Raw genomic sequence first — 80851 nt, 5'->3', positions numbered from 1 at the left:
GCCGCACGCACATGCAACGCGTCGCGGTCCGGGTCGGCGTAGACGGCCACGCTCCCGATCCCCGCGTCCCGACACGCACGGGCAACACGGACAGCGATTTCCCCACGGTTGGCGATGAGCACCTTGCGCACGACGCCTCACTTCTTCTGAGAGTGACGAATGGATACGGTTGGTTCCGCCCCGGAGGTACGCGGGCACACGCCGAGCGCGCACCTCCGGGGCGGGTCTCACTGCGAGGGCGTGCTCACCAGGCGTAGGCCTCGGGTGCGGGCTTGGACCCGTTCGGGCCGGGTGCCGGGAACAGCTCGTCCAGCCTGGCGAGCGTAGCGCCGTCGAGCCTGATCGTCAGGGCACGCAGCGAACTGTCGAGCTGAGCGGCCGTACGCGGCCCGATGATGGGCCCGGTCACACCCTCCTGCGCCAGCAGCCACGCCAGTCCGACGTGCGCCGGGTCCTCGCCGATCCCGGCGCACAACTTCTCGTACGCGGTGATGGTCTCGTGGTGCTTGGCGAGCGCGCCCGCGGAGTGCCCCGAGGTGCCGCGCGCCGCGCCGCCCTCCTTCTGCTTGCGCAGGACGCCGGCGAGCACGCCCCCGTTCAGCGGGCCCCACGGGATCAGGCCGAGACCGTAGTGCCGCGCCGCGGGCAGCACTTCCAGTTCCACCCAGCGGTTCATGAGGTTGTACATCGACTGTTCGCTGACCAGCCCGAGGAAGTGCCGTGACCGTGCGGCCTCCTGCGCCTGCGCGAGGTGCCAGCCGGCGAAGTTGGACGAGCCGAAGTACAGCACCTTGCCCTGCTGGCGCAGGACGCCGAACGCCTCCCAGATCTCCTCCCAGGGCGTGGTCCGGTCGACGTGGTGCATCTGGTAGACGTCGATGTAGTCGGTGCCGAGGCGCTTGAGGGACGCCTCGCACGCGCGCCGGATGTTCAGCGCCGACAGGCGTCCCTCGTTGGGCCAGCTGCCCGTCGGGATGTACACCTTGGTCGCCAGGACGGTCTTCTCCCGCCGCCCGCTGCCCGAGGCGAACCACTTTCCGATGATCGGCTCGGTGGGCACCTCACCCGGCCGCGTGCCGTACACGTTGGCCGTGTCGAAGAAGTTGATGCCCCGGTCGTGCGCCCGGTCCATGATCGCGTGGCTGTCGGCCTCGGAGGTCTGGGTCCCGAAGTTCATCGTGCCGAGCACGAGCCGGGACACCGCGAGTCCGCTGCGGCCGAGATTGGTGTATTCCATGTGCAGTCCTTCGGATAGGTCGTACGGTTCGGACGATCCGGACCATCCAGAGGGCTGGATCGTCCTGGCCTCGAACGTCCGCTCAACGGAGGGGAGTCGAGGAGATGTCGGCTGCTCGGAGCGCGAGGACTCAGGCCGCGGCGTGCGCCGGGTACGCGTCCCTCATGCACGCGAGGGGCGGCTCCTGGCCCGGCTCCCGGTGCACGTCGGCCCACAGCGGTGCGCTGTCGAACCAGTGGTCGGTGGCGAGCATGTCCCACGCGTGGGCGGCGCCGCCGTCGCCAGCGAGGCGCTCCCTGGCCCGCCCGAAATCCATCGCCTGCCGTGCCGGGGGCGGTGCCATGCGGTCGGCGACCGCCTCCAACAGGGCGGACGCGGTGACCGGTTCGGGCCGGGCCGCGTGGTAGACGGACGCCGTCAGGCTGGTGCGCGCCGCGAGGCCGGCCGCCACGACGAGCGCGGCCAGTTCGGACACGGCGATGACGGAGTGTCTGGTCTCCCACCCCCACGGCGTGCAGGACAGCGTCCTCAGCAGCCCGGTGAGTCCGGGTACGACCCACGCGTCACCGCGCCCCAGAACCAGATGCGGACGCAGGACGATGCCGCCGGCGGCCAGCACGGCGTCCTCGGCCTCCGCCCTGGTACGTGACGTCGGCGACCGCGGCCGGCGGTCGAGCGTCTCCGGCCGTGCGCACCGGAAGGTGCCGCGCCCGTACACCGCGGCGGTGCTCAGGTAGACGACGCGGGACACTCCGGCGCGCTGTGCCTCGGCGACGAGCGCCGCGGTCCCCCGGGCGTTGACGGCGTGGTTCGACTCGGGCGTCCCGCCGATCTGCGAGGCGCAGTGCAGCAGGACGTCCACGCCGTCGCACAGCCCGGGTAACGACTCCGGTTCCGCGAGGTTCGCGCGGAGGCTTTGGACCGGGTGCGTGGCGGACGGCTGCGGGTGCCGGCGGTGCGACACCAAGGTCACCTCCGCGCCGCGGCGGGTGGCTTCACGGGCGACGTGGGCGCCGATGAAGCCGGTCGCGCCAGTGATCATGATGCTGTCCACGTACGAACTCCGGTCGTCGTTGAAGTGCGGGGGTCAGGTGCGGCGGTGAGGCGGGGCAGTGCCGTGTGGCGGTGCGGCGCGTCGGTCGGGTCCGCGAGAAGTACGTCGGCGGAAGTTCTCGCGAGCGCGTCGGTGGGGCTCAGCGCGTGCGCGGGCGCAGCGTGAGTTCCGCGGTGAAGACGTCCTGGTCGCGCTGTGTGCCGCGGACCCGCACCTGTACGTCGTCGTGGGCTCCGGCCTCGACGGACGTCGCCTCTATGTAGCAGGGCCCGTCGAGTTCCGCGTACCGCTGGAAGTGGCTGTCGAGGTCGAGGACGAGCGCGTCGGGCAGGCCCGAGGCGGCGTGCGCGGCCTGCCGGGCCGCTTCCAGGAGCATCATGCCCGGGATGTGGTCGACGGGGTGGTCGAAGAAGATCGGGTGCTCGCAGTCGACGCGCAGCTCCCACCGGTTCTCGCGGTCGCCGGCGCTCTCGCACAGCACCACGTGCTGCGGGCCGGTGCGACCCACCCGTGCCGGATCCATGGGTTCCCTGGGGAGGCTGTCGACCCGCGTGGGCCGCTCCCCTCTCAGCCTGCGGTAGACGCTCGGGCCCGTGCAGCTGAAGGCGGCGCCGGCGGTGGCCAGGGGCACGCCGTCGACCATGACGGTCACCTCGTACCGCATGCCTCCGAGGTTCTTGCCGCGGCGGACGATGTCCTCGCAGACCGTGTGCAGTTCGACCTCGGTCGGCGCGGGTGTCGCGACGAGCAGCTCCGGCGAGGCGGTGAACGAGATGGACCGCATCAGGAACTGGTGCCCGAAGGCGACCTGGAACTCGGCGTGCGCGAGCAGCGATCCGGTCTGCCGTGCCGCCTCGACCAGCAGCATCGGGTCCTGGTAGCCGTCCGACTGGGCGAACAGAGAGTGCCCACGCGGCCATTGGGACCCCACCACGAAGGCGTGGGGCCCGGTGCCCGCCCGCCATCCGGTGAGCAGCACCTCGGAGACAGCGGCACGGTGCACGTACTGACGGGGAACGATCGTGGTGAGGCCCATGGGTGTGGATTCGATCATTGCGGTCATGCTGGCGCTCCTGTCTATTTTGGGCAGGGAGGAGCTCTCGCAACGACCACCCCCCTGGTCGACACACCAACAAAATACAGACAGGTCTGTCGGGTAACGCAAGTAAAACTTGTGTTAGGTGTGTCGGGGCGGCGCGCGTCGGCCGAGCGGGGGCCATGACAGCGCCCCGTCATGGATGCATCACGCAGCGACTTCACGCTAACAGACAGGCTTACAGGTTTTCGCCACGGACAAAGTGGCATCCGGCCAGGTCAGATACCTGAGGGGCTCGAAGGATCTACCGGGCATCTCGACACTCATCCCAGGTCAGAGGGGTTCTGTGTGGTGGCGGTCCGGTCGCCCGGATTCACATTGACAATCAGACAAGTCTGTTTGGTATCTTTCGAAGCGCACCTGAACTTCGACACGAGCATTTGGCAGTCAGTGATGCCCGCGCTTCAGGAGGAACAGATGAACCAGCAGGTAGCAGGCCTACCCGAATCCCACGCCGTCCGGCATCACTCCACGCCCCAGGCCCCGCACGCACCGACGCCCCGGCCGCACGCGGCGGTCGAGCCCCCCGCCCTGCGCATCCTGGTGGTGCAGAGCGAGGAGCTCTCCGCCAAGGCCCTGACGCAGGACCTCCTGCGGCGCGGGTACCGCGCCGAGAGCGTGACCACCGGCGGTCAGGCCCTCCAGCTCCACCACCAGGCCGACCTGATCCTGCTCGACCTCGATCTGACCGACCTGGACGGGCTCGAAGTCTGCCGGGGCATCCGGGCGGTGAGCGACACCCCGATCATCGCCGTCACCGAGCGCGGGAGTGAACTCGACCGCGTCCTGGGGCTCCAGGCCGGCTCGGACGACTACATGGTCAAGCCCTACGGCTTCCACGAACTGCTCGCCCGGATCGGCGCGGTGATGCGCCGGGTCAGGCCGTCCCCGACCGCCAGGACGGTCGATCACGGCCCGCTGCGCATCGACGCGGTGACCCGCAAGGTCACCCTGGACGGCCGTCCGGTGGACCTGACCCGCAAGGAGTTCGACCTGCTGCACATCCTCGCGATGCAGCCGGGCGGGGTCGTCTCGCGGCGGCAGCTGATGACCCAGGTCTGGGACGATGCCTGGTCGCACAAGGGCCGCACCATCGACACGCACGTCAGCAGCCTGCGCGGCAAGCTCGGCTCCAGCCACTGGATCGTGACGGTCCGGGGCGTCGGCTTCCGCCTGGGCACCCCCTGAGCCGGAGCCGCCGCACCGCGGTGCCGGACGGCGCCGGGGCAGGGGACGGATCGGCCCTCGCCGGTGGCTCGCGCCCGGGGTTCGCCGCCCTTGTGCAGCGGAATGCAGACTGGTCTGTATAATTTGGCTACCAACGAGCGCGAGGATCAGGCATGGCGAAGCAGGAACGCGGAACGCGGTCACGGCGAGCGATCCTGGAGGCTGCCGCCGAGGTGTTCGACCTGCGTGGCTTCGACGCCGCGAGCACGAACGAGATCCTTGCGCGCAGCGGACTCACCCGTGGCGCCCTGTACCACCACTTCCCCTCCAAAGAGTCGATCGCGGTGGCCCTGCTCAACGCCCACAGCGAGGCGCTCGTCGTACCCGAGCAGCCCACCAGGATCCAGGCGGTCATCGATCTGACCTTCTCCTTCGCCAGCCGGCTCCAGCGCGATCCGGTCCTGCGCGCCAGTGTGCGCCTGGCCGTGGAGAAGACGTCGTTCCCCCGCCCCCTCAACACGCCCTACGACCAGTCGAGCGCCGCCATCCGCGAGCTGCTCGAAGAGGCCGAGAAGCGGGGCGAGACCCTGCCGGGCCTGAATCTGAACGAGGCCACCACGGTGATCGTCGGGGCGTTCACCGGCATGCAGGTGATGTCGCAGGTCTATACGAACCGGGAGGACCTGCCCGACCGCGTCACCGCGATGTGGCGGCTCCTGCTGCCGGGCATGGTCACCCCCGGCATGATCGGCCACCTGCGCATCACGCCGCCGCCCGCACCTGCCGACGAGGTCCCGGCCGACGAGGCCCCGGCGCCCGGCGCCCCGGCGTAGGCGTGCCGGCTCCCCGCCCGGGCCGACGAGGTCCCGGCGGCGCCCCGTCCCGGGGCGTGCGGGCTTCCCCCGTCCCGGGGCGTGCGGCTTCCCCCGCCGCCTGTGTCACGCCCGCGTGAAGAGCGGCAGCAGTACGCCCCATATCCGTTCGGCGTGCTCCGGGCTCCACCAGGCCGTGTCCGTGTAGCCGAGGGACACCAGCCCCGCGGTGACGACCACGGCCAGGTCCGCGAGCACCTGCCGGTCGAGCTCGTCCGCTCCCACCGCGAGCACCTGGTCGCGCACCCGGACCAGCACCTCGTCCCGCAGCCAGGGCGGGTTGTCGGTGCCGTCGGCCGCCAGCTGCAGCCCGGCCCGCACCAGTTGCTCCTCCGCCAGTGCCTTCCCGAGCGCGACGCTGAACCGCGCCGGGGCGTCGGCCCGCGCCTCGACGAGGCTGTGCTCCGCCAGTTCGTCGACGCGGTCCCGGGCCTGGGTGTGCACCTCGGCCAGCAGCTCCGCGATGGACAGGAAATGGTGGTAGAGCGCGCCCCGGCTCACCCCTGCGGTCTTGCAGATGTTGACCAGACCCGTATCGGCGAACCGGCCGTTCGCGATGAGTTCCACGGCGGCACGCACGAGTGCCTCACGGGTCGTTTGCGACCGCTTCTGCATCGCGCAAGCCCCTTGATCGATACGACGGCTCTCGCCGCGGCGACTCGCGGAGAGGGAGGAGGCGTCGCAGAGCGCGCCTCCTTGCAAACCATACAGGTACGCCTGTTTTTGTGGACCCCCCGAGCACCACGCGACCGCATAACACGTCAGACGCGGGCGATTTCTCGCCACTTGAGGCTCTGGTGCCACCTGGATCGGTCCTCGGATCCACAACTAACAGACAACCCTGTCTGTTCCCTCGGTCGGTCCTGTCTGTCGCGTCCGGTCATGCGGTGGCAAAGCCTCGGGGAGGCGCCGAGGGGCGGCGAGAAGACGATCTCCTCCTGGGCGCGCGCCCCCGGGTCGAGCTGCGCGGTCCGGATCGTGCGACGATGCCCGTATGAATCGTCTGGCTGACTCCCAGTCGCCTTATCTGCTCCAGCACGCCTCCAACCCGGTGGATTGGTGGCCGTGGGGAGAAGAGGCCTTCGCGGAGTCGAGGCGGCGCGACGTACCCGTCCTGCTGTCGGTGGGCTACTCGGCGTGCCACTGGTGCCATGTGATGGCCCATGAGTCGTTCGAGGACGCCGAGGTCGCGGCGTATCTCAACGAGCACTTCGTGCCGGTCAAGGTCGACCGCGAGGAACGCCCCGACGTCGACGCCGTGTACATGGAGGCGGTCCAGGCCGCGACGGGCCAGGGCGGCTGGCCGATGACCGTCTTCCTCACCTCGGACGCGGAGCCCTTCTACTTCGGCACCTACTTCCCGCCCGACTCCCGGCACGGTCTGCCGTCGTTCCGCCAGGTCCTCGAAGGCGTGGCGGCGGCCTGGACCGACCGACGCGACGAGGTCGGCGAGGTCGCCTCGCGCATCGTCCGCGACCTGTCCGAGCGCACCCTCGCCCACGGCGGCGAGGGCCTGCCCGGTGAGCCGGAGCTGGCCCAGGCGCTGCTCGGACTGACCCGCGAGTACGACGAGAAGCACGGCGGCTTCGGCGGCGCGCCCAAGTTCCCGCCGGCGATGACGATCGAGTTCCTGCTGCGCCACCACGCGCGCACCGGTGCGGACGGCGCACTCCAGATGGCGGCCGACACCTGCGAGGCGATGGCCGGCGGCGGGATCTACGACCAGCTCGGCGGCGGCTTCGCCCGCTACTCGGTGGACCGCGAGTGGGTCGTCCCCCACTTCGAGAAGATGCTCTACGACAACGCGCTGCTCTGCCGCGTGTACGCCCACCTGTGGCGCTCCACCGGGTCCGAACTCGCCCGCCGGGTGGCCCTGGAGACCGCGGACTTCATGGTCCGTGAACTCCGCACGCCCGAAGGGGGTTTCGCCTCGGCCCTGGACGCCGACAGCGAGGACGCGGACGGGAAGCACGTCGAGGGTGCCTACTACGTCTGGACGCCCGCCCAGCTGCGCGAGGCGCTGGGCGAGGAGGACGCCGCGTTCGCCGCGGAGCTCTTCGCGGTGACCGACGAGGGCACCTTCGAGGAGGGGGCCTCGGTGCTCCAGCTCCCGCGGACGGGCGTCAAGGACGCGGACAGGGCCGCCGATGTGCGGGCCCGGCTCCTCGCCGCCCGGGAGCGGCGTGCGCGGCCCGGGCGGGACGACAAGGTGGTCGCGGCGTGGAACGGGCTGGCGATCGCCGCGCTCGCCGAGACCGGTGCGTACTTCGACCGGCCCGACCTGATCGAGCGCGCCACCGAGGCGGCGGACCTGCTGGTGCGGCTCCACATGGGGCCGGTGGCCCGCCTGGTCCGCACGTCGAAGGACGGCCGCGCCGGTGAGCACCCCGGGGTGCTGGAGGACTACGGCGACGTGGCGGAGGGCTTCCTGGCCCTGGCCGCCGTCACCGGCGAGGGGGCCTGGCTGGAGTTCGCCGGCTTCCTGACGGACATCGTGCTCCAGCACTTCACCGGCGAGGGCGGTCAGCTGTACGACACGGCGGACGACGCCGAGCAGCTGATCCGCCGCCCGCAGGACCCCACCGACAGTGCCACCCCCGCAGGCTGGACCGCGGCGGCCGGAGCGCTGCTCTCGTACGCCGCCCACACCGGCTCGGAGCCCCACCGCACTGCCGCCGAGGGGGCGTTGGGCGTGGTGAAGGCGCTGGGGCCGCGGGCGCCGCGGTTCATCAGCTGGGGGCTCGCGGTGGCCGAGGCGCTGCTCGACGGCCCCCGCGAGATCGCGGTCGCCGGCCCGGTCGGCGGCGCGCTGCACCGTACGGCGCTGCTGGGGCGGGCGCCCGGCGCGGTCGTCGCGGCGGGGGAGACGTCCGGTACGGAGTTCCCGCTGCTGGAGGACCGCCCGATGACGGACGGCCGGCCCACCGCCTATGTGTGCCGGCACTTCGTCTGCGACGCGCCGACCACCGAACCGGAGGCGCTGGCGCACGCGCTCGGCGGCGCCGGGGCCTGAGAGGGCCGGGGCGGCCTCCCGCGCCTGGGGCGGCTCACAGGCGCAGGCCGCTCCCCAGCGTGTCGAGGGCCTCGTCGATCATCGTGAGGAGGTCGCCCTCCTGGCCGTGCTCGCCCCAGTACAGCGTGACCTCGCGCAGCGCACCGAGCACCGCCGCGATGAAGACCCGGATCCGCAGGTCGTCCGCGCTGCGGCCGGTGCGGTCGGCGATCACGCCGGAGAGCAGCCTCGCGGTGTCGGACATGCTCTCCGTCATGCGGGCCCTGATGGCGGGGACCTCCACCATCAGCCGGGTGCGCTGGCGCAGTTCCTCGTCCTCCGCCGTGACGAACGAGGACAGCGCCTCGCGCATTATCAGCCGCAGGGACTCCAGCGGCGGTTCGTCCGCCGGGCGGCTGCGGAGCACGGCCTCCATGACCGGGTCGTACTCGTCGGTGAGCACGATGTCCTCCTTGGTCGCGAAGTACCGGAACACCGTGCTCGGCGACACCTCGGCCGCCTCCGCGATCTGCTCGATGGTCGTCGCCTCGTAGCCCTGCTCCTGGATGAGGCGGTACGTCGCCTGCCGGATCGCGACCCGCGTCTTGAGCTTCTTGCGCTCGCGCAGCCCCATCGGGGGCTGCGCCTCGGGTGCGGTGAAGGAGGGGATACGGGAGGTGGCGGCCATGGTCGCCATTGTCACGCATCGACGGGGGCGGTGGCCACGTCCGCGGGCCGCTCCGGCAGCCGCCGTGCCGGGGTCAGGAACGCCCCGACCAGCAGGGCGCTGACCAGCGCCGTCGCACCGATGACGAGCAGGACCAGGCTCATCCCGTGCACGTACGCCGCGTCGGCGGAGTCCGCGAGCCGCCGCGCCCCGAACCGCGCGGCGACGGCGTGGGCGGCGACGACGGAGTCCCCGGCGGTGTCCGCAGCGGCGGCCGGTACGCCTGCGGTGTCGAGCCGGCCGCTGTAGGCGCCGGCCAGCAGACTGCCCAGCAGGGCGATCCCGAGGGCGCTGCCCGTCTGGCGTACGGTCATCAGCAGCCCCGATCCGCTGCCCGCGCGGTCGGCGGGCAGGGCGCCCAGGGCCGCGTCCATGGCGGGGACGACGGCGAAGCCGAAGCCGACTCCGGCGACGGAGAGCCACAGCGCGGTGAAGCCGTAGCCGCTGTCCACCGTCGTACGGCTGCCGAGCAGGGCGGCGAAGGCGAGCACGACGAGCCCGGCCGACATCGTGGCGCGCGCCCCGAACCGTGCCGTGACCGGCCCGCCGGCCTTCGCGGCGACGATCAGCCCGCCCATCATCGGCAGCATCCGCAGCCCCGTACCGAACGCGTCGTGGCCGAGGACGGCCTGGAGATAGCCGGGCAGGATGAACATCAGCCCCGCCATCACGAACATCACGAGCGTGGCGGCGAGGGCGCTGAGCAGGAACGCACGCTGCCGCAGCAGGGACAGGTCGAGCATCGGGCGGACGGCCTTGCGTTCCCGTACGACGAGCCAGGCGAGCAGCGCCGCCGCGGCGGCCGGCAGGGCCAGGACCAGCGGGTCGCCCCAGCCTCGGCCCGGCGCCTCGATGATCGCGTAGATCAGGGCGCCGAGGCCGGTGGCGGTCAGCGCGGTGGACACGAGGTCGACCTGGGGGGAGGCGGGGTCCCGGGTCTCGGGGAGCAGGAACACGCAGGCGGCGACGCCGATGCCGACCATGGGGACGTTGACCAGGAAGATCGACCCCCACCAGAAGTGGTCGAGGAGCCAGCCGCCGAGGATCGGGCCGAGCGGCATGCCCAGCGCGGAGGCGGCGGAGACGATGCCGACGGCCTTGATCCGGTCCTTCGGCTCGCCGAAGAGCGAGGGCAGGACGGCGAGGGCGAGCGGCATCACGAGCGCGCCGCCGACGCCCATGACGCAGCGGGCGGCCACGACGGCGGTCACCCCGTCCGCGAGCGTCCCGGCGATCGAGCCGACGAGGAAGACGCCGAGGCCGGTGATGAGCATCCGGCGCCGGCCGAACCGGTCGCCGAGCAGGCCCGCCGGAAGCATCAGGGCGGCGAAGACGACGACGTAGGCGTCGGCCATCCACTGCTGTTCGCCGGTGGTGGCGCCGAGCTCGCCCGCCATGGTCGGCAGCGCCACGTTGAGGATCGTCATGTCGAAGCCGAGGACGAGCATGCTCGCCACGAGCGCTCCGAGGGCCCACCAGCGCCGGTTCATGGCCTACTCCTTTGAGAGTTGAAGTCAAGTGACAGTAACTCTTAAAAGATGGTCAGTGTCAATGTGGCGGTCCTTTCTCGGCGTGCGGGCAGACGAAAGGGCCGCGGCTCGGAAGCCGCGGCCCTGGTCGACGAGAGGGGGTCGGGGTGCTCAGGTGTGGTTGTAGGCCACCAGGGAGATGCCGACGTAGTGGACGACGAACGCCGCGAGGGTCAGCGAGTGGAAGACCTCGTGGAAGCCGAAGTAGCGCGGTGACGGATTCGGCCGCTTGAGGCCGTAGATGACGCCGCCGGCGCTGTAGAGCAGCCCGCCGACGACCACGAGCACCAGTACCGCGATCCCGCCGGTCCGCATGAAGTCCGGCAGGAAGAAGACCGCCGCCCAGCCCATCGCGATGTAGCAGGGGGTGTAGAGCCAGCGCGGGGCCCCGACCCAGAACACCCGGAAGGCGATGCCCGCGACCGCCGCGCCCCAGACTGCCCACAGGAGCGGGGTCCCGGTCGACGAGGGCAGCAGGAGCAGGGTCAGCGGGGTGTAGGTGCCCGCGATGATCAGGAAGATGTTCGCGTGGTCGAGCCTGCGCAGTACGGCCTCGCCACGCGGCCCCCACGTGCCGCGGTGGTAGACCGCGCTCACGCCGAACAGCAGGCACGCGGTCGCGATGTAGATCGAGCAGGCGATCCGGCCGCGGGTGCTGTCCGCCAGTGCGATGAGCACGATGCCCGCGATCAGGACCGCCGGGAACATGCCCGCGTGCAGCCAGCCGCGCATGCGTGGCTTGAGGGGGATGTCGTGGGTCCCGGCTGGGTCCAGCCCGGCGGGCTCGGGTGCGGCGGCGGATACGGCAGTCATCCTCGCATCGTACCTACGCCTCCGTAGGTTGCAGATTCGAGTGGCGATGCTCACGTGGGCGGCCCTCTGGACATATGGGCGGAACGGTCGGATGATCAAATGAGTGCGGTCGGCACCGGATGAGCGCCAGGGAATTCGAAAGGGTAGAAGCATCCGGGTCGCAGCCCCCACGGGGCACCTACCAGACACACACCCTCACCAAGGAGCGATCGTGGCGCGCGACATCGCGGCTCCCCTCACTGTTCCCACCAACCACCAGGAGCTCGTCTCCTGGGTCGACGAGATCGCAGCCCTCACCGAACCGGACCGAGTGGTGTGGTGCGACGGGTCCGAGGCCGAGTACGAGCGCCTGTGCGGGGAGCTCGTCGCCAAGGGCACGTTCACCAAGCTCGACGCGATCAAGCGCCCGAACTCCTACTACGCCGCTTCGGACCCGAGCGACGTCGCGCGCGTCGAGACCCGGACGTTCATCTGCTCCGCGAAGGAGGAGGACGCCGGTCCGACGAACCACTGGAAGGACCCCGCCGAGATGCGGGAGATCTTCGTGGGGGAGAAGGGTGTCTTCCGCGGCTCCATGCGGGGCCGCACCCTGTACGTCGTGCCCTTCTGCATGGGCCCCCTCGGCTCGCCGCTCTCCGCCATCGGCGTCGAGATCACCGACTCCGCGTACGTCGCCGTCTCGATGCGCACCATGACGCGCATGGGCCAGGCCGTCCTCGACGAGCTCGGCACCGACGGCTTCTTCGTCAAGGCCGTCCACACGCTCGGCGCACCCCTGGAGGAGGGCCAGGAGGACGTCCCGTGGCCCTGCAACTCCACCAAGTACATCTCGCACTTCCCCGAGGACCGGGAGATCTGGTCCTACGGCTCCGGCTACGGCGGCAACGCCCTGCTCGGCAAGAAGTGCTACGCGCTGCGCATCGCCTCCGTCATGGCGCGCGACGAGGGCTGGCTCGCCGAGCACATGCTGATCCTCAAGCTCACGCCGCCGCGCGGTGAGTCGAAGTACGTGGCGGCCGCGTTCCCGAGCGCCTGCGGCAAGACCAACCTCGCCATGCTGGAGCCCACCATCTCCGGCTGGACCGTCGAGACCATCGGCGACGACATCGCCTGGATGCGGTTCGGTGAGGACGGCCAGCTGTACGCGATCAACCCCGAGGCCGGCTTCTTCGGCGTCGCGCCCGGCACCGGCGAGCACACCAACGCCAACGCCATGAAGACCATGTGGGGCAACTCCGTCTTCACCAACGTCGCGCTCACCGACGACGGCGACGTCTGGTGGGAGGGCATGACCGAGGAGCTCCCCGAGCACCTCACGGACTGGAAGGGCAACGACTGGACCCCCGAGTCCGGCACGCCCGCCGCCCACCCCAACGCCCGCTTCACCGTCCCGGCCGGCCAGTGCCCGATCATCGCCCCCGAGTGGGAGGACCCGAAGGGCGTGCCGATCTCGGCCATCCTCTTCGGCGGCCGCCGCGCCTCGGCCGTCCCGCTGGTCACCGAGTCCTTCAACTGGCAGCACGGCGTCTTCCTCGGGGCCAACGTGGCCTCCGAGAAGACCGCCGCCGCCGAGGGCAAGGTCGGCGAGCTGCGCCGCGACCCGTTCGCCATGCTGCCGTTCTGCGGCTACAACATGGGCGACTACATGAACCACTGGCTCAAGGTCGGCGCGGACAAGCCGGACCAGTCGAAGCTCCCGAAGATCTACTACGTGAACTGGTTCCGCAAGAACGACGCGGGCAAGTTCGTCTGGCCCGGCTTCGGCGAGAACAGCCGCGTCCTGAAGTGGATCGTCGAGCGCCTGGAGGGCAAGGCCGAGGGCGTCGAGACCCCGATCGGCATCCTGCCGGCCAAGGGCTCGATCGACACCGAGGGCCTGGACCTGTCCGAGTCCGAGCTGGACTTCCTGCTTACCGTGGACAAGGAGGTCTGGCGCGAGGAGGCGGCGCTGGTCCCCGAGCACCTGAACACCTTCGGTGACCACACGCCGAAGGAACTGTGGGACGAGTACCGCGCGCTGGTCCAGCGCCTGGGCTGATCCCGCCCCTCGATCCCCGCGGCCGGGTCCTCGACATCCGCCCTGACCTGTGGGGTCCACGCCCGCCGCGGCCGGGGCGTGCACGAACACGCCCCTGGAGCGGCCCCCGGAACCCCATACGGTTCCGGGGGCCGCTCCCTTTTCGTTCAGGCGGGCGGCAGGGCCGGTCCCGGTGCGTGCTCGCCGACGCGGCGTACCCGACCGCCCTGGCCCGGCAGTCGGCGAGTGGCACGCCGTGACGGGGTGGTGGCACCCGGTCCACGCGCCTCGGCGGCACGCGGACCGGGGCCGTCAGTGGGCGCCGACCAGCCGCGGTGAAGCGGCGGGGGAGTCGGCGGCGGCAGCGGCCTGGACCGCTGCGGTGTGGGCGTCCATACGCTCGGCCGAGAGGATCGCGACCACGGTGTCCGCGCGGGACGCCGCCACCACCAGGGCCCGGCCCGCCAGGGCGTGGGCGCGGCGGTGGAGGGTGGTCGCGGACGCGTCGCTCAGGCCCGCGTGCCGGGCGGGCGGTGCGCCGCGCAACCGGGCGACCTGCTCGGCGATGCGGTCGCCCGCCTCGCGCAGACCCAGCTCGTCGGTGACCGCCAGCAGTGCGGCGAGGTGTCCGGCGAGCTGGATGTCCAGCTCCTCCTCGCGGGTGCGGTGCGGGAAGTCGTCGGCGTGGTCGGCCGGTGTGTGGACCGATTTGCTGCGGATCGGTTCGTACATGGATGGCCTCCTGGTGGTGCTGTGAAAACCATCCTAGCTTGGATTCAGTCTAAAGTTGTCCCTCATCGAGGCAATGGAGGGCGGGAAGCGCAGACCGGTTTCAGATCTGCCCGTATCCGTCCAGGAAGCGGGCGATCCGGCCGATCGCGTCCGTCAGGTCCTTCGTCGACGGCAGCGTCACGACCCGGAAGTGATCGGGCTCGGGCCAGTTGAATCCCGTCCCCTGCACCACCATGATCTTCTCGGCCCGCAGGAGGTCGAGGACCATCTGCCGGTCGTCCTTGATCTTGTAGACCTTGGGGTCCAGCCGGGGGAAGAGGTACAGCGCCCCCTTCGGCTTCACGCAGGTCACCCCGGGAATCTGCGTCAGCAGGTCGTACGCCACGTCCCGCTGCTCCAGGATCCGGCCGCCCGGCAGCACCAGGTCGTTGATCGACTGCCGCCCGCCGAGCGCGGTGGCCACGGCGTGCTGCGAGGGCATGTTGGCGCAGAGCCGCATGTTGGCCAGGATCGTCAGCCCCTCGATGTACGAGGAGGCGTGCGCCTTCGGACCGCAGACCGCCAGCCAGCCGGAGCGGTACCCGGCCACCCGGTAGTTCTTGGACAGCCCGTTGAAGGTGAGCACCATCAGATCGGGGGCGATCGTCGCCGTCGGCGTGTGCGTCGCGCCGTCGTACAGGATCCGGTCGTAGATCTCGTCGGAGCAGACCACCAGGTTGTGCCGCCGGGCGATCTCCGTCAGACCGCGCAGCATCTCGTCGTCGTACACCGCACCCGTCGGATTGTTCGGGTTGATGATGACGAGGGCCTTGGTGCGGTCGGTGATCTTCCGCTCGATGTCGGCCAGGTCCGGCATCCAGTCCGACTGCTCGTCGCACCGGTAGTGCACGGCCGTGCCGCCGGCGAGCGAGACGGACGCCGTCCACAGCGGATAGTCCGGGGCGGGTACGAGCACCTCGTCGCCGTCGTCGAGCAGCGCCTGCATCGACATCTGGATCAGCTCGGAGACGCCGTTGCCCAGGTAGACGTCCTCGACGTCGAGGTCGATCCCCTTGGTCTGGTAGTGCTGCATCACCGCCCGCCGCGCGGACAGCAGTCCCTTCGCGTCGCCGTAACCGTGCGCCCCGGACAGGTTGCGCAGGATGTCTTCGAGGATCTCGGGCGGGCACTCGAAACCGAACGCGGCAGGGTTGCCGGTGTTCAGCTTGAGGATGCGGTGACCTGCTGCTTCCAGCCGCATCGCCTCCTCGAGCACGGGGCCCCGGATTTCGTAACAGACGTTGGCGAGCTTCGTGGACTGGATGACCTGCATGTCTGCGAGCTTACGACTGTGTTTCGCGGGCCGCCCGGCCTTTCCCCGGCCATTGAGCCACCCGGGTTCCTCCGCCCCCCGCCCCGGCTTCCATCGCCATGTGCTCGCGCCCCCGCGCCGTCGGAACCCGGGGTGCGGGCCGGGCCGGGGCTTGGAATGGGGTGGAACGGGGACGTGACGGACGGCGGTGGGTGACATGCGCCACGGCGCGCCGCGGTCGGAGGGCGCCCGGCCGCCCGGGTCACCCGGGCAGCCGGGCGCCCTCCGGCAGCCGGATCCCGAACGTGTCCGCGAGGACGCGCACCGTCTCCGCGGTGTCCGCCAGCTCCCGCTCCTCCCTCCGGCCGTCGTCGCCCGTCACCACGAGACGGCGGCCGGCGAGCGACAGGTGGGTGTGTGCGGTGGTGCGCTGCACGTACAGCTGACGCGCGAACGGTGAGCGCGGGTTGGTCGCGATGTGCCAGTTGACGACCTCGATGTCGGGAGCTTCGAACGGTTCCGCCGTGAACGCGTACTGGCCCTGCCACACCCCGTCGCCCGTCTCCGCCTGGAGTTCCCACAGCTCCAGCGGCCCGTCGTGCGGGGCCTGGACGAGCCGGTGGTGGCGCGGGGTGTCGTACGACTCGGCGCCGGCGGCCAGCGGGATCGGCTCCAGCAGCGAGCCGGCGGCGCCGAAGCCGACGTCGGCGAGATACGGCGTCGCCTCGCCCGGCACCCCGACGCGCATCAGCATGTGCGTCCGCGGCCGGACGTCACCGGGGCCGGCGCCCAGCACGACCCGGGCGCACAGCAGCGTGACGTCGAAGCCGAGGGCCCGCAGCGCGGCGGTGAGCAGCGTGTTGTGCTCGTAGCAGTAGCCACCGCGCTCACCCCGGACGAGTTTGGCCTCCAGATCGGCCAGGTCCAGCGAGGGCACCCTCCCAAGGACGGGGTCCAGGTTCTCGAAAGGGATGCCCAGCGCATGCGCGCGGTGCACGGAGCGCAGCACGGCCGCGGTGGACCGGCGCTCCCCGCTCCAGCCGATGCGGGCGAGATAGGCGTCGAGATCGAGGACGTGGTCGGAGGTCACACCCCGACGGTACGCAACCGGGGCGCCCGGGCGCCTCCTGCTGGAGCAGGAGCGCCCTCGTCCTCCGGTCCTGGTCCCGAAGCCCCGGGACCAGGACCGTGAGGGCGGCGAACCTCTGAAGTACCTCAACCCGGGTGAGAGCCGTGGCGGGGCGGGGGACACTGCGCCCATGATCGGAATCGGGAAGCAGGACATGCCGGTGATCGTGGTGCGCGACGCGGACGGCATCAGCGCCGCGCTCCGACAGGCGCTGGCCGGCGCGGCAGCCGGGGAACGCCCCGGCCTGGAGCGCGCCCTCGCGCTGGTCGCCGAGGTGGCCGGCGCACCGGACGCGGAGCTGCGCGGCCGCTGGGCGGAACGCCGGATCCGGGACGGCGGCCATGAGGGCCCCCTCGACGAGGTGGCGGCCGTCAAGGCACTGCGCGCGGCCGAGCCGGCGCTGAGCCTGCGTCAGGCGGTGGCCCTGTCACGGGAAGCGGCGGCCGCGGCGGTCTGACGGCCGCCACGGTGGGGCCTCGGCCCGTGCGCGCCCCGCCTACTCGCCGGCGCCCTTGCCCTTGTCCTCGGCGAGGGTGTGGGCGACCAGTGCGTTGGCGTGGCCGTGCCCCATCGCGTGCTCGGACTTGAGCCACGCCACGATCTCCATGTGCTTGGTCAGCGGCGAGGCGCGGATGAGGTCCTTCCATTCCGCGACCGGACGGCCGTACTTCTGCTCGATGGACGGGAAATAGCTCGCGGGGCCCTTCACTGCGTCAGTCATGACGGAAGTCTGACAGCGGGGTCTGACAGCGATGCCGCTCCAGGGATTCCGGTGGCCGCGGATCGTCCGTGACGCCGCCCGCACGGGCCGCCACGACTCCGGTCGCCCAAGCGCGTCCGGCACTGCCTCGCCCGCTTCGGCGCCCCGCCCCGCCGGCCCACCCGACCGGACCGGGCACAGGATGTCGGGTGGGGCAGGGTGATCCCTTCCTAGCGTGGGAGACGGAAGGGAAGGAGGCCCGGGTGCTGGAGCGGCTGAACGAGGCCATGGACCACATCGAGCGGCGTCTCGACGAGCGCGTCGACGTCGCCGAGCTGGCCAGGATCGCGATGACGTCGGAGTACCACCTGCGGCGCATGTTCTCGGCCCTCGCCGGGATCCCGCTGTCGGAGTACGTCCGGCGCAGGCGGCTCACGGTCGCGGGCGCCGAGGTGCTGGCCGGTGAGCGGACGCTGCTGGAGGTCGCGGTGCGGTACGGCTACGCCTCGGGCGAGGCGTTCGCCCGCGCGTTCCGCGCGCTGCACGGCGTCGGTCCGGGCGAGGCCAGGCGTACCGGGGCCGCGTTGCGGTCCCAGCCCCGGATGTCCTTCCGCCTCGTCGTCGAAGGGACCAGCAGCATGCGATACCGGATCGTGGAGAAGGAGGAGTTCCGTGTGGTGGGCAGGAAGGCGCGCGTCCCGCTGGTGCACGAGGGGGTGAACCCGGCCATCGCCGCGTTCGTCCGGAGCGTCGGCCAGGAGACCGTGCGGCGCATCAAGGAACTGTCCGACCAGGAGCCGGAGGGGATCGTCCAGGTCAGCGACGACCTCGCGGACAGCAGGGCCGAGGGCACCGAACTGGACTACTACCACGGGGTGGTGAGCTCCGCGCCCGTACCCGGGGACATGGACGCGCTTCCCGTGGCGGCGGGCACGTGGGCCGTCTTCGAGAGTTCGGGGCGTTTCCGCAGGCGCTCCAGTACCTGTGGCGGGACGTGTTCACCGAGTGGTTCCCGTCCAATCCGTACCGGAGCCGGCCGGGGCCGGAGATCCTGCGCACCCGGCTCTCGCCCGACGGGACGCGGGCGGACGCGCAGTTGTGGATCCCGGTGGAGCGGATCGCGGCCTGACCGCCGCCCGGCGCCCCGCCGGGGCTCCGGCGACCTGAGGCCCGGGGCCTGCGGCGGCGTACGCGCCGACGGCCCCGGGCCGTCCCCCGTGCGAGCTACGCGCAGGTGTCCTCCGTGGGGTGACGACTCCCGTCCGCCGGATCCGTAGCGTCGGAGCGAAGCCGCGGCGCACCGTCCGCGGAACCGGCAAAGGAGTCCTCATGAGAGTGGTCTGGCAGCTTCTGGCGGTCGCGGCGGTCGCGATGATCGGCAGTCAGTGCATTGCCGCGGTGGACGGGAATCCGTGGCTCACGCTCGTCCTCGGCCTTCTGGCCGCGGTGCTCTCGGTACCGGTCTACCGGTGGGTGGTGGGCAGGACCGAGCACCGTCCGGTCACCGAACTGTCCCGGGAGGGCGCGGCGCCGGCCATCGGCCGCGGGGTGCTGATCGGCGTCGCGTTGTTCGGGGCCGTCATCGTGAACCTGGCCTTCGCCGGTGACTACGAGGTCAACGGCATCGGCTCGGTCTCCGGCGCGGTGGGACTGTTCGGCTTCATGGCGGCCGCCGCCGTGACGGAGGAAGTGCTGTACCGAGGCGTCCTGTTCAGGATCATCGAGGAACGCACCGGAACCTGGATCGCGCTCACGCTGACCGCCGTACTGTTCGGCATGTCGCACCTGTTCAACACGCACGCCACCCTGTGGGGCGCCGTCGCCATCGCCATCGAGGCCGGCGGCATGCTCGGCGCGGCCTACGTGGCCACCAGGAAGCTGTGGCTGCCCATCGGCGTGCACTTCGGCTGGAACTTCGCCGCGTCCGGCATCTTCAGCACCGAGGTCTCGGGCAACGACACCGCGCAAGGGATACTCGACTCCGCCACCTCGGGCCCGCAGTTGCTCACCGGCGGCGACTTCGGCCCCGAGGCAAGCGTGTACTCGGTGGCGCTCGGTCTGATGCTGACGTGCGTGTTCATGTGGCTGGCCCACCGGCGCGGGCACCTCGTCCCCCGCCGCCGCCGGGCCGTCGAGGCCGACGCCACCACTACAGTTTCCCGGTGACCAACTCTCGGAGCCTTCCCGGGCAGTGGCGCCGGCTCGATGTCACCCTGCGCGACCTCCCGCTCGGGCTGTTCCTGCTCGTCGCCTCGCTCCTGCCGGTGTTCCACAGCCGCGGCACGCAGCTCGGCGGCATGCCCGCCCACTCCTTCGACGCGCCGGCCGTCGTGGTCGTCGCCCTCGAATGCCTTCCGCTCACCGTGCGCCGGCGGTGGCCGGTGGTCTGTCTCGCGCTGGTCTCGCTCGGCTTCGCCGTGGACCAGCTCCGCGGCTACCACCTGGTCGCGGGCTCGGCCCTGCCCATCGCGCTGCTGAGCGCGGGATCCCATCTGGAACGGGGCCGGCGCGCCACCGTGCTCGTCCTGACCGCGGCGTACGTACCGCTGGCGCTCGTGCTCCTGCGGTACGGGTCCGGCGAACCGCCCGTCGAGTTCGTGACGTTCTACCTGGTACTGGCCTTCGCCTGGGGCGCCGGGGGATGGCTGCGCTCCACCCGCGTCGCCGAGGCCGCGCACCGGCGCCGCGTCGCCGAGGAGACCCGCGTCGCCGAACGCACCCGCATCGCCCGCGAGCTCCACGACGTCGTGACCCACCACGTCACGGCGATGGTCGTGCAGGCCGAGGCGGCACGCTGGCTGACGGCCGTGCCCGAGCGCCTCGACCAGACCCTGGACACCGTCGCCGACACCGGCCGGCGGGCCATCACCGACCTGCGGCACCTGCTCGACCTGCTCGACCCGGATCACGAGGCCGAGCCCAGGACACCGACCGTCGGCAGGCTCCTCACCCTGGTGGAACAGACCCGCCGGGCCGGGCAGACGGTGGAGTTCACCGAGCGGGGCACACCGGCCTCCTCGACCGGCAGCGCCGACCTGGTGGCCTACCGGATCGTGCAGGAAGCGCTGACGAACGCCCTCAAACACGCCCAGGGGAGCCGCACCGCGGTCCAGGTGCGGCACAGCGAGAAGGAGATCTCCGTGGAGGTCAGCACGGACGGTTCCGGCTCACGCGCCCGGGTCCCCGGCGGGAGCGGGCGGGGCCTGGCGGGCCTGCGCGAGCGGGTGGACCTCCTGGGCGGCGAGTTCAGCGCGGACCACCGCGAGGGCGGCGGCTTCGTCGTCCGGGCCCGTATACCCGCCGGGAGCTCCGCGTGACCGCGCCGATCCGCGTACTGGTCTGCGACGACCAGGTCCTGGTCCGCACCGGGCTGGCCACGATCATCGACGCCCAGCCCGACCTCGAGGTGGCGGGCGAGTGCGGGGACGGGCGGACCGCCGTCGAGCTGGCCGGGCGGCTGCGCCCCGACGTCGTCGTGATGGACATCCGGATGCCGGTGCTCGACGGCATCGAGGCCACCCGCCTGCTGGCCGGCGCCGGGGTGGCGCACCCCGTCAAGGTGCTCGTGGTGACCACGTTCAACCTGGACGAGTACGTCTACGAGGCGCTGCGCGCCGGGGCGAGCGGCTTCCTGCTCAAGGACGCGCCGCCGGCCCACCTGCTCCACGGCATCCGGACCGTGGAGGCGGGCGCCGCCCTGGTGGACCCGGAGGTGACACGGCGGCTCGTCGGCAGGTACGCCGCCCGCATCCGGCCCGCCGAGGACGCTGCGCGGGACAACCCGCTGACCCCTCGTGAACTGGAGGTCCTGCGCCTCATCGCGGACGGCCTCTCCAACCGGGAGATCGCCGGAACCCTTCTGATCAGCCAGGAGACCGTCAAGACCTTCGTTTCGCGCATCCTCGCCAAACTCGGGCTCCGCGACCGGGTCCAGGCGGTCGTCTACGCCTACCGCCAGGGTCTGGTGACCTGAATTCGCCCCTTGTGGGGTTCCCCCCAGTGCGCCACCATGCGCATGTCAAAACCGGAAGAACTCCGGTCGCAGAGGCTCCCCACGCTCTGCGCAGGTCACTTGAGGGGACCCCCACATGAAGAAGCCTCTCGTCGGTGCGCTGTTCGCGGTGCTGCTCCTCGGAGCCGGCACCGCGCCCGCGGTAGCGGCCACAAGCCACGACGCGGCAGCACCCGGCACGGTCAAGGCGGCAGTACCCGGCACGGTCGGCGCGGCGGCGACCGCGGGCCGCGCCGCGGCGGACTCGACGGCCCCCGCTCACGCGGGCGTTCAGACGAAGGTCAGTGTCAAGGCCGTCGGCTTCGCCGGGACCGTGGCGCTCAGCAACTGTTCGGGATCGTTCGTCCGCACCCCCGGCTCCCAGCCGGGCGACCCCGCGCTCGTGCTCTCCAACGGCCACTGCATGGAGTCCGGGTTCCCCGGCCCGGGCGAGGTCGTGTTCAACCAGCGGTCCACCCGCAGCTTCACCCTGCTGAACGCCTCGGGCAGCGGTGTCGGCACCCTCCGGGCGAGCAAGATCGCGTACGGGACGATGACGGACACCGACATCTCGGTGTACCAACTCACCTCCACGTACGCGCAGATCGAGAGCCGCTACGGCATCAAGGCGCTGGAGCTCAACACCGCGCACCCGGTGCAGGGCACCGCGATCACCGTCGTGTCCGGGTACTGGAAGCGCACGTACAGTTGCAACGTCGACGGGTTCGTCTACCGCCTCAAGGAGGGGGAGTGGACCTGGAAGGACTCGGTCCGCTACACCTCGGCCTGCCAGACCATCGGCGGCACGTCCGGCTCGCCGGTGATCGACAACGCCACCGGAAAGGTCGTCGCCGTCAACAACACCGGTAACGAGGACGGGCAGCGGTGCACGGACAACAATCCGTGCGAGGTCGACGAGAACGGGCAGGTGACGGTCCGCGAGGGCATCAACTACGCCCAGGAGACCTACGGCATCGTGCCGTGCGTCGGCCCCGGCAACGTCTTCGACCTCAACCGTGCCGGGTGCGTACTGCCCAAGCCGTGACGGGTGGGCCGGGGCGGGACGACGCTCCCGTCCCGGTCCCGGCCGGCTCGGGAGCGGATGCCTCCACGCCGGTCGCGGCCTGTGCCGGGGCGGCGCTCCCGCCCCGGTTCCGGCCGGCGCCCAGGGCTGTCAGAGCTTGCGCCACCGGGCGTTCGCGCAGGAGAAGAGGCCGAAGGCCACCAGCCCGGCCGCGACCAGGGCCAGCAGCCACGGGCCGGCCGGGGTCGCACTGAAGGACCGCAGGGTGTCGTCCATCCCCTTGGCCTCGCCGGAGCGGGCCTTCACCGCCGCGGCCACGGCGAACCCGCCCGCCACCGCGAAGACCAGTCCGCGGGAGACGCCGCCGAAGACGCCGGTGATGTCCACCGCCCGCCGCACGGCGGGCGACATCTCGCCCATGCGCAGGTGCTTGTGGAACTTCCGCAGGGCGGCCCGGCCCAGGATCCACAGGCCGGCGCCCGCGATGACCACACCGCCCACCCCCACCAGCCAGCGCCCGCCCGGCATGCCGAGCGCCTCCGCCGTGATGTCCTTCGACCGCGCGTCGCCGGAACCGCTGCCGCTGCCCCGGTCGCCCGCGGCGAACAGCAGCACCGAATACGACACGAAGGCGTAGAAGACCGCGCGCCCCGCCGAGGCCAGGCGCTTGGTCGCCTTGTGCCCGTCCGGGCCCGAGGCCCCGAACGCCGCCTCGGACAGCCGCCACAGGGTCATGCCCACCAGTGCCACTCCCAGGGCCCACAGCAGGACGGAACCGAAGGGCTTCTGCGCGATCTCCGCGAGCGCCCCGCCCCGGTCCGCCTGGGCTCCGCCCCCCTCCCCGCCCTTTCCGTCGCTGCCGAACGCGATCCGCAGGGCGAGGGAGCCGACGAGGAAATAGATCACCCCACGGGCCACGAACCCCGCCCGGCCGCCCGCCTCCACCGCCGAACTGTTTCCCGCCCGTCTCGCCTTTCCGTGGCTCTTGCGGGCTGTCGCAGCAATATTCATGCCACCCGGCTGCCCGGGAACGGGTGCGGAAAACTCCGCCCGCGACGACCCGTGGCCCGGGGTGCACGGGCCCTCACCCCCCGTGCACCCGTGCGCCGCCCCTACCGCGGCCGCGTGGACCGCACCGACCGGCCCGCCAGCACCTGCGTCCGCCTGCCGTCCTCGATGACGAAGCGGCCGTCGATCAGCACGTGCGGGATGCCCACCGGCAGGGTGCGGGGCTCGTCGAACGTCGAGCCCGCCGCCACCGTCGACGGGTCGAAGAGGACCAGGTCGGCGCGGTAGCCCTCGCGCACGTAACCCCGGTCGGCGAGCCGCAGCCGGGCCGCCGGCCGGGAGGTGAGGTGGGCGACGCACTCCTCCAGGGAGAGGATGCCCAGCTCGCGGGCGTACCGGCCGAGGTACTGCGGGAACGTGCCGTACGCCCTCGGGTGCGGCTTGGCGCCCTGGAGGATGCCGTCGCTGCCGCCCGTGTGGACGCGGTGGCGCATGATCTGCCGCACGTTCTCCTCGTGTCCCACGTGCTGGAGGATCGTCGTCCCCAGCCGGTCGTCCCGCAGCAACCGCCGGGCGGTCACCCAGGGCTCCTCGCCGCGCAGCCGCGCCGACTCGGCGACCGTACGGCCGACGTGGCCGGCGAGGGCCGGAGCGCTGACGCCGGAGATCTCGATGGTGTCCCACTCGATCGGCACGCCGTGGCAGCCGTCCGACCCCACGACCTCCAGGTCGTGGCGGATCCTCGCGGCCGTCGCGTCGTCGGCCAGGCGGGCCAGGACCGACTCGGGGCCGCCCTCGCTCGCCCAGCTGGGCAGCATCGCGACCAGGGTCGTACAGCCCGGGGTGTACGGGTAGGTGTCCAGGGAGATGTCGGCGCCCGCGTCGAGCGCGTGGTCCAGGAGGGCGAGCAGCTCCGGCGCCCGGCCCTCGTTCACCCCGAAGTTCATGGTGGCGTGCGCGAGATGGAGGGCGCAGCCGGCCGTGCGGGTGAGCCGCACCATCTCCTCGTACGCCTCCAGGGCGCCGGCTCCGTACGAGCGGTGGTGCGGGCAGTAGTAGCCGCCGTGCTCGGCCACCACCCGGCACAGGGCGGTGAGTTCGGCGTCGTCCGCGTACATGCCCGGGGTGTAGGTGAGGCCGGAGGACATGCCGACCGCGCCCTCGGTCATGGACCGGGCGACGAGCTGCTTCATCCGGGTCAGTTCGGCATCGGTGGCCGGCCGGTCGTCCCAGCCGACCGCGTACATGCGGACGGTGCCCTGCGGGATCAGATAGGCGGCGTTCACGGCGATGCCCTGGCCGCCGAAGTTGCGGTCGAGCCGGTCGAGGTACTCGCCGACGGTCCGCCAGTCGAAGTCGATGTCGCTCCCGTCGCCGTTCCACCCGGTGATGGCCCGGCGGACCTCGGCGAGGGTGCGGTCGTCGGCGGGGGCGTACGACAGTCCGTCCTGGCCGAGCACTTCGAGGGTGACGCCCTGGGCCGCCTTCGCGCTGTGGTCGGGGTCGCGCAGCAGGGCCAGGTCGCTGTGGGCGTGCATGTCGACGAAGCCGGGGGAGAGGGCGAGGCCGTCGGCGTCCAGCGTGCGCGGGGCGGACGGGCGGGGGCCGGCGGCGCCCTCGCGGTGGATCTCCGCGATGCGGCCGCCGGCGAGGGCCACGTCGGCGCGGTAGGAGGGGGTGGCGGTGCCGTCGATGACGCGGGCGTCGCGGATGACCAGGTCCATGGGGGTGTGCCTTTCGGGGCGGCCGGGGGCGCGGCCCCCGGCCCCCGGCTCGTCGGCCGGGATCAGAAGAAGGTGCGGATGTAGTCCGTGACCGTGCCGTCCGCCTCCACCAGCGGGATCAGCTGCCACTTGTCGAAGCTCGTGCAGGGGTGCGACAGGCCCATCCCCACCCAGTCCCCGACCTCCAGTCCGGCCGTCTCGTCCGTCCGTACCCACGCGTGCTGGTCCGACAGGCCGGTGACCTCGATGCCCGCCGCCGCCCGTACCGAGCCGTCGCGCCCGGACCGTACGACCTGTGCCTGCGGCAGGTCCAGGTCGTAGGCCGCGTCCCGCTTGCCCGCGTTCAGGAACGCCTGCTCGCCGGTCGGACGGGACACGACCTGGGCCCAGAGCCGGAAGGCGGGCTGCAGCGCGCCCTCCTGGGGGACCCGGTTGAAGGGGGTGAGGTGGCGGTAGTGCCCGTCGTCGTGCGAGACGTACGCGCCCGAGCGGAGGAGCTTGAGCACGGGGCCGGAGAGTGCGGGGATCTCCGCGAACACGTCCGCGACCGCGTCGAACCACGCGCTGCCACCCGCGCTGATGACGATCCGCTCTCCGGCGCCCAGCGCCGCGAAGCGCCCCGCCGCGTCGAACTCCGCGGCCAGCGCGACGAGCCGGCGCAGCCACTCCCGTACCCGTTCGCCGGTCGCGTCCGGCACCTCGCCCTCGTAACCGGCCACGCCCGCCAGACGCAGGGACGGGGCCGCGGCCACCGCGTCGGCGACCGCCGCGCAGCCGGCCTCGGTGCGCGCTCCCGTGCGGGCGCCCTCGCCCGCGCCGAGCTCCACGACGACGTCGACCGGGCGGGAGGCGCCCGCCGCGCGCAGGGCCTCGTCCATCAGCTCGACGCCGCGCACCGAGTCGACGTAACAGACGAAGTGGAAGTCCGGGTCCGCGTCCAGCTCGCCCGCGAGCCAGCGCAGCGCGACCGCGTCGACGAGCTCGTTGGCGAGGAAGATCCGCTGGATCCCGAACGCCCGGTAGACCCGCGCCTGGTGCGGCACCGCCGCGGTGATGCCCCACGCGCCGTGCTCCAGCTGGCGGGCGAACAGCTGCGGGGACATCGAGGTCTTGCCGTGCGGGGCGAAGGCGAGGCCGTGGCGCTCGGCGTACGTCTCCAGCAGCGCGAGGTTGTGCGCGACGGACTCGGCCGAGAGCGCGAGCACCGGCGTGGTGAACCCGCCGGTGAAGAGGTTGCGCCGCTCGGCGGCCAGGTCGCCGACGGTCAGGCCGGCCGCGTCGGGCGGCAGGGCCTTGAACCGGTGGTCGACCCGCTCGTCGGCGAGTCCGGCGAGTCCGGCCACGGGGCGTTCGGCGGCCATGGGGGTGCCTCCTCGATCGAAGTCATTCGGTAGGTCACGGCAGGAGCGTTGCAACATGTGCAACACCCATTGCGTATATCGCTCAACGCTGTCTAACATCCGAGCCGACGCCCGGTCAATGGTGAGACCCGGCGCCGCCCGCCCGACCCCGAGGAGCCCCGAGTGTCCGGAAGCCCGGCCAGGACCGACGCCGACGCGACCGCTGACGTCGTGTGCCTCGGCGAGTCCATGGTGACGTTCCTGCCCTCGCGGCCCGGGCGCCTCGCCGACGTCCCCTCCTTCGGCCGCGGCATCGGAGGCGCCGAGTCCAACGTGGCGTGCGCCCTCGCCGCCGCCGGGCACCGCGCGGCCTGGGTGAGCCGGGTCGGGGCGGACGGCTTCGGCGACCACCTCGTCGACGCGATCTCCGCGTACGGGGTCGACACCTCCGCCGTGCGGCGCGATCCCGCCCGGCCCACGGGCATCTACTTCCGTACGGCGACGGACCGCGCCACCGAGGTCCACGAGGTCGCCTACTACCGGGCCGGGTCCGCCGCCTCCGCGATGTCCCCGGCGAACGTCCCCTACGAGGCCCTGTTCGCCGGCCGGGTCCTGCACCTGTCCGGCATCACGGCAGCGCTCTCCGCCGACTGCCTCGCCCTGCTGCACGAGCTGACGGCGCCGCGCCCGGGCCGCCCGCTCGTCTCCTTCGACGTCAACCACCGGCCGGGTCTGTGGCGCGACGGCGGCACGTCCCCCGACGTCCTGCTGGACCTGGCCCGCCGCGCCGACCTCGTCTTCGTCGGCGAGGACGAGGCGGAGGAGGCGTGGGGGGTGAAGGGCGTCGCCGCCATCCGCGAGGCCCTGCCGGAGCCCGCGGTGCTGGTGGTGAAGCGGGGCGCGGAGGGCGCGACGGTCTTCACCGGAGGCCCGGCGCCGTCCGGCACCGTCACCACCGTCCCCGCGCTGCGCGTCGACGTCGTCGCCCCCGTCGGCGCCGGGGACGCCTTCGCCGCCGGGTTCCTCTCCGCCACCCTGCGCGGACTGCCCGTCCGCGACCGGGCCCGGCACGGGCACCTGATGGCCGCCGCCGTCCTCACCGTCCCCGGCGACCTCACCGACCCGCCCGCCCGCGACCGGGCGGACCGCCTCGTGGCCCTCGACGACGCCGACTGGGGGAGACTGCGTCTCGGCCCCGGGTGGACGGGGGACGACCAGGAGGTACGTACGCGATGAGTCAGACCGTCGACCGGGCGCTCAGCATCCTGCCGCTGCTCGCCCAGGGACCCGCCGACCTCGGACAGGTCGCCGAGCGGCTCGGCGTGCACAAGTCCACGGCCCTGCGCCTGCTCCGTACGCTCCACGAGCACGGGCTCGTCTACCGCCAGCAGGACCAGCGCTACCGCCTCGGCGCACGGCTCTTCGCCCTCGCCCAGGAAGCCGTCGAGAACCTCGACGTACGGGAGATCGCCCACGCGCACCTCGTCGAGCTCAACGCGAACTGCGGCCACACCGTCCACCTCGCCGTGTACGAGGACGACGAGGTCCTCTACATCGACAAGGTCGAGAGCCGCTACCCGGTCCGGATGTACTCCCGCGTCGGCAAGCCCGTCGCGATCACCGTCGCCGCCGTGGCCAAACTCCTCCTCGCCGACCTGAGCGAAGCGGAGCGGCGCGCCGTCGCGGAGAAGCTCGACTACCCCATGTACACGTCCCGTTCGACCCCCGGTCCCGGCCCCTTCCTCAAGGAACTCGCCACCGTGCGCGAACAGGGATGGGCCACCGACCTCGGTGGCCACGAGGAGTCCATCAACTGCGTCGGGGCCCCCATCCGCGGCGCCGACGGGCGCGTCGTCGCCGCGATGTCGGTCTCCGCGCCGAACGTGGTCGTCACGGCCGAGGAACTCCTCACCCTGCTCCCCCTGGTCCGTCGCACCGCCGACACCATCAGCCGGGAGTACTCCGGCACCAACCGACCCAAGAAAGCCTGATCAGCGATGACCGAGACCACCGACCCGACCGTGAAGACCCCCCTCACCCCGAGCACCCACACCACCCCGCCCGCGAAGTTCTCGCACGGGGTGAGGAAGGGGAACATCCTCCAGGTCGCCGGCCAGGTCGGCTTCCTGCCGGCGGTCGAGGGCCAGGCCCCGACCCCGGCCGGACCCACCCTGCGCGAGCAGACCCTCCAGACCTTCGCCAACGTCAAGGCGATCCTGGAGGAGGGCGGCGCGAGCTGGGACGACGTGATGATGATGCGCGTCTACCTCACGGACGTGGACCACTTCGCCGAGATGAACGAGATCTACAACGCCTACTTCGGCGAGCAGGACCTGAAGGAGGCCCCGGCCGCCCGCACGACGGTCTACGTCGGCCTGCCCAAGGGCCTGCTCATCGAGATCGACGCCCTCGCGGTCCTCGGCTGAGCCTGATCCCCTTGCCGCACCCGCACCACCGCACGACCCCGCCCGGCACGGCGCCCCGCTCCACAGCGGCGCCGTGCCGCGCTCCACCCTGCCCGCAACCCATGGACGACAACGGAGTTACCCATGATGCTCGCCGCCAGCACCCCGCCGGCCGAGGCGCCACCCCACACCGGTGGGCTCCTCCTCCTCATCGACGGGACGGCCGGTCTGCTGACCGTCGCCGCCCTCGGCATCGCGCTCCTCCTCTTCCTGATCATCAAGGTCAGGCTGCAGCCGTTCGTCGCGCTGCTCGCCGTCTCCATAGCCGTCGGCCTGGGCGCGGGACTCTCCGTCACCGAACTCTTCGGCACGGTGCAGAAGTCCGCCGCCGTCTCCGTCATCGAATCCGGCATGGGCGGCATCCTCGGCCACGTCGCGATCATCATCGGCCTCGGTACGATGCTCGGCGCGATCCTCGAGGTCTCCGGCGGCGCCGAGGTGCTGAGCGCCCGCCTGCTGAACCTCTTCGGCGAGAAGCGCGCCCCGCTCGCCATGGGCCTGACCGGTCTGATCTTCGGCATCCCGGTCTTCTTCGACGTCGGCATCTTCGTCCTCGCACCGATCGTCTACGCGGCCGCCAAGCGCTCCGGAAAATCGATCCTGCTCTACGCGATGCCGCTCCTCGCGGGCCTGTCCATGACCCACGCGTTCCTGCCGCCCCACCCCGGCCCGGTCGCCGCCGCCGGCCTCTTCCACGTCTCGCTCGGCTGGGTCATCCTGATGGGCGCCGTCGTCGGCATCCCGTCCGTCCTGGCCGCCTGGGGATACGCCGCCTGGATCGGCAAGCGGATCTTCGTCGACGTCCCCCAGGACATGGTCGAGGCCGCGGCCGAGGCGAAGGCCGCGGTCGTCGCCGAGCAGCGGGCCGCCGGCGTCACCCCGCACGAGGCGCCGGTCGCCCTCTCCACCGTCCTCGCGATCATCGGCACCCCGCTGGTGCTGATCCTCGCCGCGACGTTCTCCTCCATCGCGCTCGACCCGTCGACGCTCCGCTCGGTCATCGAGTTCTTCGGCAACCCGTTCGTCGCCCTGACGATCGCGCTGCTCCTCGCCTACTACCTGCTCGGCATCCGGCGCGGCTGGTCCCGCAAGTCCCTCGAATCCGTGTCGACCTCGTCCCTCAAGCCGGTCGGCAACATCCTGCTCGTCGTCGGCGCGGGCGGCATCTTCGGCGCCGTCCTCAAGAGCAGCGGCATCGCGGACGCGCTCGCCGACACCTTCAACGACGTGGGCCTCCCCGTCATCCTGCTCGCCTGGCTCATCTCCGCGGTGCTGCGCGTCGCCCAGGGCTCGGCGACGGTCGCCATCGTCACCACCGCCGGCATCGTCGTCCCGCTCGTCGAGGACCAGGACTTCTCGCAGCCGCACCTGGCGCTGATCATCATGGCGATCTCGGCCGGCTCGATCATCGCCTCGCACGTCAACGACGGCGGCTTCTGGATGGTGTCGAAGTACTTCGGCATCTCCGAGCGCGACACCCTGAAGTCGTGGACGGTCCTGGAGACGGTCCTGTCGGTCGCGGGATTCGTGGTGGCGGCGCTGCTCAGCCTGGTGATCTAGTGCCGCGTCAGTCAAGGTTTGCCCGGTAGGAGCGGCGTCAGGAGCGTGCTCTCGGCGTGCCGGCCGGAAGTCCTCGTACGGGACGTACTCGGACTTTCGGCCGGTGCGGCGAGAGTGCGTGCAGGGCGTCGCGACGGGGCGAACCTCGGCTGCCGCGGCACTAGCGCCCGCGCCCGGTCCGCCCGGCCCGGCGCCCCCATGGGCGCGCCGGGCCGGGCGGACTCAGGCCGCCGACGCGCAGATGATGCTCCGGCCCTGGTTCACCGGCCAGTACCAGAACCGCTCGCCGCTCCCGGCCGGACAGGTCCAGTTCTGACCCGCCGTGGGGGCCTTGTAGAACCCGGTGATCCGAAGGATCGACTGCCCGGCCTCGGGCACGGTCGACGCGTGACAGTCCCACACCACCGTCAGATCGGCGCTGGTGGCCCCCTGGACCTGGGCCGGGAAGCACTGGCCCACCCGGTACACCCGGTCGAGGCAGAGCGTCCTGTCGACACCGTCGTCCCCGGACCGGCTCCACCAGGTGAAACCGGCCCCGGAGTCGCAGGCGCTGGAGGCTCCGGAGCGGGTGCTGACCCGGTTGACGTGCATGTACGCGTTCGAGGCGCCGCAGCTCACCCGGATCGGGCGGTCGGCGCTCATGTTGTCGTGACCGTCGTTGTACACGTTCAGACAGTCACCGGCGCGCACCGCGGCGAACGCCCGGTCGGTGGCGTCCGGGGTGGGGGTCGGGGTCGGCGTGGGGGTGGGGGTCGGCGTGGACTCCTCCTCCGTGCCGGCCGAGTCGTCCGTCGTACTGCCGGAGTCGCCGGTGCCGCCGTCGGTGCCGGACCCCGTGTCCGTGTCCGTGCCGGTGCCGTCCGTGTGGGTGTCCAGGTCGCTGCCGGAGGTGACGGCCCCGGACGTGCTGCTCCCGGACGAACTCCCGCCGCCGCTCCCCTCGTTCCCCGCCGTCTCCCAGGGCTGCCACACCAGCAGGGCGATGACGGCGGCCACGGCGACGAGCCACCCCAGGGCGGAGGAGCCGCCCGAGGAGGCGGGACGCGGGGGCGCCCCGCCCGGGCCGGGCGGGGCGGTGCTGGGTGAGGTCGCCCGCGCCCGCGCCGCCCGCCGGGCCGCCTCCCGCTCGGCCCGCCTCCTCGCCTCCCCGTCGGCGCGGGCCCGCGCCGCCCGGTCCCGTTCGGCCTGTTCCCGCGCCACGCGCTCGCGCTCCGCCCGCTCCCGCGCGACGCGCTCCCGCTCGGCCTGCTCGCGCTCCGCCCGCCGTTGCGCCCGCTCGCGCTCGGCTCGCTCGTGCTCCTGCGCCGCGCGCTCCCGTTCGCGCCGGGCGCGCTCGGCCTCCGCACGCTGGGCGGCCAGCCGCTCGGCCTCCAGACGGGCCGCCTCGACGCGCTCCCGCTCGGCGCGCTCCTGCTCCGCCTGCTCCGCCCGCTGCCGCTGCGCCAGTTCCGCGAGGGCCGCCACCTCCTGCCGCGCCCACTCGCGGCGGGCCCGGTCACGCGCCGCGCGGGCCGCGCGCTCCGGCGGGTAGACCAGCGTCGGGGGCGGGGGCGGCACCACACTCGTGCGCTGGACGACGGTCGGGGCCACCGGAGGCGGCGGGGGCGGGTCCGCCCGGTGCGTACGGCGGTCGTTCGCCAGTTCCAGGCCCTGGGCCGCGTACGCGCCGATCAGCGCGGTCCACCGCGGCGGCAGCCACCGGGTGCCGCTGTGGGACGCCGGCAGACCGGCCTGGGCCTCCCGGAAGCGCGCGAGGAGGTCGGCCGGTTCGGGGCGCCGGTCCGGATCGACGTCCAGACACGGCCGGATCGTCGCGACGAGCTCCTTCGGCAGCCCGTCCAGGTCGAGTTCACCGCGCTGGACCCGGGCCAGCAGCCGCAGGGTGTCGCCGTCCGCGCGGTAGGGCGGCCGGCCGGTGGCGAGCAGGAAGAGGGTCGCGCCCAGCGAGTAGACGTCGGACGCGGCGGTCGACTCCTCGCCGCGCGCCTGCTCGGGCGAGGTGAAGGCGATCGTGCCGAGCGTGAGCCCGGTCAGCGTGAGGTCACTGGCGTGCGAGATGCCGAAGTCGATGACCCGGGGGCCGTCCAGCGGCAGCAGCACGTTCTGCGGCTTCACATCGCGGTGGACGATGCCCACGCCGTGGAGCGTGACCAGGGCCTCCGCGGTCCCGGCCGCGATCCACCGCACGGCCGAAGCGGGTAACACCCCGCTGCTGCGGACGAGTTCGGAGAGCGGGGGAGCGGCGATGTAGTCGATGGCCATCCACGGCCGCTCCGCGTCCGGGTCGGCGTCCCGCACGCGCGCCGTGTACGCGCTGGCCACCCGTTGAGCGACCGACACCTCACGGGCGAAGCGCCGGCGGTCGACGTCGCTGACGTTCCCCTCCGCCAGCAGCGTCTTCACGGCGACGAGACCCCGCCCGCCGCGCTCGCCGCTGCGGGCCAGATAGATCCGCCCCATGCCCCCGGACGCGAGCCGCCCGATCAGCCGGTACGGTCCGAGTGTCGCCGGATCGTCCCCGCTCAGCGCCTGAACCCGCGCCCCGGCCATGTCACTCCCCCTGTCGCACCACCACGCGCCCCACAACGGTGCCACGAGGCTGCCCGAACAGCCATGGGATGCGGCAAGTCCCGGACACACTGTTGCGGGTCCGGTACAGGCCGGGGACGTCCGCCGGACCCCGGACACGCGGCAGCGCCGCCGGGGGAGCGGCGGCGCTGCGGGCCGGTGAGGGCGGGTGGCGGTGCGGACGGCCGCGGGGGACCGCCGCACCGCTGAAGGGAGTTACGGCAGGGCGTGGACGTGCGGGCCGACCGCGTTCGACCAGGCGTTGCCCGACTTGGCGTCCCAGTTGGTGGACCAGGTCATCGCGCCGCGCAGGCCCGGGTAGGTCCTCGACGGCTTGAAGGAGCCGCAGCCGGTGCCCTTGGCGAGGCAGTCCAGGGCCGCGTTCACGACCGAGGGGGCCACGTAGCCGCTGCCCGCGCCACTGGTGGAGGCGGGGACGCCGAGGCCGACCTGCGACGGGTCGAGACCGCCCTCCAGCTGGATGCACGCGAGGGCGGTGAGGAAGTCCACCGACCCCTGCGAGTAGACCTTGCCGTCGCAGCCGAGCATCGAACCACTGTTGTAGTACTGCATGTTGACGACCGTGAGGATGTCCTTGATGCCGAGTGCCGTCTTGAAGTACTCGCCCGCGGTGGATTGCATGTCGATGGTCTGCGGAGCCATCGTGATGACGAGGCCGGAGCCCGCCTTCTGCGACAGCGAGCGCAACGCCTTCGTCATGTACGTGGAGTTGAGGCCGTTCTCCAGGTCGATGTCGACGCCGTTGAAGCCGTACTCCTGGATGAGGGAGTAGAGCGAGTTGGCGAAGTTGGTGGCGGAGGCGTCGCTGTTGACCGAGACGGACCCCTTCTCACCGCCGACCGAGATGATCACGTTCTTGCCGGCCGCCTGCTTCGCCTTGATGTCGGCCTTGAACTGGTCGACGGTGTAGCCGTTCAGGCCCGCCGAGTCCAGGTTGAAGGTGACGGCGCCGGGCGTGCTGGTGGCGTCGGCGAAGGAGACCGCGATGATGTCGTAGTTCGCCGGCACGTCGCTGAGCTTCTGCACGGTCGCGCCGTTGTTGAAGTTCTGCCAGTAGCCGGTGACCGCGTGCTTGGGCACGGAGGTGCCGGGGTTCGGGTTGCCGGTGCCGGAGGTGGCCGTGCGGCCGCTCACGGTGGCGGACTTGACGGACTCACCGGCCGCGTTGGTGGCGGTCACCGCGAACTGGTAGGCGGTGTCGGCCGCCAGCCCCGTGATCGTCGCCGAGGTCCCGGTGGAGGTGGTGGTCTTCGCGCCGTCCTTGTAGACGGTGTAGCCGGTCGCGCCGGACACCGCGTTCCAGGACAGGGCGAGGGAGGAGGACGTGGCCGTGCCGACGGTGAGACCGGCGGGGGCCGCCGGGACCGTCGGGGCGGGGTCGGTGCCACCGCCGCCGTCCGGCCCGGTGACCGAGACGTCGTCGACGAGGTAGGCGGGCTGCCCGTACCAGCCGTGCGTGTACACGGTGACGGAGGTGGTGCTGGGCCCGGTGGTGAAGCTGGTCGAGAGCTGGGACCAGCCGCTGGAGCCGGGGGTCCAGGTCGACACGTCGGTGGTCCCGGTGCCGCTGGCGCCCAGGTAGACGTACGAGCCCTGGACCCAGGAGCTGAGGGAGTACGTCGAGTTGGGCTTCACGGCGACGGTCTGCGTGCACTGAGCGTTGTCCAGCCCGGCCGGGGTCGCCTTGAGGGCCGCGGTGCCGCCGTGCACGGGGGAGGAGACGGTGGCGCCGGAGCCGCCGGAGCACGTCCAGTTGGCGAGGCCGGACTCGAAGCCGGCGTTCTTGGCGACGTTGACGTCAGCGGCCTCGGCGCTGCCGACCAGGCCGGTGAAGGTCAGCGCGCCGGCGGCGAGGACGGCCATGGCGGAGCCGAGGAGCGGGCGGCCGTGACGTCTTCCGCGGCCGGTTTCGGGGGAACGTTCCACTTGCTGCCTCCGTGGGGGAGTCGGGGATGGCGGGGGGAGCGGCACGGGGATGCCTGGAGCACGGCACGGGGGTGCCGGGGTGTGGAATCGAGGAACGGTGGCCACCGCTTGGGCGCTAAAACTGGTCCAGACCAATCAAGTTGTCAAGACCTCTGGCGTCGGTCCGTGACAACGCCGCACCTGGCGAGGGGTGGTGAGCGCAGGGCGGCCCGGCCGGGGGTGGTCGGCCGACGGGCCGGGGGCGGGTCGCGAGCAGGCCGTTCGCGGCCGTGGTGCCCGGCCCGCTCACTCCCGATGGCGGGCGAGGCGCCCGGGGCGGCATGCGCACCGGGCGCCACCGTCGCGATCGCCTCGGACCTCTGGGTCCGGGGGCCCCAATCCGGGCCCAGATTTCCCGCAGGGCCCACCGGTAACGCTCCGGGCAGTCCGTGAAAGCGCTCCCACGCCTCTGACGTGCACAACAGCGGAAAAGGATCTTGCATTGACTCGGTGAGCGCCGCTAAACGCCGGCATGGTACGGAATTTAACAACCAGTCACTTGGGCCGATTTGTCATGCGAACGCCCTGCGAGGAGTCGGTGAGCACTGCCTCACTGGGCCCCGAAAGGTGTTCTCTGCCTCGCAGTACGTGGATAAAGTGCTGAGGCAGGAGCGCCCGGGCAAGGAGCACCTGGCAGGAGCGATTGCGGCCGGCGGTACGCGGCGGCCGGAGCCGAACGGGGAACAGCGTGCCAACAGCAATTGCAGTGACCAGTGCTGACCTCGTCCTGCCTCCGACCGATCAGCAGACGCCCACGGCGGTGGTCCTGCGGGCGCCCGACGAGCAGCCGCTGGACCAGGCGCTGAGCGACATGCACCTTCTCCTGGAGCAGCACGGATACGTCATCGCGGTCTACCCCGCGGGCATCCCGGCCGCCCATGAGCGGCGGCTCCACATGATGCGCTCGGTGCTGGAGAGTGACCGCATCGCGCTGATCAAGGCGGATCTGCCCCCCTTGGGGGTGGCGGTGCTGGTGCGCCAGTTGCGGCAGTTGTCCATCTGCGACTTCAGTGCCGGGGTCGTCGCCTCAGCGGCGCGGCTGCTCTCCCACTACATCCACGCCGGAGCGCTCCTGAACTCGGTCGCCAAGCTGGACCGGGTGCCCGTCAGCCTGAAGGCGCACGCGAAGTCCTGGGTCCCCGGCTCGCAGTTCGGCGTGCTGGCCAACCCGAACCCCCAACTGATCAAAATCGGCTCGGGGGACCTCACCGGCCCCGAATTCGCCACCCATCTGCTGGTCGCCAAAGGGCAGGTGCAATCGGACTGGGTGACGTCCACGATCGCCCCGGCCTGGCAGGTGCAGGCCGTGCACGAAGTCGCGTTGCCCGCTGATTCGCCCACGTGGTGGGGCACTTCGAAGATGATCGAATTCGCCGCCTTTCTGCCCGATATCTCACTCATTTATCAGCTGGTCTCTTCGGTTCGCAGGGAGGTCTGCACCTGGTGCGGAAATGAACTCATCGGCGACCGCTGCGGACTCTGCACCGCCCCGCTGAAACCGCCGGAGAACCAAACGAACGGTTCCGGTGTCCTGAATCAAGGAACGCCCATGCGTCACGGGTCGTGAGCCACCGCGATTCGGCGGTGCGCCGCCGCTGCACCCACAGCCGGCGACCAGCGCACGGCGCCGGCCCGTCCCGTACGGGCGGACGCCACAGCGCGACCCGCGACGGACCGACCCCGCACCGCTCCTCTGTCCGCTCATCGGCCCACATCTCCCAACGAGGTTGCTCCGCTCATGAACTCACGGCAACGCCGCGGCGTCATCCTTCTCCTTCTCTCGATCCTCTGTGCCTTCGGCGCGTTCGCCGGTGTGCTCTCGGTGATCAGTGATGTGAACTCGAAGGTAGGACCGGAGGTGACTGCCTACCAGGTCAAAAAGGAGATAGCCCCCTATCGGCCGCTGGACCCGGGGCAGTTCGAGAAGGTCTCGATGCCGAAGCGCTGGCTGTCCAAGAACGCCGTCACCGACCTGTCGGTGCTGGACGGCAAGATCGCCGTCACCACCCTCCGCCCGGGTTCCCTGCTCCAGGAGGACATGCTCGTCAAGCGCCCGGCGCTGGAGAGCGGGCAGCAGGAGATCGCCATCATGATCGACGCCGCGACCGGGGTCGCCGGCAAGATCCGGCCGGGCAACCTCGTCAACATCTACGCGACCTTCGGTGGCCAGAACGACAAGGAGAAGCCCACCTCACGCGTCATCGTGCCCAACGCCAAGGTCATCGACGTCGGTCAGCTGACCTCCCTCGAGCCGAACCACGACGACCGCAGCGGCCCCACCGAGGCCGTGCCGATCACCTTCGCCCTGGACACCACCGACGCGCAGCGCGTCGCCTACGCCGAGTCCTTCGCGGAGCACGTCCGGCTGGCCCTCCTGCCGAACGACAGCCCCACCACGCTCCGTCCGGGCGAGGGCAGCTACAACCTCGACGAAGACAAGAACAAGTGAGGACCGGATGAGCACACGAATCCTCCCGGCTGTCGGCGATGCCGACGCCGCCCGATCCATCACCACGCTGCTCAGCCAGCTCCCCGACGCGGAGCCGGCCGGGCCCCTGGGTGACTCGACCGCACTGCTCGACACCCTGGCCCGGCTCGCCGCCGAGTCGCTGGACGAGCTGCCCGAGGTCGTGCTGGTGCACGAGCGGATCGGTCCGGTACCAGCCCTTGAGCTGATCCGGGAGGTGGCCCTGCGCTTTCCGGCGGTCGGGGTCGTGCTCGTCACCGCCGACGCGAGCCCCGGGCTCTACTCGGCAGCCATGGACTCCGGCGCCCGCGGCCTGGTCGGTCTGCCCCTCTCGTACGAGGAGCTGGCCCAGCGCGTCCAGGCCGCCGCCGGCTGGTCCGTCGGAGTCCGCCGCCACCTCGGGGCGGGCGCCGAGGTCTTCACCGGCCCCGGCGGCACGGTCGTCACCGTCAGCGGTGCGAAGGGCGGCGTCGGCGCGACGGTCACCGCCGTGCAACTGGCCCTGGCGGCCCAGGCCTCCGGCCACACCGTCGCCCTGGTCGACATGGACCTCCAGGCCGGGGACATCGCCTCGTACCTGGACGTGCAGTTCCGCCGTTCCATCGTCGACCTGGCCGCCATCAGCGACATCTCGCCCCGTGTCCTCGCCGACGCCGTGTTCAGCCACACCAGCGGGCTCGCCCTGCTCCTGGCACCCGGCGAGGGCGAACGGGGCGAGGAGGTCAGCGACCGGTCCGCCCGGCAGATCGTCAGCGCACTGCGCTCGCGCTACGAGGTCGTGGTCATCGACGGCGGGAGCCAGATGAACGGCGCCAACGCCGCGGCCATCGAGATGGCGGACATCGCCCTGTTGGTGACGACGCCGGACGTGGTCGCGGTACGCGGCGCGAAGCGCATCGTACGGATGTGGGACCGCCTCCAGATCCGCAAGGCGGAGGAGACGACGACCCTCGTCAACCGCTACGCACGCAACACCGAGATCCAGCCGCCGCTGATCCAGAAGATCACCGGGACACGGATGGCGGGCATCGCGATTCCCGCCAACTTCAAGGAACTGCAGGGCGCCGTCGACTCGGGCCGCATGCACGAACTCGACGCGAAGAGCGTGGTCAAGCAGGCGCTCTGGGCCCTGGCGGGCGAGCTGGGACTCGTGAAGGTGCCCGTCGGCGCGGAAGGCGGCGGTAAATACAGGAACGACCGGGGTTCGATCGGGCGCTCGCGCAGACGCGGCGACTCGGCGGGCCGTGGCACATCCGACTGAGGAGGCAGGTTGATCCATGGCGACCACCGAGAGGGCGGAAACCACCATAGGCGGGAGGCGTGACCGCGACCGCGGACAGACCGCGATCGAGTTCGTCGGGGTCACGCCACTGATCATCCTGCTGCTCATCGCACTCTGGCAGTGCGCACTGATCGGCTACACGTTCATCCTGGCCGGCAACGCTGCGGATGTGGCGGCGCGGGCGGGGAACGGGGCGCGGTCGGGCCAGGACGCCGCCTGTGAGAACGGCGGGCGCGAGGACCTGCCGAGCGCCTGGCAGGGCAGAGCATTCTTCCACTGCGACGTCGCTCCGGAGCCCGGCCTGTACAAGGTCGAGGTCGACCTCGACGTGCCCGTTCTGGTACCCGGGGTCCTCGACTGGGGTCCGAAGGTCACCGGCAAGGCAGCGTCGGCGAGGGAGGGCTGATCCATGACCGGGAGAGTCAAGCGTAGTTCCGTCCGCGACCGCGGCCAGGTCGCTTTCGAGTACATGGGGTTCATCCCGCTGCTGCTGCTGGTCGGCCTCTGCGCCATTCAGCTGGGCATCGCGGCGTACGCGGTCAACCAGGCAGGCACCGGCGCTCGGGCGGCGGCGCGCACCGCCAGTCACGACGTGCCGCCGATATCGCCGGAACTGGCGGGCAAGCGGGCCATGAGCGACTGGATCTCCAAGAACGGCAACGCCGATATCAGTGGGGTGTACGGGTCCGAGACCGTGACGTACACCGTCGAGGTCAAGATCCCTTCGATCATCCCGTGGGTCGACGACTTCGGGCCAGCCACCCGCACCTCCACCATGCCCCGCGACTGATCGGGCCCATCGCCCCCACAACGCACCACCGACAAGCCGGACCGAGGAGTCAGCACCATGAGCCTGCGGGCACGCATCACCGCCCCCGAGGAGCACGGCGGGGGGCGGGAGGACGGCCACATGGTCGCCTCCTACCGGGCCAAGCTGCTTGAGGAGATCGACCTCGCGGAGATGTCCTCGCTGGCCGCCGCCGACCGGCGGGCCCGCCTGGAGCGCGTACTCGGGCACATCATCAGCCGCGAAGGGCCGGTCCTCTCGACCGTCGAACGCTCGCAGCTGATCCGCCGGGTCGTCGACGAGGCCCTCGGCCTCGGCATCCTGGAACCGCTCCTCGAGGACGCGTCCATCACCGAAATCATGGTGAACGGGCCGGACCAGATCTTCGTCGAGCGCAGCGGCAAGGTCGAACAGCTCCCCATGCGCTTCGGCTCGCACGAACAGCTGATGCAGACCATCGAGCGCATCGTGTCCACCGTCAACCGGCGCGTGGACGAGGCGAACCCGATGGTGGACGCCCGCCTCCCCAGCGGTGAGCGCGTCAACGTGATCATTCCGCCGCTCGCGCTGACCGGCGCCACGCTCACCATCCGACGGTTCCCGAGGGCTTTCACCCTCCAGGAGATGATCAACTTCGGTTCGCTCGACGAACAGATGCTGATCCTGCTCTCCGGGCTCGTCCAGGCCAAGCTCAACATCATCGTCTCCGGCGCCACCGGCACCGGCAAGACGACCCTGCTCAACGCGCTCTCCGGGCTGATCCCCAACAACGAGCGCATCATCACCATCGAGGACTCGGCCGAGCTCCAGCTCCAGCAGAACCACGTCATCCGGCTGGAGTCGCGCCCGGCGAACGTCGAGGGCAAGGGCCAGATCAGCATCCGCGACCTGGTCCGCAACTCCCTGCGTATGCGCCCCGACCGCATTGTCGTCGGTGAGGTCCGTGGCGGCGAGTCGCTCGACATGCTCCAGGCGATGTCGACCGGTCACGACGGCTCCCTCGCGACCGTCCACGCCAACAGCGCCGAGGACGCGCTGATGCGTCTGCAGACGCTGGCCTCGATGTCGGAGATCAAGATTCCCTTCGAGGCGCTGCACGACCAGATCAACAGCGCCGTCGACGTGATCGTCCAGCTCACCCGGCACGCGGACGGCGGCAGGAAGATCACCGAGATCGCGATCCTCGACTCGCACGGCCGCGACAACTACCGCATCGTCAGCGTCGCCCGCTTCATCCCCCAGCCGATCGCCGCCGACGGGCGGGTCTACGGCCAGTTCCAGTACCTCCCGCTCCCGCGCAAGGTCGCCGAACGCCTCTACATGGCCAGCCAGCCGATTCCCCAGGCGTTCGGCGTCGCCTCGTCCGACGAACAGCTCGCCACCCGAGAGGCCAAGTGAGTACCGCGCCATGACCAATCTCCCCCTCCTCACGATCGGCGTCACGCTCGTCTGCGGCGTACTCGGCGTCATGGGTCTGCACGCGTACGCCGGCGGCAAGGCCGACCGCGACGCCCTCGTCGAGCGCCTCTCGCACACCGGCCAGATACAGCCCACCGGACGGCACCGCCGCTTCCAAGGCGTCGACCGCAGGCTGCGCAGGACCAAGCTGGGCCGCCGGATCGAGCTGAAGCTCGCCGCCACCGGCCTGGAGATCACCCCGGGCGAGTTCTTCGTCTACGCACTGGTCGCCATGGCCGGGCTGTGGATGGCCGCCTCCTCGATCCTCGCCGCCTTCTTCGGCCCGGTGGCCGCCCTGATCGGCCTCTGGGGCACCAACGCCTTCCTGAACTGGCAGCGGACCAAGCGCACCGACCGCTTCATCAACCAGCTCCCCGAGCTCTCCCGCATCCTCGCCAACGCCACCCAGGCCGGCCTCGCCCTGCGCACCGCGCTCTCCATGGCGGCGGACGAGCTGGAGGACCCGGCCGGCGAGGAACTCGCCCGCGTCGCACGCCGCCTCAGCGTCGGCGAATCGCTCGACGAGGCCCTGAGCGAACTGACCGAGCGGCTCCCGTCGCGCGAACTCGTCGTCCTCGTGACGACCCTCGTCCTGTCGAACCGGGCCGGCGGTACGGTCGTCAGCTCCCTGCGCAACCTGACGGAGACGCTGGAGGAGCGCAAGGAGACCCGGCGTGAGGTCAAGACGCAGCTCTCCCAGGTCACCGTCACGGCCTACGCGGTCCCGGGATTCGGCTTCGGCGCCATGCTGCTGATGAACGCCGTCATGCCGGGCGCACTCGACCGCATGACAGGCGCGCTCATCGGCCAGGTCGCGGTCATCGTCTCGCTCATCCTCTACGCGATCGGATTCATCGTGATCCGCCGCCTGTCCCGCATCGACGTCTGAGGGAAGGGGCGGACACATGGACCTGTTGCTCGCACTCGTCGTAGGTCTCGCCGTGTACGGGGCCATCGCCGGCATCCGGATGTACCGGGCCGACGCCAAGCTCCCCGGCGACCTCGCCATCGCCCTGGAGGTCGGCTCCACGCGCGCCAGTGCGGTCGGCTCCGGCATCGACCGGATGGGCATGCGGTGGGCCCCCTCGGTGCTCAGGATGATGGGCCCGAAGGCCGTCAACAAGAAGCGCCGTCAGATCGACATGGCCGGCAACCCCGGCGGCCTCACCATCGACCGGTACGCCGCCCGACGGGCGGTCTACGGAGCCCTCGGGGCGCTCGGCGCCCTGTCGATGCTCATGCGCGGCCAGATCTTCCTCGCCATCCTGCTCCTCGCCTTCGGCGCCTTCTGGGTCGAGGTCGGCATCTGGTCGGCCGTCCGCATCCGCAAGGAACACATCGAACGCACGCTTCCCGACTTCCTCGACGTCCTCGCGGTCGTCGTCTCGGCGGGCCTCGGCTTCCGCCAGGCGCTGGAGCGCGTCGCCGAGAAGTACGAAGGCCCCTGGGCCGACGAGCTCAGCATCACCCTCCGCCAGATGGACATGGGTGTCAGCAGGCGACAGGCGTTCGAGGAGTTGCGTAAGCGCAACGACTCGGAGCAGGTCGCCATGTTCGTCACCACACTTCAGCAGGGCGAGGAACTGGGTGCGCCCATCGTGGAGACGCTGATCCAGATCGCCAACGACATGCGCCGCACCGACGCGCAGAACGCACGCCGGAAGGCGGCCAAGGCGGTCCCGAAGGCCACCTTCGCGGTCACCTCGTTCCTGCTGCCGGGAACGCTGGTGCTGCTGACGGTCGGGTTCGTGTACGGGGCCAACGTCGATTTCTCGTTCCTCGGCGGATGAACCGAGTGACGGGGATGATGAGTACCACGAGCAGCGGGAGGTGACAGGCGCATGGCATTTCAACTCAGCGACTCGAAACCGGGACTGACGCACGAGCTGCGCCAGGCGATCGCCGATCCGGGCGCCCAGCCGGCCTTCGCCATCCAGCTCAACGCGCTCCAGGCCATGTGCCGTCAGGTCTTCGGGTTCCGGCTGGCGATGACCGCCATGGCGACGCCGTTCGCGATCGACGGCACCGCACCCGGCCTCCCCACCTGGCTGGTCGGCGCGGCCATCCTCGTCACCTTCATGGGCTCCTACGTCCTCTTTCGGGACTGGGAGCGCTTCGGTCCGCTCTTCCTGCGGCACCCCTGGCTGCTCGGGGTCGACGCCGTCTTCGGAGCCCTGCTGCTGATCACGGCCACGCCGGAATCCACGCTGGCCTACGTCACGGTCTGCACGCCGCTGCTCGCCGGCCTCGTCTACGGCTGGCGCGGAGCGGCGGTCTTCGCCGCCCTCCAGGCGTTGATCATCTTCGGGGTGTACGGCACCGACGACCACCTGCAGGCCAGTGAGGCCACCGCACTGCTCCTCCCCGGCTTCTGTGTGATCGCCGGTGCGGTCGGCGTCACCCTGCGCAACCTGCTTCTCCGCTTCGGCACGGCGAGTCAGGCCCTCACCGAGACCCGTGCGCGACTGGCCGTCAACGAGGCGATCGAAGGCGAACGCACCCGCCTCGCCCGGGAGATGCACGACTCCGTCGCCAAGACCCTCCACGGCCTGGCCATGGCCGCCGACGGCCTGGCGAGTTCCTCGGACCGGATGGACCCGCTGACCGTCAAGCACCAGGCCGAGCTCGTCGCCCGGTCCGCCCGCCGGGCGGCAGCGGAATCGCGCGAGCTGCTGTCGGACCTGCGGCGCGAGTCGGGACTCGACGGCGGCATCGACGTGGTGGCGGAACTTCACGCGCGAGCGGACGACTTCACCCGGCGACACGGCCTCACCGCCACGTTCCGCATGCTCAACGAGGCCCCGGTCCCGCCCGTGCCCCAGGTGGTGGCCCGGCAACTGCTCACCATCGCCTCCGAAGCGATGGAGAACGCCAACCGCCACGCCCACCCCACCTACCTCGTCGTCCTGGCCGGTGTGAAGGGCGACGTCCTGCGGATCAGCGTGTACGACGACGGGCGCGGACTGCCCGCCGGCATCACGCTGGACGACCTCAGGCGCGCCGGCCACTTCGGACTCGTCGGCATGGTCGAACGCGCGGCCTCCGTCGGCGCCCGCATCCGGATCGGCAAGGGCAAGGCGGTCGCCGGGACGGAAGTCCGCCTGGAACTCCCGCTGGCCGCCCTGTCCCCGACGCCGCCCTCCTCGCCGCTCGACTGACCCGCCCCCCACCCGTCCCCACCGTCCCCACAGACCATGAGAGGAGGTCGCAGCATGCCGGACGACATCTCGCGTGCCTCGGGCCAGAACTGGGCCGCGCAGCCCCACGCTTCCCAGCACACGTCCTCGCACGCCACACCCGTCACTTCCGAATCCAGCTCCCCGGGGTTTCCCGTTCCTCAGCAGACCGCGGCATCCGGGACCATGCCCGCCTTCCCCCCTGCCCCCGATCTGCCCGCCCCCGGTCCGCTGCGGGTCGTCGTCGCCGACGACAACCCCGTGGTGCGGGCCGGACTGGGCGTCCTGCTGTCCGGCCGCGACGACATCGAAGTCGTCGCCGAGGCCGCGGACGGCCGCCAGGCCTACGACATGGCCGTGCGGCACCGCCCGGACGTCGTACTGCTCGACGTCCGGATGCCGGGCGTGGACGGCATCTCCGCGCTGCCGCACCTGGTCCGGGTCGCGCCGGTGATGATGCTGACCTACAGCCGTGAGAGCGCGATCGTCCACGAGGCGCTGCGGCTGGGCGCGGGCGGCTATCTGGTGCACGGCGAGTTCACCGCGGACCAGCTGGTGCAAGCGGTACGTGACACGCAGAGCGGCCGGGCCCACTTCACGGCCACAGCGGCGAACGCACTCCTGGCCCACATGCGCCAGGGCCCCGGCCCGCAGGGGTCGGCCCTGCCGGACGGCCTGGGTACGGCGCTGACCCCAGGCGCCCCGCATCGGCAGCCCGGGTACGACGGACACGGTCCCGTGTCCCCCCAGCAACACGATGCGTATGCACACACGTCGACGCCCCTCCCGACTCACCAACAAGCCCCGCCTGCGCCGCGACTGGCCGTTCCGCCCCAGGGTCTTTCGCATCTGCAACCAGGTATGGGACAGTCTTCGGTATCCGGGGGGCCGACCGCGCCCCCTGACAGGCAGCGTTACGGGCTGAGTTCACGGGAGGTGGAGGTCATGGAGCTGATCGCGTCCGGCATGAGCAATCAGCAGATCGCCGCCACCTGCTTCATCAGCGAAAAGACGGTCAAGAACCACATCAACCGCATCTTCACCAAGCTGCACAGCGGCAGCCGCAGCGAGGCCATCGCCCGATGGCTCGGCACGGCGCCGACTGCTGGACCTGCGGCACGGGGGGACAGGTAGTCATGGCTGATCGGGGGATCGAGCAAGACGTGGTGAGTCCGGCCCGGGGGGCCCACTCCGGAACGCCGGGGGCCCAACTGGGCGATTGGGCCCGGGAATGGGCCCTGGGACCCTCTGCTGGGCATGGTGCTCCGCCGTATGTTTCTCATGTCGCAAACGGCACCGGCCAGGAGGAAGCCGGTAACGGGAGTGACGGCAGAGGAACGTGCGAGTCGGCCGGCAGTCGGTCGGCCGAACCTGGAGGGGAACACCATGTCGAACATCACCCTGAAGACCGCCGTCCGCGTCAACGGCTGGGCCAACACCGCCGTCTCCAAGATCCAGAAGCGCTACGAGACCGCGGACCGCGGCCAGACGGCCTTCGAGTACCTCGGCATCATCCTGGTGGTCGTCGCGATCATCGGTGGCATGGTGGCCGCGGGCATCGGCGGGGCGATCACGGCCCGCATCACCGGTCTGGTGAGCTCCATCACCGCCGGCTAGTGGGACCGCGCAAACGTCGCGACGCAGGGCAGGCCTTCCCCATCTACATCGTGATGGTGGCGGGCCTGCTCTTCCTCGCGTTCGCGTTCTTTGCTGTCGGTCAGGCCTCCGCCACCCGCAACGGGGCCCAGGGTGCCGCGGATGCTGCCGCGCTCGCCGCCGCCCAGGATGCCCGGGACGATCTGGAAGTGCAGTTCCTCGCCGCTCTGCGGGAGCCCAACGGCCTCAGCGACTTTCTGGAGAACCATCGCTACTTCCAGGCGGGATGCGGAAAGGCTCAGCAGTTGGCATCCGCCAACCGTTCGCACCTCCATAGCGGCGATTCTCTCCGCCTGCCTTGTGACTGGGACGAGGGCTTCCTCCGGGACAGGGTTACGGTCAGCGTCGAAACCGATTACACGGTGGGTTCTTCGGTGATCCCCAGTACGAAGACCACGCACGGCACGGCCACGGCCACCGCCGTCATCGAGTTCCGGTGCTCGCCGAAGCTCAACGATGCGCCGAGTGATGACCCGGGATCGGATGACGAGGGCGATGGAGAGGACAAGGGCGGCCGGCCGGATCTGCCGATACTCACTCTCGACTGCTACGGCCAGGGCCCTCTGAAGGTCGATCCTGCCCATCCGGAGCTGTGGACGAAACTGGCAAAGACCCTCTTCGCCGTGCACTTGATCGACGACTGACAGCGAACGACGAGTAAAGGAACCTGAACCCATGAGCATTCGGCGCACCACGAAGTCCCGAAGGGCGGTGGCGGCTGCCTCGATGGCGGTTGCGCTGGCCCTTGTTGTCACCGGCTGCGGTGGTGATGACGGTGGAAAGACGGAGGGCGCCGGCTCCTCGTCATCCGCCAAGCCATCCGGGGAGGACAAGGGCGCGGGTGACGACACCGCCGCTGGGGACAAGGTGGACCCGAATGCGAAGCTCGCGGAGGCCAAGGGGCAGGGCGGCCTGACCCTCGTCATCAATCAGGTCAAGCGTGACACCGGTGGTTTCATCACCGTGCAGGGCGAGATCAAGAACGACGGCGACCAGTCCAAGAACACGGCCGGCTGGGCAGGAGCAGAGAGCGCGGTCGTGGCGAAGAACCCGAATTCTGTCGCTGGGGCGACACTCGTGGACAAGGTGGGCAAAAAGCGCTACTACATCCTCCGTGACACCGACTCGAACTGCCTGTGCACGACCGGCATTGTTCCGCTGCAGCCGGGCAAGTCGACGCCCGTCTTCATGCAGTTCCCGGCACCCCCGGAAACCAGCACCGAAGTCGACTTCACGCTGCCCACCTTCGCCACCACGTCGCTGAAGATCTCTGGGTGATGGCCGAAATGAACACGATGCGCACGCGGCGCCGGCCAGGCCATCTCGCAGGGCGGTCTCTCGCCGTAGCAGTGCTGTTGGCCGGTTCCACGGTCTTCGGTGCGACTGCGGCCCTGGCGGACGACGGCCCGAGCGTGCCGCCGGGCACCGAGGCTTCTTCCGAGCCCCCGGTCAAGCTGGACACCAGCGATCCGGACCTCAGGATGCCGGAAGGCGGCACCCTCGCGCCCGGCAAGGTCCTCGACATCATCCAGGTCGTCGAGGACCAGGGTGGTGAGGAGCGCCGTGAGGACACGAACGCGGACATCAAGTTCGCGCTCCAGGCCGAGGTGCTCTTCGGCAAGGACAGCGCCACGCTGAGCGCCGCGGCCACCGGGCGCATCAACGCCATCGCCGCCGAGATCAAGAAGCAGGACGCCAAGAAGATCCGGGTCTTCGGTTTCACCGACAACCTGGGATCTTCCGCCCACGGCGACGTGCTCTCCAAGCAGCGCGCGGAGGCAGTCCACAACGTGCTGGACAAGGCGCTGGTCGGGTCGGGCGTCTCGTACGAGATCCGCGGCTACGGCGAGCAGTACCCGATCGCCGACAACAGCACGGAAGAGGGCCGCAAGAAGAACCGCCGCGTGGAGGTCTCCTTCCCGCGCGGGGAGGGCTGACGGAGCTGAGCAGTGCCTCGGCACTGCTCCAGGGTCCCGGAGCTCGTGGCCGCATCTCGGAGGAGACGGCCAAGCGGTGGCAGATATGCCGGGGTTCCGGGACTGCCAGTTCAGGCGGTTCTTCCCTCGGGTGGCCCGGACTTCGGTCGGGCCACCCGAGCAAGGATGAGCTGGTGCCCCCAGTGCACAGGCCGATGCCTGGGAAGTGGGGTGCGGAACGAGAACCGTTGCTGCGACCATGAGTGTGCGTCGCCAAGACGGCAGGGCGTGGAGGAGCGCGCGTGGGAGACCACGTCCGTTGAGCTCGAAGCTCGTGCCACTCGGCAAGCAGCTCGTCAGGGCCGCTGTCCCGTCTCGCCGAGGGTGGATGAATCTCACCGCACTGGACGGGGGCCATGGAGCCTCGAAGTCGTGACAGCGCCTGGGTGAGCGGACGGAGCACCCCCTGGGACCGTGAGGGCTTGCCACTCGTCCTGAGACGGGTTTCCCGGCCGTTGAGTGAGGCAGTCTGAGAAGCGGTTGGTCGGCACGATGCCCCATGTCGGGGTGTCGGGTGCCAGCTCGCCTCCGAACCGCTGCCGCAGCCGCTCGGGGTACGGTCCGTACCGCCGATCGGTAGCTGCGGCACGACGAACTCCCGCCATACGGCGCGCGGTCGGACTGGTGTCATACGGGATGATCTACCGGTTGATGTCCAGCCGTGAGGGCAATCGGCGTGATCGCAACACTCATGCGCGTTCAGGCCAATGCGTTGAGCGGGGGTGCGTGCGACGCGAGAGGCACGCGCCCTTAGCCTGTGCCTCCACCTACGTCATTGGGGGAGCATGTCAAATCGTTCACGCCGGCGTCCGCGCTCCGTGCGCGCCCGCCTCATCGCTGCTTGCGCGGGTGTGGCGGCCATGGCCGGCATGTCGCTGTCGTCCCCGGCGGTCGCGGATTCAGTGCCGCCGACTGCGCCCAAGGCCTTGCCCCGGGCGGACTTCTTGGGAGACGGACTGGGCGCGATCATGTATCGCCCCCTCACCGGCCCGTTCTGGCTGACGAACCCGGTGAGCAGGTCCTTGGCGTACCAGTTCTTCCTTGAGGAGGACCTTCCGGGCGATGTCTCCTTCAAGGACTACGTTCCGGTCGGTGACCAGGACGGCGACGGTGCACCCGAGCTCCTCGTGCTCACCACCGACGGGACGCTCAGCTTGGTGCGAACCCCGCCGGATGGAAACGGGGCATACGTGGGAGAGGCGAGCCGGGTGGGGTCCGGCTGGCAGATCTACAACAAGGTCCTGTCGCCGGGCGACCTCAACGGTGACACCCTGGCGGATGTCCTGGCCCGGACTCCGGGCGGCGAGCTGTACTTCTACGCTGCCACCGGTAACAAGGACGTGCCGTTCGGGCGGCGTATCAAAATCGCCAGTGGCTGGGAGATCTACGACCAACTGGTCGGGGTCACGGACAACGACGGCGACGGTGTCGGCGACGTCGTCACCCGTACGCCCTCGGGACAGCTCTTCTTCCACTCCGGAATCAGCGGCGTGGCACCGGCGTTCAAGGCGCCTGTCAAGCTCGGCGCCGGGTGGGGCGTGTACAACCAGATCGCCGGTGGCGACGACATGGACGGTGACGGCAACGGCGACCTCGCGGCCAGGACGGTCGACGGGTCCCTCTACATCTACAAGGGGCTCGGCCAGGGAAGCTTCGCGCAGCGGACCCAGGGCCTGTGGACCAGTGGTTGGGAGAGGGGTGATGTGATCCTCGGCGCGGGAGGAAACCCCGCCTACGGTAAGTCCCGCATTCAGGCTCTCGGCACGGACGGCAAGCTCTACACGTACGAGACACTCGGCAACGGCTTGCTGGCTCCGCGCCGTCAGGCGCCGTCGCCCTACAAGTGCGAGGGCTCGTACGGCGGCACGAGGCTGATCAGCTTCATCTCCGATACCGCTCTCGACAAAAGCCCTGAGATGCTCGCGGTGTGCAAGAACGGGTGGCTGACCGGCGGAACCGATGGCCAGTGGGCCATTGGCGGGGGGTGGGGCATCTACAACACTCTGCTCGGCCCCGGAGACCTCACCGGCGACGGCAAGGGCGACCTGCTCGCACGTGACACGTCCGGCCATCTCTACCTCTACCGAAGCACCAGCAGCGAGTTCCCCCCGTCTGTCCCGTCCTTCGCCTCCCGGATCCAGGTTGGCGGGGGCTGGGGTGTCTACGACCGGATCGTCGGCGCGGGGGACTACACGGGCGACGGGCGGGCCGACATCGTCGCGCGCACGACGGCAGGAGTCCTGTACCTGTACGCCGGGACGGGCAGCGCCTCCGCCCCGTTCGGTCCCCGCGTCAAGGTGGGCGCCGGCTGGCAGATCTACAGCAAGCTCGCAGCCATCGGGGACGTGGACGGTGACGGCAGGGGCGACATCCTCGCAGCCGACCGCAGCGGCCACCTCTACCGCTACTCCTCGACCGGTACCGCCACGGGGTCTGGACTCTTCCGCGCCCGAGCGCTGATCGGTGGCGGTTGGAACACCTACCGCGAAATCAACTGAGGGCTCGGTACGCTCCAGCCGATGCCGTGGCGGGTGCGGCGATGTTGCCGTCCAGGGTCAGGTTCAGGCCGTAGATCAGTTTCCGCATGGCGCCAGTCTTCCGTGAGCCGGTCTCACGTTCACAGACCGGCGCGGCGCGGGACCTCACTCCACCTCACGGCCGATGCCCTATGCACCGCGCATACGGCATCGGCCGTGAGGCGTTTGCGGGACACCCCGGCACCGAGTTCATGCGGCCGATCCACGAGGAACAAGCTTCTGACCGGCGCGCACCCGGCCCCGGGGATGCCGCGGTGCCGGGCGGCCCGCCGTCACAGCAGGTGATCGGCCTTGCCGGCCTTGATGTCCCGGATCATCTGCTGGAGCGCCTCACGGCTGTCGGTGAGACAGTGGTCCTCGGCGCCGGCGACGGCGAGGTAGCTGTTGCCCCGCTCGTCGGTTCCGATGCGGTAGCAGGAGTTGCCCTCGCCGCAGAACGCTTCTTCCCATATGACGTCCGACATCGGTCATCTCCTCAGAGTTGGCGTGCGATGTTGTGAATGAAGTCCCGCGACTTGCCAGGCGGCAGTGCGATCTCCTCCATCCAGTCGAGGTGGGCTCGGTACTTGGCCAATTGGGGGCCCGAGTGCACGAAGAGGGGCCCGTGCGAGTTGTCGATCTGGACGGTGTCGAGTTGAGGCGCCGGCCCTTCGGCGTACAGAACCGTCTGTCCCGCTCCGGGGAACGCCCCAGCCTCGAAGGGGATGACCAAGAGCGTCACATGCGCCTGCTCGGACGTCACCAGCAGATGGTCGAGTTGGGCGCGCGCCACACTTCTGCCGCCGAACTGCATGCGCAGTGCTGCCTCGTGCACGATCGCTGTGTACGGAGGGGGTGTAACCCCCTTCAGGACCTCTTGTCGTTCGACGCGGTGGGCGAGCCGCAGTGCGATCTCCCGTTCCGAAAGCTTGGGAACTACCACGCGGAACAGGGCCAGTGCGTGGTCCGAGGTCTGGAGAAGGCCGGGGATGTGCATCGAGTACGCGGCTCGCATGCGGTGCGCGTACGCCTCCAGCTCGGCGATGTCGAGCAGACCTGGAGGCAGCGTGCCTCGATATCTCTCCCACCAGCCCCGGCCGGTGGGTTGGGCCATCTCGACGAGACCTTGGACGTAGGTTTCGTCTGTGCATGCACAGCTCCGGGCGAGCGTGCGCAGGCGATCCGCGCTGATGGGTCGGGCACCGGACTCGATGTTCGAGATCTTGCCCCGGTCCACGCCGAGCAGGCCGGCTGCGGACTCCGCCGAAACGTCGGCCGATGTGCGCATCCGCCGGAGCTCGGAACCGAGCCGCTTCTGACGTTCGGTGGGAGAGGTCCTGGCTGCCATCCCGTTCCTTTCCGCATGCGATCAACGGCAGTCTGCCGCCTGAGCGGGCTGCCCCACCACGAAAGGGTTCAAAGCTCGTCGTCCGCATCCGCGAGAGCCGTCCGTGCGCACCCACGGGAAGAGAGACGCCGCCAACCTGTCACCCGTACAAGGGAGTCCCTCATGCACGCCGCTTCACTCGCCGCTCTCTGTCCGGCCGTCGCCGAGACGCGGATGCCGTTCCCGGACGCGTACGCGCCCTCCGCCCGGCACCGCCCGCCGCAGCCGTACCTCCGTCCGAAAGGCGGCTCGGGGCGGTCCGCGCCCCGCCTTTCCTTGAGCTTCACCCTCCCCGGCGACATCCGCAGCGCTGGTATCGCCCGCACGGCGACCAAAGTCGCGCTGGAGTCGCACGGCCTCGCGTCGTACGTCTGGCCGGTGACGTACGCGGTCACCGAACTGGTCTCGGTCACCGCCAGGATGAGCCCCGGCCGGGAGCTCTACGTCATCCTGCGCCACCGCGACGACGCGGTGCGACTCCTGGTGTGGGACCAGCATCCGCACCACACCGCACCCGACATGGCCGCACTCTGCGCGGTGCGGCGCCGGCGGGCGCTCTGGCTTCTGACGGCCGTCGTCGACGACTGGGGAGGGGAGTGGGGTACGTGCCGGGCGGAACAGCCCCAACGCGGCACCAAGTCCTGGCTGGTCCTGCCCCATTGAGGGTGGCGGCCCTGGGCCGGAGCGGCGGGCGCGTGTCTGTGCGCGCGGCGCCGCCCCGGCCTCGGGCTCAGAGGAGAGGTGTCAGAACCCGGCCTCGTAGGAGACGTCGGAGGGCAGCACGCCGCTTCCCTTCCCGCCCTTGAACGGCGCGCGCCAGTCGCCGGTGCCCGCGTAGAAGTACGCTCCGGGACTCGAGCCCTGCTTCAGCGCGAGCAGGTCCGGGCGGCCGTCGCCGTTGCCGTCACCGATGCCGACGACGTCCTTGTACGTGTTCCAGCCCGACCCGATCTTCGTACGGGCGGCGAAAGTGCCGTCGCCCTTGCCGAGGTAGAGCCAGAGGACACCGGTCTTGTCGCGTGCGACGAGGTCTCCCGTCGCCGCTCCGGCGAGGTTGCCCGCAGCGGTGAGCTGGTTGTAGACGCCCCAGCCACCGCCGATCTTCTTCCGTGCGGAGAACGGGGAGTTGGCGTTGCCGGTACCGCTGTAGAGCCAGAGGGCGCCGGACTTGTCCGTGGCGACCACATCGGCCCTGCCGTCGTTGGTCAGGTCGCTGCCGCCCGCGAGCTGGTCGTAGATTCCCCAGCCCCCGCCGATCTTCGTCCGGGTGCCGAACGTCTTCGCCCCGAGGCCGGTGCCCTCGTAGAGCCAGAGCACGCCGCCCTTGTCCCGGGCGATCGTGTCGCTCACCGAGGTGCCCGCCACGTTTCCGACGGACTCCATCCGGTCGTAGACCTGCCAGCCGGGACCGACGTTCCAGGTGCCCCCGTGGACGACGTTGTCACCCGCCGCCGACCGTTCCACGGCGAGACGCACCAGGCCACCGCTCGCATTGCGGACCAGTACGTCGGGGGTGCCGTTGTCGTCATAGTCGTGCGGGGCCACGGGACGAGTCACGGTGAACCGTCCGCCGGTTCGCAGCTCGGGGCCGATACCGTCGTCCGGTCGAGCCACGATCTCCCAGGTGTACTCACCGTTGAGGGCGGGGCCGGTGGAGCCGTCGGACGTCAGTTCCTTGCCGTCCCAGTGCATGCCGACCGTCCGCCGGGCCGGCGTTCCGCCCTCACTCACGAGCGGCCACTGCCTGCGCTGTCCGGTCCGTACGTGGACCAGGGTCGCCCACACGTACGCGTCACCCCGGGACAGGTCCCAGTCCAGGTCGATGCCCTTGTCGAGCTGCGCACCGGTGATCGCGGCTGGGACGGTGTGGCCGAGGAGGGTCACGGCGGTCGCCTGACCGGTCGGGGCGACCATCGTGGCGACGGGCTTCCCGTCGACTCCGAGGGCGACCCGGTACAGGCCCTCCCCCTCCGCGGACGTGCCGCCCCGCACCATCAGGGACCCGTCCGGCGCGGGGGCGGAGGACGAGAGGTGCGTGAGGAGCTGGATCGTTTCGCCGGTCTCCGCCGACTCGGCGACGAAGGGGCGCGGGGCCGTGGGGGTATGGCCGGCGTACGGTCCCTCGCCGTACTCGAGTGCGCGGGGCTCCCCCAGGGTCACCCAGTCGCCGAGCAGGTGGAAGTCGTCGCCGTAGTAGCCCTCCGCCTTGAGCTGCTTGCGCTCGTCCGTGCCGCGACGGGCGACGCGGATCGTCCGGACGGCGTCGTTCGCCTCGTGCCACGCCACATGGGTGTCGGAGACGGCGGCCTCGGTCATGCGCCAGGGATCGCCTGCCTGGACATGCTGGGACACGATGGCGGCGGTGGCGAGGTCGACGACGGCCTTGCCGCGGACCTCGTTGTACCCCAGTCCGCAGTCGAACAGTGCGGTGTTCGCCGTATAGGCCGTCGCGTTGAGGTCGCAGACCCCCGACGGCATGCCGGACACCACGCGGTCGGTCAGGGACCCGCCCCCGGCGGTGACGAGGTGGGGCTGCCAGCCCTTCTCCGGGTCGTCCACCATGACGATCAGGGTCGAGCCGATCGCGCCACGGAACCAGTAGTCCTCGCCGAGTCCGGCGAGGTCCACCTCCACCGGCGGGGCCGACGGCGTGGCCATGTCGTGGATCCGAAGGAACCGGCTGTCGCCGATATCCGCCGCGTCCCCCGTCACCACGATGTCCGAGACCCCGCCGGTCACCGAGGCGGCGGCGGGAAGGGCGGTGGACGTGCCGTCCGCGTACCGCGTCCAGCGGTACTCGGGGGTGGTGGCGTTGGTCCGCGACAGGAAGCCGGTGGTGCCGGCGCTGACGATCTCCGCGTCGAGCGGGAACCGTACGGTCGCCTCCCGCGGCGCCGAGTCGGCGGCGGCCGACTGCACAGCGGCGGGGGTGCCGCGCGTCGCGGCGGTGGCCGGCACGGTGGCCAGAGTGCCTCCGGTGGCGGCGAGGACGGCGGTGACGGCGAGGGCCGTCAGGCGTCGACCGGGTCTGTGCTTGTGCTCCTGGGCACGCGTGCGATGCAAATGCGCTCCTCTTCTAGAACGCAGGACATTAGCCGGTACGTGGGTTCGGTTCTCGACCGGGGGAGCCTCTGCCGCACGCCTACGCAAGCCCGTTGAGCCTCAGCGCGCCGGCCGCGTGGGCGCCTGCCGGGAAGCGCGAGGCGGGACCGCGACCGTCCGTCGAGTCGGTCGTCGAGATGGACCGGGAACTGCGCGACGCCGGTGCGCTCGAGCCGCTCCTCGCCCCCTTCGAACGTGCCCCGTCCTGACGCCGGGGGAGGTCGGAGACGCGCGCTCTCCTTGCGCTTCCGGGCGGGCCCGACCGTACGGCGATTTAGGTCTGTGGGCCCAATACGCCCGGGTGTGGCCGTCGTTACCGTGGGCCTATGTCACGGGTGGGGAAGTCGCAGCGTCGGGTGCGTCGGTGGGTGCGGCGTGTGGTGCCGCGTACGGGTGTGCGGTTGCCGGTGGTGGGGCGGCGGGGTGATCGGGGTCAGGGTGCGCTGGAGTATCTGGGTCTGACGTTGGTGGTCGTGGCGGTTGTCGGTGCCTTGGTGGCTACGGGGATCGGTGCGGATTTGACGGCGAAGATCGGGGTGCAGGTCTGCCGGATCGGTGGTGGTGGGGACTGTGGTGGGGATGGTGGTGGTGAGGCGGGGGGTGGGCAGAACGCTCCGGGTCAGGGGGATCCGGCTTCGGACAGGAATGCCGATGGATCGCCGAAGTCGCCGGAGCAGGTGGCGTACGACAAGGCGTTGAAGGATCTTCAGGACGCGCAGAAGGACGAGAAGTCCAACAGTGACAAGGCGATCGACGCGGCGAAGGAGCTCGCGAAGATTCTCGCGGACGAGTTGGGGATCACGGATGCGTTGGACTGCATCACCAAGGGGGATATGGGTGCGTGCACCGAGACGTTGATCAATGTGTTGTTGAGTCTGGTCGGTGGTGCGGTCGGGAAGCTCGCGGCGAAGTACGGGGCGCCGTGGAAGTGGAAGAAGGCCTACAAGCTCATCCAGGCGCTGAAGAAGCACGGCGGTGATCTCTACGACGGGCTGAAGGGGCTCCTCAAGAGCCGGAAGAAGGTCAAGGACGCCGAGAAGGCCCTGGAGGACGCGGGCAAGAAACTCGACGACACCAAGAAACCCAAGAAGGACGACAAACCCGACGACACCAGGAAACCCCCGTGCACCAAGCACAGCTTCCTGGCCGGCACGCCGGTGCTCCTCGCCGACGGCAGCCGCATCCCCATCGAGGCCGTACGCGTCGGGATGCTCGTCACGGTCACCGACCCCGCGGGCGGCCTGACCACCGTCCGCCCGGTCACCGACACCATCCGGACCTACAGCGACCGCGCGTTCACACAGCTCCAGGTCGGGGTCGACGGCCGCACCGCCGCGCTCACCGCCACGGACACGCACCCGTTCTGGCTGAACGGACGGAACGGCTGGGTGGACGCGGGCGACATCCGCCCCGGCGACCGGCTGCGGACACCCGCCGGGACCTCGCTCACGGTCCGGTCCGTGTCCCACTACCAGCAGCGGCAGACCACGCACGACCTCACCGTCAGCGGCATCCACACCTACTACGTGGGGATCGCCGGACAGAACGCCCTGGTCCACAACTGCGACGAGTGGACCAGCAAGGGGAACCTCGACGAGCACTACCAGAAGCACGGTGATGAGATGGGGTACGAGTCGCAGCGCGAGTACGAGGAAGCGGCGAAGGACCTGATGTGCGACTGCGACGGCGGCCGGCCGGGCGTGCTCGTCAAGGAGGCGTCGGAGGACGGCACCGTCCGGTACTTCGATCCCGCCACGGGCGAGTACGGGATGAAGAGCAAGAAGGGCATCATCTCCTTCTACAAACTCGACGGTGGCCTGGCGGCGTTCAAGGGGATGCCGGGCACGATGCGGCGCAGGAGGCCGAGGATGCGACGTGCGCGTGAACGGGTCTGACGGGGACCGGTTGGGCCGGTACCCTTGTGTCGCCTGCGGCCACACGGTTTTCGAGGACCCGCCCGGCTCCTCGATGATCTGCCCGGTCTGCAAGTGGGAGGACGACGCCTCACAGTTGCGCTGGCCCACGATGGAACGGGGCGCGAACCGTGTCTCGCTCGTCGAGGCCCAGCGCAACTACGCCTCCGTCGGCGTGAGCGAGGAACGGTTCGCGCGCCACGCCCGCCCGCCGGAGGCCGGGGAGGACGTCGCGCCCGGCTGGCGGGCCGTCGGCCCCAGGGACTCCTTCGAGGCGCCCCTCGTCCAGGACAGGCCCTGGCCCGCGGACCGGACGGTTCTGTACTGGTGGACGCAGCGCTTCTGGCGACGCGCCGACCGGTGAGTCCCGCCGACGGGGAGCGGGGCGGCGCTGAGCGGCGCCGCTCCTGAGTGCGGTGCGCTGCGGCCCCCGGCCGGGCCCGGGGGCCCCGCCGGGCGGGGCCGGCCGGCAGACATAATCGGCCGTATGCCCCCCGGCCCTTCCCCCCAGGTCACCCCCACCCGCCCGCGCCCGGAACACCGGCCGGCCCGTGGACAGGTCGCCGCCGCCCTCACCGCGGCCGCACCGGCACTCGGCGCGTACGCCGCGGTGCGGATCGTCGGGCTCGTCGTCTTCTGGGCCGCCGCGTCAGCCGCGGGGAAGGACGCGCCGCACCTGCTCTCGGAGCGCTGGGACTCCCTCTGGTACCAGCGGGTCGCCGAGAACGGATACGGATACACGGTCACGCTCCCGGACGGGGGCGTCCACTCCGACCTGGCGTTCTTCCCGCTGCTGCCCGCGCTGGAGCGCGGCATCGCGGAGGTGACCCCGCTCGGCCTCGCGGGCGCCGGGCTGCTGGTGGCCTGGAGTGCCGCGCTCCTGGCCGCCTGGGGGATCTTCGCCGTCGGGGCCCGGCTGCGCGGGCGCCGGGCCGGGGTGGTGCTGGCCGCGCTGTGGGGGGTGTACCCGACGGCGTTCGTCCAGTCGATGGCGTACACCGAAACGCTGTTCACGGCGCTCGCCGCCTGGTCGCTGTACGCCGTGCTGACCCGGCGATGGATCGTCGCCGGAGGTCTGTGCGTACTCGCCGGGCTGACCCGGCCGTCCGCCGCCGCGCTCATCGCCGCCCTCGCGATCACCGCCGCTGTCACCCTCGTACGCGCCTACCGGAGCCGCGACGGTGCGGGAAGCACTCCCGAGACCACCACGGCGACCGCCCTCGCCGGGATCGTCCGCCGCCACGGCCGGATGCTCCTCGGGGTGGTCGTCGCGCCGCTGGGCTGGCTCGCGTACGTGGTGTTCGTCGCGGTGCGCGAAGGGCGTCCGTTCGCCTACTTCGACGTCCAGGCGCAGTGGGGCAACAGCATCGACGGCGGCGCGGCCCTCGCCTCCTTCATCCTCGGCCTGCCGCTGCCCGCCATGCTCGGCCTGTGCGCGGCGCTGGCCGCCCTCGGGTGGCTGGTGTCCCTGTGCGTGCGGCAGCGCCAGCCGCTGCCCGTACTCGTCTACGGCATCGCGGTCGTCGTCATCTCGCTGATCGGCTCCGGGTACTTCGGCTCCCGGCCCCGGCTGATGATGCCCGCCTTCCCGCTCCTGCTGCCCCCCGCCGTGGCGCTGCTGCGGCTGCGTTCCCCGTCCCGGACCGCGGCGGTCGTCGCGGTGCTCGCCGTGGCCTCGGCGGCCTACGGGGCGTGGACGCTGCTCGGCTCCGGCCCGCCGTGACTTGGGTCCCTGGGCCCAAGCTTCCGGACCGCTCCGGTTGTTAGCGTGCGGTATCCGTGCGGGAACGACATCGGCGGCAGCGGTCCGCCGGTCAGGAGCGGTCAGTGATGAAGGCACGTACGGCAGCCATGGCGGCCACCACAGCAGTGCTCTGCCTCGCGGCCGTCGCCTGCGGGCCCGACGGGAAGACGTCCGGGCAGGACGGCGGGAAGGCCGCGGGCGCGACCGCGAAGCCGAGCGGGACGCCCTCCTCGAACCCCGCCGCGAGCGACTCCGCCGCCCCGCCGCCCACGTCGACCCCCACGAGCAGCGGCAAGGTCCTCGACAAGGCCGGTCTGGCCGGCATCGCCCTGACCACCGGTGAGGTCGGGAACTACGTGGTCACGCCCCTGCAGGGGGGCGAGGAGAGCGGCACGGAACGCTCCGAGAACGAGGACTGCCGGCCACTCGTGTCGGTGATCAACGGCGCGCCCCAGCCCGCCCCGGCCGCCACCGTCTTCCGTACCGTCATGGACAAGTCGGAGGAGGGCAAGGACGACCAGACCGTCGTCACCGAGATTCTCACCGCCCACCCCAAGGACGCGGCGCAGCAGCTCATGCGCGGAGTGCGGGACGCGGTCCGGGCCTGCGCGGGCGGCTTCCGTACGTCGAGCGAGGACGGCCCTTCCACGTACAGCGAGGTCAAGCGGCTCCCGCTGCCTCCGGCGGGCCAGGAGAGCATCGCCTACCAGGTGACCGGGAGCGTCGAGGGGGACAAGGTGCCGCTGGTCTTCCAGCTGGTGCGTACCGGCTCGACCGTCGTGACCTTCTACGTGGCCGACTTCGTCACGGGGAAGACTCCGCAGCTCCCGGCCGAACTCGTCGCCGCCCAGGCCGCCAAGCTCCCCTGACACCGGCCTCAACCCGCCGGGGCGCGAGAGTTGCCCGGCACCCACCGCACGTACGCGCGCCGGGCCAGGCTGCTTCGCAGGCCCCGCGCGGGACCGCTTCGGCGGCGGGCGCCGCTCCCGCCGCCGCGCGGCCGGCCGCAACGGCCCCCGCCGGGGCCGCCGTTCAGCCGGTCTGCGCGATCCTCACCTGCATGCCGGGCCGCAGCCCCCACTTCGTCATCGCGCCGGCCTCCGACTCGATCACGTGCCGGGCCCGCAACCGGGGCAGGCCCAGCCGCCCGGGCTTCATCGTGTGCACCGCCACCACGTTGAACTTCCGGTCCAGGTACGCCACGTCGATCGTGAACCGCATCCGGAAGGAGTGCACGCTCCCGCACGGCGTGATCATCAGCGCGCCGTCGATCCCGTCCTGGCCGAGCAGACCACGGCTCCGGTGACGGTACGAGGCCGCGATCCGCAGCGGCACCTCCGTCTCCCGTTCCCCGTCCCGGTCGGTGATCGTCAGCGTTCCCGTTCCATTGCGCCATCCAGCCATGGCCCCGACGGTAGCGCCACGTGAGGGGCTGTGGGTCCGTAACGGCGAGCAGTGGGCCCCAGGGCCCATGACCGCCGCCCGCGGGGAGCCTAGGGTCGGTGACGTGTACGCCATCCTGATCGGGGTCGCCGCCCTCTGGGGAGCCGCGACCGGACTGCTCGTCCCGCGCGCCGCCTACCGGTTCTCCGTCGAACCGGATGACGCGTGGCGGGACGCCTGCCCCGCCGGCCACGCCCTCACCGGGCCCGGCCGCGGCTGGCTGGGCTCCACGCGCTGCACGACGTGCGCCGAGGTGGGCGCGGCCGTCGCCGTGCGCACCGCCGCCGGGGCGGGGCACACCGGGCCGGATCCGGTGGACGACGCCGGGCCGGAGCCGTCCGGCGACGCCGAGGAAGCCGACGGCCCCGACGCCGCACCCGCCGCCCCGCGCGGGAGCGGTCCGCGCTACGCCCCGCGCGCCCTCGCCCCCGTCGTCACCGCCCTCGGCTGCGCCGCCCTCGCGGCGGCCACCGGCACCCGGCCCGAGCTCGCCGTCTGGCTGCTGCTCGCCCCCGTCGGCGTCCTCCTCGCGACCATCGACCGCCGGGTCCACCGGCTGCCCGACCAGCTGACCCTGCCGGCCGCGGCGGCGGCTGTCGCACTCCTCGGCCTCGCCGCCCTGCTGCCGGAGCACGGCGGGGCCTGGCTGTCCGCCCTGCTCGGCGGAGCCGCCCTCGGCGCCTTCTACTTCCTGCTCTTCCTCATCAACCCGAACGGAATGGGCTTCGGCGACGTCAAGCTCGCCCTCTCCCTGGGGGTGGCTCTCGGCTGGTACGGCTGGGCCGTCGTGTTCGCCGGCGGGTTCGCCGGGTTCCTGTTCGGCGCGGCGTACGGGCTCGGGCTGGTGCTGACGCGCCGCGCCGGACGCAAGACGGGCATCCCCTTCGGCCCGTTCATGATCACCGGAGCACTGCTGGGCATCCTGCTCGGCGCACTGGCCGCCTGAGCGGTCCGGCGCGCGGAGAATGCGGTCGCGGGCGGCGCCGCACGGATGTCACCATCCCCGTATGACCACCACACCCGATGACGCGGGAGCAGGCGCGGAAGCAGCGGAACGGGCCCGGTTCGATGCCCTGGTCGCCGAGGCCGATGCCGTCTCCGTGGCCGGCTGGGACTTCTCCTGGCTCGACGGCCGGGCCACCGAGGAGCGCCCGTCCTGGGGGTACGCCCGCGCCATGGGGGAGCGCCTCGGCAGGGCGAGGGCGGCGCTGGACATCCAGACGGGCGGCGGCGAAGTGCTCGCCTCCGCACCGAAGCTGCCGCCGCTGATGGCGGCCACCGAGGGCTGGCCGCCGAACGTCGCCCGCGCCACCGCCCTGCTGCACCCGCTGGGAGCGGTGGTGGTCGCGGACGAGGACGAGCCGCCGCTGCCGTTCGGTGACGCGGCCTTCGACCTGGTGGTCAGCCGCCACCCGGTGACCACCTGGTGGGAGGAGATCGCCCGGGTCCTGGCCCCCGGGGGCACGTACTTCTCGCAACACGTGGGCCCGGCCAGTGTGTTCGAGCTCGTCGAGTACTTCCGCGGACCGCAGCCGCCCCAGGCACGTGGTGCCCGGGACCCGGAACAGGCGCGCGCCGCGGCCGAGGCGGCCGGTCTCGACGTCGTCGACCTGCGGATGGAACGGCTGCGCACCGAGTTCCTCGACATCGGCGCCGTCGTCTACTTCCTGCGCAAGGTGATCTGGATGGTGCCCGGTTTCACCGTCGACGCGTACCGGGCACCACTCGCGGCGCTGCACCGCCGGATCGAGACCGAGGGGCCGTTCGTCGCCCACACCACCCGCTTCCTGATCGAGGCACGCAAACCCGGGTGAGACCGAACTCCCTGCCCGGGCCCGAAGGATGGCACTCTGGTCGCTAGTGCCGCGTCAGCCAAGGTTCGCCCCGTCGCGACGCCATGCACGCACTCTCGCCGCACCAGCCGAAAGCCCTAGTACATCCAGTACGAGGACTTCCGGCCGGCACGCCGAGAGCACGCACCTGACGCCGCTCCTTCACGGGCAAACCTTGACTGACGCGGCACTAGCGCACCGGAAGGAGCAGGCCATGAGGGTCGGGAACGACGAGGAAGCGGCGCGCGGCCCGCGGCAGGGGAACGCCGAGTGGCTCAGGGGGGCCCGGATCGTGGGGGTCCTCGGCATCTTCTACCGGCCCGAGGGGCGCATGGGGGAGCCGGAAGCCGTCGCCTTCCTGCTGGCCGACGGCCAGTCGGTGCTCCTGACCTGCGCGTCCGACGGCACCCTCCACGTCGGCGCCGGAACCTGGCCGCGCCTTCCCGACTGGTGCGTGCCCGCCGCCCAGTGGGAGTTCGCCGCGATGGCCCGGCTGCCCGAGCCGCCCGACGGCGGCTGGACGGTGCTGAGCACCGAGGAGAGCAGGGACGAGCGGGGCGAGGTGCACGAGGCCGTCATCCGCTGCGAGGGCGGCCGCTTCGTGGTGACCGGCGGCGACACCGTGTCCATCCGCTTCACCCGGGGCCACCGCGGCGCGGCCGCGACGAGCTGACGGCCCGCGACCCGTCCCAGGCCCGGGCAGGGCGCCGCCGCACTCCGGAAGGCCGCGGCCGGGCCCGTGGTGGCACCCCTCGACCGTAATCGGGCCCTTGGAGTGCGGCGCCCCTCCACCGTGGCCAGGGCCTTGGAGTGCGTGCGGCACCCCTCCTACGCGTGCCCGCCGACCGTCACCTTCCCCACCGTCAGCTCCGGATTCCCCTCCATCACCTCGCCCGCCCGCGCCACCCGCTGCTCCAGCTCCCGGAGTTGTCCGGCCGTCAGGGGGGAGAGCGGTTCCACCGTCACCGCGATCCGCCGGCCCGAGCGGCGCTGGTGCCACACCCCGGCGACGGTGCCGTCGACCAGCAGCACCGGGAAGTTCCCCGCCTGGCCGCCCGCGAGCGCCCGGGTGCGGGCCGCACCGGGGAACAGCGTCTCGCGGGGCCGGGACGCGATGACGAACGCGTCGAAGTAGGGCAGCAGCCGGACCCCGCGCACCGGCTGCGAGGGGAAGGCGGCGTCCCCCGCCACCACCCAGGCCGGGCCGCCGTCCTCGTACACCACCTCCTCGATGTCCCCTTCCTCAGCCAGTCCGGCGAACAGGCCGGACGCCCAACGGGCCGGAGCGGCGAGCCAGGTGGCGAAGTCCCGCGGGGTGGCGGGGCCGTACGCGTACAGGTAGCGGCGGGCGAGCGCGGCGAGCGCCGGCGGTCCGTCGAGCGGGGTGACGTCCGGGCGGGTGTAGGTGACCTTCCGGCCGCGGTCCCGGCCGAAGCAGAGCAGTCCGCGGTGGGACGCCAGATGGGTCACCTGCCGCCACCGGGGCCACAGGGTCTGGAAGGCGGGCATCACGGGCTCGCCGGCCCAGGCGCCGGCGCGGCTGACGACCGCGTCCGTGAGCTCGTCGACGGTCAGCTCCGCGCCGGTCAGCGCGTCACCGATGGCGGCGAGCACCTCCTCGGTCTGCTCCGGAGTCATCCGCACGCTGTCCGGGTGGACGCTGCGGCCCACCGGCAGGGCCGACAGCGCACCGGTCCACAGCGGCAGTTCGTCCGCCGGCACCAGGTGGACGGTGCCGCGCGGCCCGAACGTCCTGACGAGGGTCCGGTCTTCCCACAGGGCCGTGCGTACGTCGGCGCGGGTCAGCTCCCGGCTCCGCAGCCCCACGGAGAGTTCGGCGGCGGACATGACCTGCGCGTGCGCGGCCGGCATCGACCTGACCACGGCGGCGGGGGCGGCGTTGAGCGGGTCCGTCAGCCCCTGGCGCTCCATCCGGCGGCTGTTCGCGCCGGCCCAGGTCACGGTTGCGCTGCGTGTCGTCATGATGCGGAAACTACCGACCCATCAGGTCAGCTCCTGTCCCATACTCACCTCCATGACCTCTGTGAGACGCACCGCCCGGATCCTTGCCGGAGCGGCCCTGCTCGTCGCGGTCCCGGTTCTCGCCGGGTGCGGTACGGAGCGGGTCTCCGACAGCCCGCCCGCCGCCGGCCGCCCCTCGCCGGCAGGCCCCACGCCGTACGGCGAGGAGGGCCCCGGCGACACCAACCCGCACTACGCCGAGAACCACGCCTTCCAGTCCACCCTCGACCTGTCCCCCGCCGACCGGGCCAAGGGCGACACGGAGGTGGCGAGGGTGCGCACGGGGCTGGCCGGCATCGCGGACGGGCGGAAGTCCGACGCGACGAGGATCCGCGCCGCGCTGACCGCTCTGGGGTACGCCCCGGAGACCATCACCACCCGCGCCCTCCCCCCGCACGGCGTCACGTTCGTCCTGGCGCTCGGCACGATCTGTGTGGACGGCTCGCTGGACGGCACGGCCGGCGGGCGCGTCACCGCCGAGGCGCACGGCCGCTACATGGAGGGCACGGGCTGCGTGAAGCCGCAGGGCGGCCACTGACGGAGCGGCGGAACGGGGGCGCGGCCGGCGGAATGTGCACATCCTGTGTACGTCCTGCGGGCGTCTTCGGCGTCAAGGGGGCGCCACCGGACGTTCGTGCAGCTCCAGGCCGTGCGGAGCACCGGATTCCGTGCCCGTAGGGGAGTTCCGCACATTCGGAGAGTAATTATTCGGTGGCGTGGCACCCAGCATCACTTACGAAGGGTTATGGTGGAAACCCCCCCTCGGGCCGGTCCGTAACCCCCCCCACGGACCGGCCCGTTTTTTTGTGCCCCGGTACCGCCGGGTCCGTACCGCAGGCGCGGACGTGACCCCCGGCGGTCTTCTCAGCCCCGTCCGGCCCAGATGTTGGCGCCCGCGGTGTCCACGGCGAAGGCGTCGATCTCCTTCAGTTCCCCGGCGGACAGCGCCGGGCCGGCCAGTGCCGCGACGTTCTCCTCCAGCTGGCCCACGCTCGACGCGCCGATCAGGGCCGACGTCATGCGGGGGTCACGGAGCACCCAGGTGAGGGCCAGCTGGGCGAGCGACTGGCCGCGGCGGCGGGCGATGTCGTTCAGCCCGTTCAGCCGGCGGACCACCTCGTCCGAGAGCAGCCGCGGATCGAGGGACTTGCCCTGCGTGGCGCGCGAACCCTCCGGGATGCCCTGCAGGTACTTGCCGGTCAGCAGCCCCTGGGCGAGGGGCACGAAGGAGATGCAGCCCATGCCGGCCGTCTCCAGGGTGTCCAGCAGCCCGTCGTCCTCGGTCCAGCGGTTGATCATGGAGTAGGACGGCTGGTGGATCAGGGCCGGCACCCCCATCTCCCTGAGCAGCCGGGCCGCCTCGGCGGTCTGCTCGGAGGTGTACGAGGACACCCCCACGTACAGCGCCTTGCCCTGGCGCACGGCGGAGGCCAGCGCCCCCATCGTCTCCTCCAGCGGAGTGTCCGGGTCGAAGCGGTGCGAGTAGAAGACGTCGACGTAGTCGAGCCCCATCCGCTTCAGCGAGGCGTCGAGCGAGGACAGCAGGTACTTGCGCGAGCCCCACTCCCCGTACGGGCCGGGGTGCATGTCGTACCCCGCCTTCGTGGAGATGATCAGCTCGTCGCGGTACGGGGTGAAGTCCTGCGCGAAGATCTTCCCGAAGTTGAGCTCGGCGGAGCCGGGCGGCGGGCCGTAGTTGTTGGCCAGGTCGAAGTGGGTCACGCCGAGGTCGAAGGCGCGGCGCAGGATGGCCCGCTGGGAGCCGAGCGTGCGGTCGTCGCCGAAGTTGTGCCAGAGGCCGAGCGAGACGGCCGGGAGCTTGAGGCCGCTGCGGCCGCTGCGGCGGTACTCCATCGAGTCGTACCGCGAGGCGGCGGCCTGGTAGGGGGAAGAAGAATCAGTCACGTTTCCCTCCTTATCACGGACTTGTGACAGGCCGGGTTGGGCCGGTGCGCCGCCTGCGCAGTAATGTGGCGGCTTCGGGACTGCCACGGCACGGCGGGGCGATCGCCCCCTTCCGGTGCGGCGATCCCCAGGTGGACGACCCCGTACCCCGGGCATAGGGGCGGGCGTGCCCGCACGGAACCGAGAGGTGGACTCAGTGAACTTGCGCGACCTGGTGTACGGGCTCTACGCACGCCGGGTGGAGGCCCGCCTCGATCACGCCCAGGTGCCCAAGCACATCGGCGTCATCCTCGACGGAAACCGGCGCTGGGCGAAGGCGTCCGGCGGCACCGCCGCGCAGGGGCACCAGGCCGGGGCGGACAAGATCAAGGAGCTTCTCGGCTGGTGCAGCGAGACGGACGTCGAGGTCGTCACGCTCTGGATGCTCTCCACGGACAACTTCGACCGGCCCGAGTCGGAGCTCATCCCGCTCCTCGGCATCATCGAGAACACCGTGCGCGACCTGGTCGCGGACGGCCGCTGGCGCGTCCACCACGTCGGCACGCTCGACCTGCTGCCCTCGCACACCCAGACGGTCCTCAAGGAGGCCGAACAGGCCACCGTGGGGGTCGACGGAATACTGGTCAACGTCGCCGTCGGGTACGGCGGGCGCCAGGAGATCGCCGACGCGGTCCGCTCCCTGCTGCTCGACCACGCCGAGAAGGGCACCTCCTTCGAGGACCTGGCGGAGATCGTCTCCACCGACCTGATCTCCGAGCACCTCTACACCCGGGGACAGCCGGACCCCGACCTCGTGATCCGCACCAGCGGTGAGCAGCGGCTGTCGGGCTTCATGCTCTGGCAGAGCGCGCACTCCGAGTACTACTTCTGCGAGGTCTTCTGGCCGGCGTTCCGCCGCGTGGACTTCCTGCGGGCCCTGCGCGACTACGCCGCCCGCCACCGCCGCTACGGCGGCTGAGGGGCTGGTCCCCGCAAGTCACGGCCCGTCCCGGCGCGCGGGGACGGGCCCGGCCGGGTGGCGTGCCCCTACGCGGAGCCACGGACCACCACTCCCCGCTCACCCCGCCCGTCCCGGGCGGCATGGCTTGGCGCGTTCGAGGGCATACCCCTGACAGGTCGACGTCCGGTCACCAACCAGGCGGACGTCGTGTCCAAGTGAGCGGCATGGAGTCCGCTCGCCCGGGAGGCCCTTTGCACACGAAGGACCGTACATACAGTGCGGCCGACGCGGAGGGCCGGCGCTCGGCCCGCGCAAGGCGGCCGGAGCCCGGTCCGTCCTCTCCCATTGGGATGCTCCGCGACGCCGTCGCACCCCAACCTCGTCCGAGGGGGTACGTCCTTCCGTGGTGACCAGCACAAAGCGCCGCATGCCCGACAGGCGCACCTATGTTCTCGACACCAGCGTCCTGCTGGCCGATCCGAACGCCATGGCCCGCTTCGACGAGCACGAAGTCGTGCTCCCGATCGTCGTGGTCACGGAACTGGAGGCCAAACGGCACCACCCCGAACTCGGGTACTTCGCCCGGCAGGCCCTGCGCCTGCTGGACGACTTCCGGGTCCGGTACGGCCGGCTGGATGCCCCGATCCCCCTCGGGGATCTGGGCGGGACGCTGCGCGTCGAACTCAACCACTCCGATCCCGGCGTCCTTCCCGCCGGCTACCGGTTGGGGGACAACGACTCACGGATTCTCGCGGTCGCACGCAATCTCCAGGCCGAGGGGTACGACGTCACGGTCGTCTCCAAGGACCTGCCGCTGCGCATCAAGGCCTCGTCGGTCGGTCTCCTCGCGGAGGAGTACCGGGCGGAACTCGCCATCACCGACTCCGGCTGGACCGGGATGTCCGAGCTGCCCCTCTCCGCCGAACAGGTGGACCTGCTCTTCACCGAGGAGACGCTCTACGTCCCCGAGGCCGCCGGGCTGCCCGTGCACACGGGCCTGGTCCTCCAGTCCGACCGGGGCAAGGCGCTCGGCCGGGTGACGGCCGAGGGCGACGTCCGGCTCGTGCGCGGTGACCGGGAGGCCTTCGGCATCCACGGCCGCAGCGCCGAGCAGCGCATCGCACTGGACCTGCTCCTGGACCAGGACGTCGGCATCGTGTCGCTGGGCGGCCGGGCCGGTACCGGGAAGTCGGCACTGGCGCTCTGCGCGGGCCTCGAAGCGGTCCTGGAGCGCGGGCAGCACAAGAAGGTGATGGTCTTCCGCCCGCTGTACGCGGTCGGCGGGCAGGAGCTCGGCTATCTCCCCGGCAGCGAGGCCGAGAAGATGAGCCCCTGGGCCCAGGCCGTCTTCGACACGCTCTCGGCGGTCTCCGGCCGTGAGGTGATCGAGGAGGTGCTGGGGCGCGGCATGCTGGAGGTCCTGCCGCTCACCCACATCAGGGGACGCTCCCTCCATGACGCCTTCGTGATCGTCGACGAGGCCCAGTCGCTCGAACGGAACGTCCTGCTGACGGTGTTGTCCCGCATCGGGGCCAACTCCCGGGTGGTGCTCACGCACGACGTGGCCCAGCGGGACAACCTCCGGGTCGGCCGGTACGACGGAGTCGTCGCCGTGGTCGAGAAGCTCAAGGGGCACCCCCTCTTCGCGCATGTGACGCTCACGCGTTCGGAGCGTTCCCGCATCGCCGCACTGGTGACCGAAATGCTGGAGGAAGGCCAGATCTGATACGGCTTGGGAGAGTTGGTGCCGCCCGGCGAGCCAAGGAGCTTAGCCGGGCGGCATCGTGTTGCGGCACCGTTTCCGCGATTCCGGTGCTCCAAACGGTGTGTGAGCTTTCCCACGCAACGGAGAATTGCTTCCCGGTGTCCCGGTCCGGCAGAGTCTTGCTTCCGTCAGGCCCCGCATACGGCACACAGGCACCTCCAGAGGCGCCACGCACCACACAACTCAACAGCCGCCCGTATGCCGCCCGCGAGCACCACGCGGCGCTCCCCCCGGGGAGTCGCCCACCGGGCCCGTGCCTCCCGTGACCCAAGCAGTAGGGAGGCCAGTGTCAGGGGCACGATTGCGCCCGCGAGGTCACCTAAGCGGGCGATGCTGGAAGGACACCGTGTGAGCCGGATCTCGGTCCGGGGGTTCGCCGTGGCATCTGCCACAGCCGTAACCACCGTTGGCGCCGTCGTAGGCGTTGCAGCAGGCAGCACTCCCGCCGCTGATGACAACAACTTCGAGGCGACCGCAGCCGACACCACGCTGCTCGCAGACATCCCCGCGGGCCAGCAGGCCCAGGTGCAGACCGCGTCGCTGACGCAGCAGGCCGACGCCCAGGCGTCCGCGGCCGACGCGGCGGCGAAGAAGTCCGCCGAGGAATCAGCTCGTGTGCAGGCCGCCAAGGACGCCAAGTCCAAGAAGGCGGCGGCCGAGGACAAGCTGGAGAAGGAGCGCCAGGACAAGAAGGACGCTGCCGAGCGTGCCAGCCGCTCCGAGGTCCGCAGCGCCTCCGCCTTCGCCACCCAGGGCTCGTACACCGTTGCCGAGGTCCAGGCGATCGCGCGTCAGATGGTGCCCGCCGACCAGTTCCAGTGCTTCAGCAACATCGTGAACGTCGAGTCGAGCTGGAACTACCGGGCGAGCAACCCGTCCTCCGGCGCGTACGGTCTCGTCCAGGCGCTCCCCGGCTCGAAGATGGCCTCGGCCGGAGCCGACTGGATGACCAACCCGGCCACGCAGATCAAGTGGGGCCTGAACTACATGAACAGCGGCCGCTACGGCAGCCCGTGCGCCGCCTGGTCCTTCTGGCAGGCCAACCACTGGTACTAGGACTTACCGGGACTCAGGTCTCAACCTCGCGACGCCCCTCACCGTCCTACGGTGAGGGGCGTCGCGCGTGTACGGTCGGGCGGAACCGTTCCCGGGGGGAGCGGTGGGGAGAGCGGACGGGGGTAGAGGAACCGTTATGTCGAAACTGCCGGGGTGGCTCGGACAACTGGGTGCTGAACTGACCAGGCTGGGAGAGCGCCTGGACGAACGGCGGGCCGAAGCGGCGGCCGAGGACGACGTCGCGCACGAGGGGCGGTCGGTGACGGCCGCCGCGCCCGCGCGGGGGGCCGGGACCGACGGGAGCGCGGCCCCGGCGGACCATGTGCCGCCGCCGCCCGCGTACGCCCCCGACATCTCCGCACGCCCCGATCCGGTCGCGGCGATCCCCTGGGGGATGCGGGTCGCGGCCGAGGCGGGCTGGCGGCTGCTGGTGCTCGCCGGGACCCTCTGGGTGCTCATGCGGGTCATCAGCGCCGTGCAGTTGGTGGTGCTGGCGTTCGTCGCCGCCCTGCTCGTCACCGCGATGCTCCAGCCGACCGTCGCCCGGCTGAGACGTCACGGGCTGCCGCGGGGACTGGCCACCGCGGTCACGGCGATCCTGGGCTTCGTCATCATGGGTCTGGTCGGCTGGTTCGTGGTCTGGCAGGTCATGGACAACATCGACACCCTCTCCGACAAGGTGCGGACGGGGATCGACGACCTGAAGAACTGGCTGCTGGACAGCCCGTTCCATGTGACCGACAAACAGATCAACGACATAGCGAAGAACCTCAGCGACACCGTCGGCACCAACACGGAGGCGATCACCTCCGCCGGACTGCAGGGCGTCACCGTGATGGTGGAGCTCCTCACCGGGATGCTGCTGGCGATGTTCTCCACGCTCTTCCTGCTCTACGACGGCAAGCGCATCTGGCACTGGGTGCTCAAGCTCGTGCCCGCCCAGGCCCGGCCGGGTGTCGCGGGCGCCGGGCCCCGCGCCTGGCGGACGCTGACCGCCTATGTGCGGGGCACGGTGATAGTCGCCCTGATCGACGCGATCTTCATCGGCCTCGGAATCTTCTTCCTCGATGTGCCGATGGCCGTGCCCCTGGCCGTCTTCATCTTCCTGTTCGCCTTCATCCCGCTCGTCGGAGCCGTGGTCTCGGGGGCGCTGGCGGTGGTCGTCGCCCTCGTCACGCAGGGAGTGTTCACGGCACTGATGGTGCTGATCGTGGTCCTCGCGGTGCAGCAGATCGAAGGCCACATCCTGCAGCCGTTCATCCTGGGCCGCGCGGTGCGCGTGCATCCGCTGGCCGTGGTGCTCTCCGTCGCCGCGGGGGGCATGATCGCCGGCATCGGGGGCGCGGTCGTCGCCGTGCCGCTGGTCGCGGTGACCAACACGGTGGTCGGCTATCTGCGGACGTACGGGCAGGAGCAGTCCCGCCGCCACTCGCCGCCGCCGCACGGCTCGACCTCACTGGACGCGGCGCCGACCCCGGCGCCCGGCTCGCCGCCGGAGGAGACCGACGACGGCAGCGACGAGGAGCCTGCCGCCGAGGCCCTGAAGCAGGCCTGAGTAAGACGCCGGACGGCGCAGCGCACAGAAGAAGGGCCCCTCGGACGGTCGGTCGTCCTCGGGGCCCTTCTCGTATCAGGATACTGCGGTGCTACTCGGCGAGGACCGCCTCGGCTTCGAGGGTCACGCCGACCGCCTGGATCACCGAGGCGATCTTGACGGCTTCCTGAATGGTCTCACGGTCCACGCCGGCCTTGCGCAGCACCTGCTCGTGGGAGTCCAGGCACTGGCCGCAGCCGTTGATCGCGGAGACGGCGAGCGACCACAGCTCGAAGTCGACCTTCTCCACGCCCGGCTTGCCGATCACGTTCATCCGCAGGCCCGCGCGGAGCGTGCCGTACTCGGGGTCCGACAGCAGGTGCCGGGTCCGGTAGAACACGTTGTTCATCGCCATGATGGCGGCGGCCGACTTCGCGGCGGTGTACGCCTCCGCGGAGAGGTTGGCCTTCGCCTCCGGCTCCAGCTCGCGCAGCACCTTCGGCGAGCGCGAGGCGATCGCGCAGGCGAGGACGGTGCCCCAGAGCTGCTGCTGCGGGAGTTCGCTGTTGCCGATGACCGAGCCCAGGTTCAGCTTCAGGTCCTTGGCGAAGTCCGGAACGGCGGCCTTCAGTTCGTCGAGTGCCATGTCCGTATCAGCTCACTCGCCCGAGAGGAGCGCGACCGGGTCCAGGGTGTTCTCGCCCTTGGTCCAGTTGCAGGGGCACAGCTCGTCGGTCTGCAGGGCGTCGAGGACCCGCAGGACCTCCTTGGGGTTACGGCCCACGGAACCGGCGGTCACCATCGTGAACTGGATCTCGTTGTTCTGGTCGACGATGAAGACGGCGCGCTGCGCGAAGCCGTCCTCGCCCTCGATGCCGAGGTCGCGCATGAGCTCGTGCTTCGAGTCGGCGAGCATCGGGAAGGGCAGGTCGGTCAGGTCCGGGTGGTCCTTGCGCCAGGCGTGGTGCACGAACTCGGAGTCACCGGAGAAGCCGAGGATCTGCGCGTCACGGTCGGCGAACTCGTCGTTCAGCTTGCCGAACGCGGCGATCTCCGTGGGGCACACGAAGGTGAAGTCCTTCGGCCACGCGAAGACGATCTTCCACTGACCCTCGTAGGTCTTGTGGTTGATCTGCTCGAACTCCTTGCCGCTCTCCAGCGACACGCAAGCGGTCAGGTCGAACTCGGGGAACTTGTCACCGACAGTGAGCACGCGCTCTCCTTGCAGTGTGAGGAATTCCCTTTTTGGGGGCGTTCCTGCGGGTTGGACGAGCTCCACCTTGGCACAGAGTGCATTGATCGCGGAAATAGCTACACTCGGTCGTGATGATCGGAGGTGCCTATCAGTGGCCCAGAGCAATCAGGGCATCCGCCCCAAACAGCCCAGCCTCTCGCAGCTGCGCGCCTTCGCCGCCGTGGCGGAGTATCTGCACTTCCGGGACGCGGCGGCCGCAATCGGGATGAGTCAGCCCGCGCTCTCCGGGGCGGTGTCCGCGCTGGAGGAGGCACTGGGTGTCCAGCTCATCGAGCGTACGACGCGCAAGGTGCTGCTCTCGCCCGCGGGGGAGCGCCTCGCTGTGCGGGCGAGGGCCGTGCTGTCGTGCGTCGGTGAGCTGATGGAGGAGGCCGAGGCGGCCCGGGCGCCGTTCACCGGAGTGCTGCGGCTCGGCGTGATCCCGACCGTCGCCCCGTATCTGCTGCCGACCGTGCTGCGGCTGGTCCACGAGCGCTATCCGGACCTCGACCTCCAGGTGCACGAGGAGCAGACCTCCTCGCTGCTGGAGGGGCTGGCCGCGGGGCGGCTGGACCTGCTGCTGCTCGCCGTGCCGCTCGGAGTGCCCGGGGTGAGCGAACTCCCGCTCTTCGACGAGGACTTCGTGCTGGTCATGGAACGCGACCACTGGCTCGGCGGGCGGCAGGACATCCCGCGCGAGGCGCTGCGGGAGCTGCCGCTGCTGCTGCTCGACGAGGGGCACTGCCTGCGCGACCAGGCCCTCGACATCTGCCGCGAGGCGGGGCGTACGGCGGGCGCGCCGGTCACCACGACCGCGGCCGGGCTCTCCACGCTGGTGCAGCTGGTGGCCGGCGGGCTCGGGGTGACGCTGCTGCCGCGGACCGCGGTGACGGTGGAGACCGCCCGCAACGACGCCTTGACCACCGGGTACTTCGCCGACCCGGCCCCCTCGCGGCGGGTGGCGCTGGGGATGCGGGCCGGGGCGGCCCGGCACGAGGAGTTCGAGGAGTTCGCGGCCGCGCTGCGCGGGGCGATGACGGCGTTGCCGGTACGCGTGGCGACGGCCGGGCGGACCTGAAAGGGGCCCGGCCGGCCGCCGGACCGGCCGGCCCGGGCCCGCCCCTACTCGGTGCGCAGCCCCTCGGGGCGCATCATGCGCCACAGCGCCGGCAGGGAGAGCAGGGTGACCAGGAGGATGAGGCTCGCGCCCGCGCCCGCCAGCGGCAGGAACAGCCACCAGCCGGTCACGTCCTTGCCGACCATCCAGCACAGGGTGGCGCCGAGGGCGAGGCCGCCGGCCACGGCCACCGTGAGCCCGATGACCACCGGGACCGCGGTCTGCCACAGCACCGACCAGCCGAGGGTGACCCGGCGGGTGCCGAAGGCGACCAGGACCGACAAAAGCCGCTTGCGCTCGCGCAGCTGCTCCAGCTGGGAGACCAGCATGGACGCGGCGATCAGCAGCAGGGTGGCGGTCGCGCCGACCTGGAGACCCGTCTGGACGCTCGCGTACTGCCGGTCGCGCTCGACCGACTGCAGGGTGGCCACGCGCATGCCGGGATCGATGCGCGCCGCTGTGTTGCGCACGTACTCGGCGGCGTCCGGCACGTGTTCGTCGATGCGGATCTGCGAGACGGTCTGGGCTCCCGGCAGGGTCCGCGCGTCGATCGCTCCGGGGGTGACCATGATGCCCCAGCGGTCCTCGCCGAGCGGGTCGGTCCGGCTCCCGACGGTCCGGGCGCCGGCCGGCAGCGTCCAGTGCAGTGGCTTGTCCCGGCCGTAGCTGTCGAACTCGAGCACCCCGCCCTTGCGGGCGGTCTCGTCGACCCAGTCGGCCTGCCCCTTGTCCTTGGGATGGACCACGAAGGTGTCACCGTCGCGGCAGGAGGTGATCCGGGCGAGCTCGCGCAGGGTCGCGCAGTCCCCGACGGTGAACGAGGTGGTGGGCTGGATCGCGTCGTCCGTGTACGTGCCCGGCTTCGTCGCGTACGCCTCGACCGTGCCGATGACCTGGGTGACGCCCTTGGTGGCGCGGAACTCCTTGATCGTGTGCAGGGCGGCGTCGCCGCTGACGACCTCGGAGGCGGCGTAGAACTGGGCGCGGGACGGGTCCTGGCCGGTGATCTTGTTGAAGTCGTCGTTCATGGCGGCGAACAGCATCTGCAGGGCCACCGCACCGGCCACGGCGACGGTGACGCCGCTGACCGCGCGGGAGGCCGCCCCGCTGCTCAGCTGGAGCCGGCGGGTGGCCAGCTGCCAGGGGACCGGGCCGCCGCGCAGCCGCTTGACGCAGGCCTCGACCAGCCAGGGCAGGAGCAGGGCCAGCCCGACCAGGACCAGCACCGCGCCCCCGGCGACCGGGTACGGGTTGACGGGTCCGTACTCCTCGACCTTGCCGGTGAGTCCGAAGACCGCGAGCCCGGCGGCCGGCAACAGCAGCCGCCACCAGAGGCGGCGCTTGCGGCCCCGGCTGTCGCGTACGACACCGAGCGGCTCGATGACCACGGAGCGCATGGCCCCGAGCGTGACGAGCACCGCGATGAGCGGAACGGCGAGGGCGATCAGCACGCCCAGCCGCGCGTCGGGGACCAGGTCGGAGGGGAAGGCGCTGGCGTCCCAGACCTCGACGTGGGCGACGAACCGGCGCCCCGTCAGGAAGAGGGCCAGCCCGATGAGGAGGCCGAGCACCGAGCCGAAGAGCGCCTCGCCGGCCGCGATCCGGCGGGTCATCCGGATGTCCGTACCCACCAGGCGCAGCGCGGCGAGGCGGCGGTCACGGCGGTCGCCGCCGAAGCGCACGGCGGTGGCGATGAAGATGGCCACGGGGGCCAGCAGCACCACACAGACCATGATGGTCAGCACGATGAGCATCGGTGGCATCGGATCGGCCGGTCCGGGGTCGCCGTATCCGGCGATCCGGTGGCCGCCCGTCGCGCCGGTCAGGGTGCCGCTGCCGGCGTAGAACCACAACTCGCCGGGCGAGCGCAGTCCCGCCTGCGAGATCGTGCCGGTCACCTCGTACGGCAGCCGCTCCTTGAGCAGCGCGTTCTCCGGCGCGTCGAGGAGTTCCCCGAGCGCGGGGGAGACCACCATCTCGCCGGGGGCGGGGAAGGCTTCGATGCCCGGGGGGAGGACCGGGTGGCGGCCGTCCGCGCGCATGAGGAAACCCGTGATGGTGCGGTCGTGGTAATCGGTGCTCGCTTCCAGCCGAAGGACCGTGCTGTCCGACTTCTTCGCCGAGGCGTCGGGGGAGCCGGAGACCTTGGTCTCGGAGCGGGCCTGGTCGCGGGCGGACCGTTCGTCGAGCATGTGCGGCACGGAAGCCGCGGTGAGCAGCAGCGCCACACCGAGTCCCACGCCGACGGCGGTCAGCAGGGTGCGGACCCAGCCCTCGCGGCCGCCGCCGGCGGCGAACCGGATGCCGAGCGCGAGATCGCGCAGCCAGGGAGCGGTGCGGGAGGGGGCTTCGGGCGGGGGCACCGGGCCGGCCGGGGTCCTCTTCTCGTCGAGCAGCGTCATGCGGCGTGCTCCAGGTCGCGGGCCCGGCCGTCGCGGACGGTGACGTCGCGGTCGGAGTAGGCGGCGACGCGGGCCTCGTGGGTCACCAGGACCACGGCGACGTTGGAGGAGCGGGCCGAGTCGGTGAGCAGTTGCATGACCCGCTCGCCGTTGAGGGAGTCCAGGGCGCCGGTCGGCTCGTCCGCGAAGATCACCTTCGGCAAGGCGGCCAGGGCGCGGGCCACGGCGACGCGCTGGCCCTGACCGCCGGAGACCTCACCGGGGCGCTTCCCGCCGATGTCCTCGACCTCCAGGCGCTCCATCCACTGCAGGGCGGTGCGCTCGGCGGCCTTGCGGCGGGTGCCGTTCAGCCGCAGCGGCAGGGCGACGTTCTCCACGCAGGTCAGCTCCGGGACGAGCTGGCCGAACTGGAAGACGAAGCCGAAGTCGCTGCGGCGCAGCGCACTGCGCTCGGCGTCGGACATCGCGGAGAGCTCGCGCCCGGCGTAGGTGATGGTGCCGGAGTCCGGGGTGATGATCCCGGCGAGGCAGTGCAGCAGGGTGGACTTGCCGGAGCCGGAGGGGCCCATCACGGCGACGACCTCGCCGGGGTGGACGGAGAACGAGGCGCCGTCGAGCGCGGGGGTCGATCCGTAGGTCTTGCGCAGATCGGTGGCCGAGAGCAGGGAGCCGGCGGGGATCACGGGGCCACCACCTTCGCGAGCTGGCCGAGTCGCGCGGCGGTGAGCTCCAGCCAGCGCAGGTCGGCTTCGAGGTGGAACAGCGCGTGGTCGCAGATCAGCTGGTCGGCCAGGTCCCCCTGCCGCTTGCGGTCGGTGAGGATGCGCATCAGGCGCAGATGCTCGGAGCGCTGGGCGTCCAGCACGTCGGCGGCGTTGCGGCCGGTGAGCATCGCCAGGACGACCTTGGTGTACAGGGTCGACTGGAGGTACGGTTCCGGCTTCTCGGGCTGCGCGAGCCAGGCGGTGACATCGGTGATCCCGGCGTCGGTGATCGCGTAGCGCTTGCGCTCCGGGCCGCCGTCGGTCTCCACGCCGTCGACCTCGACGAGCCCGTTCTTGAGGAGGCGGGACATCGTCGAGTAGACCTGCCCGTAGTGCAGGGGGCGGTCGTGCCCGAACTTCTCGTCGAAGGTCCGCTTGAGGTCGTACCCGTGGCGGGGGCCGGACTCCAGGAGCCCGAGCAGGGTGTGGCCGATAGACATGCCCAGGACTGTACACGGCGTGTATACCTGGTGTGTATACCGGCCCGGGGGTGGTCACCCCTTCGAGTGACGGGCAGCGGGTGACCGGCGGCCGGGACCGGGGCGGCGCCCCGGGAGATCACTCCGCGTCCGGCGCCTTCGGCGGGCGCCCCCGGCGCGGGATCGGCGCCGCGCCGCCGGGCAGCCGTCCCGCCTCCGCGAGCGCCCTCCGCAGCAGGAACTCGATCTGCGCGTTCGCGCTGCGCAGCTCGTCCGACGCCCAGCGCGCCAGCGCGTCGTGCACGGCGGGGTCCAGCCGCAGCAGCATCTGCTTGCGCTGCTGCGGCCCGGACCGCGGCGCGGGGCGCCGAGGGGTCTCGTCCGTCACTGGTAGAGCGTGCCCGTGTTGAGGACGGGCTGCGCCGCCCGGTCGCCGCACAGCACCACCATCAGATTGCTGACCATGGCCGCCTTGCGCTCCGAGTCGAGCTCGACGATGTCCTGCTCGGCGATCCGGGTCAGGGCCATCTCGACCATGCCGACCGCACCCTCCACGATCTGCTGCCGGGCCGCGACCACCGCTCCCGCCTGCTGGCGCTGGAGCATCGCGGAGGCGATCTCGGGGGCGTACGCGAGGTGGCTGAAGCGGGACTCGATGATCCGTACGCCCGCCGCCTGGACCCGTGCCGTGAGCTCGACGGCCAGCTTCTCGGTGATCTCCTCGGCGTTGCCCCGCAGCGAGAGGCCGCCCTCCTCGTGGGCGTCGTACGGGTACTCGATCGCGATGTGGCGCACGGCCGCCTCGGTCTGGGTGGCGACGAACTCCAGGAAGTCGTCGACCTCGAAGAGCGCCTGCGCGGTGTCCTCGACCTTCCAGACGACGATCGCGGCGAGCTCGATCGGGTTGCCGTAGGCGTCGTTGACCTTGAGGACCGCGGTCTCGTGGTTGCGGACCCGGGTGGAGATCTTGCGGCTGGAGGTCAGCGGGTTGATCCAGCGCAGGCCGTCGGCGCGGATCGTGCCCACGTACCGGCCGAAGAGCTGGATGACCCTCGCCTCGCCCGGTGCGACCATCTTCACACCGCCCATGCAGAAGAACGAGGCGATGGCGAGCAGCACGCCCAGGATGCACAGCGGGACGCCGAGGCCGTTGTTCCCGTTCGATCCGATGACGCCGCCGAGGATGGCGAGGCCGACGCCGACGACCACCCCGATCACGGTCAGCAGGAGGCCGAGGCCGCCGGCGATGCTGTGCGCCGTCGTCTCGCGGACCTGCGGTTCCGGCATCTGCGGCGCGTCCGGCGTGAGGTCGGCCGGCGGTCCGGCCGGAGTGTGCGGGCTGAGCGGTTCAGTCATGGAATCCCCCGTTTCGCGTGGCTAGCTCTCCGCTAACAATGTGATTACACATTAACTGCTCTCGCAACCCTGCGCACCCCTCAGGAGTCGGTTCCCTTGGGAACGGGTGCTGATTGTCACGTCCGGAAAATGCGGGATCGCTCGCTTTTTGCCGTTACCAACGGTGTTAGCTGGCAGGTCCGGGCTGATCCGGTCGAGCAGAGAAACGGGAGCAACACAGCAATGGGTCGAGCGGATGCGCGACGAGCCCAGCGGCGCGGGTCGCGGCGGGCCGAGAAGAGCGGCGGCATACGCGGACTCTTCACCTGGCGGAAACTACTGGGCGCGGCCTTCACCGTCTGCCTGCTGGGCATGGGCGCCTTCGCCGTGCTCTACATGCTGGTGGACGTGCCCGAGGGCAACGCCCAGGCCAAGCTGCAGAGCAACATCTACAAGTACTCCGACGGCACCCTGCTGGCCAGGACCGGCGAGGTCAACCGCGAGATCGTGGACCTCGCGCAGGTGCCGAAGGAGGTCCAGATGACCTTCGTCGCCGCCGAGAACAAGTCCTTCTACCAGGACCAGGGCGTCGACTTCAAAGGCACCGCACGCGGCCTGCTGAACACCGTTTCCGGCAAGGGCAAGCAGGGTGGCTCGACCATCACCCAGCAGTACGTCAAGAACTACTACCTCGACCAGGACCAGACGGTCACCCGGAAGCTCAAGGAACTGGTCATCTCGCTGAAGGTGGACCAGAAGAAGAGCAAGGAGGAGATCCTCGCCGGGTACATCAACACCAGCTACTACGGCCGGGGTGCGTACGGCATCCAGGCCGCGGCGCAGGCGTACTACGGCAAGGACGCCAAGGACCTGGACGTGGCCCAGGGCGCGTACCTCGCCGCGCTGCTCCAGGCGCCCAGCCAGTACGACTGGGCCGTCGCCGGGCCGAAGGGGAAGGCGCTCGTCCAGGAGCGCTGGAACTACGTGCTCGACAACATGGCCGAGGAGGGCTGGCTGGACGCCGGCAAGCGCCAGGGCCTGAAGTTCCCGGTTCCGCAGGACCCCAAGCCGCTGAACGGGGTCGCGGGACAGAAGGGGTACATCGTCGAGGCGGCCCGCAAGGCGGTGCTGGACGAGACGGGCATGAGCAGCGAGCAGTTCGACCTCGGTGGCTGGACGATCACCGTCAACATCGACAAGAAGAAGCAGCAGCGGCTGGAGAAGTCGGTCGAGACGAAGCTGATCGACAAGCTGGACACGAAGAAGCGCAAGCTCGACCAGGACATCCAGGCGGGTGCCGTCTCGGTGGATCCGAAGACCGGTGCGGTGCTCGCGCTGTACGGCGGACGCGGCCAGAACGAGCACTGGACGTCCAACGCCGCCCGTCGTGACTACCAGCCCGCCTCCACCTTCAAGCCCGTGATCCTCGCGGCGGCCCTCGACCAGGAGTCGGTGACGCAGGACGGCCAGCAGATCACCGCCGACACGCGGTACGACGGCACCAGCGAGCGCCCGGTCGAGGGCAGCGACATCGCCTTCGCGCCGGAGAACGAGGACGACGCGAACTACGGTTCGGTCACCGTCCAGACCGCGATGAACAAGTCCATCAACTCCGTCTTCGCGCAGATGGGCGTCGACGTCGGCATGGACAAGGTGATGCAGACCGCCGGCAAGCTCGGCATGGACGTGGAGGGCCTGCCGGCCGTGCCCGCGCAGACGCTCGGCTCCATGGGCGCGAGCCCGATGGAGATGGCCGGCATCTACGCCACGCTCGACAACCACGGCAAGAAGGTCACTCCGCAGATCGTGAAGTCGGCCGTGCACCAGGGCGACGAGCCGGTGCGGATGGCCGACGCGCTCGGCGGCCAGGTGATCAGCCGCCAGGCCGCAGACTCCGTCACCTCGGTGCTCACCGGAGTGGTCGACGACGGTACGGCCCATCGCTCGGTGCGTAACGCCGAGGGACTGGCCGACCAGCAGATCGCGGGCAAGACCGGCACCTCGGACGACAACAAGTCGGCGTGGTTCACGGGGTACACCCCCGACCTCGTCACGTCGGTCGGCCTCTTCGGCGAAGCCGCCTATCCCCGTACCGACGACGAGGGCAAGAAGGTGCAGAAGGGTGCGCAGGTGACCCTGCAGGGCGCGGGGGGCGGCGGCCGCGTCAACGGCGGTGGCTTCCCGGCCGAGATATGGGCGGACTTCACCGGCCACTCCGTCGGCGAACCGAGCAAGTTCGTCCTCGACACCGACATGGGCGCGGCCGTCGCCCCGCCGCCGGACACCACCTCGCCCAGCCCGACCACCTCGCCCTCCGAGGAGGCCTCGCCCTCCGACGAGCCGTCCACCGAGGCCCCGCCCGAGAAGCCCACGGACAGCGAGTCGCCGGCGAGTTCGCCGCCCGCCAGCCCCTCGGGGGACGCGTCCAGCGAGCCGCCCACCGAGCCGTCGACCGAGCCCGGCCCGTCGAACAGCGCCGAACTCCCGCCCAACCCCGGGGAGAACAACCGGCCGGACGACGACAACGCCCTGCTGCGCTGATCCGCCTCCGCGGACGGCGCGGAAACCGGAACGGGCGGTGTGCGAGGGAAACCCCT

74 protein-coding genes and 1 pseudogene are annotated in these 80851 nt (G+C 71.1%); 45 read left to right on the top strand and 30 right to left on the bottom strand.

What is annotated here, in order from left to right:
- From ABZ454_RS26940 to ABZ454_RS26925, 4 genes are all read right to left on the bottom strand, one after another.
- On the bottom strand, positions 1-131 hold a 131-nt coding region (locus ABZ454_RS26940; RefSeq protein WP_356325677.1), incomplete at its 3' end, for a biotin carboxylase N-terminal domain-containing protein.
- A 113-nt stretch (positions 132-244) separates the two neighbouring features.
- Positions 245-1237, bottom strand: a complete 993-nt coding sequence (locus ABZ454_RS26935) for an aldo/keto reductase (RefSeq protein WP_359541601.1) — start codon at positions 1235-1237, stop codon at positions 245-247.
- Between the two features lie 130 nt (positions 1238-1367).
- A complete protein-coding gene (locus ABZ454_RS26930; RefSeq protein WP_359541600.1) occupies positions 1368-2279 on the bottom strand; it encodes an NAD-dependent epimerase/dehydratase family protein in 912 nt (303 codons plus the stop codon).
- Between the two features lie 151 nt (positions 2280-2430).
- The gene (locus ABZ454_RS26925; protein ID WP_356325206.1) at positions 2431-3354 is read right to left on the bottom strand and encodes a ScbA/BarX family gamma-butyrolactone biosynthesis protein; all 924 of its coding nucleotides are present in this window, start codon (positions 3352-3354) and stop codon (positions 2431-2433) included.
- Between the two features lie 450 nt (positions 3355-3804).
- On the opposite strand from ABZ454_RS26925, the gene ABZ454_RS26920 reads away from it, so the two are divergent.
- Together ABZ454_RS26920 and ABZ454_RS26915 are read left to right on the top strand one after the other, a co-directional pair.
- On the top strand, positions 3805-4575 hold the full coding sequence (locus ABZ454_RS26920; RefSeq protein WP_356325208.1) for a response regulator transcription factor: 771 nt from the start codon (positions 3805-3807) through the stop codon (positions 4573-4575).
- 152 nt (positions 4576-4727) lie between these two features.
- Positions 4728-5387: a ScbR family autoregulator-binding transcription factor gene (locus ABZ454_RS26915; RefSeq protein WP_356325210.1), complete on the top strand. Its 660-nt coding sequence runs from the start codon at positions 4728-4730 to the stop codon at positions 5385-5387.
- 105 nt (positions 5388-5492) lie between these two features.
- Here the strand turns inward: ABZ454_RS26915 and ABZ454_RS26910 are convergent, their stop codons facing one another.
- Positions 5493-6041, bottom strand: a complete 549-nt coding sequence (locus tag ABZ454_RS26910) for a TetR family transcriptional regulator (RefSeq protein ID WP_359541597.1) — start codon at positions 6039-6041, stop codon at positions 5493-5495.
- Between the two features lie 379 nt (positions 6042-6420).
- On the opposite strand from ABZ454_RS26910, the gene ABZ454_RS26905 reads away from it, so the two are divergent.
- On the top strand, positions 6421-8439 hold the full coding sequence (locus ABZ454_RS26905) for a thioredoxin domain-containing protein (RefSeq protein ID WP_356325214.1): 2019 nt from the start codon (positions 6421-6423) through the stop codon (positions 8437-8439).
- 34 nt (positions 8440-8473) lie between these two features.
- On the opposite strand, the gene ABZ454_RS26900 is transcribed toward ABZ454_RS26905, so the two are convergent.
- From ABZ454_RS26900 to ABZ454_RS26890, 3 genes are all read right to left on the bottom strand, one after another.
- The gene (locus ABZ454_RS26900; protein ID WP_359541596.1) at positions 8474-9106 is read right to left on the bottom strand and encodes a TetR family transcriptional regulator; all 633 of its coding nucleotides are present in this window, start codon (positions 9104-9106) and stop codon (positions 8474-8476) included.
- An 11-nt stretch (positions 9107-9117) separates the two neighbouring features.
- Positions 9118-10635, bottom strand: coding sequence for an MFS transporter (locus ABZ454_RS26895; protein ID WP_359541595.1), 1518 nt, complete (start codon positions 10633-10635; stop codon positions 9118-9120).
- A gap of 150 nt (positions 10636-10785) precedes the next feature.
- Positions 10786-11487 (bottom strand): hemolysin III family protein, encoded by a 702-nt coding sequence (locus ABZ454_RS26890; RefSeq protein WP_359541594.1) that lies wholly within the window; start codon positions 11485-11487, stop codon positions 10786-10788.
- Positions 11488-11698: 211 nt separating this feature from the next.
- Between ABZ454_RS26890 and ABZ454_RS26885 the strand changes: the two genes are divergently transcribed.
- Positions 11699-13525 (top strand): phosphoenolpyruvate carboxykinase (GTP), encoded by a 1827-nt coding sequence (locus ABZ454_RS26885; RefSeq protein WP_356325222.1) that lies wholly within the window; start codon positions 11699-11701, stop codon positions 13523-13525.
- A gap of 291 nt (positions 13526-13816) precedes the next feature.
- On the opposite strand, the gene ABZ454_RS26880 is transcribed toward ABZ454_RS26885, so the two are convergent.
- The 3 genes from ABZ454_RS26880 to ABZ454_RS26870 form a co-directional block, all read right to left on the bottom strand.
- The gene (locus ABZ454_RS26880) at positions 13817-14236 is read right to left on the bottom strand and encodes a hypothetical protein (protein ID WP_356325224.1); all 420 of its coding nucleotides are present in this window, start codon (positions 14234-14236) and stop codon (positions 13817-13819) included.
- 100 nt (positions 14237-14336) lie between these two features.
- On the bottom strand, positions 14337-15548 hold the full coding sequence (locus ABZ454_RS26875; protein ID WP_356325226.1) for a pyridoxal phosphate-dependent aminotransferase: 1212 nt from the start codon (positions 15546-15548) through the stop codon (positions 14337-14339).
- A 241-nt stretch (positions 15549-15789) separates the two neighbouring features.
- The gene (locus ABZ454_RS26870; RefSeq protein WP_356325228.1) at positions 15790-16617 is read right to left on the bottom strand and encodes an arylamine N-acetyltransferase; all 828 of its coding nucleotides are present in this window, start codon (positions 16615-16617) and stop codon (positions 15790-15792) included.
- A gap of 169 nt (positions 16618-16786) precedes the next feature.
- Between ABZ454_RS26870 and ABZ454_RS26865 the strand changes: the two genes are divergently transcribed.
- On the top strand, positions 16787-17113 hold the full coding sequence (locus tag ABZ454_RS26865; protein WP_356325230.1) for a hypothetical protein: 327 nt from the start codon (positions 16787-16789) through the stop codon (positions 17111-17113).
- A 39-nt stretch (positions 17114-17152) separates the two neighbouring features.
- Here the strand turns inward: ABZ454_RS26865 and ABZ454_RS26860 are convergent, their stop codons facing one another.
- Positions 17153-17377, bottom strand: a complete 225-nt coding sequence (locus tag ABZ454_RS26860) for a DUF4287 domain-containing protein (RefSeq protein ID WP_356325233.1) — start codon at positions 17375-17377, stop codon at positions 17153-17155.
- 242 nt (positions 17378-17619) lie between these two features.
- On the opposite strand from ABZ454_RS26860, the pseudogene ABZ454_RS26855 reads away from it, so the two are divergent.
- From ABZ454_RS26855 to ABZ454_RS26835, 5 genes and pseudogenes are all read left to right on the top strand, one after another.
- Positions 17620-18485: pseudogene (locus ABZ454_RS26855) on the top strand (AraC family transcriptional regulator).
- Between the two features lie 200 nt (positions 18486-18685).
- Positions 18686-19522 carry a CPBP family intramembrane glutamic endopeptidase gene (locus tag ABZ454_RS26850; protein WP_356325624.1) on the top strand — a complete coding sequence of 279 codons (837 nt, stop codon included), beginning with the start codon at positions 18686-18688 and terminating at the stop codon, positions 19520-19522.
- The gene (locus ABZ454_RS26845) at positions 19519-20673 is read left to right on the top strand and encodes a histidine kinase (RefSeq protein ID WP_356325622.1); all 1155 of its coding nucleotides are present in this window, start codon (positions 19519-19521) and stop codon (positions 20671-20673) included. Before ABZ454_RS26850 ends, ABZ454_RS26845 begins: the two co-directional genes overlap by 4 nt.
- Positions 20670-21329 (top strand): response regulator transcription factor, encoded by a 660-nt coding sequence (locus ABZ454_RS26840; RefSeq protein ID WP_356325620.1) that lies wholly within the window; start codon positions 20670-20672, stop codon positions 21327-21329. The genes ABZ454_RS26845 and ABZ454_RS26840 overlap by 4 nt, the downstream gene beginning before the upstream one ends.
- A gap of 115 nt (positions 21330-21444) precedes the next feature.
- Entirely contained in the window at positions 21445-22392 is a 948-nt protein-coding gene (locus tag ABZ454_RS26835; RefSeq protein ID WP_359541589.1) for a serine protease, read from the top strand.
- Positions 22393-22521: 129 nt separating this feature from the next.
- On the opposite strand, the gene ABZ454_RS26830 is transcribed toward ABZ454_RS26835, so the two are convergent.
- The 3 genes from ABZ454_RS26830 to ABZ454_RS26820 all read right to left on the bottom strand — a co-directional run bounded on the left by ABZ454_RS26830 (position 22522) and on the right by ABZ454_RS26820 (position 26464).
- Complete coding sequence (locus ABZ454_RS26830) at positions 22522-23382, bottom strand: DUF1206 domain-containing protein (RefSeq protein ID WP_356325615.1); 861 nt, start codon at positions 23380-23382, stop codon at positions 22522-22524.
- A 101-nt stretch (positions 23383-23483) separates the two neighbouring features.
- Positions 23484-25103 carry a D-aminoacylase gene (locus ABZ454_RS26825; protein WP_359541587.1) on the bottom strand — a complete coding sequence of 540 codons (1620 nt, stop codon included), beginning with the start codon at positions 25101-25103 and terminating at the stop codon, positions 23484-23486.
- A 62-nt stretch (positions 25104-25165) separates the two neighbouring features.
- Positions 25166-26464, bottom strand: coding sequence for an amino acid deaminase (locus ABZ454_RS26820; protein ID WP_359541585.1), 1299 nt, complete (start codon positions 26462-26464; stop codon positions 25166-25168).
- A gap of 162 nt (positions 26465-26626) precedes the next feature.
- On the opposite strand from ABZ454_RS26820, the gene ABZ454_RS26815 reads away from it, so the two are divergent.
- The 4 genes from ABZ454_RS26815 (at position 26627) to ABZ454_RS26800 (ending at position 30468) form a co-directional block, all read left to right on the top strand.
- Positions 26627-27679, top strand: coding sequence for a sugar kinase (locus ABZ454_RS26815; protein WP_359541583.1), 1053 nt, complete (start codon positions 26627-26629; stop codon positions 27677-27679).
- Positions 27676-28434, top strand: a complete 759-nt coding sequence (locus tag ABZ454_RS26810) for an IclR family transcriptional regulator (protein ID WP_356325607.1) — start codon at positions 27676-27678, stop codon at positions 28432-28434. The genes ABZ454_RS26815 and ABZ454_RS26810 overlap by 4 nt, the downstream gene beginning before the upstream one ends.
- A 6-nt stretch (positions 28435-28440) precedes the next feature.
- Positions 28441-28869, top strand: a complete 429-nt coding sequence (locus ABZ454_RS26805) for a RidA family protein (protein WP_356325605.1) — start codon at positions 28441-28443, stop codon at positions 28867-28869.
- A gap of 123 nt (positions 28870-28992) precedes the next feature.
- Entirely contained in the window at positions 28993-30468 is a 1476-nt protein-coding gene (locus ABZ454_RS26800; protein ID WP_359541580.1) for a gluconate:H+ symporter, read from the top strand.
- Positions 30469-30690: 222 nt separating this feature from the next.
- Here the strand turns inward: ABZ454_RS26800 and ABZ454_RS26795 are convergent, their stop codons facing one another.
- Together ABZ454_RS26795 and ABZ454_RS26790 are read right to left on the bottom strand one after the other, a co-directional pair.
- Positions 30691-33018: a serine/threonine-protein kinase gene (locus tag ABZ454_RS26795; protein ID WP_359541579.1), complete on the bottom strand. Its 2328-nt coding sequence runs from the start codon at positions 33016-33018 to the stop codon at positions 30691-30693.
- 234 nt (positions 33019-33252) lie between these two features.
- Entirely contained in the window at positions 33253-34983 is a 1731-nt protein-coding gene (locus tag ABZ454_RS26790; protein WP_359541577.1) for a glycoside hydrolase family 18 protein, read from the bottom strand.
- 745 nt (positions 34984-35728) lie between these two features.
- On the opposite strand from ABZ454_RS26790, the gene ABZ454_RS26785 reads away from it, so the two are divergent.
- From ABZ454_RS26785 to ABZ454_RS26715, 15 genes are all read left to right on the top strand, one after another.
- Complete coding sequence (locus ABZ454_RS26785) at positions 35729-36589, top strand: hypothetical protein (RefSeq protein ID WP_356324893.1); 861 nt, start codon at positions 35729-35731, stop codon at positions 36587-36589.
- A gap of 171 nt (positions 36590-36760) precedes the next feature.
- The gene (cpaB, locus tag ABZ454_RS26780) at positions 36761-37471 is read left to right on the top strand and encodes a Flp pilus assembly protein CpaB (RefSeq protein WP_356324892.1); all 711 of its coding nucleotides are present in this window, start codon (positions 36761-36763) and stop codon (positions 37469-37471) included.
- Positions 37472-37478: 7 nt separating this feature from the next.
- The gene (locus tag ABZ454_RS26775; RefSeq protein ID WP_359541573.1) at positions 37479-38750 is read left to right on the top strand and encodes an AAA family ATPase; all 1272 of its coding nucleotides are present in this window, start codon (positions 37479-37481) and stop codon (positions 38748-38750) included.
- 16 nt (positions 38751-38766) lie between these two features.
- Positions 38767-39177 carry a TadE/TadG family type IV pilus assembly protein gene (locus ABZ454_RS26770; protein ID WP_359541571.1) on the top strand — a complete coding sequence of 137 codons (411 nt, stop codon included), beginning with the start codon at positions 38767-38769 and terminating at the stop codon, positions 39175-39177.
- Positions 39178-39180: 3 nt separating this feature from the next.
- On the top strand, positions 39181-39561 hold the full coding sequence (locus ABZ454_RS26765) for a hypothetical protein (protein WP_359541569.1): 381 nt from the start codon (positions 39181-39183) through the stop codon (positions 39559-39561).
- 57 nt (positions 39562-39618) lie between these two features.
- Positions 39619-40956 (top strand): CpaF family protein, encoded by a 1338-nt coding sequence (locus tag ABZ454_RS26760; protein ID WP_356324885.1) that lies wholly within the window; start codon positions 39619-39621, stop codon positions 40954-40956.
- 10 nt (positions 40957-40966) lie between these two features.
- Complete coding sequence (locus tag ABZ454_RS26755) at positions 40967-41905, top strand: type II secretion system F family protein (protein ID WP_359541566.1); 939 nt, start codon at positions 40967-40969, stop codon at positions 41903-41905.
- 16 nt (positions 41906-41921) lie between these two features.
- Positions 41922-42806 (top strand): DUF5936 domain-containing protein, encoded by an 885-nt coding sequence (locus tag ABZ454_RS26750; RefSeq protein ID WP_359541563.1) that lies wholly within the window; start codon positions 41922-41924, stop codon positions 42804-42806.
- 51 nt (positions 42807-42857) lie between these two features.
- A complete protein-coding gene (locus tag ABZ454_RS26745; RefSeq protein ID WP_359541561.1) occupies positions 42858-44174 on the top strand; it encodes a histidine kinase in 1317 nt (438 codons plus the stop codon).
- 54 nt (positions 44175-44228) lie between these two features.
- Positions 44229-45326, top strand: a complete 1098-nt coding sequence (locus ABZ454_RS26740) for a response regulator transcription factor (RefSeq protein ID WP_359541558.1) — start codon at positions 44229-44231, stop codon at positions 45324-45326.
- Between the two features lie 252 nt (positions 45327-45578).
- Positions 45579-45809 carry a hypothetical protein gene (locus tag ABZ454_RS26735; protein ID WP_359541557.1) on the top strand — a complete coding sequence of 77 codons (231 nt, stop codon included), beginning with the start codon at positions 45579-45581 and terminating at the stop codon, positions 45807-45809.
- Complete coding sequence (locus ABZ454_RS26730; RefSeq protein ID WP_359541556.1) at positions 45809-46492, top strand: pilus assembly protein TadG-related protein; 684 nt, start codon at positions 45809-45811, stop codon at positions 46490-46492. Before ABZ454_RS26735 ends, ABZ454_RS26730 begins: the two co-directional genes overlap by 1 nt.
- Positions 46493-46523: 31 nt before the next feature.
- Positions 46524-47126, top strand: coding sequence for a hypothetical protein (locus ABZ454_RS26725; RefSeq protein ID WP_359541555.1), 603 nt, complete (start codon positions 46524-46526; stop codon positions 47124-47126).
- A gap of 17 nt (positions 47127-47143) precedes the next feature.
- A complete protein-coding gene (locus ABZ454_RS26720) occupies positions 47144-47785 on the top strand; it encodes an OmpA family protein (RefSeq protein WP_359541610.1) in 642 nt (213 codons plus the stop codon).
- Positions 47786-48792: 1007 nt separating this feature from the next.
- Positions 48793-50322 carry a VCBS repeat-containing protein gene (locus ABZ454_RS26715; RefSeq protein WP_359541554.1) on the top strand — a complete coding sequence of 510 codons (1530 nt, stop codon included), beginning with the start codon at positions 48793-48795 and terminating at the stop codon, positions 50320-50322.
- A 311-nt stretch (positions 50323-50633) separates the two neighbouring features.
- On the opposite strand, the gene ABZ454_RS26710 is transcribed toward ABZ454_RS26715, so the two are convergent.
- Positions 50634-50825, bottom strand: a complete 192-nt coding sequence (locus ABZ454_RS26710; RefSeq protein ID WP_356324868.1) for a hypothetical protein — start codon at positions 50823-50825, stop codon at positions 50634-50636.
- 11 nt (positions 50826-50836) lie between these two features.
- The gene (locus tag ABZ454_RS26705; RefSeq protein WP_356324866.1) at positions 50837-51688 is read right to left on the bottom strand and encodes a helix-turn-helix transcriptional regulator; all 852 of its coding nucleotides are present in this window, start codon (positions 51686-51688) and stop codon (positions 50837-50839) included.
- Between the two features lie 162 nt (positions 51689-51850).
- On the opposite strand from ABZ454_RS26705, the gene ABZ454_RS26700 reads away from it, so the two are divergent.
- Positions 51851-52390, top strand: coding sequence for an ATP-binding protein (locus ABZ454_RS26700; protein WP_359541552.1), 540 nt, complete (start codon positions 51851-51853; stop codon positions 52388-52390).
- Positions 52391-52471: 81 nt separating this feature from the next.
- Here ABZ454_RS26700 and ABZ454_RS26695 read toward each other — a convergent pair whose 3' ends face one another.
- Entirely contained in the window at positions 52472-54790 is a 2319-nt protein-coding gene (locus ABZ454_RS26695; RefSeq protein ID WP_359541551.1) for a VCBS repeat-containing protein, read from the bottom strand.
- 92 nt (positions 54791-54882) lie between these two features.
- Here ABZ454_RS26695 and ABZ454_RS26690 point away from each other — a divergent pair, with 92 nt between their 5' ends.
- The 5 genes from ABZ454_RS26690 (at position 54883) to ABZ454_RS26670 (ending at position 59355) form a co-directional block, all read left to right on the top strand.
- Complete coding sequence (locus tag ABZ454_RS26690) at positions 54883-55038, top strand: hypothetical protein (RefSeq protein ID WP_359541548.1); 156 nt, start codon at positions 54883-54885, stop codon at positions 55036-55038.
- Positions 55039-55524: 486 nt separating this feature from the next.
- On the top strand, positions 55525-56724 hold the full coding sequence (locus tag ABZ454_RS26685; RefSeq protein ID WP_359541545.1) for a polymorphic toxin-type HINT domain-containing protein: 1200 nt from the start codon (positions 55525-55527) through the stop codon (positions 56722-56724).
- The gene (locus ABZ454_RS26680) at positions 56711-57106 is read left to right on the top strand and encodes a CPCC family cysteine-rich protein (protein WP_359541543.1); all 396 of its coding nucleotides are present in this window, start codon (positions 56711-56713) and stop codon (positions 57104-57106) included. Before ABZ454_RS26685 ends, ABZ454_RS26680 begins: the two co-directional genes overlap by 14 nt.
- 123 nt (positions 57107-57229) lie before the next feature.
- A complete protein-coding gene (locus tag ABZ454_RS26675) occupies positions 57230-58465 on the top strand; it encodes a hypothetical protein (protein ID WP_359541540.1) in 1236 nt (411 codons plus the stop codon).
- Positions 58466-58572: 107 nt separating this feature from the next.
- On the top strand, positions 58573-59355 hold the full coding sequence (locus tag ABZ454_RS26670) for a sensor domain-containing protein (RefSeq protein WP_359541539.1): 783 nt from the start codon (positions 58573-58575) through the stop codon (positions 59353-59355).
- A 163-nt stretch (positions 59356-59518) separates the two neighbouring features.
- Here ABZ454_RS26670 and ABZ454_RS26665 read toward each other — a convergent pair whose 3' ends face one another.
- On the bottom strand, positions 59519-59890 hold the full coding sequence (locus ABZ454_RS26665) for a DUF192 domain-containing protein (protein ID WP_359541536.1): 372 nt from the start codon (positions 59888-59890) through the stop codon (positions 59519-59521).
- Positions 59891-59993: 103 nt separating this feature from the next.
- Here ABZ454_RS26665 and ABZ454_RS26660 point away from each other — a divergent pair, with 103 nt between their 5' ends.
- From ABZ454_RS26660 to ABZ454_RS26650, 3 genes are all read left to right on the top strand, one after another.
- Complete coding sequence (locus tag ABZ454_RS26660) at positions 59994-60875, top strand: A24 family peptidase (RefSeq protein ID WP_359541534.1); 882 nt, start codon at positions 59994-59996, stop codon at positions 60873-60875.
- 61 nt (positions 60876-60936) lie between these two features.
- Positions 60937-61743, top strand: coding sequence for a class I SAM-dependent methyltransferase (locus ABZ454_RS26655; RefSeq protein WP_359541531.1), 807 nt, complete (start codon positions 60937-60939; stop codon positions 61741-61743).
- Positions 61744-61975: 232 nt separating this feature from the next.
- A complete protein-coding gene (locus ABZ454_RS26650; RefSeq protein ID WP_356324696.1) occupies positions 61976-62434 on the top strand; it encodes a hypothetical protein in 459 nt (152 codons plus the stop codon).
- A gap of 155 nt (positions 62435-62589) precedes the next feature.
- On the opposite strand, the gene ABZ454_RS26645 is transcribed toward ABZ454_RS26650, so the two are convergent.
- Positions 62590-63744, bottom strand: a complete 1155-nt coding sequence (locus tag ABZ454_RS26645; protein WP_359541527.1) for a winged helix DNA-binding domain-containing protein — start codon at positions 63742-63744, stop codon at positions 62590-62592.
- A 52-nt stretch (positions 63745-63796) separates the two neighbouring features.
- On the opposite strand from ABZ454_RS26645, the gene ABZ454_RS26640 reads away from it, so the two are divergent.
- Positions 63797-64321: a hypothetical protein gene (locus tag ABZ454_RS26640; protein WP_359541525.1), complete on the top strand. Its 525-nt coding sequence runs from the start codon at positions 63797-63799 to the stop codon at positions 64319-64321.
- Between the two features lie 326 nt (positions 64322-64647).
- Here ABZ454_RS26640 and mgrA read toward each other — a convergent pair whose 3' ends face one another.
- Entirely contained in the window at positions 64648-65688 is a 1041-nt protein-coding gene (gene mgrA / locus ABZ454_RS26635) for an L-glyceraldehyde 3-phosphate reductase (protein WP_356324702.1), read from the bottom strand.
- Between the two features lie 196 nt (positions 65689-65884).
- Here mgrA and ABZ454_RS26630 point away from each other — a divergent pair, with 196 nt between their 5' ends.
- The 4 genes from ABZ454_RS26630 to ABZ454_RS26615 all read left to right on the top strand — a co-directional run bounded on the left by ABZ454_RS26630 (position 65885) and on the right by ABZ454_RS26615 (position 71004).
- Complete coding sequence (locus ABZ454_RS26630; RefSeq protein WP_356324705.1) at positions 65885-66646, top strand: isoprenyl transferase; 762 nt, start codon at positions 65885-65887, stop codon at positions 66644-66646.
- A gap of 385 nt (positions 66647-67031) precedes the next feature.
- Complete coding sequence (locus ABZ454_RS26625) at positions 67032-68354, top strand: PhoH family protein (protein WP_356324707.1); 1323 nt, start codon at positions 67032-67034, stop codon at positions 68352-68354.
- 387 nt (positions 68355-68741) lie between these two features.
- Positions 68742-69449: a transglycosylase SLT domain-containing protein gene (locus ABZ454_RS26620; RefSeq protein WP_359541522.1), complete on the top strand. Its 708-nt coding sequence runs from the start codon at positions 68742-68744 to the stop codon at positions 69447-69449.
- Between the two features lie 136 nt (positions 69450-69585).
- Entirely contained in the window at positions 69586-71004 is a 1419-nt protein-coding gene (locus tag ABZ454_RS26615; protein WP_359541520.1) for an AI-2E family transporter, read from the top strand.
- 91 nt (positions 71005-71095) lie between these two features.
- On the opposite strand, the gene ABZ454_RS26610 is transcribed toward ABZ454_RS26615, so the two are convergent.
- Together ABZ454_RS26610 and ABZ454_RS26605 are read right to left on the bottom strand one after the other, a co-directional pair.
- Positions 71096-71629, bottom strand: a complete 534-nt coding sequence (locus ABZ454_RS26610; RefSeq protein WP_123461342.1) for an alkyl hydroperoxide reductase — start codon at positions 71627-71629, stop codon at positions 71096-71098.
- Between the two features lie 12 nt (positions 71630-71641).
- Positions 71642-72196, bottom strand: a complete 555-nt coding sequence (locus ABZ454_RS26605; RefSeq protein WP_018100933.1) for a peroxiredoxin — start codon at positions 72194-72196, stop codon at positions 71642-71644.
- A 133-nt stretch (positions 72197-72329) separates the two neighbouring features.
- Between ABZ454_RS26605 and ABZ454_RS26600 the strand changes: the two genes are divergently transcribed.
- The gene (locus ABZ454_RS26600; protein ID WP_356324713.1) at positions 72330-73295 is read left to right on the top strand and encodes a hydrogen peroxide-inducible genes activator; all 966 of its coding nucleotides are present in this window, start codon (positions 72330-72332) and stop codon (positions 73293-73295) included.
- Positions 73296-73339: 44 nt separating this feature from the next.
- Here the strand turns inward: ABZ454_RS26600 and ABZ454_RS26595 are convergent, their stop codons facing one another.
- From ABZ454_RS26595 to ABZ454_RS26575, 5 genes are all read right to left on the bottom strand, one after another.
- Positions 73340-75736 carry an FtsX-like permease family protein gene (locus ABZ454_RS26595; protein ID WP_359541518.1) on the bottom strand — a complete coding sequence of 799 codons (2397 nt, stop codon included), beginning with the start codon at positions 75734-75736 and terminating at the stop codon, positions 73340-73342.
- Complete coding sequence (locus tag ABZ454_RS26590; protein WP_359541516.1) at positions 75733-76419, bottom strand: ABC transporter ATP-binding protein; 687 nt, start codon at positions 76417-76419, stop codon at positions 75733-75735. Before ABZ454_RS26590 ends, ABZ454_RS26595 begins: the two co-directional genes overlap by 4 nt.
- Positions 76416-76940: a PadR family transcriptional regulator gene (locus ABZ454_RS26585; protein ID WP_359541513.1), complete on the bottom strand. Its 525-nt coding sequence runs from the start codon at positions 76938-76940 to the stop codon at positions 76416-76418. Before ABZ454_RS26585 ends, ABZ454_RS26590 begins: the two co-directional genes overlap by 4 nt.
- 118 nt (positions 76941-77058) lie before the next feature.
- Positions 77059-77307 (bottom strand): hypothetical protein, encoded by a 249-nt coding sequence (locus tag ABZ454_RS26580; RefSeq protein ID WP_359541511.1) that lies wholly within the window; start codon positions 77305-77307, stop codon positions 77059-77061.
- Positions 77304-78275, bottom strand: a complete 972-nt coding sequence (locus ABZ454_RS26575) for an SPFH domain-containing protein (protein WP_359541507.1) — start codon at positions 78273-78275, stop codon at positions 77304-77306. Before ABZ454_RS26575 ends, ABZ454_RS26580 begins: the two co-directional genes overlap by 4 nt.
- A gap of 222 nt (positions 78276-78497) precedes the next feature.
- Between ABZ454_RS26575 and ABZ454_RS26570 the strand changes: the two genes are divergently transcribed.
- Positions 78498-80795: a transglycosylase domain-containing protein gene (locus ABZ454_RS26570; protein WP_359541505.1), complete on the top strand. Its 2298-nt coding sequence runs from the start codon at positions 78498-78500 to the stop codon at positions 80793-80795.
- The last annotated feature ends 56 nt before the right edge of the window (positions 80796-80851 follow it).

It is taken from the genome of Streptomyces sp. NPDC005803 (assembly GCF_040630435.1).
GTDB lineage: Bacteria > Actinomycetota > Actinomycetes > Streptomycetales > Streptomycetaceae > Streptomyces.
Note: the sequence above shows the minus strand (reverse complement) of the source record. Positions and strands in the feature narration are given on the sequence as shown.

Coding starts and splice junctions, on each gene's coding strand:
- ABZ454_RS26935 (WP_359541601.1), bottom strand. CDS start 1,237: ATGGAATACACCAATCTCGGCCGCAGCGGACTCGCGGTGTCCCGGCTC.
- ABZ454_RS26930 (WP_359541600.1), bottom strand. CDS start 2,279: ATGATCACTGGCGCGACCGGCTTCATCGGCGCCCACGTCGCCCGTGAA.
- ABZ454_RS26925 (WP_356325206.1), bottom strand. CDS start 3,354: ATGACCGCAATGATCGAATCCACACCCATGGGCCTCACCACGATCGTT.
- ABZ454_RS26920 (WP_356325208.1), top strand. CDS start 3,805: ATGAACCAGCAGGTAGCAGGCCTACCCGAATCCCACGCCGTCCGGCAT.
- ABZ454_RS26915 (WP_356325210.1), top strand. CDS start 4,728: ATGGCGAAGCAGGAACGCGGAACGCGGTCACGGCGAGCGATCCTGGAG.
- ABZ454_RS26910 (WP_359541597.1), bottom strand. CDS start 6,041: ATGCAGAAGCGGTCGCAAACGACCCGTGAGGCACTCGTGCGTGCCGCC.
- ABZ454_RS26905 (WP_356325214.1), top strand. CDS start 6,421: ATGAATCGTCTGGCTGACTCCCAGTCGCCTTATCTGCTCCAGCACGCC.
- ABZ454_RS26900 (WP_359541596.1), bottom strand. CDS start 9,106: ATGGCCGCCACCTCCCGTATCCCCTCCTTCACCGCACCCGAGGCGCAG.
- ABZ454_RS26895 (WP_359541595.1), bottom strand. CDS start 10,635: ATGAACCGGCGCTGGTGGGCCCTCGGAGCGCTCGTGGCGAGCATGCTC.
- ABZ454_RS26890 (WP_359541594.1), bottom strand. CDS start 11,487: ATGACTGCCGTATCCGCCGCCGCACCCGAGCCCGCCGGGCTGGACCCA.
- ABZ454_RS26880 (WP_356325224.1), bottom strand. CDS start 14,236: ATGTACGAACCGATCCGCAGCAAATCGGTCCACACACCGGCCGACCAC.
- ABZ454_RS26875 (WP_356325226.1), bottom strand. CDS start 15,548: ATGCAGGTCATCCAGTCCACGAAGCTCGCCAACGTCTGTTACGAAATC.
- ABZ454_RS26865 (WP_356325230.1), top strand. CDS start 16,787: ATGATCGGAATCGGGAAGCAGGACATGCCGGTGATCGTGGTGCGCGAC.
- ABZ454_RS26860 (WP_356325233.1), bottom strand. CDS start 17,377: ATGACTGACGCAGTGAAGGGCCCCGCGAGCTATTTCCCGTCCATCGAG.
- ABZ454_RS26850 (WP_356325624.1), top strand. CDS start 18,686: ATGAGAGTGGTCTGGCAGCTTCTGGCGGTCGCGGCGGTCGCGATGATC.
- ABZ454_RS26835 (WP_359541589.1), top strand. CDS start 21,445: ATGAAGAAGCCTCTCGTCGGTGCGCTGTTCGCGGTGCTGCTCCTCGGA.
- ABZ454_RS26830 (WP_356325615.1), bottom strand. CDS start 23,382: ATGAATATTGCTGCGACAGCCCGCAAGAGCCACGGAAAGGCGAGACGG.
- ABZ454_RS26825 (WP_359541587.1), bottom strand. CDS start 25,103: ATGGACCTGGTCATCCGCGACGCCCGCGTCATCGACGGCACCGCCACC.
- ABZ454_RS26820 (WP_359541585.1), bottom strand. CDS start 26,464: ATGGCCGCCGAACGCCCCGTGGCCGGACTCGCCGGACTCGCCGACGAG.
- ABZ454_RS26810 (WP_356325607.1), top strand. CDS start 27,676: ATGAGTCAGACCGTCGACCGGGCGCTCAGCATCCTGCCGCTGCTCGCC.
- ABZ454_RS26805 (WP_356325605.1), top strand. CDS start 28,441: ATGACCGAGACCACCGACCCGACCGTGAAGACCCCCCTCACCCCGAGC.
- ABZ454_RS26800 (WP_359541580.1), top strand. CDS start 28,993: ATGATGCTCGCCGCCAGCACCCCGCCGGCCGAGGCGCCACCCCACACC.
- ABZ454_RS26795 (WP_359541579.1), bottom strand. CDS start 33,018: ATGGCCGGGGCGCGGGTTCAGGCGCTGAGCGGGGACGATCCGGCGACA.
- cpaB (WP_356324892.1), top strand. CDS start 36,761: ATGAACTCACGGCAACGCCGCGGCGTCATCCTTCTCCTTCTCTCGATC.
- ABZ454_RS26775 (WP_359541573.1), top strand. CDS start 37,479: ATGAGCACACGAATCCTCCCGGCTGTCGGCGATGCCGACGCCGCCCGA.
- ABZ454_RS26770 (WP_359541571.1), top strand. CDS start 38,767: ATGGCGACCACCGAGAGGGCGGAAACCACCATAGGCGGGAGGCGTGAC.
- ABZ454_RS26765 (WP_359541569.1), top strand. CDS start 39,181: ATGACCGGGAGAGTCAAGCGTAGTTCCGTCCGCGACCGCGGCCAGGTC.
- ABZ454_RS26760 (WP_356324885.1), top strand. CDS start 39,619: ATGAGCCTGCGGGCACGCATCACCGCCCCCGAGGAGCACGGCGGGGGG.
- ABZ454_RS26755 (WP_359541566.1), top strand. CDS start 40,967: ATGACCAATCTCCCCCTCCTCACGATCGGCGTCACGCTCGTCTGCGGC.
- ABZ454_RS26750 (WP_359541563.1), top strand. CDS start 41,922: ATGGACCTGTTGCTCGCACTCGTCGTAGGTCTCGCCGTGTACGGGGCC.
- ABZ454_RS26745 (WP_359541561.1), top strand. CDS start 42,858: ATGGCATTTCAACTCAGCGACTCGAAACCGGGACTGACGCACGAGCTG.
- ABZ454_RS26740 (WP_359541558.1), top strand. CDS start 44,229: ATGCCGGACGACATCTCGCGTGCCTCGGGCCAGAACTGGGCCGCGCAG.
- ABZ454_RS26735 (WP_359541557.1), top strand. CDS start 45,579: ATGTCGAACATCACCCTGAAGACCGCCGTCCGCGTCAACGGCTGGGCC.
- ABZ454_RS26725 (WP_359541555.1), top strand. CDS start 46,524: ATGAGCATTCGGCGCACCACGAAGTCCCGAAGGGCGGTGGCGGCTGCC.
- ABZ454_RS26720 (WP_359541610.1), top strand. CDS start 47,144: ATGCGCACGCGGCGCCGGCCAGGCCATCTCGCAGGGCGGTCTCTCGCC.
- ABZ454_RS26715 (WP_359541554.1), top strand. CDS start 48,793: ATGTATCGCCCCCTCACCGGCCCGTTCTGGCTGACGAACCCGGTGAGC.
- ABZ454_RS26710 (WP_356324868.1), bottom strand. CDS start 50,825: ATGTCGGACGTCATATGGGAAGAAGCGTTCTGCGGCGAGGGCAACTCC.
- ABZ454_RS26705 (WP_356324866.1), bottom strand. CDS start 51,688: ATGGCAGCCAGGACCTCTCCCACCGAACGTCAGAAGCGGCTCGGTTCC.
- ABZ454_RS26700 (WP_359541552.1), top strand. CDS start 51,851: ATGCACGCCGCTTCACTCGCCGCTCTCTGTCCGGCCGTCGCCGAGACG.
- ABZ454_RS26675 (WP_359541540.1), top strand. CDS start 57,230: ATGCCCCCCGGCCCTTCCCCCCAGGTCACCCCCACCCGCCCGCGCCCG.
- ABZ454_RS26670 (WP_359541539.1), top strand. CDS start 58,573: ATGAAGGCACGTACGGCAGCCATGGCGGCCACCACAGCAGTGCTCTGC.
- ABZ454_RS26665 (WP_359541536.1), bottom strand. CDS start 59,890: ATGGCTGGATGGCGCAATGGAACGGGAACGCTGACGATCACCGACCGG.
- ABZ454_RS26655 (WP_359541531.1), top strand. CDS start 60,937: ATGACCACCACACCCGATGACGCGGGAGCAGGCGCGGAAGCAGCGGAA.
- ABZ454_RS26650 (WP_356324696.1), top strand. CDS start 61,976: ATGAGGGTCGGGAACGACGAGGAAGCGGCGCGCGGCCCGCGGCAGGGG.
- ABZ454_RS26645 (WP_359541527.1), bottom strand. CDS start 63,744: ATGACGACACGCAGCGCAACCGTGACCTGGGCCGGCGCGAACAGCCGC.
- ABZ454_RS26640 (WP_359541525.1), top strand. CDS start 63,797: ATGACCTCTGTGAGACGCACCGCCCGGATCCTTGCCGGAGCGGCCCTG.
- ABZ454_RS26615 (WP_359541520.1), top strand. CDS start 69,586: ATGTCGAAACTGCCGGGGTGGCTCGGACAACTGGGTGCTGAACTGACC.
- ABZ454_RS26610 (WP_123461342.1), bottom strand. CDS start 71,629: ATGGCACTCGACGAACTGAAGGCCGCCGTTCCGGACTTCGCCAAGGAC.
- ABZ454_RS26595 (WP_359541518.1), bottom strand. CDS start 75,736: ATGACGCTGCTCGACGAGAAGAGGACCCCGGCCGGCCCGGTGCCCCCG.
- ABZ454_RS26585 (WP_359541513.1), bottom strand. CDS start 76,940: ATGTCTATCGGCCACACCCTGCTCGGGCTCCTGGAGTCCGGCCCCCGC.
- ABZ454_RS26575 (WP_359541507.1), bottom strand. CDS start 78,275: ATGACTGAACCGCTCAGCCCGCACACTCCGGCCGGACCGCCGGCCGAC.
- ABZ454_RS26570 (WP_359541505.1), top strand. CDS start 78,498: ATGGGTCGAGCGGATGCGCGACGAGCCCAGCGGCGCGGGTCGCGGCGG.